Below are 114,425 nucleotides of genomic sequence, written 5' to 3' on the forward strand. Positions count from 1 at the left end.
GAGGCGGTGCGTTGGCACACGCAGGCTTACGGGCGCGAGCAGATCTACCGCAAACACCTCGACGTCGGCGGGGACTACGCCTATCGTCTGCGCGGCGAAGATCATGTGTGGACCCCCGAGACCATTTCGAAACTGCAGCACGCGACCCGTGCCAAGAGCTTCGAAACCTTCGGCGAATATTCCCGATTGATCAACGACCAGTCCGAGCGACTCCTGACCCTGCGCGGACTCATGGAGCTGAAGTTCATATCCGAGCCGATCCCGATCCAGGAGGTCGAGCCGGCCAGCGCCATCGTGAAGCGCTTCGCGACCGGCGCCATGTCCTTCGGGTCCATCTCGCCCGAGGCGCATTCCACACTCGCCAAGGCGATGAATGCCATCGGCGGAAAGTCCAACACGGGTGAAGGCGGCGAAGAGCCCGAGCGCTTCCAGCCGTTGCCCGACGGATCGCCGAATCCGGAACGCTCGGCCATCAAGCAGGTCGCTTCGGGCCGTTTCGGCGTCACGACCGAGTACTTGGTGAGCGCGGACGACATCCAGATCAAGATCGCACAGGGTGCCAAGCCGGGCGAGGGCGGTCAGCTGCCGGGTCATAAGGTGAGCCCGCAGATCGCCAGGGTGCGTCATTCCACGCCCGGGGTCGGACTCATCTCCCCGCCGCCGCATCACGACATCTACTCGATCGAGGATTTGGCACAGCTCATCCACGATCTGAAGAACGTCAACCCGAAGGCGCGCATCTCGGTCAAGCTGGTCTCCGAGGTCGGCGTAGGAACGGTCGCCGCGGGAGTGTCCAAGGCCCACGCCGACCACGTCACCATTGCCGGTTACGACGGAGGCACGGGCGCGAGTCCGCTGACATCCATCAAGCACGCCGGGTCACCTTGGGAGATCGGCCTGGCCGAGACCCATCAGACCCTCGTCCTCAATCGTCTACGCGGGCGCATCGCTGTTCAGGTCGACGGCGGTATGCGTACCGGACGGGACGTGGTGATCGGGGCATTGCTGGGGGCCGACGAGTTCGGTTTCGCGACCGCACCCTTGATCGTCGAGGGCTGCATCATGATGCGCAAGTGCCACCTCAACACCTGTCCGGTCGGTGTGGCGACCCAGGACCCCGAGCTGCGCAGGCGTTTCACCGGCCAACCCGAGCACGTGATCAACTTCTTCTTCTTCGTGGCCGAAGAGGTCCGTCAGTTGATGGCCAAGCTCGGATTCCGCACGATGAACGAGATGATCGGCCATTCCGAGCGTCTGGAGATGCGCCGCGCGATCTCGCATTGGAAGGCTCGAGGACTCGATTTCTCGCGGTTGCTCGCGCGCCCGGATGTCGGTGCTGACGTGGCGATCTACAACAGCGAGCGCCAGGATCACGGCATCGACAAGGCGCTCGATCACGAGCTGATCCGTCAGGCCGAGCCGGCGCTCGCGCGCCGCGAGCCAGTCCGGATCGAGACCGAGATCAGGAATTACAACCGCTGTTTCGGCGCCATGTTGTCGGGTCGGGTTGCGGAGCGTTTCGGTCATGCCGGCTTACCCGATGACACCATCCATATCAAGGCGAAGGGCACGGGTGGGCAATCCTTCGGCGCCTGGGTGGCCGCGGGCGTCACGATCGAGCTCGAGGGCGAGGCCAACGACTATGTCGGGAAGGGACTTTCGGGCGGACGCCTGATCATCTATCCCCCGGCCGAATCCGCGATCGAGCGTGCCGAGGACAACATCATCGTCGGCAACACTGTGCTTTACGGTGCGATCAGCGGCGAGTGCTTCTTCCGGGGGGTAGCAGGCGAGCGTTTCTGCGTCCGCAACTCCGGGGCCATCGCCGTGGTCGAGGGCGTCGGAGACCATGGCTGCGAGTACATGACGGGCGGTATCGCCGTGGTGCTCGGTCCGACGGGGAGAAATTTCGCGGCCGGGATGTCCGGCGGCGTTGCCTATGTCCTGGACGAAGACGGCACCTTTGCCGACCACTGCAATCTGGCGATGGTCGAGCTCGAGCCGATCGCACGTGAAGACGACATCCTCGAGGCGCTCGAACACCAGGGCGGCGATCTCGAAACGCACGGTCTCGTGGATCTCAGCCAGGATATGAGCCGTTACGATGCCGCCCGACTCAAGCAGCTCGTGGTGAACCATCTGCATTACACCAACTCCGCCGTGGCGCGGCGGATCCTGGATGATTGGGAACGCTATCGAGATCGTTTCGTGAAGGTCATGCCGGTCGATTATCGCTTGGCCCTCGAGACGATGCAGACCCGTCAAAGCCGACCGCCACAGACGATCAAGCAGTCGAAGGGGATTGTGGATCATGGGTAAGCCGACCGGATTCCTTGAGTTCGAGCGACGCGACCGGCGCTATCAACCGGCGGCCGATCGCGTCGTGCATTACAACGAATTCGTGATCCCCTTGGCGGATCGCGAGGTCAGCGAGCAAGGTGCTCGCTGCATGGACTGCGGAATCCCTTACTGTCACCAAGGGTGCCCGGTCAACAACATCATTCCGGACTGGAACGACCTGGTCTATCGAGACGACTGGCAAGCCGCGATCGATGTCCTACACTCGACCAATAATTTTCCGGAATTTACGGGACGCATCTGTCCGGCGCCCTGCGAGGCCGCCTGCACGCTGAATCTGGACGACAACCCGGTGGCCATCAAGACCATCGAGTGCGCGATCGTCGACAAGGCCTGGAAGGAAGGCTGGATCAAGCCGCTGGTTCCGGAGCGGCGCACCGGAAAGCGTGTTGCCGTGGTCGGTTCCGGCCCCGCCGGGCTGGCAACCGCCCAGCAGCTGGCGCGCGCGGGTCACCAGGTTCACCTGTTCGAGAAGGCCGATCGGATCGGCGGGTTGCTGCGCTACGGCATCCCCGATTTCAAGCTGAGCAAATCGCTGATCGACCGACGGATGGCGCAGATGCGCACCGAAGGCGTCGAGTTTCACACCAACGCCCACATCGGAGTGGACATCCCGGTCGCCCGGCTGCGCGAGGAATACGACGCGGTGGTCCTCGCCGGCGGCTCGGAGAAGCCCCGCGACCTGGAGGTTCCGGGACGGGAGTTGTCCGGGATCCATTTCGCGATGGACTTCCTCACGCGCAACAGCAAGCGTGTTCAGGGTTCCTACGTTCCCGAGGACGACTTCATCAGTGCTCACGGCAAGCATGTCGTCGTGATCGGGGGTGGGGATACCGGCTCGGACTGTATCGGAACCTCCAATCGACACGGGGCCAAGTCCGTCACCCAGATCGAGATCCTGGACAAGCCGCCGGAGAAGGAAGACAAGGGATTGACCTGGCCGGAATGGCCCAACCGACTTCGCACATCCAGCTCTCAGGAAGAGGGTTGCGAGCGACTTTGGAACGTCGCATCCAAGGCGTTCGTCGGCGACGAGAACGGCCGGGTCAAGGCGCTGCGTTTCGAGCTGGTGCGCTGGGAGCGCACCGACGGCGGTCGTTGGCAGATGCAGACGGTCCCGGACAGTGTCGGCGAGCTCAAGGCCGATCTGGTCTTGCTGGCCATGGGCTTTGTGCATCCCGTGCATGAAGGCATGATCGCCGAGCTGCGCGAGAGCGCGGGCCTCGAGCTGGACCCGCGCGGCAACATCAAAGGCGCCACGGACGGTCCCGCCGCCTATCACACCACGGTTGACGGCGTCTTCTGCGCCGGCGACATGCGGCGCGGTCAGTCGCTCGTGGTATGGGCCATCCGCGAAGGGCGTGAATGCGCAAGGGCGGTGGACGAGTGGTTGATGGGGCGCTCGGATTTGGCACGTTGACCGGGTCGGGCCGCGTCGAGCGGTGCGTCGGATGTTTCGGCGTGGTCCCTCGGTGTCGAGTCCCGCACGCTGCGTCGCTGACGCGGCAGCGCGGTCTGAAGTAGGATGTAGGGCGACGCTCGCCGGCGTCGCCGGAGTGGCGTTCGAGCCGCTCCGTATCGCGTCACGCAGGTCTCATCGAGTCGAGAGGTCGGGATTAAGAGATGGATCGTCAGCAAGCCGCCCATTTCATGCTCGATTGCCTGCGCAAGATGATGGCCAAAAAGGGCTCGGACCTCTTCATCTCGGCGGGTTTTCCGCCGGCGTGTAAGATCGACGGGCGCATGACGCCCATCAGCGAACAAGCCCTGACCTCCGCCCAGACCAGTGTACTGGTGCGCTCCATCATGAACGACCGCCAGATTCGCGACTTCGACGCGGCGAAGGAGTGCAATTTCGCGATCAATCCGCAGTCCATCGGTCGTTTTCGCGTCAACGCCTTTATCCAGCAAGGTCATTGCGGCGCGGTCCTGCGAACCATCAATGCGACCATCCCGGAGCTCGACGGACTCGCGCTTCCCCCGGTGTTGAAGGACATCGTAATGGGCGAGCGCGGCCTCGTGTTGGTCGTCGGCGGCACGGGGTCCGGGAAGTCGACGTCCCTAGCCGCCATGCTGGGGCATCGCAACGAACACAGCTACGGCCACATCATCACGATCGAGGACCCGGTCGAATACGTTCATCCGCACCGTCACTGTCTCATCACCCAGCGCGAAGTCGGCGTCGATACCGAGAGTTGGGAGATCGCGCTGATGAATACGCTGCGCCAGGCACCCGATGTCATCCTCATCGGCGAGATCCGCAGCCGCGAGACCATGGAGCATGCCATCAACTTCTCCGAGACCGGCCATCTCTGCCTGTCGACGCTCCATGCCAACAACGCCAACCAAGCGCTCGACCGCATCATCAATCTGTTTCCCGAGGAGCGGCGGGCCCAGTTGTTGATGGATCTGTCCCTGAATCTCAAGGCGATCGTGTCGCAGCGTCTATTGCCCTGCACGGACGGCGGACGCATCGCCGCGGTCGAGGTCTTGATCAATTCGCCGTTGATCCAGGATCTGATCTTCAAGGGCGACGTCGGGTCCATCAAGGCGATCATGAAACGCTCACGCGAGCAAGGCATGCAGACCTTCGACATGTCGCTCTTCGATCTCTACGAAGCAGGTAAGATCAGTTACGAGGATGCGCTTCGCAGCGCCGATTCCATGAATGAGCTTCGCTTGGCAATCAAGCTGGAGGGCCATGAAGCCCAAGGCAGGGATCCTTTTGCGGAGACCGACGGCCTGAGCATTCTCGGCGACGGTGACAGCGATTCGTTCGACTCGACCCTATTCAGCGAAACCCTGACGAATTCCACCATGATCGATGGATTGCCTGATCCGGACGGCAGGCGAAAATCGTAGAGACGAATCGCGCTCTGCTCCGGACGGGGCCCTGGTCAAGCACCGCGGTACAGCCCAAGATCGCACCGACGCGACGCGCGACGCGGGCGGGCCTGTTCGAGGGATTGCCGGAACAACGCCGACGGATGGACGGGTAAACCGATGGACATCAACCCTTACCTCGAGATGATGATTCGACACAAGGCGTCGGATCTCTTCTTCGTGCCCGGAGCACCGGCCAAGATCAAGATCGAAGGGGTGATTCGCTCGATCGGCGAGACCCCTTTGACGCCGACCTTCTGTCGGGAGGCGATCGCGTCCCTGATCGACGCCGATCAGGAACGCGAGCTGGCGGAATCGCTCGAGCTCGACTTCGCCGTCGCCTTGGAGGATCGAGGGCGCTTTCGAGTCAATGCCTATCATCAACGCGGACACCGCGCGATGGTCTTGCGCTACATTCGCAGCAGCATCCCGACCCTCGAGGAGTTGGATCTACCCGCCGTTCTCAGTCGCTTGGTCATGCACAAGCGAGGGATCATCCTGATGGTCGGCGCAACGGGCTCCGGCAAATCGACGACTCTCGCCGCGATGATCGACCATCGCAATCGAACGGCGCCGGGCCACATCATCACCATCGAAGACCCGATCGAGTTCGTGCATCCTCACCAGCAATGCATCGTGAGCCAACGCGAGCTCGGTCTGGATACCAAAGACTACTCCCGTGCGCTGAAGAGCGCTCTGCGCGAGGCGCCGGATGTCATCTTGATCGGCGAGATCCGGACCCGCGAAACCATGGAGGCGGCGATCGAGCTGGCCGGGACAGGTCATTTGGCCATCTCCACACTGCATGCCAACAATGCTTATCAGGCGATGGAGCGCATCGTCAACATGTTCCCGCAGGAGATGCACAAGACACTCTTCACCGATCTCTCCTCCTACATGCGCGCCATCGTCTCCCAACGCTTAGTGCGCAACACGACCGGCGCGCGCTGTGCGGCCATCGAGATCCTGGTCAACACGCCGCATATCGCCGATCTCATTCGCGACGGGCACATCGAAGCGATCGAAGAGGCCATGCAGGGGCATGGCGAGGAAGGGACGGTCACCTTCGACGAGGCGCTCTTGAAGCTTTACCACAAGGGAGCGATTTCATTGGACGAGGCGCTCGCCAACGCGGACTCGGCCCCGAACCTCGAGGCCAAGATCAACTTCGGGTGATACCGGCGCTGCGGACCGCGATCGGTACCGATCAGAATTTCATCTGAAGGCCGCGGACCTTGTTGCGGAAATCGCGGGTGACCGTCTCGGCGTCTTGGTCGCTCGCGACGACCTTCGGGGTCAACACCACGACCAGCTCGGTTCTTCTCGAGACCTTGGAGCGCTGCCCGAAGAGCGGTCCGGCGAACGGGAGGTTGTAGAGTCCCGGAACGCCTTGATTGCCGTCGCTTCGCTCGTTTTGGATCAGACCGCCGAGCACGACGGCTTGGTTCGAGCGCACCGCAACCGAGCTGGTGATGTTGCGCGTTGAGAACGTCGGCGAGTCGAGCGCCGAGCCACCGCTTCCGACCTCGTCGACCGTGCTCACCTCTTGCTCGATCTCCATCTGCACCAGGCCGCCCGGGGTGACCCGTGGTTTCACCGAGAGCATAACGCCCGTGGGCCGATACTCGATGGTGTTGACGACCCGATCAGTGTCCGAGAGGCCCTGCTGCTGGCTGGTCGCGATCGGAACCTCTTTGCCGACCTGAATCTTCGCCGTCTGATTGTCCAGGACCATCACGGACGGGGAGGACAGGACATTGACGAGGTTGTCCTGTGCCAAGGCGCTCAAGGTCGCACGAATGGTGTCGGGCCGACTGATGACGGCCCAGTTGAAGCCCGGGAATGTCAAACCGACGCTGTTTGCAAGCGAGTCGCCCGAGCCCAAGGTGAACTGGCTACGCTGATCCTTGGTGGCGAGTCCGAAGAGATTCCATTGGACCCCGTACCTGAGATTGCCCTCCAGGGTGATCTCCACGATCGTGGCCTCGACGAGGACCTGCAGCGGAAGGATATCCAACTGTTTGAGCGCGTCGAGGATCTTCTTGTAGTCCCTCGGGCTGGACCGGACCATCAGCGAGTTATTGGTCGCGTCGGCAACGATACTGACGGACGAGGAGAGCTCGATCTCGCGGGAGGAGCTGCGCCGCGGTGCCGCCTGTCCGCCGACACCTCCGCCGTCCGCATCCCCGTCACCCGTCGAGCCGATGGACGAGCCGCTCAATCCCGGTGCGACGCCGCCCACGGACGACGAACGCTGCGATGCCTCCCCGCCGAAGAGTTGGGAGAGGGTATCGGCGAGGTTCTCGGCGTCGCCGTGGCGCACCCGATAGACGAATAGACGCTCGGCGGCATCGCCGGTCGCCTCGGCCATGTCGAGGCGTTCGATCCAGTTACTGGCTTGTTGGAGATAACTGGCTTGGGGAGACACCACGAGCACCGCGTTGGCGCTCTCCACCGGAACGAATCTGAAGACACCCTTGAGCGGATTGCTGCCTTCGTCGCCCAACAGCGTCTGAAGCTGGGTGACCACCTCGTTGGCCTTGGCGTACTCGAGTGAGAAGAAACCGACCGAGAGTCCGGCCATCCAATCGACGTCGAAGACGCGAATGGTGTCGAGTAGATTGCCCATGTCTGGACTGGTGCCGGCGATGACCACCAGATTACGGAGGTTGTCGACACGAATCACGCTCCCCTCGGGCGCCAAAGGCTGGAGGATGTTGCTCATCTCCTCCGCACCGATGTACTGCAGGGGTACGACTTGGACGCTGTAGCCTTCCGGGAGGGCGCGGCCCGACTCGCCGAGCTGGGGTACGACGCGACCCTGAACGGCATTCGCCAACGGGACCACCTCGTAGGTACCGCCCGAGTAGACGATGGCCGCATTGTTCATGCGCAGGAGGGTTTCGAGGGTCGGTATCAAGTGGTCGCGCCGCAGCGGGCGCCCGGTCTGCAGCGAGGTGACACCCTGCACCGCGGGATGCAGGACATAGTTCACCTGCAGCAGGTCGCCGAGGATGACCTTGACGACCTCGCGGATGTCCGTCCCGTCGAAGTTCAGCGTGACGTCGCCGGGGGTGGTGTCGACGCTGGGCGGCGAAATCTCGCGAACGAAGGTCCCGGTCCCGCGCTGGAGTGACTCGACGGCCGGACCGGGCGCGTCATCTCCGGCCAGGGCGATGGAGGTTGCGTCGGAGCCGCGCGCCGGTGTGGAGCCGCGCGCTCCGCCCTGCAGCGCGCGGGTTCCGTCCTCGCCCATGTCGTCGACCCGTACGGTCGGATCCCAGTAGGCGCGCTCGCAGGCCGACGAGACGACGGCAAGCATCAGAACGATCGCGAGTCGCTGCACGTTGCGCACGGATGGACGGGCGCCGCGACGGCACTTTGGATCCAAAATGGCCTCGTTCGAGTCAGCTCGGCTCGGCAGGCCGACGAAATCAGAAATCCTGGGGATCATTGTTGAGCGGGATCCGCGGGTTGAAGCACCCGGGGCGGGCGCCGCGGGACCGGCATCGGGGCAGCCGGGCTTGGTGTTTTTCCATAGTCCCGCAATATTAGCGCATCCTGCTCGCCTTGTCGCTCGAGCAAGACGCGATCCGGGAGGATCGTCTGAACCGACCAGCCCTCGAGATCATCGCCGATGCGCAGACGCCTGAGCTTCGGCTCGTTCGGATCCTGTATCCAGGCCGAGACCAGAGTCGGGGTGATGATGACGGCACTCAGGTTCATACCGTCGAGCGATGTTGCGACATCCGGTTCGGGGCTCGTCTGCGCCTCCGGATCCACGTCCTCTTCCGGTCGACGCTCGGGACGAAACAGCGGTCGGTCGGTCACGCTCGCGTAGGCGTCTTTCGGATCCTGAGGCGGCAATTGCGCTGCCGCGTCCAGCTCGCTCCCGACGGGTGTATTCGGGCCCGCCGAAGAACCCGCATCGAGGCCGACGCTCGACGGACCGGGCGGCCAATCCTTCCACTGCAAGACGAGCATCGACACCAAGGCGAGCAGCACGAATCCCGGGAGCCATTTCATCGTGCGTCACCTCCGAGCGTGAATCCGAAGATGTCGAGCCTCACCGTCAATTCGCCGGCCGGGTTGGCCGGCGGTCGGCGGATCATGCGGCCTCGCGGGGCCGACGCGGGCTGTTGCGGACGCGCGGAGGAGCGTACCGAGACCTGATCGACGAACAGGAAAGGCCGCGCTTGCTCGATGTCGTAGAGGACATCGAGGAGGGTCTCGGTCGATCCTTGGATCTGCGTACGCACACGGACCCGCGGCGGGCTCTCATCGGGAGGCCCGGGCAAGATTTGAGTACTGATCAGGCGACCGCTCGCCGCAGTGACGATGTCCTGAACCTGCCGCTGAAGCTCGGCACCCGCCAAGGCCGCTGTCGGTGCATCGAAATAAAACGCCTTGAAGCTCTCGTTGGCACGGACCCTCTCGAGCTCGGCTCTTAGCTCGGGCAGGGTCCGAATGAGCCTCCGATAACGCACGAGTTGATCCTCGCTGTCGGCAATCCGGGCTGAAAGCGCGCCCATCTCGCTGGACCAGGCGATCGCCAGTCCGCCGATCACGAAAAGGGGCAGCGACAAGAGCAGGGTCCAAGCCAGTAGGCAGACGATCTTAGGGCTCGATGGGGCCTTCATTCTTCCCCCGCGAGCGTGAACCGCAGCGAGATATTGAAACGCTCCTTGCCGGTTTGAGGGACCTGGGTCACGGGCGAGCGAAACGAGACCTCGTCGATACCGGGTGCTTGCTCGAGCAGGGCGATCAAGGCGGTGGCTTGTCCGGATTCGCCCCGCAGCTCGACCTGCCCGCTGTTGTAGTCGAGGGTCTGAATCCAAGTGTCGTCGGGGATGCGGTCACTCAGCTCGCGCAGCAAGACGAGGATGTTGGGCTCATCGAGTTTCTGTCGAAGAACGGCCGTGCTTCCCAAGCGTGCCCGCTCGAGCTCCTGGCGCAGATCGTCGACCGCGACCGCTTCGACTCGCGACCGCCGCACCTCTGCGTCGAGGGCGTCGGCAATCCGTTTCTGTTGCCACAGGGGTCCGATCAGAACAACGGCGATCAGTACCGCCATCGCGGCCCAGAGTAGTTTGTCGACACTGAAGAGGTCGAGACGGCGCTTGGGACGCTCCGCGGGCGGCAAGAGGTTCGCGGAGGACCAGGCCCCTTCCCAGGCAATCCGATCGATCGGCGCCCCCGCATCGCGCATGCGCTTGACCCAGGCATCTGCAAGGTCGCGGCGGCACAAGGCGAGGTCGACCTTCAGACGCGGGGCACCTTTCGGGCCCGGCTTGGCGAGGAAATCGTAAAGGACGTCACCGGCTTGGAACGGCGAGAGGCGATCAAGCTCGAAGCGAATCACCTGAGGAAGATTGGCTCGCACCTGGGACGGCAGGGAGACGCTGCGAGTCAGGATATCCTCGCGCGGCATCATCAAGACGCGGGTCGGGGAGCGCTCCTTTCCGGATCGTGCGACCTCGGGTAGCGGAATCGCCGCATCGAGCCCGAGCTCCCCGACCGGCTCGCGCTCCTCGCCGGCCAGCAGGAACAGGCGCGCGGTCGATTCCTCGGGCTCGATGACCAAACGACGGTTGCGGTGCGCAAGAAAACGACGAACCGAGATAGGCAGACAGACCAGGAGGGAGCGCCTGACGAGACGGTCGATGTCGTCGAGGCCTGCAGCCGGGCCGTTCGGGAGCTGCGCGAGGAATTTGAGTCGATCGCTGAGGGACATGAGTGCCAGTCGGAATGGGGTTTTCGATCCGTGTCGGATGCCGCATGCCTAGGCTCGCGATCAGCCGACCCCTTGAGTGTACGTCCAGCCGTCGCCGCGGCGCCAGTCAACCGGCGTCGTCTTCGCCGTCGATCGGCGCCGCCGGTGCACCGGGTAGCCCGAAACGGCGCCAACGCACCTGATAGGGAGGTTGTTGCCCGGGGGTTGACTCGATCAACGCCTCCATGCGGCGTCCACCGCCGCCCGGGCCGGTTTCAGCCACCTCGATCCGGTAGAGGGGTCCTGCTCGATCCACGACCCTCGGCCCGCTGCTGTCGTCGAACAGAGGGGAGTCGCGCTCGACGACCCGAAGCTGCGCATCTTCAAACGGGATCCCCTGGGTCGCGGCGATGGCGGCCGCGGAGGCGAACCGTTCGTCGAATCCAGCCCCATCGAGATCGACGCTGACCTCCGGGGCCAAGCGTGTGTAGATCTCGGGCGTCATCCCCAGGACCTGCATCAGCTCCTCGACGGCCACGAAGGGCGCATCCTTCGCCCCGAAGGTCAGGCCGACATCGCGATAGTCGCCGTCCTCCGCACCGTTCAGCAGCGACAGATCGTCCTCGTCGCGCCAATCGACGATCGCTGCGGCGAGCGACGTCGCCGGATCCTCCTCCATACCGAGCGTCACGAGGAGCGCCGAGAGCAGCTCCGGCGTGGCCTGATTCAGATCGATGCGCGATCCCTCGTTAAAGACCCGGATCGCAAGATCCACCCCGCCGAACCGCCAAGGCACGGCGACACCGTTGGGCAACCAGACGGGCACGTCGGGATCGGCCGCATCGGGCGGCGGCATGGCGAAGACCAGGACCGTAAAGGCGATGGCGGCATCCGCGGCGGTCCGAAAGCGAGCGCCCGAGACGTGATTGTCGCTCAAGGCCGTCTCGGTGCGCTGCGCGGCGGTCAGGCCGACCGCCATGACGGTGAGGAGGGTGAGCACCCAGAGCACCAGGACCAAGGCGATGCCCCGTTGATGTCGAGCGCTCCGGCGCGACCCGCTCAAAAGAGGCGCACCGGTAGGCTGACCAGCAGGTCCGGCCAGGACTGCGCGGGCGTTGCAAGACGGATTTGCAGGAGACTCGGCATGGTCGATTGGCCGATCCACTCCTCATGCCAATCAGGCTCGATCTCCCCGTCCGCGGTACCGAAATAGGCGATCTGAAACTCTTCGACCCGGTCCAGGAGCAGGGTCCGGCCGAAGGCTCCGGCGGCGGCATCCATGTCCAGCGGGGTCGCGTCCAGCCCGAAACCCGAGTCGGTCTCCAACGGTTCCCACGTCGGGATCTCGTCGGTGCCCTCGAGCACCTCCGGATGGACCAACCAGCGCGTCAGGACCAGACTCACGTCTTGGTCGATGGGTACCAGGCCGAGACGCAGGATGTAGAGTCCGGGAACACCGACCTGAGTGGAAAGCGGTGCGACAAACTCCAGGCGCTCGCTGTCGCCGGCGAAGACGCTGATCATCTCGGCGTCGAGCGTCAAGGTCGTCGCCCGTGCCTGACTCAGGGTGGACATCAGAAAATCGCGCGCGACCCGAACCTCCGAGACCCGCTCGGAGGTCGCATCCACCCCTTCCCAAGCGCGCGAGCCGAGGCTCAATCCGGAAAAGAGCATGAGCGTGATGAGACTGACGAGCGCCAAAGCGATAAGCAGCTCGATCAGTGTAAAGCCCATGGCGTCACGCAACCCTCGCGGGGCCGGCCTTGCACGCGCCCTGGACCAAGACGCGGCCAAGACGGCGATTCGACGGGGCTCCGTCCTGCCCGGAAAACCAGGAGAACGCGTGCCGACACATCCAAAATCAGGACGCTGCACACTCCCGAACCGCGTCTGATGCGACGATCGTTGACTCATTCGAGGCCGATCCCGGTTGAAAAGGCTCCACGCCATGACGGACGCGGCTCAGAACCGTTCGCCCAGGCGTAGGGTCGAAAGCGTCAGGCTGCGGACCTGGCTCCCGTCCTGCCAAAGCGAGGTCGCGTTCACACGGTAGGGCGTGGCCGGCGGCTCTGCACCGAACTCCTCGCCGAGCGTGACCGGTAGGATGGTCACCTCCCAGGCAATGCCACCCTCTGGGTCGCCCGAAACGGAGCCTTCCTCCAAGGGGATCGCGGTGCCCACGGCATTGAGCTTGGATTCGGCCAACGACGCGGCACGGCTGTATTGGGAGGACACCAGGGTGGTCCGCGACGCTTGGGAAAAGATCTGCATCAGGACGCCGAGCGACACGGAGAGGATGGCGAAGGCAACCAAGACCTCAAGAAGCGAAAAGCCGGTCTGAGGTCGTCTTCGGTGTCGCAAGATCTTCAACGCGCGCTCCATGGCGCCATGCGGATGCGCCCCGTCAACCAGACGACGCCGACCTGGTAGCCGGATTCCTCGCTCGCCAGGATGATGCGGCCCCCGGTCGAGCTCCCGTCGGGAAAGAACCGGATCGCCCCGCGTTGCTCGTCGAGCATCTCGCGATCGGCGGCCTCGAGCGTGACATCCAGACGCTTCGGGAGCGTCAGGCTGCGGTGCCCTTGGAGTTCGAGACGGTGTTGCTCGACGTCGACGATCAAGGCGACCTCCGACCCCTGACGAATGGCAAGCTCGCGCGCAAGACGAAGGCTGCTGACGGTTCTGCGCGCCGCGGCCTTCATCTCCACGCCCGGCATCGCCGCCGAGAAGAGCGGCGGCACGGCCGACATGGCCAATGCGGCGATCGCCAAGACCACAAGCAGCTCCACGAGTGTGAAGCCGCGGCGGCTTCGGCGCCTTGCAATCGGATTCATGGCTGCGTCTGCGCGAGACGCCGATGAGGGGCCGAGCTCAATCCCAACTGCGGATGTCCGCGTTCTCGCCGTCGCCGCCCTCGCGGTTGTCCGCCCCGAGCGACCAGATATCGAAGGCCCCGTTCTCGCCCGGGAAACGGTACTGATAGTCGAAGCCCCAAGGGTCCTTCGGAACGTCGCCCTTTCTCAGGTAGGGACCGTTCCAGCTTTGGATGTTGGCCGGACGCTCCACGAGCGCCTGCAGACCCTCCGATTGAGTCGGATAGCGGCCGACCTCCAATCGGTACATATCCAGGGTCGCGGCAAGGTTCTCGACCTGGAGCTTGGCCGTTTTGGTCTTCGAGGTGCCGAGGAAGCTCATGACCTGGGGACCGACGAGTCCCGCCAGAAGGCCGAGGATCGCGAGGACGACGAGCAGCTCGACGAGCGTGAAACCGCGAAGGCGTCTTGATTGATTCAGGGATCGATTCAGGGATTGATTCGTGTACATAGGTAGGCTCGGATGACTTTGAATATGTGCGGTCATTGTATGGGGCCCTCGGCGCAGGGCCAAGGCGATCGGCACCCGCACGGGCGATGGGCGAGCGCGTCAGAACACCAGCTCGTTGGCCCCGAGAATGGCCATCAGGATCGAGATGATGATGCCCGCAACGACGACGCCGAGCCCGATGATGAGAATCGGCTCGAGCAGCGTCAGCATACTCTGGACACTGTTGCGGGTCTCGCGATCGTAGATGCTCGCCACCTTGGCAAGCATGGCGTCGAGACTGCCGGACTCTTCGCCGACGCGGATCATTTGCAGCGCGAGATCCGGCAACACCTCGAGACGTGCCAAGGGTCCGGCGAGACCGCGGCCGTGCTTGAGGTCGTCGCCGGCCTCGTTGAGCAGCCCCGCGAGCTTGCGATTGGAGACCACCTCTTTGGCAAGCGTCAGGGCGCTGAGCAGGGGCAGACCGTTTTTCAGGAGCGTCGCCAGCGTGTGGCAGAGTCGGGCCGTCTCCATCTTCCAGATCAGATCGCCGAACAGCGGCACGCCAAGCACCTTATTGTCGAATCGATCGCGGACGATAGGATCCTGAAACCAGCGTTCCAACACCACCGCGATCAAGGCGATGACGACCAACATGGCCCACCAATAGTTGCGGAAGAGATCGCCGGTCGCGACCACGATCCGGGTCGGCAACGGCAGGGCCTCGCCCATGTCATCGAAGAGCACCGTAAACTGGGGCACCACGAAGACCAACAACATGATCACCGACAAGCCCGCGACCACCAAGAGGATGGAGGGATAGACCAGCGCGGAGGTGATCGTCTGGCGCAACTCCGCCACGCGCTCGAGATAATCGGCGAGTCGATTCAGGACCTGGTCCAGCGCGCCGCTGGCCTCGCCCGCGCGCACCATATTGACGTAGAGCCGGGGGAATTGCCCGTCCTGTAGGTCAAGCGCGCTGGAAAAGGTCGCGCCGCCGCGCACGCGATCCTGCAGATCCGACAAGACCTGGATCAGGTGGTCCTCCTCGGTGAGCTCCACCAGGATCTGCAGCGATCGATCCAGGGTCATTCCGGCCTCGAGGAGCGTCGCCAGCTCGCGGGTCAGGATGCCGATCTCCTTTTGGTTGATGCGCCGACGTCGTGTCCGCACGAAGCGAGCGCGCAGCCCTGCCGAGGAGCGGGTCTCGATCGGGATCAATCCCTCCGACTGGAGCTGGCGAACCAGCGCGGCCTCGTCGACCGCCTCCTGCTCGCCCTCGACCGACTCTCCGTCGAGCTTGACCGCTTTGTAGAAATATTTCGGCACTTCAGTCCTCTGTTGAACCGCGTCCGGCGCAATGGGCACCGGGTGCGTACTGTATCGAGGTCGAAACACTCATTCGACCTAGTCGGGGACGCGGTTCAAGTGTTTGAAGATCGACTCGTGTTTTTCCTGAGCCGCGTCCAGCTCGGAGCCTTCGGGTGCAACCGAGCGTTGCTTCGAGACACGACATAAGGAGTCGCTCGGGACGCGGCTCAGTCGACGCTCGCCTCTTCGCCTGACTCGGCGACACGCAGCACCTCCTCGATCGTCGTGCGGCCGTCGAGCGCCTTTCGCAGGCCGTCCAGGTACATGGTTTCCATACCCTCGGCGACGGCGATGCGACGGATCTCGGTCGCGGTCGCATGATTCAAAACGGCCTTGCGGACCTGATCCGTCATCAGCAGAACCTCGGTAATGACCAGACGGCCGCGATAGCCGGTTCCGTTGCACGCATCGCAGCCGACGGCTCGATGCAGCTCGACATCCTCCGGCGCCGCTCCGAGGGCGGCAAAACGCGCCGCCAGCTCCGGGATCGCCGGGTAGGACTCCCGACAATGCGGGCAGAGCTTGCGCACCAGGCGCTGGGCGAGGATCCCGTTGATCGTGGAGGTCAGCAGATAGTCCTCCACACCCATCTCGAGCAGGCGTGTCACGCCGCTGGCGGCGTCGTTGGTATGGAGGGTCGAGAGCACGACATGCCCGGTGAGAGCCGACTGGACGGCGATTCGGGCGGTCTCGAGGTCGCGCATCTCGCCGACCATGATGACGTCTGGATCTTGCCGCACGATGGCGCGCAGGGCGCTGGCGAAGGTCATGCCGATCGCGCTCTTGACCTGGATCTGGTTGATCCCGGCCAACTGGTACTCCACGGGATCCTCGACCGTGATGATCTTACGCTCCTCGGTGTTCATCCGGCTGAGCGCAGTGTATAGGGTTGTGCTCTTACCTGAGCCGGTCGGTCCGGTCACCAGCAGGATGCCGTAAGGTTTCTCGAGGATCAGCCTGAGGCGCTCGCGCGGCGAGCCGTCGAACCCGAGTGCGTCCAGGTCGAAGCGCACGCTCTCCTTGTCGAGCAGACGCATGACGACGCTCTCGCCGAACATGGTCGGAACGGTGGAGACACGCAGGTCCAGCTCCCGTCCCTGGATTCGGATCGGGATACGCCCGTCTTGAGGCAGGCGCCGCTCGGCGATATTGAGCTTGGCCATGATCTTGACGCGCGAGATCACCGCCGCAGTTGACCGCACCGGCGGGGCATCGACCTCTTTGAGGATCCCGTCGACGCGGTAACGCACCTTGAGCTCGTCGGAGAAGGGCTCGATGTGGATGTCCGATGCACGCGACTCGAGGGCCTTTTGAATGAGCTGGTTGACCATCCGGATGACCGGCGCCTCGCTGGCGAGGTCCTTGAGGTGCTCGATATCCTCCTCGTCGAAATCGCCGAGCGCCCCCTCGACGCTCTCCGGCGCCTCTTCGACCTTCTCGTAGAGGCGCTCGAGGGCCAGCTCGATCTCGCTCGGCAACCCCACAAGCGCCTTCACGGGTTTGCCCGCCGCCATCTGCATGGCCTCGACCGCGAACCGATCGATCGGATGGGCGAACGCGACTTGGATGCTGTCCCCATCCTCGGACAAGGGGAGCACCTTCGCGTCCTTGAGAAACCGCAGACTGAAGAGATCCTCGCGCAACGGCTCGGACGGGAAGGTGCTCGCGTCGGTCAGGGGAAGCTCGAGTACGTCGGACATCGCCTGTGCCATGTCGCGCTCGGAGATGAGTCCCAAGCGGACAAGCATCGGCAGGAGCGGATCGCCCGCCTCGTCGGCGAGACGCCGCGCCCGCGCGAGATCGCCCGGCGAGAGTTTCCCCGACGCGTGCAGGTGGGCGACGACCCGCCCCTCCGGCGGGGGTTCCGGTTGCAGGTTCGACGGGGCCTCCGAGGCGCCGGCCGTGTCGGACTCCGCGGAAGCGGTGGCCGAGGCAAGAGGGGAGCCGGGGCGGGCAGCGAGCATGTGCAACCCGGAAGACAGCTCGTCGAGGTCGTCGCGCCTCGCGCTGATGCTCGGTGCCTCGTCGAGGACGGCGTCGTCATGCATCGGCATTTCTCCGGTCTTGGACGGCCTCGGTCGACAGGGTTTCGACGCGCGGCTCAGGGTGCCATTCCGGCAGCATCGCCCGCAAGATGCTTACCATCGCGGCGTGTTCATCCGCGGCCGCAGCCTGCTCGAGTGCCGCAACGCCTTGCTCGGGCGCGGCTGCGATGAGTCCGCCGTTCCCCTTGGCCACGCGAATCTTTGGATGACGCGTCGCGACAAGATCCTCGGAGTCATAGAAGAGCTCTTCGTAGAGTTTCTCCCCGGGACGCAAGCCAATGTAGTGAATGGAAATCTCCTCGCCCGGCTCGCGCCCGGAGAGTCGGATCATCTGCTCGGCAAGATACCTGATCTTCACCGGCTCGCCCATGTCCAACACGAAGATCTCCCCTCCGTCTCCGATCACCGCGGCCTGCATGATCAGCTGGCACGCCTCGGGGATGGTCATGAAGAACCGCTCGATGTCCGGGTGGGTCACCGTGACTGGTCCGCCGTGCTCGATTTGGCGACTGAACAGAGGCACCACGCTGCCCGCGGATCCGAGAACATTGCCGAATCGCACGGTGATGTAGCGACACGCGGATTCCTGATCCAAGGCCTGACAGATCGCCTCCGCCACGCGCTTGGTGGCACCCATGACATTGGCGGGGTGCACGGCCTTGTCGGTCGAGATCAAGACGAAGCGCTCGCATGCCCAGCGTGAGGCGGCCTCCGCGACAACACGGGTCCCGACCACGTTGTTGCGCACCGCCGCACGGATCTGATCCTCGAGCATCGGGACGTGTTTGTAGGCTGCGGCATGGAAGATGATCTGCGGACGTTCGGCCGCAAAGACCGCATCCAGACCGGCGGCATCGGCCACGTCCAAGAGGTAGCGCGTGAAGCACAGGCTCGGATAGCGCTCGACCAGCTCCATCTCGATGCGGTAGAGGTTGTACTCGCCGTTGTCGACCAGGATCAAGCGAGACGGAAGGGCCGCGGCGATCTGTCGTACCAGCTCCGAGCCGATGGAACCGCCGGCACCCGTGACCAGAACAGCGCGTGCGGAGAGTCCCGCGCGGATCCCCTCCCAGTCCAGACTGACGGGATCGCGCCCCAGCAGATCCTCGATCGAGACAGGCCGCAGCTGACTGATGCTGACCTGCCCGGTCATGAGATTACGCAGCTCCGGGACGGTACGGAACGGCCGACCGGTGCCTTCGCACAACTCGACCAGGCGGCGCATTTCCTTGGCCGTCGCGCTTGGAACGGCCAACATCAGGAGATCGATGTCCTCGCGTGCGACGAGCTCCGGAATCGCCGCGGTCCGCCCGATTACGGGGACACCGTGAACCTCGCCGCCCTGTCGACGCGGCTTGTCGTCGACGAAGCCCACCGGGAAATAGGATCGGCTCGCATCGCGAAGCATGTCGCGCACCAACATCTCGCCTGCACGCCCGGCCCCCACGATCAGGACACGCTGCCCGGAGCTCAAGTTGAGTCGGTGGTCCTTCATCCAGCGATACAGCAGGCGTGGACCGGCCAACAGGATCACCTGAAGCCCCAGAAAGAGCACGGGCACGGATCGCGGGATCAGCTCGGTGCGGTTCAGAATGAAGAGCGTGACCACCACCAGCACCGTCCCGGCGACCGCGGCCTTCACGATGCGCACCAGATCGGGGAGCGACGCGAACCGCCACACCCCCCGATAGAGCCCGAACATCCAGAAGACGGTGCCTTGAATCACCAGGACCCAAGGCAAGGAGTTGAACGCACTGTCGACGAATTCCGGCGGGATTCGACCGAGATTGAACCGCAGCCAATAGGCGGCGAGCCAGGCCACCGGGATCATGAGGAGATCGTGCGAGAAGGCGGCGGTACGCGAGCGCAGGCGGTCGAGCAGCGGATTCATGTCGGCTCCGTCGAGGCGGTGCGCTCGACCAGTCGTACCTTAAAATGGATCAAAGCATAGATCATCGTCCAAGCCCCGATCACCAGCCACTGCTCATGCGGCGGGAGGCCCGGGGAGGCCACCGCGCAGGCGGCTGCGGCGGCCATGATCGGATAGGCGTGCAGGAGAGTGCGACGGTGCGTCCATCCGGCCAGAACCAAGCGCTGGTAGTGATGTTGGCGATGCGGCTCCCAGATGCGCTCGCGCCGCGCCAGACGGGCCAGCAGGGTCCAGGTGGCATCAAGGATGAATGGCGAGAAGGCGAGCCAGGCGCTCCACAGCGGAAAGAGTCCGAGATGGGTACCCCATAGCGAGAAGGCGGCCACGAACAACCCCAGGCTCGACGAGCCCGCGTCGCCCAGGAAGATGCGTGCCGGCGGAAAATTACCGGTCAGAAACCCGGCGCTCGCAACGGCGACACAGGCCGACGCCAGCGCGAAGAGCGCTTCACCGCCGGACCAGCCCAGGATTGCGAACGCGGAGAATCCGAACAGCGCCATCCCTGCGGCGAAGCCGTCCATCCCGTCCATGAAGTTGTAGAGATTGATAAGCCAGACGACATAGACCAGCGTGAGCACCGCAGCAACCCAGCCCGGAAAGACCAGGACCCAGCCCGGCAGATCCAGCACGTCCCAGTGCAGCCCGCCGCCGATCAATAGGACGGCTGCGCCGACCTGGGCAAGGAGTCTCAGACGACGCGAGACCTCGCCCAGGTCGTCGAGGAAGGCGATCGCCGCGACCGGGAACGCGGCTGCGGCGATCCAGCCCAGCTCGGGGGCGGAGATCCCCAAGATGGCCAAGACCGCGAGCGGCGCGCCCACGCCGAGCAGAACGGCCAGACCGCCGCTGCGAGGCACCGGGGAGCTGTGCAGCGAGCGCGCATTGGGGTAATCGAGCGGCCCGCGTCCGGCTGCCCCGTGCGAGGCCAACCAGCGCGTTGCCGACATGCTCAGCAACAACGAGGCGAGTGCTGCGGCAGCCGAGATCGGCGTATCGAGGGGCATGATCCTTGTTGTCCTGGGCTCACCGTGATCCGGGCCGGCGGCTTCGGTCTCCGGTCAGAGTGTTCGAACCAATCCGCGCTCGACCTGGTCGCGCGATTCGCGCCCGAGCAAGAGCTCGATGAGTTGCAGAGCGAAGTCCATTGCCGTACCGGGGCCGCGCGAGGTCACGATGAGTGAGTCGACAACCACCGGCGCATCGCTCAGCCTGACCTTCGGAAAGGCTTCGGGATCGACTGCACCGGGGTAGGCGGTCGCCGATCGCCCGTCGAGCAAACCTGCGCCCGCGAGGACCTTGGGGGCGGCACAGATCGCCGCGATGTAGCGTTGCGCCGCATGTTGACTGCGAAGCAACGCGATGATTCGCGGATCCGCGGCAAGATGGTCGGCCCCGGGGAGGCCGCCCGGCAGGACGACCATATCGAAGGTTCGCCCGAGGACATCGTCGAGCCGGGTGTCGGCGATCAAGAGGGTGCCCCGGCTTGCGGTCACCGGACGATTGTCGAGCCCGGCCGTGACGACATCGATTCCGGCGCGGCGCAGCAGGTCGATGATCGTGACGGCCTCGAGCTCTTCGCATCCCTGAGCTAGGGGGACGAGTACGCTTGGCATGATCGACTCCGATGTTGACAGAAAACGCCTCGGGGGACCTCACTCGAACGAACGGCTCAAGGAGTGCCCAGCCGTCCGAAAATATTCAATGCCTTTAAAACGTTGAGTGCTTCCGCCAGTTGAAAGTCCTCCGCGACGAGCGACGCCTTTTCGGCATCGTCCTCGGATGCGGACTCCTCGGCCTCGTCCTCGAGGTGACGAATGAGATCGGACTCCTTTAGATCCTCCACGCCGTTCCCCGCTAACGGTTTGAACTCCCCGCGCTCGAGCTCGATGTCCGGGGTGATGCCTTGGGCTTGAATCGACCGCCCGGAGGGCGTGAAGTAGCGAGCGGTCGTGAGCTTGAGGGCGGTTGTGTCGTCGATCGGCACGATGGTCTGGACGGAGCCCTTACCGAAGGTTTGATTGCCCATGACGATGGCGCGTTTGTGGTCCTGCAGGGCACCGGCGACGATCTCGGATGCCGAGGCGCTGCCGCCGTTGACCAGAACGACGATCGGAGCACCGGACAGGACGTCATCCGGTCCGGCCTGAAATTGGAGCTTGCTGTCGTCCTGCCGACCCTTGGTATAGACGATCAGTCCACCGGTGAGGAAGGCGTCGCTCACCCCGACCGCGCTGTTGAGCACCCCGCCGGGGTTGTTGCGCAGGTCGAGCACAAGACCTTGCAGCGTGCCGTCGTTGGCCGCCTTGAGCGTTTCGACCGCGGCCAAGACATCCTCGGTCGTGCGCGATTGGAAGTGCGAGACGCGGATGTACCCGAAGCCGGGCTCCAAGGTGCGGCTGCGCACGCTCGCGACCTGAATGATCGCCCGCTCGAGCGTGACGTCGAACGGGCGCTCGTCGCCGGAACGCACGATCGTGAGCTCGATGCTCGTGCCGGGCTCGCCCCGCATCAAGGTCACGGCATCGTTCAGGCTCATCCCCTTGACCGGCTTTTGGTCGATGCGCACGATGGTATCGCCGGACTGTAGTCCGGCACGTTGAGCCGGGGTGTCGTCGATCGGTGCGATCACCTTGACGAAGCCGTCTTCCATTCCGACCTCGATCCCCAGACCCCCGAACTCTCCGCGGGTGCCGACCTGCAGCTCCTGGAACTCATCGTTGTCCAGATAAGCCGAGTGGGGGTCGAGACCTGCGAGCATGCCGCGGATCGCGCCTTCCAGAAGGGACTTGTCCTCGACCCCCTCGACGTATTCCTCCTTGATGCGTCCGAAGACCTCCGCAAAGGTTCGCAGGTCGCGCAGCGGGAGTGCATTCTCGGCCGCGGCCGGCGTCGGCTCGGCTTCTGGAATATCCGGGTTCTCGACCGTCTCGGCGAACGCTCGATCGCCACCCGCGCCCGGCCAGACGAGACAAATTCCGAGAATCAGGGTCGAGGCAAAGGATAGGGGTCGGGTCATGGCATGCATCATGGAATCACGTCGGTTGGGGCCGGCCCGCAGCTAGGAGGGCCGTGCGGAGCGAGGCCGTGCACATCCGACCCGCGATTGCGGGACGATAGGCTAGCATCGCATGTTTTCGCTGTTTTCGTCAGGCGGATCCGAGGTCGATTCGGACACCGGGGCGCAGGCGACGGCGGCGAAAGGCGGTCTTCGTTGCGGTTTGATCGGTTCGGTGCCGTCGCGTTCCCGCAGCCGGTAAAGATCGCTTTGAACCTCGTCCGTGCCCTCATCCGAGAGGGATCCTTGCCGTTGTGCGCCGCCGCACCAGTCGGACGGGTTCTGCGGCTTGCCGTTGTGGCGAATGGCAAAATAGAGCACGGGCTCGGCACGACCTCCGCTGTCGCCGCTCAGCGCGATCACTTCGCCTGTCGCCACCCACTCGCCGGTCTCCTTCAGAAGCGCCTCGTTGTGTCCGTAGATCGACATATAGCCTTCGCCGTGGTCGATCACCATGAGCAATCCGAATCCGCGCATCCAGTCGGCGTGAATCACCCGTCCGTCATGCACCGCGCGCACCTCCTCGCCTTGTCGGGCCGCCAAGAGCACGCCGTCCCAGCGCAGCTCGGAGTCGGGCTTAGGCGTTCCGAACTCGGCAAGGACCTCGCCGTGCAGCAGCGGCCATGTCAAGCGTCCTCGACGTTCGGGAAAGGGATCCCGCCGAATGTCGAGCTCGGCTCGGATCTGAGCCCGCTGTCGCAGATGCTCCACCAAGAGGCGCAGCGCCTCGGCATCCCGCTCCAGAACCTCGAGATTTTCCGTGCGACCGGCAATGCTCGCTTCCAATCGGGCCAGGACTGCGGCACGTTCCTCTCGCGCGGCCTCCAAGCGAACCCGCGCCGCCTCTTGGCGTCGTGCCAGCTCGATGAGGTGTTCCGCCTCGCGCTCGGCGTCGTGGGCCAAGCGGGTGAGGCGTTCGACACGCGTCTGGATGGCGATGATTCGACGCAGTTGTTCTCGGTTCAGGTACGCGAAATAGGAAAGAATGCGACTCGCCTGCGCGGTATCTTCCTGATTCAGGAGAAGGCGTAAGCGGTCGGCCCGACCCATGACGTAAGCGGTACGAACCAAGTCCGCCCAAAGCGCGAGCTCCTTCTCGAGCGCGGCGTGCTCCTCGAGATGACGCACCCGCAATGCCTCCGCGACACGGGTTTGCTCGGCAACGGCACGCGCCAACTCTCTGCCGCCGACGGCCGCCTCGGCGACCTCACGTTCCCGCACCTCGAGCTCCGCGATCAAGGCTCGCCGGTCCGCGTGCTGCTCGGTGAGCTCCCGACCGACCGAATCGACCTGTCGCTCGATCTCCTGAAGGTCCTTCGCGCGCGTCTCCAAGGTCTCGTCGGACGCGGTCTCCACCGCAGCCGCCGGCGTCGTCACCAAGGCGCACGCCGTCAACAGCCAAGCCAAGCGACGCCCGATCCCATCGAGCGCTCGGTCAAGCCTGTCATCCTGCATACGGCGGCGAAGCCACTCGGGATGTCCTGTCGCAACGGTCCTGGGCACGGCTGTGGGGGGATCCTCGTTCGAATCGGTCGCTGGATTATACCCGTCGTCCGAGACCCGATCCGAAGGCGAGGAGACAACCGGTGAACGAAGGTTCGAGATTGACCGCAAGCTCGAGCATAACCGGCATCTTGGGTCGGAGACAGGCGGCGACGGCGACGCACATCCGCTTCGCACTCCGCCGGAAAGGGTTTATTATTGTATTGTTAATAATTGATGAGACAGGATCCGATGGTGAGCAATCTGAGCCAGTCTTCCCGCCCGGTCCTGAACGACCCGGTCGACGACCGCGACGAGATCAACCTGTTCGCGGACGATGCCGACATCGAGCGCGCATCCCGGTCGCTGAAAGCCATGTCGCACCCCTTGCGCCTGAAAATTCTCTGCACCCTTGGCGATCAGGAGGTGAGCGTCCAGGAGATCGTGGATCATGTCGGGACGTCCCAGAGCAACATCTCTCAGCACTTGGCAATTCTGCGCGACAAGGGGATCCTTGCGTCGCGTAAGGATGCAAATCGCGTGTACTACCGGGTCAGCGACGGACGAACACTCCAACTGATCGGGATGATGCGCGAGGTCTTCTGCCAACACGCGCACTGAAGCGACACACTGCGGGATGACGCCCGCGCCCCTCCTCCTTATACTTCGCCACCTTAAATCATCCAGGGGCAATTTCGGGCAACTGCTTTCCCGATGCGCTCGGCTCATGGTCGAGGCGTCGGTCGCGGCGTCCGTGAAACCGCGCCCAATCAACGAGATCGCAGAGCGATGCTGTTAGACCAAATCATGGAATTCGTGGGAAACCACTGGTACCTCTTCGTGGCGTTGATCGTCATCTCGGGGTTGCTCGCCTACAACATCATCGTGGGCAGTAAAGGCAACGTCGAGCCCTTGGCCGCGACCGAGATGATCAACCATCAGGATGCGGTCGTGATCGATGTTCGCCCGGCAGCTGATTTTGCAAAGGGCCATATCATCAACGCAATCAACGTTCCGATGAACGGATTCAAGAACCAGATCGCGACACTGAAGAAGCACAAGACCAAACCCATCATCATCAGCTGCCGGTCCGGCGCGCAGTCGGCGATGGCCTGCAGCCAGCTGCGAAAGGAAGGATTCGAGCAGGTTTTCAACCTGCACGGCGGGATCATGGCTTGGGAAGCCGCGAGCCTCCCGCTCACGCGCAAAAAACGCTGAATCGCACGTCAATCCCGGTGCCGGGTTGGGGTGCGCCGCGACTCATCCTTTTTCCCCATCGTCGATCCAGTCATCGATAAGGAACCACATCATGGCCGAGAATGCCCAAAGCAACGACCCCCGAACCCAAGCGGAGCGACAGTTCTCCGTCCAGCGGGTCTATGTCAAAGACGCTTCGTTTGAATCTCCCAACGCGCCGGACATCTTCCGCGGCGAATGGAAGCCCAAGCACGAGCTCAACGTCAGCACGAAGGTCAATCGCATCCAAGAGGACCTTTACGAGGTCGTGCTCTCGGTCACCGTGTCGGCGCAACTCGGCGAAAAAACGGCTTTTATCGTCGAGGTGCAGCAAGCGGGAATCTTCGGCATCAGCGGCTTCGCCGAGCAGGAGATGGGCGCGATGGTCGGCGCCTACTGCCCCAACCTGCTCTTTCCCTATGCCCGGGAGGTCGTCTCCGATCTGGTCTCCAAGGGAAGCTTTCCGCAGCTCGTGCTGCAGCATGTCAATTTCGATGCCCTCTTTGCGCAGCATCAGCAGGAAGCGATGCAGCGTGCCGCGGGCGACGCGGCAGAGCCGCCGAGCCAGCATTGAGCGGAACCATGCCGGGCGATTCTGCGCGGACCGCGCCTGCCCAGCCTGATTCCCGGCCGGCAGCAATCGCGGTCCTCGGTGCCGGATCCTGGGGAACGGCTCTTGCCGTGCTGTTGTGCCGGAATGGGCACCGCGTGCGGCTGTGGGGTCATGAGGTCGAGCAGATCGAGGCCTTGCGTCGGGACGGCGAGAATCGCCTTTTTCTGCCTGGAGTGCCCCTCCCTGAGGGATTGGCCGCGACAGCCTCGCTGGACGAGGCACTTGCCGGGGCGAGCGACTGCCTGATCGTCGTACCGAGTCACGCGTTCCGGCGGGTGGTGGAGCAGACCGCACGACGATTGCCCGAGACCATGGGCGTGGCTTGGGCGACCAAGGGCTTGGATCCCGCGAGCGGGGAGTTGCTGCATGCAGTCGCCCAAGAGAGTCTCGGCGCCCGCGCCCTCGCGGTCGTCTCCGGCCCCAGCTTTGCCCAGGAGGTCGCGCACGGCCTGCCGACCGCGGTCACGGTCGCCTCGGACGACGGGGCATACGCCGAGCGGGTTGCGCTGCGGCTTCACGGGGATCGGTTTCGGGCCTATACCAGCTCGGATATGGTCGGCGTCGAGGTGTGTGGAGCCGCCAAGAATGTACTCGCAATCGCCACCGGAATCGCCGACGGTCTCGGCTTCGGCGCCAATACCCGTGCTGCGCTGATTACGCGAGGTCTTGCGGAGTTGATTCGCATCGGTACGGCCTTGGGCGGACGCAAGGAGACCTTCATGGGTCTTGCGGGCATCGGGGATCTGGTCTTGACCTGCACGGACAACCAGTCGCGGAACCGGCGGATGGGCCTTGCGCTCGCTGCCGGGGCGAGCTTGGCAGATGCACAGGCCAAGATCGGCCAAGAGGTCGAAGGGGTCGTGACCGCGCTCGCCATGCATCGACTCGCATTGCGTTTGGGCATCGAGATGCCGATCAGCGAGCAGGTTTTCCGGGTGCTTTACGAAGGGGTCTCCCCCGAGCGCGCAACCCGGGCCTTGCTCGAACGCGAGCCGAAGGCGGAGTTCGGCTAGAGCACCTCCGGCATGACCTGTGTCCTCTCCAGCCTTGGTCCCGTCATGACAGGGCTAGCCCGGGCTAAGGACGCTGTTCGCACCGGAAAGCCGATCGCTTGACCGTTGACCTTGAAGGCATCTGCCTTGGATCGGGGAACAAACCTATCGCTGAACAGCTCCCTCGAAACCTGTTTGACGCCATGCCTCGAACGCGACAATGGCCACGGCATTCGAGAGGTTGAGGCTTCGATTCCCGGGTCGCATCGGGATATAGAGGCGTCGCTCGGGCGGAAGGGTATCGAGCAAGGTCTTCGGCAGACCTCGGGTCTCCGGGCCGAACACAAATGCGTCGCCGGCTTCGTAGTGCGGGGTCGTGTAGAGGGTCGAGCCCCGGGTGGTAAACGCAAAGAGCCGCGTCGGACGAAGCACCCGGAGACAGGCCTCCATGTTTGGATAGACCGCGACCTCGGCCCATTCCCGGTAGTCGAGCCCGGCGCGCCGAAGGAGACGATCTTCGAGCGCGAACCCCAGCGGCTCGACGAGGTTGAGCCGCAAACCGCTGTTGGCGCAAAGGCGCATGACGTTACCGGTATTGGGCGGGATCTCGGGCTCGTAGAGGATGACATCAAACATCACGGATCCAGATCAGCAGGCATTTGCGGGCACGTCGATCTCGGTGGGAAACAACCGAGCGAAAAGCAGGGTCGCCTGTTGACCGAGACGTCTTGCTGCATGCTATATTAAGGTTTAGGAAAGTTCTAACATCGCCGCCCCGAGGCGGCCAAAAACCCTATGGGGACACCGACATGAGCGATATCGCCACGCTGAAGAAGGAAAAGCAGGAGCTGATCGAGAAGATGCTCGGGATGCAAAAGCAATTCATCGACCACGAGCATGAGCACGGGGTGTCGGGCAAGGATTACTGGGCGGCGACAGACGGGCTGCTGGTCAACTATCGGCAGGAATACCAGGACATGGCCAACCGAGTCGTAGACATCGCACACGAGATCGTCGGCTCGGCACGCAACTAAGCGGTAACGTTCGAGATCGAGCACGCGTCCGATATTTTGGGCGCGGCTCGAAGCACCGAGCTTCTTCCTCAATACGCCGATCAGCGCAAGTGCTCGATATATTTAGGTGTATCGAGCATCGTTAGCCGTATCTCCTTTCCCTGCGCAACGAGCGGATCCGCAACGCCCTCGAACGTCAGCGCGCAACGCACGTGTCCGCGACTCTCGAGCGGAACCGGGATCATGTCCCGATAGGTGAAGATATTCTCGTCGATGTCGCCTCCCCGACAGACAAGGGGACCGGACGGAATCGTCGAAGCCTCCTCGACCCCGTCGATCACTAAATCCCCGGCCTGGTGCCAGCGTGTGCGCTCGTTCGAGCCCGTCATCGTCTTCACGAGATAGGCGCGCGAAAAATGCAAGCTCAGGCGTTCACCCTCGAGGTCGATCGAGGAGATCTCCGAGCCGTTCAGATCGATACTCATACTGTCCAAATCACTCTCCGGATCCGTTGTTGGATATCCAATGGTGTGCTCCGCGGATCGCCGAGCGTCGGGCACGTCCTCGATCCGCCTAGCCGATTTGGGGGCTCCGTGCCGAATCCTCATCCGACGAGGGCTCTTCCGGGTCGATCTCGATATCGAGCTGCAGTTCCTTGATCTTCCGAGTCAAGGTGTTGCGTCCCCATCCGAGGAGTCGTGCGGCCTCCTGCCGACGCCCGCCCGTATGCTCCAAGGCGGTTTGGATGAGGATCTGCTCGAATATCGGCATGGCCGTGTCGAGCAAGGCACCCTGCCCCTGTTTGAGGCTTTGACGAACCCAACGGCGAAATACCGTTTCCCACGGCTCGTCGCGAGCCGGCTCGGAAAACGAGGCATTGAGCTCGGGCGGCAGATCCTCGGCGTGAATCTCTTTGCCCGAGGCCATGACGGTCACCCAGCGGGCGGTGTTCTCCAGCTGGCGGACATTGCCGGGCCAGTCGAGCCGTTTAAGATGAGCGATCGCGCTCGGCGCGAGAACCTTCGGCTCGCAGGTCAGCTCCAAGGCCGCTTGGGCGAGAAAATGCCGCATCAATACAGGGACGTCTTCACGCCGATCGCGTAGCGCCGGCAGGTGAATCCGGATGACGTTGAGGCGATGAAACAAGTCTTCGCGAAAGCGGCCTTGTCGGACCAAGTCTTCAAGGTTCTGATGCGTTGCCGCGATGATCCGCACGTCCACTCGCGTCGGGGCAACACCGCCGACACGGTAAAACTCGCCGTCCGCGAGTACCCGCAGAAGTCGCGTTTGAAGCTCGGCGGGCATATCGCCGATCTCGTCGAGAAACAAGGTTCCTCCGTCGGCTTGCTCGAATCGCCCTTCGCGGCGACTTTGAGCCCCTGTAAAGGACCCGCGCTCATGGCCGAACAGCTCCGACTCCAGAAGATCCCGAGGAATCGCGGCCATGTTCAGAGCGATGAAGGGCCGATCGCTGCGCGGGCTGTGGCGGTGCAACGCGCGCGCGACCAATTCTTTCCCGGTTCCGGACTCGCCGTTGATCAGGACCGTGATATTGGAACGTGCGAGTCTACCGATCGCCCGAAAGACCTCCTGCATCGCTGGAGCCTCGCCGATGATATCCGGCGCCTTGCTCATCACGACCTCTTCCGGACGCTCCTCGCGACCGCGTCGACAGGCCCGATTGACCTGGCTTACCGCCTCGTCGAGATCGAAAGGCTTGGGTAGATACTCGAACGCTCCTCCATGAAAAGCCGACACCGCGCTGTCGAGGTCGGAGTGCGCGGTCATGATGATCACGGGCAGGCCGGGGTAGCGGGCCGAGACTTGTCGCAGGAGGTCCAATCCATCGATCCCCGGCATGCGGATGTCGGTCAGGATGACGTCAGGCTGCTCGCGCTGGAGCGCTTCCATGACACCGACGCCGTTGGAGAAGCAGGTCACATGCATTTCCGCCTTGCGCAGTGCACGTTCGAGCACCCACCGAATGGATCTGTCGTCGTCGATGACCCAGACCTTCGGCTCCCGATTATTCATAGGCCGTCTCCAACGGCAGATAGACGTAAAACGTGGTCTCGCCTGGCCGACTCTCGCACTCGATGAGGCCTCCGTGTTGGTTGATGAGCTCTTGGGCGATGGGTAAGCCCAACCCCGTACCACCTTGGTGGCCGGAGACCATCGGAAAAAAGATTCGATCCTCGATCTCCTGCGGAATTCCAGGTCCGTTATCACGGATTTGCGCCTGCAGGACAAGGCGATGACGGCGATTTCCGATCGTGAATTGGCGCAGCACTCGCGTGCGCAGCTCGATGTGTCCCGCTATTCCAGCCGCAGCGGCGGCGTTGCGCGCCAGGTTCAGAAAGGCTTGGATCAAGCGGTCTTGGTCGGCCATGAAATCCGGAATACTCGGGTCATAATCGCGTTGCACGCGCGGACCGGCCGGCGACTCCGCAAGGATGAGTCCACGGACGTGCTCGAGGACGTTGTGGATGTTGACCAAAGCTCGGCGCGGCAAGCGACTTGGACCGACCATCCGGTTGACCAAGTCTTGGAGCCGATCGGCCTCGTCGATGATGATTCGCGTGTACTCGCGTAATCCGGGATCCGGAAGCTCCTGCTCGAGCAACTGCGCGGCGCCGCGCAGTCCGCCGAGCGGGTTCTTGATTTCGTGTGCCAAGCCGCGGATCAGTGCCTGGGTCGCCTGGTGTTGAGAGAGCAGATGTTCCTCGCGGGTAATCCGAAGTTGACGGTCGACCTGCGCGAGCTCAACGAGCACTTGATCTTGTGCATCGAAATGGTGCAACGGCAAGACGGTGCAGTTCACCGTCTTGGTGCGACCGTCGCCCGCGACGACATTGATCTCTCGCTCGGTAAAGGGATGGCGCGACTCCAGGGCGGCTTTCAGACGCTCTTCAACCTGGTGGTCGGGGCAGGGAAGGAGATTCAGAGCATGGTGTCCGATGATGTGTCGAGCACTGATCTCGAAGAGCACCTCGGCGGCGGGATTGAGATACAAGAGACGTAAGTCCTTGTCGAATAGTAGGACAGCCGTGTTCAGGTGATCGAGAATCGTCCGCTCTAGGGCCGGCTTCGGGGCTGGCTGAATACTCATGATTTCTCATCCGAACGGCTGGCAAGCTCGCGCGTGACCGAGATCGCACGCGGAGACGAAGGCTTTGAGGTCGACGATCGGGCTGCGGGAGGCTTACGCAGGCGAACGGCGCGACAGGCGGAGTCGCGCCTGCGTGTCGACACCGGAGATATGCGAAACTCGTACCATCGCAGATCGGCTTAGGCCGATCGCAAAAGCCCTTACTCCTGCTGGAGGCTTAGGGCAAAACCCCCGGGGGAGCGGATTGGCGCAGCTCGAGCTCGAGCGATGGTGTCGCCGCGACGACTGTTCCGAGCGCATCCTGAACGCGCGCTTGGATACGGTGCGCCTCGAAGCCGACACCCTGGATTTGAAATCGTGTCGCTGCCGATTCGACCGGCACCGGACGATCGTCGAGCAGAATCTCTAGCTGGTGCCCTTCGAACAAGTCCGGCTCCAGCCGGAGGTCGATCTCGAGTGAATCGGTCGACTGAATCAGGACGTCCCCGGACGTCGGCGCGAGGATCTCGAAGGCCGTGTAGGGTCCTGGAAAGGGTGTGTCGCCTGCCGATACAGCACCCGGCTCAGGGGGGGCGGCTTGACCCGTATCGGGTAGAACGCGTTGCACCGCCGCATCCGGAGGTCGCCGGTCGGAGAAGTGAGTGCGACCGTCCGCGTCGACCCAGCGAAATATCTCGGCGCTCGCGGCTTGGGACCCGATTAAAACGGCGGCGACGAACAGTTGCTTGGTCATGGTCGAAGAATAGTCGACCCGGATTAGCGGCTCAACCGTAAACGAAAAAGGCCCCTCGCGGGGCCTCTGCAACGCGCTCGAGAAGGTCCCGAGTCCTAGAGACTGTAATACATGTCGAACTCGACCGGATGCGTGGTCATGCGGATGCGGGTGACCTCTCCCATCTTCAGGGCGATGTAGGCATCGATCAGATCGTCAGTAAAGACACCGCCGGCGGTGAGGTATTCTCTGTCTTTGTCGAGATAGTCCAATGCCATATCCAGCGAGTGACAAACCGTCGGGATGGCCTTGGCCTCTTCGTGCGGCAGATCATAGAGATCCTTGTCCATGGCATCGCCGGGATGGATCTTGTTCTGGATGCCGTCCAGGCCGGCCATCATCATGGCGGCAAAAGCCAGGTAGGGGTTGCAGGTGGAATCCGGGAAGCGAACCTCGATACGACGGCCCTTCGGGCTCGCGACGTAGGGGATGCGCACCGAGGCGGAGCGGTTGCGCGCCGAATAGGCGAGCATCACAGGCGCTTCGAAACCAGGCACCAAGCGTTTGTAGGAGTTGGTGGACGGGTTGGTCAAGGCGTTGAGAGAGCGCGCGTGCTTGATGACTCCGCCGATGTAGTAGAGCGCGGTGTCGGACAAGCCCGCGTACTTGTCGCCCGCAAAGATGTTCTGGCCGTCCTTGCTCAGCGACTGGTGCACGTGCATGCCGCTGCCGTTGTCGCCGACCAATGGCTTGGGCATAAAGGTTGCGGTCTTGCCGTACGCATGGGCGACATTTTGAACGACGTACTTGGTGATCTGATTCTTGTCGGCACGCGACACGAGAGTATCGAACTGGGTGCCGATCTCGCACTGTCCCGCGGTGGCGACTTCGTGGTGATGAACCTCGACCGGCACGCCCATTTCTTCGAGCGTCAGACACATCGCTGCGCGTATATCGTTGAGCGAATCGACAGGGGGAACCGGAAAGTAGCCGCCTTTCGTGCTTGGGCGGTGCCCCATGTTGCCGTCGGCGAAGACGCGCTCGGAGTTCCAGCCTGCCTCTTCGGAATCAATCTTGTAGAAGGCGCCGCTCATGTCCGCGCCCCAGCGCACATCGTCCAGGATGAAGAACTCGGGCTCCGGACCGAAGTAGGCCGTGTCGGCGATGCCCGTCGACTTCAGGTAGGCTTCCGCGCGCTTGGCCAGGGAACGCGGATCGCGCTCGTAACCGGTCATGGTGTCGGGCTCGAGGATATCGCAGCGGATGATCAGGGTGTTCTCGTCCGTGAAAGGATCCATGACGGCGGTGGAGGGCTCCGGCATCAAGACCATGTCCGACGCCTCGATGCCCTTCCAGCCCGCGATCGACGAGCCGTCGAACATCTTGCCGTCCTTGAACAGGTCCTCGTCGACCACCCGGGAGGGCATGGAGACGTGCTGCTCTTTGCCGCGCGTGTCTGTGAAGCGAAGGTCGACGAACTTCACGTCGTTGTCCTTGATCATTTTGATCACGTCTGTCATTTGGGATTTCTCCGCTGCTGTAGGTTCGGGGGAAAGATCGCCGGATGGCCCTATGGTTGGCCTTTTGCCCTCGGATGCGGCGAGGCGGCATGGAGCCTAGCAGGTCACCAGTCCGGCTGCACGACTCGCCGTGCGTCGGCGGGTCGCGGTGATTCGGTTTGTAGGGAGTCCTCGGCGTGGGGTGCGACCCAGGACGGCCGGTGCTGTCGATCACCTCCAGGTTGTAAAGCATCTACCGAGCCAAGACGAAGCTCAAGGGGCTCACTCAGCGTGCCCTATCCGTGGCCGCTTCGCGCAAAAGCCCCCAATAGATTGTTTTTCATACCGGATTTCTCGGTATAGCGTCTCGGCTATCCGGTTGGGACAACGCCGTATCGTCGGCGGAAACGTTTGGGATGTGCGCATCCGCGGAGGCTCTTTCCATCAGTGCACCCGAATAGGGCTCTTCGGCAAAAAAGCGCACTGATGTGGTGCGATCATCCGAAAAAGATTCGGACATCTCGAAATGCCGGCTCGTCCTTGATTGCTGCCGCGAGGCGTGCCTGTAGATCGCCCGTGTCCGCACCCTGTCGGCGACACGCGGCCAACGGGAAATGGACCTCGATGTCGATTCCGCCCCGCAGATAGTGGAAGACCATCCGTTGACGCTCGTTCGCCTCGGGAATCGCCGACCAGAGCGAGGCGAGGCGGGCCATCGCCTCTGCCCTTAAGGGAAGCCCGACCGGAGGAGGAAAACGATCGTCGTCCTCCGGATCGATGTGAACGGTCACATCGGTGATCTCGTCGATCTCCCGCTTGAGTCGATGCTCCACCAAGAGACTGATCATGTGACCTTCGGACACGCTGACGAAGGGATCGACCAAGACATGGACATCGGCCGAGACCTGTCCCGCATAGCGGCGCGTGCGCAGCATATGGATGTCACGTACGCCGCCGACCGACCGAATCGTCTCCTTCACCGTGCTCAGCCGCTCGGATTCAAGCCCGGTATCGACCAACTCGTTGATCGCCTCCCAGCCCAGCTCCCAGCCGATCTTCGCGATCATCAGCGCGACCGCAACGGCCGCGATCGCGTCCAGATAGGCGAGGCCTGCCATTGTCCCGGCAATTCCTACCAGGACGACCACTGAAGAGACCGCATCGGTACGATGATGCCAAGCGTTGGCGCGGAGCAGATCGGACTTGACGCGCTTGGCATAGCCGAGCGTCCACCAGTAGAGCCATTCCTTGACGAGGATCGATCCCAGGGCCGCAAGCAGGGTCAGAGGCTCGGGTTTGAGTAAAGCGGCCGGCTGGAACAGCCGCTCGATGGAATCCCAAGCAATGCCGACGGCCACGGCGATCAGCAGTAATCCCAGGACAAGCGTAGCGACCGTTTCATATCGAGCGTGCCCGTAGGGGTGATCGTGATCCGGACCTTGGCTGGCCCGTCGGCCGGCCAATAGGACCAGGAGGTCAGACAAGAGATCCGAGAGCGAATGAATCCCGTCGGCCACGAGCGCTTGAGAGTGTCCGTAAACGCCTGCGATGATCTTCACCACCGAGAGCACGAGATTGATCGCCGCCCCGACGATTGCCGTGTGGGTGACGGCATGGCGACGTTCGGCTGCCGGGTCGTTGAAGGTGCGCATGGGGGTCGGTATCGAGGTTGTGATGGAGGGCCGGTTCCGCGCCGTGGGCGGTCGCACGACCGCGATAGGTTAACAGGCGAGGCCCTGTTTTGCGCGAACGCGTCGTCTCCGGGCTGGGTATCGATTTGGCGCGGCTTCGCCGATCGGCGCTATACTGTGCGATTTTCATCAACCCTGGGCTGAAGGAGTACCATCTTGAACCTCGATCGAGAGGATGTCTCGACCTTTCAGGGACTCGTTTTTGCCCTTGAGCGTTACTGGGCCGAGCAGGGATGCGTCATCCTTCAGCCGCTCGACATGGAGGTCGGCGCAGGAACCTTTCATCCGGCGACTTTCCTGCGCTCGATTGGGCCGGAGCCGTGGCGCAGTGCCTACGTTCAGCCCTCGCGCCGCCCGACCGACGGACGTTACGGGGAGAATCCGAACCGCCTCCAGCACTACTACCAATATCAGGTCGTGCTGAAACCCTCGCCGCTCGAGATCCAGGATCTCTACCTCGATTCGCTGCGGCGCCTCGGGATCGATCCTCTGGTGCACGACATCCGGTTCGTCGAAGACAACTGGGAGTCACCGACGTTGGGTGCATGGGGGCTCGGCTGGGAGGTCTGGCTCAACGGGATGGAGGTGACACAGTTCACCTATTTCCAACAGGTCGGAGGGCTCGATTGCCGACCGGTGACCGGAGAGATCACCTATGGCCTCGAGCGCATCGCCATGTACCTGCAAGGTGTGGAGAGCGTCTACGATCTGATCTGGAGCCGGACCCCGGCGGGCGTCGTCACCTACGGTGATGTCTATCATCAGAACGAGGTCGAGCAGTCGGCCTACAACTTCGAGCATGCCGACGTCGATGCCTTGTTCAAACAGTTCGATACCTGCGAAGCGGCCAGCGCAGCCATGGTCGAGAAGGGACTCCCGCTGCCGGCCTACGAGCAAGTTTTGAAGGCTTCTCACACCTTCAACCTCCTCGATGCGCGAGGCGCGATCTCGGTCACCGAGCGGCAGCGTTTCATCCTGCGGGTACGCACCCTGTCGCGATCCGTCGCCCAGGCTTACTTCGACCGCCGGGAGGCCCTCGGCTTCCCGATGCTGACCCGTTGACGGGAGACGACCGTGGATGCAACCAGTAACCTTCTGGTCGAGATCGGAACCGAAGAGCTTCCTCCGACCGCTTTGCTTACGCTATTGAATGCCTTTATCGGATGCTTTCGAGATCAACTCGAGGGTGCCGGCATCGGCTTTGAAAAGATTGATGCCTTTGCCTCTCCGCGTCGACTCGCCCTGTTGGTACGCGGCATCCTGACCCGGCAGCCGGACCGCGAGATTCTGCGGCGTGGGCCTGCCGTGCAGGCCGCATTCGGCGCCGACGGCCTGCCGACAAAAGCCGCATTGGGTTTCGCCGGGTCCTGCGGCGTGCCGGTCGCAATGCTCGCCCGCGAGGTCACTGACAAAGGCGAGTGGCTGGCATTTCGAAGTAAGGTATCCGGAGAGCTGACGAGCTCTCTCGTCCCCGGCTTGACAGACGCTGCGCTGGCCCGGCTTCCCATCCCCAAGCGGATGCGCTGGGGGGAGGGTTCGGAAGAGTTCGTCCGTCCGGTCCACTGGGTTTGTCTCCTTTTGGGGACGGAAGCGATTCCGGGCCGCATCCTTGGCACAGAGGCCGGGCGGGAGACTTACGGACATCGCTTCCATCATCCCGAAGCGCTCAACGTTCCGGAAGCGACGGCATACGCCGAGTTACTGCGCTCGTCCGGGTCGGTCGAGCCGGATTTCAATCGGCGACGCGATTTGATTCGCAGCCAGGTCGAGCAACTGGCTTCGGCGAATGGGCTGCGTGCTCGGGTCGATGACGCGCTCCTCGAGGAGGTCACGGCCTTGGTCGAATGGCCGAATGCGATACTCGGCCACTTCGACGACGCGTATCTCGCGATTCCGCCGGAGGTTCTGATCGAGACGATGCGCTCGAATCAGAAATATTTTCCCGTCGAGGACTCGTGCGGTGCCTTACAGGCATCCTTCATCACGGTGGCCAACATCGAGAGCCGTGATCCGGATCAGGTCCGCGCGGGCAACGAGCGGGTGATCAGGCCTCGTTTTGCGGATGCAGCGTTTTTTTGGGCCCAAGACCTGAAGCTGCCTTTGGAAGGGTACGCTGAACGACTCGAAACCGTCGTCTTTCAGGATCGCCTCGGAACGCTTGCGGAGAAGAGCAAAAGAGTTGCAAAGCTTGCACGTGATCTTGCGCACGCGATCGGTGTCGATCCGGATCTCGCTGCGCGCGCGGCTCATCTCGCGCGATGCGATCTCGTGACGTCGATGGTCTACGAGTTCCCTGGACTTCAGGGGACGATGGGGCGCTATTACGCAGTGCATGCCAACGAGCATCCATGTGTTTGTGCGGCAATGGAGGAGCAGTATCTGCCGCGATTCGCAGGCGATGTCCTACCGGAAAGCCCGTGTGGAAGGGTCTTGGCGATCGCCGATCGGATGGATACGCTGGTCGGGATATTCGGTATCGGGTTACGTCCCACCGGGGCCAAGGATCCGTACGGTCTAAGGCGCGCGTCGATCGGCGTGCTGCGTATCCTGATCGAGACCCCCTTGGATCTCGACTTGCGCGATTTGATTGCCTCCGCGGCCTCCGCCTATTCGGAGGGACTCCTGAGCAACGATGTGGAGACGGCTGCCCTTGGGTATGTGATCGATCGGCTGCGAGGTTACTACCATGAACGTGGCCTTACCGCGGATACAGTCGATGCGGTTCTCCAGACAGGCGTCACCGTACCGGCCGATCTGGATGCCCGGCTGGCCGCCGTAACGGCATTCCGATCGCTCAGCGCCTCCGCATCTCTCGCAGCGGCAAACAAGCGAATCCGCAATATCTTGAGCAAGGCGGGAATTGAGGTCGAGGTTGGTTCCGCGGGTCTCGAAGTAAACGGCACGCTGCTCAAAGAGCCGGCCGAAATTCGCCTTGCGGCGCGGGTCGAGGAGCTATCCTCACGGGTGTTACCCCTCGCGCACACCCGCGACTACATCGGGGTTTTGCGTCTCTTGTCCGACCTGGAAAGCGATCTCGAAGCATTTTTCGATCAGGTGATGGTCATGGTCGAGGATTCGGAGATCCGCGAGAACCGCATCCGACTGCTCCGTTCCCTGGCTGAACTGTTCCTGCTGGTGGCGGACATTTCCCGTCTCCAAGAGTGAGCTCCTGGTCAGCTGAGCTGGCGGATGTTTCCTGGTATTCAAAGGCAAAGCTATGGGTGAGCGGGTCGTAATTCTGGATCGAGACGGCGTGATAAACGAAGACTCCGCGTCATTCGTCAAATCCATCGACGAATGGATCCCGTTGCCGGGGAGCATCGAGGCTATCGCGCGGCTCTCGCACGCGGGCTATCGCATTGCAGTGGCGACGAATCAGTCGGGGTTGGCGCGGGGCCTGCTGACACCGACGGACCTCGATACCATGCACCGCAAACTTCGGGATCTGTTGGCCGAGCAGGGAGGGCGCATCGAGATGATCGTCTATTGCCCGCATGGACCCGACGAGAATTGCGCATGCCGCAAACCCAAAGCGGGAATGCTCATGGAGATCGCGCGGCGGCTTTCGGTGAGTCTCGCTGGCATACCCTTTCTCGGCGATTCGCTCAGCGATATCCTGGCGGCGAAGGCCGCGGGAGCTGACCCTTGGATGGTCCGTACGGGGAAGGGAGAGGCCACCATCGCCGCTGGATCCCCTCATCTTATCGACGTTCCGATCCATGCCGATCTGGCCTGCGCCGTCGATGCCCTGCTCCATGGATAGTCCGACATTCGCGCAGAGACTGATCTCCTGGCTGCGCTCGGGGATGATCCTCCTACGCTCCGTCCTGTACGAGGTCGTTTTGGTCGGGTCGGTCATCGTCTACTCCACCCTTCTACTTCTCATTGGTCCGGTCGCATCGGAAACTGCTATCGATCGTCTTGCGCAGCGTTGGGCGAAGCTCAATCTAGCGGCGTTGAGATGGATCTGCGGTCTGCGCTACCAGGTCAGCGGACTGGAGAGGTTGCCGGCGGAGAACGCGGTTGTTTTGAGCAAGCATCAATCGGCATGGGATATCATCGCCTTGAGGGCATTGCTGCCGATTCGCCAGAGCTGGGTCTTAAAGCAGGAGTTGATGCGCGTCCCGATCTTCGGGGCCGGTTTGAAACGCCTTCGCTGCATTCCGATCGATCGTGGCGCAGGCCGCCGTGCGATCGTCGAGCTCGTCCGCGAAGGATTGCGACTGTTGCAGAGCGGGCGGTGGGTCATCGTCTTCCCGGAAGGGACTCGGGTGGCGCCGGGTTACCGCCATCCCTACGCAATCGGCGGGGCCGTCCTCGCCGAGCGCAGCGGACGACCTGTCGTCCCGATCGCACACAACGCGGGCTACTTCTGGGGACGACGCAGCATACGCAAGGCGCCCGGAACCATAGAGGTGGTCATCGGCCCGACCATTCCGACCGCAGGGCGGACTGCGGCCGAAATCAACGCCGCGGTGGAAGAGTGGATCGAGTCCACCGTCGCTGCATTGCCTGGATCCAAGAGGCCCTAGATATCGAGATTCTCGACATTGAGGGCGTTGCGCTCGATGAATTCCCGTCTCGGCTCGACATGATCACCCATGAGTGTGGTGAAGATCTGGTCGGCACCCACTGCATCCTCGATGGTCACCCGCAACAAGCGCCGAGTCTCGGGGTTCATGGTGGTATCCCATAGCTGGTCGGGGTTCATCTCGCCGAGCCCCTTGTAGCGCTGGATACTGTGCCCGCGTTGTGCCTCGGCGAGCAGCCAGCGGACCCCTTCTCCCAGTTCCGTGATCTCTTTGCGGCGATCCCCGCGAGCGACAAAGGCCCCCGGCTCGATCAATCCAGCGACCTTTCGACCGTAATCCAAGATCTTTGCGTAGTCCGCCGTATGAAAGAAGTCCAATGGAATGATGCGGATCTCGGGGATCCCATGGATCAGGCGAACCAGCTCCAAAGATTCCGGGCGAGGTGATGTCGGATCGCTCAAGCGCAGCTGGTAGTGCAAGGATATGGAGTCGAGCTGGTTGAGGCGTCGCTCCATATCCTTGCGCCAGTCTTCAAAGGCTTGCTTATCGGACAGGAGCGTGTCGTCAAGCGGCGGCGCTTTGGCCAACTCATCGAGAAATACCGCGTCGTAGCGCGTTGAGAGACGCTTGATGATTCCGACGAATACCTGATAGTCGCGAGCGAGTGTTTCGAGCGCGGTACGCGCCAAAGGGACGGTCTCCGCATTGACATGCAGGTCAGCCCCGTCGAGTGCGGCTTGGAGCATTGCGCGATTCAGTGCGGCGTCGTCGAGCAGGTACTCCTCCTGCTTTCCCTTTTTGATTTTGTAGAGCGGCGGCTGCGCGATGAAGATGTGGCCGCGCTCCACGAGCTCGGGCATCTGACGGTAAAAAAAGGTTAAGAGGAGCGTTCGAATATGGGCGCCGTCAACATCGGCATCCGTCATGATAATGATTCGGTGATAGCGGAGATTGTCCGGGTTGTATTCTTCACGTCCGATCCCGCATCCCAGGGCGGTGATCAACGTGCCGACCTCCGCAGAAGACAACATCTTGTCGAATCGGGCCTTCTCGACATTCAGGATCTTCCCCTTGAGCGGAAGAATGGCTTGAAAGGCCCGGTCACGTCCTTGTTTGGCCGAACCGCCCGCGGAATCACCCTCGACCAGATACAGTTCTGAATTGGCGGGATCCTTTTCTTGGCAGTCGGCGAGCTTGCCCGGCAGCCCTGCGACATCGAGCACTCCCTTTCGGCGCGTCATCTCGCGCGCTTTGCGGGCAGCCTCGCGAGCTCGCGCGGCCTCGAGCATCTTGTTGGCGACCGCTTTCGCTTCCGCAGGCTGCTCCTCGAGGAAGATATTCAGCTGCTCGACCACGAGGGATTCGACGATAGCCTTGACCTCGGAAGAGACCAGCTTGTCTTTGGTTTGCGACGAAAATTTCGGATCCGGCACCTTAACGGACAAGACTGCGGTGAGGCCTTCACGTGCGTCGTCACCGACCGGGCGAATTTTCTGACTTCGGTCGAGGCCTTCGCGCTCGATATAGCCATTCAATGTCCGGGTCAGGCCAGCGCGAAGGCCGGCTAGATGGGTACCGCCGTCCTTTTGGGGGATCGTGTTGGTATAGCAGAAAATCGTTTCCTGGTAGCCGTTGTTCCACTGGATTGCCAACTCGACCGTGACGCCTTGCCGCTCGGCAGTGAAATGGATCACGCTTGGGTGAATCGGCTCCTTATTCTGATTTAGATGCTCGACGAACGCCCGGATGCCGCCCTGATACTCGAAGGTGTCCTCGCGACCGGTCGCCTCCTCGAACAGTTCGATACGCACACCGGAGTTAAGGAAGGAAAGCTCGCGCAGACGCTTGGCCAGGATATCGTAGTGAAATGCGATATGCGTGAAGGTCTGCTCCGATGGATAGAAGCGAATTTCCGTGCCCGTAGCATCGGTGTTGCCGACATGTTTAAGCGGATACAGAGGCTCCCCGAGGTGGTACTCCTGGTGATACAGACAGCCACCCCGTGAGATCTTTAAAAAAAGCCGATCGGAGAGAGCGTTGACCACCGAGACCCCGACCCCGTGTAACCCCCCCGAAACCTTGTAAGAATTGTCGTCGAATTTCCCGCCGGCATGGAGAACAGTGAGAATCACCTCGGCGGCCGACCGTTGCTCTTCGGAGTGAATGTCGACCGGAATTCCGCGCCCGTTGTCGCTCACGGAGACAGAGCCGTCCTCGTGAAGGATGACGCGGATATTGTCGCAATGGCCGGCAAGCGCTTCGTCGATTGAGTTGTCGACGACTTCGAAGACCATGTGGTGGAGACCGGTACCGTCGTCCGTATCGCCGATGTACATGCCCGGCCGTTTACGGACGGCGTCTAGTCCGCGAAGGACCTTGATGCTTGTTGAGTCGTAGGTCATGTGGCCTGATCGAGATGATGGATCGGTGAGAGGGCGCGCAGGCGCTGGCGGCGGGGCCGCTGGCCAATGGATGCATCGCGGTTTGATGGAGGCATGCTGCGCGTTGCGGTCCGGTAGGTCGGCGCCGGGACAAGGCTGCCCTCGAAGCATGATCCATTATACGGGAAGCGGAGCCGGAGCGCTGTAGGAGCCGGCGGGAGCGAGACATTCCGCGTGCCGGAGGTTGACCCGGCTAAAGCGAGCTCGTCGTGGGCGAAGGAACACCGGCGGGCTCAGAAGGTGCAAGAGTACCCTGTTCCACGTGGAACAATGCGTCCGGATTGTCGGCTTCGTCGCGGACGGAACCAAGCTCGTGGCTTAACCGGGCCACAAACTGCTGACCGTCCGAATCTCCGAATAGGCGCCAAAGTTTGCCGGCTGTGGTCGAATCGAGCTCGGCATCGATGTCGTCGAGCAGCCAAAGTGAAGGTGCGAGGCCCTTCCTACGATGGACCCGTTCCGCGGCGAGTTGAAGGAGGCAGACAGCCACCTTTGCCTGGCCGCGGGAAAATCTTGACGACACGCCGTCACGACTAATTCTGATGTCCGCCCGGTGTGCACCCGCAAGCGTTTGCCCGCGATGAATCTCGGCACTCCGTCCGCGCTTGAGAAGGTCGCTCAAATCACGGTCCGCAGCCCAGCCGCGGTCGAAGGCAAGATCGCACCCTTCGAGGAACGGAAACTCGTCCGCCAGAGGTCTCAACTGAGTTCGCCACTCTTCTACGAAGACCGCGCGTCGCGCGTTAATGCGGTCGGATAGTTCCACGAAGGCCGGATCCCAAAACGAAGCGGCGTCGCCCGCTTGTCGCAGGGCTGCATTTCGCTGAGCAAGGACCCGCTTGAGGTCGGCACGCAGCAGCCCAAGCGAATGTTCCACGTGGAACACGTTCCAGTCGAGAAGCCCGCGCCTGAGCATCGGCTCCCCTTCCAAAAGAATCTGCGGGTTTTCCCCGATCAGTTTCACACGCAGCGGGCTGTCACTTGGCGGGATCGAGCCCACGGCAATACTGTTGTATCGCCTCCGACTCCCGCGACTGCTCCGCTCGAAGACCATTGTAGACTCACTCGATGAATCCACTTCCCGAAAACGTCCTTCAATCAGCGTTCGGCTCTCACCATCGGTCGTCAAGGACCCCGCCTTGCGGCCCCGAAAGCTGCGGCCTCTGGCTAGGAGATAAACGGCTTCGAGAAGCGTCGTCTTGCCTGCCCCGTTGGCGCCGGTCAACAGGATACGGGTCGATCTCTCACGAAGGTCCACATCCACGCTGCGGAGGTTCCTTAGGTTCCTGACTCGCAGCGTCAACAGCCGCGGAGCCCTCAAACCTTCCATCGGCCCTGACGATCACAACCGCATCGGCATGACGACATAGGTTTCATCCTCTGCCCCGACACCGCGCCACACCGAGCTGCTTCCTGCGTCGCTGAATCGCACTTCGACCTCGCTACCCTCCACTGCCCCCAAAACATCCGACAGGTAGGCGACGTTGAAACCGATCGCGACGGACTCCCCTCCGTAGTCGAGCTCGATCTCCTCCTCCGCCTCCTCCTGTTCCGGATTGTGCGCCTGCAGCCTCAAAACCCCCTCCTCGAATGCCAACCGAACACCGCGATACTTCTCGTTCGACAGAATCGACGTACGCGCCAAGGCGCGTTTCAGCGCCTCGTTGCCGACCCGCGCAACCTTCCCGAGCTCGCGCGGAATGACACGCCCGTATTCCGGATAACGGCCGTCGACCAATTTCGAGGTCATCACCATTCCACCGACTGCTACACGAATACTCTTCGAGCCGACCGCCACCGAGACCGCTTCGTCGGTGGGCGCGAGTTGGCGACGCAGCTCAAGGACCGTCTTGCTCGGCACGATGACCTGCACCGGCTCCGGAATCTCCAGGTCAAGGGCCCGATGAAACTTCGCGAGCCGATGCCCGTCCGTCCCCACCGCAGTGATTCCCGAGTGCTCCCACTCGACAAGCAGGCCATTCAGATAGTAGCGGACATCCTGTTGCGCCATCGCAAAAGACGTCTTCTCTAGAATCTCGCGAAGGATCCGCTCCGGTACCTTGACCTCCACCCCGTCGATCTCGGCATCCATCAGCGGGAAGTCGGGCGCCGGGAGCGCCCCCAGCGTAAACCGGCCGCGTCCCGCGGTGACAAGGCACCGCTCGTTAGTCTGTCGAAACCGGATCTCCGTGCCTTCGCTGAGATTTCGACAAATATCCATCAATTTCCTGGCCGGCAGTGTCGTCTCGCCCTCGCGAAGGACCGATGCGTTGCAGCTCGTTTTGACCTCGACCTCCAGATCCGTTCCGCAGATATCCAGTCGGTCATCGCTGGCGGACAACAACAAATTTCCGAGGATCGGAAGTGTCTGTCGGCGTTCGACAACACCGACCACCTTACTGAGCACAGGCAACAAATTTTCTCGGTTGACGACAAGCTCCATCGTGATCTCCTAATACTTAAGAAATTTAAAAAACCTGTAGTAATAAGGGCTGTGCATGAGTGCGCGACAATCCATAATCCTTTATGGATCAGTAGGGTCTACTGAGATCGCCGGCAGCAACAACCTCTGGGCAGTCTGTGTATAACTCTCGCCGTCAACCGCCTTCGATTTCCGTCAACACGCTATCCACAGCTATGAAGTCAGAGTTCTCAACAGGTTCTTGTAGTCCTCTTCGATCGATGCGTCGCTGTCGCGAAGATTCTTGATGGTCCGAGTGGCATGCAGAACGGTCGTGTGATCGCGGCCCCCGAACGCCCGCCCGATTTCGGGAAGACTGTGTTTTGTCAGCTCCTTCGCGAGCGCCATTGCGATCTGTCGCGGGCGCGCGATCGAGCGGCTGCGTTTTGCCGAGATCATGTCCGAGGTTCGGAGCTTGAAATACTCGGCCACCGTCTTTTGGATATTCTCGATGCTGACCTGTTTGTCCTGCGCAGCCAGCATGTCCCGAAGTGCATGTTTTGCCAGCTCCATGCTGATGGGTTTGCCGGTGAACTGTGCGTTTGCAACGAGTCGACGGAGTGCCCCTTCGAGCTCTCTGATGTTCGATCGAATCCGTCGACCCACGAAAAACGCAACGTCTTCGGGGAGGTCGACTCCCCAGAGGCTGGCCTTGCTGTGTAGGATCGCGACACTTGTTTCGAGGTCGGGCGGCTCGATTGAAACCGTTAATCCCCAACCGAATCGGGACTTGAGGCGCTCTTCGAGGCCAACGACCTCCTTCGGAAAACGGTCGCTGGAGAGGACGATCTGCTGGCGCGACTCGAAAAGTGCGTTGAAGGTGTGGAAAAACTCTTCCTGCGAACGCTCTTTCCCGGCAAAAAACTGCACATCGTCGATCAGTAGGGCGTTTACCGAGCGGTACGTCTTCTTGAACTCGTCGATCCGGTTGTGCTGGAGTGCCTTGATCATCTCGGCTACGAACCGTTCCGAGTGCAGATAAACGACCCGAGCGTTCGGGTTGGTCGTGAGAATGATGTTGCCCACGGCATGCATCAAATGTGTCTTCCCGAGGCCTACGCCACCGTAGACAAAAAGCGGGTTGTAGGCGGTACCGGGGTTTTGTCCGATCTGCATCGACGCCGCGCGCGCAAGTTGGTTCGATTTGCCCTCGACGAAGCTGTCGAAGGTGAAATCCGCGTTCAGGTTGGCACTCGCCCTTCGGGCGGCAAGCTCGCTGTCGGCATCGACAGGCGCTGCGGCGGTGCTCGGCACGGCCGTGCCGCTCGACTTGGACTCCACCCCGCCGACTTCGAAGCTCAACCTCCCGACGGCGCCTTCACTGTAAGCCCGACAGAGGTCAAGCAGCCGTTCCTCGTAGTGCTGGCGTGTCCAATCCAGCACGAAACGGTTCGGTGCGAACAGCCGCAGCCGGCCCTCGTCCACTTGCGCCTGCAACGGCAGGATCCAAGTGTTGAACTCAGCCGAGGTCAACTCTCCTTTCAGTTGTTTGACACACTGTTCCCATACTCCCACGGTGGACTCCCAAAAACTGCTTGTTGTTGTCGAGCAAGACCGCCGATCGCTCCGGCCGTGCCGATGGCTGCGACCCTCGGGCGGGGCATTTTTTCCCCGCGGGGCTCTCGCCGGTCATGTGTGGCCGCAGTCTAGCCTCCCGGACGAGACTTATCCACAACCGCCGACTCCGAGGCTCGAACCCTAACGGCATTGACTTTCAGGCCGAAATTGCTTATGTTTCCGCGCCTTTTAAGGCGGGGCTCAGTCGAGTCCCGGACGACAAGACTTCCGGAGCACCGAGCATGAAACGCACCTTCCAACCCAGCCGCCTCAAGCGCGCGCGCACCCATGGTTTCCGCGCTCGCAGTGCGACCAAGAACGGCCGAAAGGTCCTGAATGCACGCCGCGCCAAGGGTCGCGTGCGCCTGGCGACCTGAACCTCTCAGAGGATCGCACCGAGACGCCCGCGGAGTCCGAGCAAACCTTTCCGCGGATCTGTCGACTTACCCTTTCCCGACAGTTTCGTGACGTCTTTGCCGAACCACGGCGCTGCAGAGGCGCCGGTTTTCTCGTGCTGTATCGCGAGAACCGCTTGGGGCATCCTCGACTCGGACTCGCGATCGCTAAGAAATGCGCACGCCGCGCGGTTGACCGAGCCCGGTTGAAACGGATCGTCCGCGAAAGCTTCAGGCTCAACCGTTCGCGCCTCAAAGGGTGGGATATCGTCGTGTTGTGCGTGTCGGGCGCACCGACCATGTCCAGCCCGCGCTTGTCCGCTACCCTCGCCCGCGCCTGGGATACCATCGAGAAACAACCATGCGTCGAATCTTGATCGCCCTGATCCGCGCTTATCAGTACGGCATCAGTCCGCTCCTCGGGCCGCATTGCCGGTTCCATCCCTCCTGCTCTCATTACGCCGTCGAGGCAATCGAGCGCCACGGACTCCTTCGCGGCGGGTATCTGGCGATGCGCCGGGTATCGCGCTGTCACCCGTGGCACGAAGGCGGCTTCGATCCAGTCCCAACCGAAAGGCAGACCTGCTCTCATGGATAACCAGCGTTTAATCCTGTTTTTCGCCCTGGCCGCCGTGGTGTTTCTCATCTACTCGGCCTGGATGGAAGACTACGGGCGTCCGGTTCAGCCGCAGGTTGCGCAGGAGCGCGGCCTGACGGTCGATGCGCCATCCTCCTCCGCTGCGGATGTCCCGCAGGTCGCGACAACTCCCGATGCACTCACCCCGGCCATGTCTTCGGCCGATATGCAGGCAGTGCCGGCCGAGGCTCCGATCCGGATCGAAACGGATGTGTTTCACATCGAGATCTCTCCGCGCGGAGGGACTATTTCCTCGGCCTGGCTGCTGGATTACGCGACTGTTGCCGAGCGCCCGGACGACCCATTCCAGCTGCTCAAGCCGGTCCCGCCGAACATGTTCATCGCTCAGTCCGGCTTGTTGGGCGAAGATCCCTCCTTGCTGCCGACGCATGAGGCGATCTTCCAAGGCTCTCAGACCCTCTACAAGCTCGGTGCGGACGACAATACGCTTGATGTCGACTTGGTTTGGGCCAACGCGTCCGGCATCGAGGTCCGCAAGCGCTACAGCTTCGAGCGCGGCAGCTACGTCATCCGTGCAAGTCAGTCGATCACCAACGCCACGGACGCCCCCCTCGTTGCTCGTCAGTACAACCAGCTTCAGCGCACCGATCTGATCGATCCGAACGAATCCCGCTTCGTTCACACCTACACGGGTGCCGTGTATTACAGCCCCGAGGACAAGTACAAGAAGGTGTCGTTCGACGACATGCTCAAAGGCAAGCTCGACCGCAGCGTTGCCGATGGCTGGATCGCGATGATGCAGCACTACTTCCTGGCGGCTTGGATCCCGCCGGCGGGCGTACTCGAAACCTTCTACACGAACGTCCTCGCCGACTCGCGCTACATCATCGGCAAGTACTCGCCCGCGGTCAGCATTGCGCCAGGCGCAACCCACGTCTTCGAGAACGAGCTTTTCGTCGGTCCGAAGCTCCAAGATCAGTTGGCAAGCGTAGCTCCCGGGCTGGATCTCGCGGTCGACTACGGCTGGCTGACCGTGATTGCACAACCCATCTTCTGGGTGCTCAGCAAGATCTACTGGGTGGTCGGAAACTGGGGTTGGTCGATCATCTTCCTGACCATCCTGATCAAGCTGGCCTTCTACAAGCTCTCCGAGACCAGCTACAAGTCGATGGCCAACATGCGTCAGCTTGCGCCGAGACTGCAGGCATTGAAGGATCGTTACGGCGACGACAAGCAGCGCTTGAATCAAGCCATGATGGAGATGTACAAGACCGAGAAGATCAACCCGCTCGGCGGCTGTTTGCCGATCTTGATTCAGATCCCGGTCTTCATCTCGCTCTACTGGGTGTTGCTCGAGAGTGTCGAGCTGCGCAATGCGCCCTTCATGCTGTGGCTCGACAACCTCTCGGCGCCGGATCCCTACTTCATCCTGCCGCTGATCATGGGTGTTTCCATGTTCGTGCAGATGAAGTTGAATCCGCCGCCGCCGGATCCGATGCAGGCGAAGATCATGATGGCCTTGCCGTTCGTGTTCACGGTCTTCTTCGCCTTCTTCCCGTCGGGACTCGTCCTCTACTGGACGGTCAACAATCTGCTGTCCATCGCACAGCAATGGCACATTACGCGGACGATCGAGAAACAGGCGGCCTCGGTCAAACACAAGCGCTAGGCCGAGTAGCCGAGGTCGTCATGGCCACGGAGACCATCGCCGCCCTGGCGACCCCGCCCGGAGTCGGCGGGGTCGGGATCGTGCGGATCAGCGGTGCACGCGTTTCCTCCATCGCGGAGGCCGTGCTCGGGAAGGTGCCCTGCCCCAGGCAGGCCACCTTTGCGACCTTTCGCGATTCCCATGGACACTTCATCGACCAGGGCATCGCCCTTTTTTTCCCGGCGCCGGCCTCCTTTACGGGAGAGGATGTCCTCGAGCTTCAGGGACATGGTGGTCCCGTGGTCATGGACCTGCTCCTTCAAGGCTGTCTAGACCTCGGGGCACGGGTCGCTCGCCCCGGCGAGTTCTCGGAGCGCGCCTTCCTGAACGGCAAGCTCGACCTTGCCCAAGCGGAGGCCGTCGCCGACTTGATCGAGAGCTCCACCGCACTCGCGGTTCGCCTCGCCGGTCGCAGCCTTCAAGGTGTCTTCTCGCGACGCGTCGATGACCTCATCGAGCGCCTCGTCCGGATGCGGACCTATATCGAAGCGACCCTTGATTTTCCCGACGATGAGCTGGATCTTGCGGCCGATCTCGGGATTTCCGAGGATCTTCGGGCGATGATCGACGAGACCCGCGAGGTCATGGGTTTCGCGCGTCAAGGTCAGGTCATTCGGGAGGGTCTCGCGGTCGTGATCGCGGGTCCGCCGAATGCAGGTAAATCGAGTTTACTCAATGCGCTGTCCGGTCAGGACGCGGCGATTGTTACGCCGATCCCGGGCACCACGCGCGATCTCTTGAGGCTCGATATCCAGGTCGACGGGCTCCCGATCCGTATCGTGGATACGGCTGGTCTGCGCCACAGCGAGGATCCGATCGAGCGCGAAGGCGTAAGACGTGCGCGCGGCGAGATCGACCGGGCTGATCTCGTGCTCTGGGTTTTCGACGCCACGCAAAGTGCGGATCAGCCGGCGCGCGAGAGTCTACCGGAACAGATTCCGGTCACCCGAGTGCGTAACAAGATCGACCTTCAGGGCCTCTTGCCCGGCATCGCTGCGCTGGAGGCCGGCCCGCAGATCAGCCTTTCAGCGAAAACCGGTGCCGGCCTGGATCTACTGCGAGTGCATCTGAGGGATCGCGCGGGCCTCGGCGGCTCCACCGAAGGTGCCTTCGTTGCGCGCCGTCGTCACCTCGATGCCTTGCGACTCGGACTCGACCATCTGGAATCCGCGCAGCGAGCACTCTCACAAGGAGCCGGCGTCGAGCTCGTGGCAGATGATCTCCTGCAGGCCCAGCAGACATTCGGTGAGATCACCGGTCGCTTCACCTCCGAGGATCTACTGGGACGAATCTTTTCCACCTTTTGCATCGGAAAGTAGTGACGCTGGACATCCAACCCCTGCCCTTACCCCGGATGCAGCAGGGCCCTAACGGGATCTCCGGAGCAAATCGCGCATGCGGCTCGCGGAGCGAGGCCGAAAATCGCGCAACAGATCGGAGAGCGCCATGAGCACGTCGCGCGGATCGTCGGGTCCGTATCGCGCCGGGATATAAAGATCCATGAATCGCTCGATTGTCGGCGCGAGATCCGGACGTTGCGCGACAACCCGTCGGGCATAGCTCATCGGTCCTTCGTTCGGCACACGAGCGAGTCCGATCTTTGCGAGATGTCCGCAGAAGCGGGCGTATTCAGCTTGAAGGGGATCAAACGGTTTGCGCTCGCGGATCGAGGCAAGCACCAGGACTCCGAGGGTCAGGCCGAGTGCGGCGAGCATCAGTGCGACCAGCCCGTACTCGCGCAGCTCGCCCAGCCGCAGCCGCTCCAGCAAGGCCAGTTGGTTCTCGACCGAGAAACCCAGGATCCAATCCTGCCAGGCGGCGTCCAGGCTGTCGGCGAAGAGACGCAGGTTGCGCACGAAACGGGCGATTGCATCGGCTTGCTCCAGGGTGAAGCGCACCGACGGGCCGGCGCCCAGCATGCGCGAAGCCCCGCTGTTGTCGACCCGCGACGGATCGACAGCGGCGGTTGGATCCACCCGTACCCAACCCCGTCCGTCGATCAGCACCTCCACCCAGGCATGCGCGTCGGACTGCCAGACCATGTGATAGCCGCCGACGCGGTTGAGCTCGCCCCCGAGATAGCCGAGCACGATTCGCGAGGGGATTTCGGCCATGCGCATCAAGACCGCAAAGCTACTGGCGTAGTGCTCGCAGAATCCGCGCCGGGTCTCGAAGAGGAACTCGTCCGTCGGGTTTGCACCGAGGCTGGGCGGCATCAGGGTGTAGTGGAAGGACTCGCGGTTGAAGAACTGGAGCCCGGACTGCACCAGCGCCCAGTCGGTCTCGGATCGATTCCGCCACTCATCGACCAACCGGCGCATCCGGGGCGTCACGTCTTCTGGGACCTGCAGTCCGGCAGCAAGGCGCGCCGGGTCCGGGGCAGCGGTGCGATAGTCGAGCGCGGAGGTCACGCGGTAGCGCTTGACCGCGCTCACGGCCTGGCGTGCGATCAGCTGATGATCCGAGCTGATAAATGCCCCGTCCGGTACGCTGTTCGGCATGTCCAGCGCGAAGAGCCAGCGTTGATCGGTTGGCTCCAGGGTCACCTCGTAATCGATCGAGCGTCCCGCCTCCAACAGAGTACCGGCTGTTCCGCTGTTGGCGATGCCCTCCCCTCTCGACCAGCGGCGCCCGTCGGTTTCCCAGAGAACCGGACCGCGCCAATAGAGCTGATCCGCAGCGGGTGGCGCGCCCTCGAAGCGGGCGCGAAACGCCAACTCGCCGTCGAGCACCAGCTCGCTGATCGCGCCTGGCTCGAGGCTGTCCGAGATCCCGGTGGTCGCTTTGCTCGGATCCACGCCCAGATTCCACAGCGGGGCACTGAGGCGCGGAAACAGCAGAAAAAGGATGAGTGTCAGCGGAAGTGCTTGGAGCGCGAGCGTCACGGCGACCTTGACGGCCCCGCGTCGGCGCGGCTCCTCGAGCCCGCCGTTCAGATCCACCAACAGGGCGATGCCCCACACGACGACGGCACCCAGATACAGCACCAACCAGGGCGATTGGTCGAACAGGAATTCAACCACGACGAGAAACCCGATCAGGGTCGCGACCAGACGGATGTCCGATTTGCGCCGCAGCTCCATGAGCTTGAGCACCAACATGGAGACGAAGAGCGCGGTTCCTGCGTTCTGCCCCGACCAGCCCTGGTAGGTCACCGCTGCGTTGGCGACGCCGATCAGGGTCAAGGCCGCCAACGGCAAAGTGCCCGGCAGGACCGCGGGCCAACGCAGCGACGCAAGACGGATCGCGAAGAGCAGCCCCACGAACGCGCTGATCTGAACCGCGAGATAGCCCCCGAGCGGGAGATACGCCGCGATCAGGATCAACGTGATCCGTAGGATCTGGGCCCGCTCAGGCCGTTCGTTGGAGGGGATCGTTCGCTTGGGCATGATCGTAGAGTGCGAGGTGCGTCAGGCAGCGTTGGAGATGGCCGTCGCCTCGCCCGGGCGCCTCCTCGAGCCCCGGCAGCCGCAAGCCGAATCGGATTTGGGCCTCGGCTGCGTCGAGGACCTGGCGCGTCAGCAGACTGATCCTGGTTTCCGGATCCGTCGCGGTCAGTTCGGTCCAATCGATCCAGACCTCCTGTCCTTGATCGCCTCCGAATTGCTTCACGACGAGCCCGCGCTCCCGCGCGTGCGCCTTCCAGTCGATCTGCCGGGGTGAATCCCCTTCGCGATAGGGCCGCGGACCCAGATAATCCTCCATCCCCTCGGGACCTTGCCGACGACGTGGCTCGGTGTCGCCCGCAGCGGATCCGGGCTCCGGCGCGGCCTGCGTCGGCTTTGGATAGACCAAGGTCGTCGCATCGGTCTGCACATAACACCAGGCGCGAAAGAGGTGCAGCGGGTAGCGCGTCTCGACCGTCACCTCCTCGAGCGTCGACAGACCGCGTCGCAGTGTCGGTCGAGCGATGCGGATCGTCCCGCAGTCCCCGCCAGGGATCGCGATCGCCTGATGTGGCGTCTCGTGCGCCGGAATCCCGACGTCGTAGCGCGCCCGCTTCCCCTCGGTGCCGACAACAACCTCGAAGCTCGCATCGTCCCCGGCGAAGACCGGTGGCCCTCCGCGGGCCTGAACCGAAAGCCCGAGCAAGTTGAACCAGGTGTGGTGCATGGCCACGAGCGCTACGGAGGCAAGAAAAAAGGTGAAGAGCAGCCCCAGGTTGTTCTGATAATTGAGCGAACCGAGCAGCATGACGAAGAGCACCGCCCCGAAACGCAGCCCGTTCCCCGTCGGCAGGATGTAGATTTGACGACGCCCGACCCGCGCAACCCCGTCACCTCCACGCGCAACCCGACGAAACAAACCGCTGAGCCGTCTGCCCCTAAAGCGCGTCCAGTCGACCATGTCTTCCATTCACCCCGAAAATCCTCGCTTAAGCGAGCGCGACACGGTCCAGGATCTCACTCATCACCGCATCCTCGTCGAGCCGTCCCCCGTACTCCGACGCAGCCAATCGATGCACGACGCAGGAGGGCAGAATCGCCTGGATATCCTCCGGAATCACATAGTCACGTTCCTCGAGCAGGGCCCATGCCTTCGCCGCACGCAAAATCCCGAGTCCCGCACGCGGCGAGAGTCCGTGAAGAAACCGCTCGCTGCTGCGCGTGAGCGCAAGGATCGCATGGACGTACTCGATGATGGCGGGCGCCGCATGGACCGCGACGACCTGCTGCTGCAACGCCGTCAACTGCTCGCCGGTGAGGGCCGGCTGCTGGCGTGCGATCATGCTGCGCCGATCCTCGCCGGCCAGCAGGGCCTTCTCCTGCTCGGCCGCCGGATAGCCGAGCCGGATCCGCATCAGGAACCGATCCAACTGGGACTCGGGCAACGGAAAGGTGCCGACCTGAAAAAGCGGGTTTTGGGTCGCGATCACGAAGAAGGGCTCGGGCAAGGGTCTGGTCTCACCCTCTACTGTCACCTGGCGTTCCTCCATCGCTTCCAGGAGCGCGCTTTGGGCCTTGGGTGTGGCGCGGTTGATCTCGTCCGCGAGCACCACCTGCGAGAAAACGGGACCGGGATGGAAGCGAAACGACTCGGCGGCCCGGTCGTAGACCGACACCCCGATCACGTCCGCGGGCAGAAGATCGCTGGTGAACTGGATTCGGGCGTACTCGAGGCCGAGCAGACGTGCGAGCAGGTGCGCCAGGGTAGTCTTGCCCACACCGGGCACATCCTCGATCAGGAGATGGCCGCGTGCCATCAGACAGGCCAAGGCGAGCCGAAGCTCGCGGTCCTTGCCGAGGATCACGGCCCGTGCGGCCACGAGCACGCGCTCGGCGAGACTGGCCGAGCTGTTCATCCCATGCCGGCTCAGAAAATTTGTCATAGAGGTGTCCGTGCGGGCATCTGGGTTAAACTGACTGGTCTCATAGACTTGGATTTCCCTTCATGATGGTTGGCGATCCTTACGACGTTGTGGTGGTCGGCGGTGGTCACGCCGGCACCGAGGCGGCCCTGGCGGCAGCCCGCTGCGGCCGGCGTACTCTCCTCTTGACACAGAATATCGAAACGCTCGGCCAGATGAGCTGCAATCCGGCTATCGGGGGTATCGGCAAGGGCCACCTGGTGAGGGAGATCGATGCGCTCGGCGGTCTCATGGCAAGAGCGGCGGATCGCGGCGGAATCCAGTTTCGCATCCTCAACGCAAGCAAGGGTCCGGCGGTGCGGGCGACACGTGCACAAGCCGACCGCATCCTGTACAAGGCTGCGGTACGCTCGGCGGTCGAGAACCAGCCCGGCCTCAGCCTCTTCCAACAGTCGGTCGAAGACCTCTTGATCGAGCAGGATCGGGTGGTCGGCGTCGAGACTCAGATGGGGTTGCGCTTTCGGGCGCATGCGGTCGTGCTCACGGTCGGGACCTTCCTGGGCGGTCGCATCCATATCGGACTCTCCAACTATGAGGGCGGACGGGCCGGCGATCCACCGTCGAATGCCCTGTCGCGGCGCCTGCGCGAGCTGCCGTTTCGCGTCGAGCGGCTCAAGACGGGGACGCCGCCGCGCATCGACGGCCGGAGCATCGATTTCGCACACCTGGCCGAGCAACCCGGCGACGAGCCCGTGCCGGTTTTTTCCTACATGGGGAGCGCAAGCGACCATCCGCGCCAAGTGAGCTGCTACATCACACATACCAACGCGCGCACCCACGACATCATCCATTCGGGCCTCTCGCGCTCGCCGCTCTACACGGGTGTCATCGCCGGCGTCGGTCCGCGCTATTGTCCCTCGATCGAGGATAAGGTGGTGCGTTTCGCGGAGAAGACGTCGCATCAGATCTTCGTCGAACCCGAGGGGCTCGAGACCCATGAGGTCTACCCCAACGGCATCTCCACCAGCCTGCCTTTCGATATCCAACAGGCCCTGGTGCGCTCGATCGGCGGCTTCGAGCAGGCCCATATCACCCGCCCGGGCTATGCGATCGAGTACGACTTCTTCGATCCGCGCGATCTGAAGCCCTCCTTGGAGACCCGACATCTCCAGGGGCTCTACTTCGCCGGACAGATCAACGGGACGACCGGCTACGAGGAGGCCGCGGCCCAGGGCCTGCTGGCCGGGGTCAACGCGGCACTCCAGGTGCAGGGCCGCGACCCTTGGCTGCCGCGGCGCGACGAGGCCTATCTCGGCGTCATGGTCGACGATCTCATCACGCGCGGGACGGCCGAGCCCTACCGGATGTTCACCAGTCGCGCCGAGTATCGGCTGATGCTTCGCGAAGACAATGCCGACCTGCGCCTGACCGAGTCGGGCCGACGGCTCGGCCTGGTCGGCGACGCGCAGTGGCGTCGTTTCGAGGACAAGCGCGAGGCGATCGAGCGCGAGCGCCAGCGGTTGCGCGAGACCTTCGTGCGTCCCGAGCGGGTCGATCAGGCGCTCACCGAGCGCATCCTCGGCGAGCCGCTGCGGCGCGAGGTGCGTGCCTCCGAGCTGCTTGCCCGCCCGAACGTCGGTTATGCCGGGGTCGCTGCACTTGCCGGGGAGCCCCCCGAGCCTCTGGCCGCCGAGGTCACCGAGCAGCTGGAGATCCAGGCACGCTATCAGGGTTACATCGAACGCCAACGCGACGAGATCGAGCGTCATCGTGATCAAGACGCCCGAGCGCTGCCGGAGGATTTCGACTTCGATCAGGTACGAGGCCTTTCGACCGAGGTGCGCGAGAAGCTCAACCGTGTCCGGCCCGTCAGCGTGGGGCAGGCGGCGCGCATCCCCGGCGTGACCCCGGCGGCGGTGTCGCTGTTGCTGATCCATCTGAAGCGGCGTTGCGCCTGATGACGGCCACACCGCTCGCCGCCATCGACGGCGCATCGGCCTCGGACCTGTCCGACCGGCTGTCCCGAGGTGCAACCCAGTTGGGTCTCGCACTGGACAACACGGCGCACGACCGCTTGCTGCATCTGATTGCGCTCTTGGCGCGCTGGAACCGGGCATACAACCTGACCGCGGTGCGCGATCCGCTGGAGATGGTCTCCAGGCATCTGCTCGACAGCCTCGCGGTTGCGCCGTTTCTGCTCGGCGAGAGCGTCCTGGACCTCGGCACGGGCGCCGGTCTGCCCGGCTTGCCGCTGGCGATCGTCGAGCCGCAACGGCGCTTTTGGCTGCTCGACAGCAACCAGAAGAAGCTGCGATTTGTCCGTCAGGCGGCCCTGGAGCTGCGGCTCGACAACGTCGAGGCGGTCCATGCTCGGATCGAGACATACCGGCCGGGGCGAAATTTCAGTACCATAGTGAGTCGTGCCGTCGCGGCAGCCGATGTTCTCGGTGCCGCTCACCGGGATCTGCTGGCGCGTCCGGGCCGATTGCTTCTCATGAAGGGGCGCGACCTCGACGACGTCGCGCGCATGCAAGACCTGTCGGACGGGTGCTTATTCGTCCACCCGCTGCGTATCCCCTTCCTCGACGTCGAGCGCCACCTCATCGAGCTCCGGAGTGACTGAGTCGCCTATGGCCAACATCATCGCCATTGCCAACCAGAAGGGCGGCGTCGGCAAGACCACGACCGCGGTGAATCTGGCCGCCTCGTTGGCCTCGCTCAAACGGCGCGTGCTGCTGGTCGACCTTGACCCGCAGGGCAATGCGACCATGGGCTGCGGCGTCGACAAACACAACCTCGCCAACTCGACCTGCGATCTGTTGCTCGGCGACATCGCCCTGAGCGACTGTCTATGCCGTGTCGAGAACCCCTCTCCGGGCTTTGATCTGCTGCCGGCCAACGGTGATCTGACCGCGGCCGAGGTCGGGCTGATCGACTCGCCGGACCGCGAGCGGCGCGTTGCGCGGGTGCTGGCCGATGCGCTCCAGGACTACGAGCTGGTCATCGTCGATTGTCCGCCGTCGCTCAACATGCTCACGGTGAACGCGTTGGTCGCGGCCGGGGGCGTCCTGATTCCGATCCAGTGCGAGTATTACGCGCTGGAGGGCCTGTCCGCGCTGATGGACACCATCGAGCAGATACGCGCCAACCGTAACCCGGAGCTGCGCGTGGAGGGGATCCTGCGCACCATGCACGACCCGCGCAACAACCTCGCCAACCAGGTCTCGACCCAGCTGGTCACCCATTTTAAGGATCAGGTCTATCGCACCATCATCCCGCGCAACGTGCGCTTGGCCGAGGCACCCAGTCACGGTCTGCCCGCCCTGCTCTACGATCCCGCGTCCAAGGGTGCGGTCGCCTATCTCGCGCTCGCCAGCGAGCTGCTGCGTCGTCGCGAGACGCGCAAGTCCGCGGCCTGAGGCAGGTGAACATGGATAGCGAGCAGAAAACACCGCCGAAGAAGAAGGGGCTGGGACGAGGTCTCGATGCCTTGCTCGGTGCCGCCCGCGTGCCTGCGGTCGCGGTATCGAGTCCGCAGGACGAATCGTCTGTCCCCATGGTCAGCGACAAGACCGACGAGAAGATCACGCGCCTTCCCGTGGAGTGCATCCGGCCCGGACGCTATCAGCCCCGTCACGACTTCGACCCGGATGCCTTGCGCGAGCTCTCCGATTCGATCCTCGCCCAAGGTGTCATCCAGCCCATTGTGGTCCGTCCGCTTGCCGGCGAGACCTACGAGATCATCGCCGGGGAGCGGCGCTGGCGGGCCTGCCAGCAGGCCGGCCTCGCCGAGATCCCGGTTGTGGTTCGGGAGGTCGACGAGCAGGCCGCGCTCGCGATCGGACTCATCGAGAACATCCAGCGCGCCGATCTCAATCCTCTTGAAGAGGCCGGAGCGCTCGAGCGTCTCCTCAAGGAGTTCAATCTGACCCACCAGCAGATCGCCGATGCGCTGGGCAAGTCGCGCTCGATGGTCACCAACCTGCTGCGTCTGCTGGATCTCAACCCCGATGTCCGCGACTTTCTTGAGAAGGGGCTGCTGGAGATGGGCCATGCACGGGCCTTGCTTGGCCTGCGGGGTCACGATCAGAGCACGACAGCCGCTGCCGTCGTGCGCGGCGGCCTCTCGGTGCGCGAGACCGAACGCCTGGTGCGCCGGATCCAGCAATCCGGCGAAACGCTCGGGGGCTCTGAGCACAAGCCCGATCTAGACCCCAACATCCGACGGCTGCAGACCGACCTGACCGACAAGCTCGGCGCACGGGTCCGGATCCAGCAAGGCAATCGCGGTGCCGGGAAACTGGTGATCGCCTACAACAGCCTCGACGAGCTCGACGGCATCCTGGCCCACATCAAGTGACCTGTTCCACGCGATTGCGGCAAAGTGGAAGCAGCCGCCGTGCAGAGCGATTGCGTTTTTCAATCGTGAGGATCGACTCTATCCGCGGCCGGAAAGACCGACATCGCGTTGACCCTATATGCGCGACCCCTTATACTGCGCGCCGGTGAGCGATGTGCTCAACCAAACCATGACGATCTGATGCATCAGCCGGACACGCTCCAGGCCAAAAGGGTCCTGAAACTCCAGAGTCTCCTTGGCTTGGCCTCGGTGGTATTCGCCCTCCCGTTCGGCGTCTCGGTGGCTGTCTCGGTCCTTATCGGGGCCGGCTCTTGCCTGCTGGCCAATGCCTTGTTCGCGGCCCTGGTCTTTCGCGGTTATCACGCCCGGGAGCCCGCGCGCTTGGTCATGCGTATTTACGGTGCCGAGATCCTGAAGATCGCATTGATTCTAGGCTTGTTCACGATCGCCTTCGTGACCCTGGACGACCTTAACCTCCCGGTGTTGCTTGGCGCATATCTCGCGGTCCAGGTCATCCCGACCCTGATTGCGGCTCAAACGCCCGAACGAACCACGAAGTGAGAGACGATCGATGGCTGCTTCCGAAACGCTCACCTCCCAGGCTTATATCCAGCACCATCTCACCAACCTGACGCTCGGCGTTCATCCCGAGCATGGTTTCGGCTTCGCGCACTCGAGTGCCGAGGCTGCCGAGATGGGATTCTGGGCGATCAACGTCGACACCATGTTCTTCTCCATCCTGCTCGGATACCTCTTTATCTGGTTCTTCCGGCGCGTGGCCGATCAGATGACAGCCGGCGTGCCGAGCGGGGCACAGAATTTCGTCGAGTGGATCGTCGACTTCGTCGAAGAGAACGTCCGAGGCTCCTTCACCGCGAAGAACCCGCTGGTCGGGCCCCTGGCCTTGACGATTTTCGCGTGGGTCTTCCTGATGAATCTCATGGATCTCATTCCGGTCGACTTGATTCCGCATCTCTTCGGACAGCTCATGTCGCTGTTCGGTGCAGATCCGCATCATGTCTTCCTGCGAGTGGTGCCGACGACCGATCCCAATGCGACCTTCGGAATGGCGCTCGTGGTCTTCGGTCTCGTCCTTTACTACAGCGTCAAGATGAAGGGCATCGGCGGATTCGCCAGCGAGCTGACGATGCAGCCGTTCGGCAAGTGGGGCTTGCCCGCCAACCTGCTGCTCGAAGGCATCAGTCTCCTCTCGAAGCCGCTCTCGCTGGCACTGCGACTGTTCGGCAACATGTATGCGGGCGAGATGATCTTCATCCTGATCGCGCTCCTGTACGGCAGCAGCATGGTGTTGAACATCACCGGCGGCATGCTGCAGTTCGTCTGGGCCGTGTTCCACATCCTTATCATCACGCTGCAGGCATTCATCTTCATGGTGTTGACCATCGTCTATCTCGACATGGCCCACCAGGAGCATCACTAACCCGTTTTTTCTGCTCTAACACCGTCACTTACTGGAGAGAATCATGGAACTCGAAGTCGCTAACCTGTTCGCCGACGTCATCAAGTTCATCGGTGCTGGCTTGATGCTGGGTCTCGGCGCGGTCGGCGCCGGCGTCGGTATCGGTATCCTGGGTGGCCGCTTTCTCGAAGGCGCAGCCCGTCAGCCCGAGCTGATCCCGATGCTCCGCACTCAGTTCTTCATCGTCATGGGTCTGGTCGACGCGCTGCCCGTCATCGCGATCGCCATGGGTCTGTTCGTGATGTTCGCTGCCTGACACCCATCCCACTTCCGCCGGGGTCGAGGCTGCTGGCCCTGTTCCCGGATGCGGTATGAGGCATAGGCACGAGGCAACGCTATGAATATCAATCTGACCCTGTTCGCCCAGATGATCGCCTTTGCGGTGTTCGTCGGGTTTTGTATGAAGTTTATCTGGCCGCCGATCGTCACGGCCTTGGCCGAGCGCAAGGCGAAGATCGCCGAAGGTCTCGCCGCGGCCGAGCGCGGTCATCAAGAGAAGGCGCTCGGCGAGCAGCGCGCCCTCGTCCTCATCAAGGACGCCAAGGCCGCCGCCGCCGATATCGTCGCGCAGGCTCAGAAGCGGGCAACCGAAATCGTCGAGGAGGCCAAGGCGGACGCGCGCAGCGAAAGCGGCCGTGTGGTCGCTGCCGCCCAAGCCGAGATCGACCGGGAAACCAATCGGGCCCGCGAAGAGCTTCGCGAGCGGGTCGCGACACTTGCCGTCGCCGCCGCCGAGAAGATCCTCCACAAGGAGATCGACATCAAGGCGCACAAGGGCCTCGTCGAATCGTTCGCCAAGCAGCTTTAGGGACCACCCATGGCCGGAGACATCACCACCATCGCGCGGCCTTACGCAGAGGCCGTGTTCGAGCGCGCGAAAGAGGTCGGTCAGTTGGACGCCTGGTCGCAAGCTCTCGAGATGCTCTCGGCCGTCGTGGGCGATCCCCAGATGGCCGAGCAGATCGCCAACCCGAACGTGCCCCGCGAGCGCATCCGCGACATCATCCTCGAGGTTTGCGGTGATGATCTCCCGCCCGAGGCATCCAATCTCCTGGGGTTGCTGACCGAGAACGCCAGGCTTGCGGCGTTACCCGAGATCGCACGCCTGTTCGAGGCGAGCCGGACCGCCGACCAGGGCGTACGCCACGTGCTGATTCGCAGCGCATTCGACGTCAGCGAGTCCGAGCAGGCGGCGGTCTCCGCAGCACTTGCGAAACGCTTCGGCGGGCAGGTCGAGGTCACCGTCGAGACCGACAGCGCCCTGATCGGCGGGATCGAGATTCGCGCCGGGGACCTCGTCATCGACGACTCGGTCCGCGGCAAGCTCAAGCAACTGGCTCACGCATTGCAATTCTGAACGGGACACCGCCATGCAACTGAATCCTTCCGAGATCAGCGATCTCATCAAACAAAAGATCGAGAAGCTCGATCTCAAGACCGAGGCGCGGACCGAAGGCACCATCGTCAGCTTGACCGACGGTATCGTGCGTGTGCACGGTCTCTCGGACGCCAAGTACTACGAGATGCTGGAGTTCCCCGGCGACGCCTTCGGGCTTGCCTTGAACCTCGAGCGCGACTCGGTCGGCGCGGTGGTCCTGGGCGAGTACACCCATCTGTCCGAAGGTGACTGGGTCCGCTGCACCGGACGCGTTCTCGAGGTTCCGGTCGGCGAGGGACTGCTCGGGCGCGTCGTCGATGCACTGGGTAACCCGATCGACGGGAAGGGCCCGATTCAGGCATCCGGCACCTCCCCCATCGAGAAGGTTGCCCCCGGCGTCATCGCGCGTCAGTCGGTCGACGAGCCGGTTCAAACCGGTCTGAAGGCCATCGACGCCATGGTTCCGGTCGGTCGAGGCCAACGCGAGCTGATCATCGGCGACCGCCAGACCGGCAAGACCGCTGTCGCCATCGATGCCATCATCAACCAGAAAGGCACCGGCGTTAAGTGTATCTATGTGGCCGTCGGGCAGAAGAATTCCTCGATTGCCTCGCTGGTGCGCAAGCTCGAAGAGCACGGCGCGATGGAGCACACCATCATTGTCGCCGCCGCCGCCGCTGAATCGGCCGCGATGCAGTTCATTGCGCCCTATGCCGGCTGCACCATGGGCGAGTATTTCCGCGACAAGGGCGAAGACGCCCTGATCGTCTACGATGATTTGACGAAGCAGGCGTGGGCCTATCGCCAAGTCTCGCTGCTGTTGCGTCGTCCTCCGGGCCGCGAAGCGTATCCCGGCGACGTCTTCTATCTCCACTCCCGTTTGCTCGAGCGCGCTGCGCGCGTCAACGCACACTACGTGGAGCAGGCCACCGGCGGGGCCGTAAAAGGCAAGACCGGGTCGCTGACGGCACTGCCGATCATCGAGACGCAGGCCGGCGACGTCTCGGCATTCGTTCCGACCAACGTGATCTCGATCACGGACGGTCAGATCTTCCTCGAGACCGACCTCTTCAACGCCGGTATTCGCCCCGCCATCAACGCCGGTCTGTCGGTATCGCGTGTCGGCGGTGCGGCCCAGACGAAGATCATCAAGAAGCTCGGCGGCGGTATCCGTCTCGCGCTCGCTCAGTATCGCGAGCTCGCGGCCTTCTCGCAGTTCGCGTCTGACCTCGACGAGGCCACCCGCAAGCAATTGCAGCGTGGCGAGCGCGTCACCGAGCTGATGAAGCAGTTCCAGTACTCGCCCATGAGTGTCGGTCAAATGGCGGTCTCGCTGTTCGCGGCCAACGAGGGCTATCTCGACGACGTCGACGTCAAGAAGGTCGTCGATTTCGAGCAGGCGATGCAGAGCTACATGAAGTCCGCTCAGGCGGCCTTGATCGAGCAGATCGATACCACCGGCGATTACACCGCGGAGATTCAGACCGCGATGCACGAGGCCATCAAGGCCTTCAAAGCCAACAACACCTGGTAGGGCAGCCGCCGGCCATCAGCGGCCGGCCTCCCGTCGGGGGCCGGCTCAGTTGGCGTTGTGTGTTTTGACAAGTATCGAACCTTCACCACCCCGGCGCTCGCGCCGGAGGCTGGCCGCTGAAGGCCGGGAGCGAACATATGGCAGGCGCCAAAGAAATTCGTACCAAGATTGCGAGCATCAAAAGCACGCAAAAGATCACCGGCGCCATGCAGATGGTGGCGGCGTCCAAGATGCGCAAGGCACAAGACCGGATGGCGGCGTCCAAGCCCTATTCCGAGAAGATGCTGCAAGTCATCAGCCACTTGGCGCGGGCAACGCCGGAGTATCGCCATTCGTTCATGGCGGTGGAGCGCCCGCACAAGCGCGTTGGCTATATCGTGGTGTCCTCCGACCGAGGACTCTGCGGCGGCCTCAACAGCAACCTCTTCCGGCGTCTCGTGGCCGACATCAAAGAGAAGCGCGCGGCCGGAACCGAACCTGCGTTCTGTACGATCGGATCCAAGGCGCTGGGCTTCTTCAAGCGCTTCGGCGGGGACGTCAAGGCACAGGTCACGAATCTCGGCGACAAGCCCCACATCGAGGACCTCATCGGACCGGTGAAGGTCATGCTGGATGCCTTCGAGGCCAAGGAGCTCGACGCCATCTATGTCGCGAGCAACGAATTCGTCAATACCATGACCCAGCGTCCCATGATCAGGCAGCTGGTGCCGATCATCGGTGAAGAGCAGGCCGCGATGCCTTACCACTGGGATTATATCTACGAGCCCGACGCGCGCACGGTTCTCGATGCCCTGTTGACCCGTTATATCGAGTCGCTCGTCTACCAGGCGGTCGTCGAGAACGGCGCCTGCGAGCAAGCCTCGCGAATGGTCGCGATGAAGTCCGCGTCGGACAATGCCGGCGACCTGATCGGCGAGCTGCAACTCGTCTACAACAAGGCCCGACAGGCTGCGATCACGCAAGAGATCTCCGAGATCGTGAGCGGCGCCGCCGCCGTGTGATCGCCCGGTACGTCGCAGTCGCTCGCGCCCAACGCTCGGACATCGAGCGCTCGGACATAAACAGAATCGCTATTGGCCGGAAGGCATAAGAGGAAAAGACTATGAGCTCTGGTAACGTGGTGGAGATCATCGGAGCCGTCGTGGACGTTCAGTTCCCGCGCGGCGAGATACCCAAGGTCTATGAGGCGCTCAAGATCGAGTCGACGGGCCTGACCCTCGAGGTCCAGCAACAGCTCGGCGACGGGGTCGTGCGTGCCATCGCGATGGGATCCACCGACGGTCTGCAACGCGGCATCCCGGCGATCGCCACCGGTGCACCGATCCAGGTGCCGGTCGGACAGAAGACCCTTGGCCGCATCATGGACGTCCTGGGCAACCCCATCGACGAGCTCGGCGATGTCGGCTCCGAGGAGCGCTGGTCGATCCATCGTTCCGCGCCGCCGTTCGAAGACCAGGCGACCTCCACCGAGATCCTGGAGACCGGCATCAAGGTCATCGACCTCATCATGCCCATCCCGAAAGGCGGCAAGGTCGGCCTCTTCGGCGGCGCCGGTGTGGGCAAGACCGTGACCCTGATGGAGCTCATCCGCAACATCGCCGCAGAGCATTCCGGCTTCTCGGTATTCGCCGGCGTCGGCGAGCGTACCCGCGAGGGCAACGACTTCTATCATGAGATGAAGGAGTCGAACGTTCTCGACAAGGTCGCTCTGGTCTACGGCCAGATGAACGAGCCGCCCGGCAACCGTCTTCGCGTCGCGCTGACCGGCCTGACGATGGCCGAGTTCTTCCGCGAAGAAGGCCGCGACGTGCTGCTCTTCGTCGACAACATCTACCGCTACACCTTGGCCGGAACCGAGGTCTCGGCGCTCTTGGGCCGTATGCCCTCCGCCGTAGGGTACCAGCCGACTCTGGCCTCCGAGATGGGCGCGCTACAGGAACGTATCACCTCTACACGGACGGGTTCCATCACCTCCTTCCAGGCGGTGTACGTCCCCGCGGACGACTTGACCGACCCGTCGCCGGCGACCACCTTCGCGCATCTGGACGCGACCCTCGTGCTGTCGCGTCAGATCGCCGAGCTGGGTATCTACCCGGCCGTGGATCCGCTGGACTCCACCAGCCGAATCCTCGACCCGAACGTCGTCGGTCAGGAGCACTACCAGACCGCGCGCGCTGTTCAGGGTACCTTGCAGCGCTACAAGGAGCTCAAGGACATCATCGCCATCCTCGGTATGGACGAGCTCTCCGACGAGGACAAGCTCGCCGTGTCGCGCGCACGCAAGATCCAGCGTTTCCTCTCGCAGCCCTTCTTCGTGGCCGAGGTCTTCACCGGATCTCCGGGTAAGTTCGTGACCGTCAAGGACACCATCAAGGACTTCAAGGCGATCGTCAACGGCGACTACGATCATCTGCCCGAGCAGGCCTTCTACATGGTCGGCGGAATCGAAGAAGCGGTGGCTAAGGCCGAGAAGATGGGTAGCTAAAACGCGGCCTTTGTGACGTGCGCAGTACGTGACTTTGGTCGGCCGGCGCACGTCTACGCAGATGCCGGAGCTGCCGCGTTTTAGGATTTTATTTTTTGTTCTTGAACCGCGTCGGCACAACGCGATTGAAGTCCGCCTCGGGCGGATTCCGCGACAACGTCCTGTGTGACAACAGGGCGCGGTTCAACAGGGGTGCACTATGGCGATGACAATTCACGTCGATATCGTAAGCGCCGAAGGCGCGATTCATTCGGGTCAGGCGGCCATGGTGTATGCGACCGCCGAGTTGGGCGAGGTCGGTATCGCACCCCGGCATACCGCCTTTATCAGCCGGCTGAAGCCCGGTGACGTGCGGGTCGAGAACGAGCACGGAGAGCAGGAGCACTTCTATGTGTCCGGCGGAATGCTCGAGGTTCAGCCGCATGTCGTGACCGTGCTGGCCGACACGGCTATCCGCGCGCGTGATCTCGATGAGGCCGCGGCGCTCGACGCCAAACGCCGTGCCGAGGAGGCGTTGGCCGGTCACACCGCTCAGTTCGAATACGCCAAGGCGCAGGCCGAGCTGGCCGAGGCGATCGCACAGCTGCGGGCGATCGAGAAGCTTCGCAAGATGAAGGGCTGATCCCTTCGGATTGCTCCTTGAACGGTGAAATCAAGAGGCCCGCCCCGTCTTGGGCGGGCTGTTCGTTTATCGAGGCCGCGCCTCGATCCTTCTCCCACGCCTTTGTTCTGCGGGGCCCTATGGCGCCCTGCAATGCCGCCCCGCCGCGCCGTTCCGACTCGGGCGAACCCGTGCAGGCCAGAGCAGCTCATCGGTCTCGGCACGCTCGCCGTCGACGGCGACCATCCACTCCCCGGAACATCCATACGCGCGGATGTCGGAATCGCGGCGAGGCCCGAACCGGCACATGCAGAGTTGACGGCGGACCTTGGCGGCGGTGGAATGCGGACCTGAGGCGGTGTCGACTGAGCCGGTGTTCGAAGAGGGCGATACAATGAGGCTTGGAGTCGTGATCTTGGCGGCGGGGCTCGGCAAGCGGATGCGTTCCGCCCTTCCGAAGGTGCTTCATCCCGTGGCCGGGAAGCCGTTGCTCGCCCATGTGTTGAGCGCTGCCGAGATGATCGGTGCCGAACGCGTTGTCACCGTGTACGGTCACGGCGGAGATCAGGTCCGCACCGTGCTGGCCGACGCCGGTTGCCTCTGGGTCGAGCAGGCCGAGCAGCTGGGTACCGGACACGCCGTGCTTCAGGCCATGCCGCAGGTCGCGGACATGGATCGGGTCTTGATCCTTTACGGCGACGTCCCGCTCATCTCTGCCGAGACCTTGAATCGTCTGCTCGGGGTTGCTGCAGATACGGGGCTCGGGATCCTGACCGCAGATGTCCCGGAGCCCTCCGGCTACGGCCGAATCCAGCGCGACAGCTGCGGCCGGGTCGTCGGCATCGTCGAGGAAAAGGATGCAACGCCCGATCAGCGTGCCATCACCGAGATCAACACCGGGATCTTGGTGGCGGACCGAGCGCGTCTCGATGGCTGGCTCGCCCGCATCGACAACAACAATGTTCAGGGCGAATACTACCTCACCGACGTGATCGCGCTCGCCGCGGCCCAGGGCGTGCCGGTTGCATCCACTCGGCCCGGCCGACTCGCGGAGGTCGCCGGCGTGAATGATCGCGTTCAGCTTGCGGCCCTCGAGCGCGATTATCAGCGTCGCGCCGCGGAAGATCTCATGCGCTCCGGCGTGACCTTGGCGGATCCGTCGCGGTTCGATCTGCGAGGAGTCCTCCATGCCGATCCGGATGTGGTCATCGATATCAATTGCGTCTTCGAGGGGGCCGTTCGGCTCTCGACCGGTGCGCGCATCGGACCCAACTGTTTCCTGAAGGATTGCAGCATCGGCCGGGACACCCAGGTTTTGGCCAACTCGGTGATCGAGGGTGCCAGTGTCGGCGCCGATGCGCGAATCGGTCCGTTCGCGCGACTGCGGCCCGATAGCCGCTTGGCCGACCATACCCATGTCGGCAACTTCGTGGAGATCAAGAAGACGAGTCTCGGCACCGGGAGCAAGGCCAACCATCTGGCCTATCTCGGCGACGCCGAGATCGGGGCCGGCGTGAATGTCGGCGCGGGAACCATCACCTGCAACTACGATGGCGCGAACAAGTCGATTACCCGGATCGAGGACGGGGCCTTCATCGGCTCCAATACGGCGCTGGTCGCACCCGTCCGTATCGGCACGGGCGCAACCATCGGCGCCGGCTCGGTGATTGCGCGCGATACGCCGGCGGATCAACTCACCCTGACCCGCGCCCCGCAACGGACGATTCCGGGATGGACGCGGCCGCGCAAGCGGCCGGCCTCCTAAGCGGATCAGGCTGAGATCTTGGCGTCTTGGCGTTCGATCGATACCGAGCTCGCTTGCGTTTTTCGGGAGGCAGGTGACGCCCCGTCCGCGTCGGGACAAGGTGCGCCGACGAGGCGTCACGGGCCCGACGGCGAGGAGGCGCAACGCCGGCCCGGCGTGCAGTGCGGCGGGAAACCGACGCGCGCTCGGTAGAAGACATACGAGGGACAAATCATGTGCGGTATCGTCGGTGCGATTGCCCAACGTCCGGTTTCAGCGATTCTGCTGGAAGGCCTGCGGCGGCTCGAGTATCGGGGCTATGATTCCGCGGGCATTGCGGTGCTCGAGGCACCATGTCGGCTCAATCGTGCCCGCACCCTCGGCAAAGTCGCGCGCCTGGCCGAGGCAGTCGCGGAGCGTCCCTTGCCCGGCACACTGGGCATCGCGCACACCCGCTGGGCGACCCACGGCGAGCCTGCGACCCGCAACGCCCATCCCCACGTTTGTCGCGATCGCTGTTTGGTCGTGCACAACGGCATTATCGAGAATCACGAGGATCTGCGTCGCGAACAAACAGCCGCGGGCCACCGCTTCACGTCCGAAACCGACACCGAGGTCGTCGTCCACGCCGTTTTCGACCAGCTCGAGGCCGGCCACCCCCTGCTCGACGCCGTACGGCTGGCGACCAGACGCCTGCGCGGTGCTTACGCGCTCGGCGTAATCGATACGCAGGACCCCGACCATCTGGTCGCAGCTCGCCAAGGCAGCCCGCTGGTCATCGGGGTCGGTTTCGGCGAGCATTTCATCGCCTCAGACGTCTTTGCCCTGCTGCCGGTCACCCATCGCTTCATCTTCCTCGAAGAGGGCGATATCGCCGAACTGACCCGGGAATCCGTGCGCATTTGGGACCGCGACGGCAACCTCGTTACACGTCCGGCGAAGACCTCCGCGGTCTCGGTCGATGCCGCCGAGCGCGGCGAGTACCGCCATTTCATGCTCAAGGAGATCTTCGAGCAGCCGCGTGCGATCGCCGACACGCTCGAAGGCCGCCTGGTCGGCACGCGCGTCCTCCCCGAGAGTTTCGGCAACCTGGCCCCCGAGATCTTTTCCCGCGTCAAGGCGGTTACCCTGGTCGCCTGCGGCACCAGCTATCATGCCGCCTTGGTGGCCCGCTATTGGATCGAGGCCCTCGCCGGCCTGCCCTGTACCGTCGAGGTCGCGAGCGAGTACCGCTATCGCAAACAGGTGGTGCCGGCCGAAGCCCTCTTCGTGACCCTGTCGCAATCGGGCGAGACGGCCGACACGCTCGCGGCGTTGCGATTGGCCAAAGCCTCCGGCTTTGCGGCGACGCTGGCCATCTGCAACGTCCCCGAGAGCTCGCTGGTGCGCGAGTCGGACCTGGTGCTTTTGACCCACGCCGGGCCCGAGATCGGCGTCGCATCCACCAAGGCCTTCACCACCCAGCTGGTCGCCCTCTTGCTGATGACCGTGGCGCTCGGCCACGAAAACGCACTCAGCGATACCGCCGAGGCTCACGTGGTCGCGCTCCTCCGAGCGCTTCCCGCCAAGGTCGAGGCCGTGCTGGATCTCGATGACCGGATCGCCGCTCTTGCGGAGGTCTTCGTCGATAAGCAGCACACGCTCTTCCTCGGGCGAGGCGAGCAATATCCGATTGCGATGGAAGGCGCGCTCAAGCTCAAGGAGATCTCATACATTCACGCCGAGGCGTACCCGGCCGGCGAGCTCAAGCACGGCCCCCTTGCCTTGATCGACGAGCAGATGCCCGTTGTCGCCGTCGCGCCCAACAACGCACTGCTGGAAAAGCTCAAATCCAATCTCGAAGAGGTCCGCGCACGCGGCGGTCAGCTCTATGTCTTCGCCGATCTCCACGTCCCCATGGTCGAAGACGAGGGCGTTACCGTCATCCGTCTACCCGAGACCGACGATCTCATTGACCCCATCATCTTCACCATTCCCCTGCAACTGCTCGCATATCACGTCGCCGTTCTCAAGGGCACGGATGTCGATCAGCCGCGCAACCTCGCGAAATCCGTCACCGTGGAGTGATCGGCAGTCGCCGTCGCCGGTGTTCTCGGAAGAGTAAATCCGTACCTTCGCCATAGGGCTCGGCAGCGACCGCTTGACGCGCTTATGGAAAGCTTTCCATAAGCGCCTGTAGGCGAATCGCGAGCGTTGCGTAAACGCGCGTTGCGGTCACCCGGGATCCTGAGGCCGGGCGCATGCCGACGACCCTTCGCGGATCAATCAAGCCTTCGCGCTTCGCTGTTTGCTTCCGGCAACGACCGACTGCCGCGACGCGACTTCGTGGGCCGGCTCCTCGGGTCCCGGGGTGAAGCCCCGGTTCTCGGAGTCTGCGGCAGAAGTGTCCCTCCACGCGGATCGCGAGATGCCTGTTCTCTTCGCGAACATGGGCGCGCAGCGAAAAAGACGATCAATCAAACCGGAAAACCGATTCAAGGGCGTGAACCCATGGTCGCGCTTCAATGTCCCTATTCTTAGCGCGGCAAATGATCTCTTTTTCGTCTTGCCGAGCGACTCCGGAGCGCGGGAGTGGGCGCGCATCCTCCAAAGCGGACTTTGATGATGAAAAACTGGCATGAAGAGAGCGTAGAGGACGTTCTTTCCTCGCTCCATAGCCACATGAGTGGCCTCCAGGCCGACGAGGCTGACCGCCGGCTTGCCGAATACGGGTCAAACAAGCTCCCGGAGCCGTGCCGACCGAGCCCGTTGAGACGGTTCCTGGCCCAGTTCCACAATATCCTGATCTACGTGCTGCTGGGCGCCGCTGCGATCACCACCCTATTGGCACATTGGGTGGATACGGGGGTGATTTTGGCCGTGGTGCTGATCAACGCCCTGATCGGCTACGTGCAGGAAGGCAAGGCGGAAAAGGCCATGGACGCCATCCGCAGGATGCTGGCCCCGCGCGCCTCGGTACTCCGCGAGGGTGTGCGCCGGGTGGTTGACGGCGAGGCCGTCGTTCCCGGGGACCTGGTGCTGATGGAAGCCGGCGACAAAGTGCCCGCAGACCTGCGTCTGGTCAAGGTGCACGGTCTGACGATCCAGGAGGCGATTCTCACTGGCGAGTCCATCGCCGTGGACAAGCACACCGATCCGGTGGCGGCCGATTCGGCCCTCGGCGACCGCAAGTGCATGGCCTTCAGCGGCACTACCGTGACCAGCGGCCAGGGAATGGGTGTGGTGGTGGCGACAGGCGCGCACACCGAGATCGGGCGCATCAGCGATCTTCTGGCCGGGGTGGAGGCCCTGACCACCCCCCTGGTGCAGCAGATGGCGGTGTTCGCCAAATGGCTAACCGCCTTCATCCTCGCGGTGGCGGGGCTGCTCCTCGGCTTTGGTTACCTGGTACTGGAGCTTCCCTTCGCCGAACTGTTCATGGCCGTGGTCGGTCTCTCGGTCGCGGCAATCCCCGAGGGGCTGCCGGCGGTTCTAACCATCACCCTGGCGGTTGGTGTACAGGCGATGGCCCGGCGCAACGCCATCGTGCGCCGCCTGCCGGCCATCGAGACCCTCGGATCTGTGTCGGTCATCTGCTCGGATAAGACCGGCACCCTCACCCGCAACGAGATGAGCGTGGCCAGCGTGCTCGGCCCGCGCCACCTGTACCGGGTGGATGGCACCGGCTACGAGCCCGCCGGCCGCTTCACCTCGGGCGGCGGGGCCGTGACGCCCCCGGAGCATTCGCCCCTCGAAGATCTGGCGCTGGCGGCCGTCTTGTGCAACGACGCCGAGCTGCAAAATCGGGAAGGCCGATGGCTCGTCGAGGGAGACCCCATGGAAGGTGCCCTGCTGGCATTCGCCGCCAGGGCCGGGCTTGACCGAGGCGAGATCCGTGGCCGGTGGGCGCGCACGGACGTCATCCCGTTCGATTCCAGCCACCGCTTCATGGCCACCCTGAACCACGACCATGAGGGCAGCGGGCGCGTGTTCGTCAAGGGCGCCCCGGAGACGATCCTGGCCATGTGCCGCGAGCAGAGGGGAGAGGCCGGCGCTGCGGCGTCCCTGGACCGCGAAGACTGGCTGGCGCGCGCGGAGGCGATCGCCGCCGAGGGCCAGCGCGTGTTGGCCCTGGCGGCGAGACCCATGCCTGCCGGGCACACGGTGCTGGAGCATGAGGACATCGACGGTTTCCTGACCTTGCTCGGCATGGTCGGTCTCATCGATCCACCGCGGGACGAGGCCGTGGCAGCCGTCTCCGAGTGCCGTTCCGCCGGGATCCGGGTCAAGATGATCACCGGCGACCACGCCACCACTGCGGCGGCCATCGGCCGCCAGCTCGGTCTGGACAACCCGGACAAGGTGCTGACCGGCATCGACCTGGACCGGCTCGATGACGTCCAATTGGCCGAGCGGGTGCTGGACACCGACGTGTTCGCACGCACCAGTCCGGAACACAAGCTGCGGCTGGTGATGGCGCTGCAGGCCCACGGACTGACCGTGGCCATGACCGGCGACGGGGTCAACGACGCCCCGGCGCTGAAACGCGCGGACGCGGGTATCGCCATGGGCCGAAAGGGCAGCGAGGCGGCCAAGGAGGCCTCCGAGCTGGTGCTGGCGGACGACAACTTCGCCTCCATCACAGCCGCCGTGCGCGAGGGGCGCACGGTGTACGCGAACATCAAGAAGGTCATCAGCTGGACCCTGCCCACCAATGCCGGCGAGGCATCCACCATCATCCTCGCCCTGCTGTTGGGGTTGACCCTGCCCATCACCCCGGTGCAGATCCTGTGGGTGAATATGATCACGGCCGTGACCCTGGGCATCGCTCTGGCCTTCGAGCCCAGCGAGAACGACATCATGGACCGCCCGCCACGCCCCCGCGGCGAGCCGCTGCTGTCCGGCGATCTGATCTGGCATATCGTGCTGGTGGCCGCGCTGTTCTTGGGCGGCGTGTTCGGCATCTACCTTTACGCGGTGGAGCAGGGCTATTCCATCGATCTGGCCCGCACCATCGCCATGAATACCCTGGTGACGATGGAGATCTTCCATCTCCTGTTCATCCGCAACATGCACAGCCCGAAGCTCGGCTGGAGGCGATTGCGCGGCACCCGGGTGCTTTGGTTTGCCATCGCTCTGGTCGTCGTCGGGCAGATCGCCATCACCTACCTGCCGCCGATGCAGGGGGTTTTCGAGACCGAGGCGATTCCGTCGAGGGACGCCCTGCTCATCCTGGCGGTGGGGGTCGTCCTGTTCGTGATCATCGAGCTGGAGAAGCGTCTGCGCCTGCGTCTGAGCAAGGATGTCCGCGCGTCGGCAGATGTTGCGGGGGACGATACGACACCGATACGCGACTGACCGGATGCCCGGGCACCGACATCCTATCCCGGACGAGAACCGATCATGCAGGAACATTTCAGTGAGCTCGCCCTGCTGCTCATCATTGCCACCGCCGCAGGGGCGGTGGCGCTGCGGCTGCGCCAGCCGGTGCTCATCGCCTACATCGTGGTGGGCATAGTCGTCGGACCGGCGGTGTTCGGCTTCGTCTCCGCTCATGACCAGATCGATCTGCTCGCGCAGATGGGCATTGCTGTGTTGTTGTTTCTGGTCGGCCTGAAACTGGATCTCGCCCATGTTCGCCACATCGGCCCGGTGGCCCTGGCCACCGGTCTCGGTCAATTAGGCTTCACCATCGTCGTCGGCTTCGGTCTGGTCCTGCTCCTGGGCCGGACCCCGCTTGAGGCCCTGTACGTGTCGGTGGCGCTGACCTTCTCCAGCACCATCATCATCGTCAAGCTGCTGTCGGACAAGCGCGAGATCGACGCCCTGCACGGCCGCATCGCGGTCGGTTTCCTGATCGTGCAGGACCTGGCCGTGGTGCTGGCCATGATGGTCGTGAGCGCCCTGGGCGGCGGTGGCGACTCCCCGACGGAGGTGATGGTCTCTCTGCTCTGGCGGGTGGTGTTGGCGGCCGCTGCCCTGTATCTGCTGATGCGCCATGTGCTGCCGCGGGCGGTCGCCCTGATGGCGCGCTCCCAAGAACTGCTCATGATATTCGCCATCGCCTGGGGCGTCGGCTTGGCGGCCCTCGGTGAGTGGGCCGGCTTCTCGAAGGAGGCCGGGGCTTTCCTGGCAGGCTTTTCCCTGGCGTCCACAAGCTACAGGGACGCCATTAGCGCCCGGCTCACCGGCATCCGCGATTTCCTGCTTCTGTTCTTCTTCATCGACTTGGGCGCCAAGTTGGATTTCTCCGTCCTCGGCGGCGAGCTCTGGCCGGCCGTGGTGCTGTCCCTGTTCGTTCTGATCGGCAATCCACTCATCGTCATGTCGATCATGGGCTACATGGGCTACCGCAAGCGCACCGGCTTCCTGGCCGGACTCACGGTGGCCCAGATCAGCGAGTTCTCCATCATCTTCATCGCCATGGGCATCAGCCTCGGCCATGTCGGCACGCAGGCCCTGGGCCTGGTCACCCTGGTGGGCGTGACCACCATTGCCGTTTCCACCTACATGATCATCTATTCCCATCCCCTCTACGAGCGCCTAGCTCCGTGGCTGGGGCTGTTCGAGCGACGCAATCCCCAGCGGGAGCTGGCTGCCGAGCAAGAGGTCGGATCGACCCGGCCCGCGGACGTGATCGTGTTCGGGCTCGGCCGCTACGGCGGTCGCTTGGCCCAAGGGCTGGAGGCGGCCGGACTGGCGGTGGTCGGGGTGGACTTTGACCCCGAGTCGGCCCGAGCCTGGCGCGGCAAGGGTCTCGCGGTGCGCTACGGCGATGCCACCGAGGCCGAATTACTGGAATCCCTGCCGCTGGCCTCGTGCGCCTGGGTTGTCAGTACCCTGCCGGACATCGCCTCCAATCGTGGCCTGTTGCAGGCGCTGCGCAGCCATCACTACTCCCGGGAGCTCGCCATCGTCGCCCGCGCCGACGAGGACGGCCTGACACTCAAGCGGCTCGGGGTCCCGATGGTCATTTACCCGATGCACAACGCAGTGGACTTCGCCGTAGAGACCTTGGCAGGCATGATCCGGCGCAGCCGGGAGGGGTCGTGGTCCGATGATGCCGTAGACCGAAAAGACTGATCATTTCCAACCGGAGGATGCGCAGCGGATGTCCGAGCACGGACGAGGAAAGAATCAATGCCTGTGTAGAGGCGGCCGAACGGCATCGGGGAGACGGCTGAAACCGGCGAAGAGGACGCCGATGGTTTGTACGGAGTTTCTCGATCAATGAAATCAGTAGGTTCGTTGCGGAAGAGTTAAAGGCTTCATCGGGCGAGAACAGGACGGCGTCCGCTCCACCCCTAGCCTATACTTGAAGCCGGGCCGGGTCCGTGCAACGCTTGGGATTCGTCCTCGCACGTGGGGCCCGCCCCCCCCCTTGCCGGCCGCCGGCCGACGCGGCGCAGGGCCACTCGGACGTCGAGACGTCGGCGCCGAATACGCGAGACCTGCATCCATGGCCGATACCATTGCCTCCTCCCCTCCCCCGCCCGAGATGCCGGACGTCGTCGCCGGTCTGACACCGACGGATGCGGCCGCACTGCTGACCGGCTGCCGCGACCGCCTTGCGCACGGTCTGGCGACCGTGTTCGCACAGCATCTCGGCGGCGCGAGCGAGGATTTTCTCGGCATGGCCGACCGTGCGACCAGCCTCGAGCAACAGCAGCTCTATTTCTCGGCGATGGATTTCCTCGACAACCGCGGGCAACAGCTCTTGCAGCAGTTCCGCAGTGCCTATGTCGCCTGCTTCGATGCGAGCGTAGCGGCCTTGCAGTCGAAAGAGTCCGCGACCGTGATGCACGAGACCGACGAGCTGCGGCTCGTGGATACCGACGATTTCGAGCGCGATCTGGCTATCGGCAAACTCTCGGCCCGCGCGGCATGCAATTGCTCGCAGCAGCTCACGGGGCTGGACCGCAGACTTGCCGCGCTGCTGCACGTGCCGCGGATCAGCCAGGACGACAATCCGCTGTATCCGCGCACCGTCTTCAGTGCCATGCTTCAGGCCCTAAACGACTTGGATGTGCGCGAGCAGCTTGCGCTGATCCTTCTGCACGAGTTCGAGCGTCAGACCTCCGTCGAGCTTCCCGGCGTCTATGCGGACCTGAATCGTTTTCTCGTGCAGTCCGGCGTGCTCCCGACCATCCCGTTGGCTGGGCCCCTGTCGGCTCCGCGCAGCGAGCCCCCCGACCAGCCCGGAGGCGGTGTCGGCGGGATGTCGGGATGGGCGGGTTTCGAGCCGTCCGAGGATTCGGGATTGCTCGCGCAGGAAGAACAGGGGGTTGCCGACCAGGGCGGCCGCAACGAAACACGGATGGATTCGGAGCGTCTTCCACGCCTTGCGAACGACGACGTCTTCGGCCAGCTGGCCCGAGCGATCCAGACCGCCAGCCGCGGACGTATCGCCCGGACGCAGCCTGCGCCGGGTGCGGCCAAGGGTGGCCCCAAACCCGGCGGTCAGGAAACACCGGCGTTCGGCCTCACCCAGCTGATCGATGCGTTGAACGCGCTCCAGCGAGGCTTCACGGATTTTCGGCAGATTCCCGGCCTGAAATCCGCGAACATCGATCCGAGGCGCGGCGATGTCCTGCAGCAGATTCGCGCCGCACCCATGATGATGTGGTCGCGACCGCTCGATGCCATGACCATCGACATCGTCGCGCGGCTGTTCGATGCCATCTTCAACGACCCCGAGCTCTCGGCGACCGTGCGCGCGGAGTTGGCGAAGCTGCAGATCCCGGTGCTCAAGGTTGCGTTGGTCGACAAGTCCTTCTTCTCCGATCGCAGGCACCCCGCTCGTCGGTTGCTCGACGTGGTGGCGAGCTCCGGAATCGGGCGCAACGAGAAGGACGAGCCCCGTCTCGTCGACAAGGTCCGTGAAATCGTCGATGCGGTCGTCGATGGGTTCGACGCGGACCTGAACGTCTTCGCGGTTCAAACCTACAAGCTCGAAGAGTTCCTGCGCGAGGAAGAGGAGCACGCGCAAAGCAAGTCGCAGCGTGTCTTCGATCAGCTCGAGCAACGCGATCGCCAGGAGATTGCGGCCTCGCGAGTCGGCGAGGAGTTGGCGACCCGGACCACCGACTCCGTGCTCCCCGTCCTGGTTGCGTCGTTTTTCGATCGGTTTTGGCGTCGGGTGCTGGTGGACGTCTTTGTCCGCTTCGGTGATTCCGGCGAGCCGTGGCGCGAAGCGCTGGCGACCATGGACGACCTGATCTGGAGCGTCAAGCCCAAAGATACGGCGCAAGAGCGCAGCCGCCTCCTCACGGCACTCCCGGATCTCCTCAAGCGGCTGCGCCGGGGACTGGAAACCGTCCATCTCGAGGAGGCGTGGGATCCCTTCTTCGACCGCTTGATCCGGCTCCACATGGGCGCCCTGCACAAGGAACCGCCACCCGAGCAAACCTCCGACCCGATGTTCAATCAAGACGCCTTCGCCACCTCCGCGCCTGAGTTGTTGCAGACGGCGGGCGCTGCGAGTGCGCCCGAATTCGCCGAGGACATGGCGCAGGGCGAGGATTCGACACCGACGTCCGACGAGACGGGGCCGCCGGACCAATACCTGCTGCTTGCTCGTTCGCTCGAAGTCGGCGATTGGGTGGAGTTTCAGAGTTTTCGGGGAACGCGAAAGACCTTGCGGCTCGGCTGGGTCAGCAAATATCGGGGGGTCTATCTCTTTACCAATCGCCAGGGCGACAACGCCTTGACCCTGGCCACGACCAGTCTTGCCGGTCATCTGCGCAAGGGTACGGCCCGGGTCTTGAGTCAGGATCCCTTGACGGATCGTGCGGTGGCCCAAGTGCTTGAGCAGGTCATGCCCGAGACGAGCGATCCCGCCTGACGGCCTCTCAAGCTGCCTGTCTCGCGGGGCCCGGCCGCGCGTGCCTCTGCGTTCGCAACGGGTCTATCAGGTCCCGGCGTCCGACACTTGGGCCAGTGCTCTCGCCAGACGCGGGATCTCGGTCTCCAGTGTCCGGCGCGCGCGAAATCGCAGATCGCGCTCCAGCTTCGCCGACGAGAACCAGGCGTCACCGGTGAGCTTGCCGAGCCCGTCCAGGGTCAGCGGCATACGCCGTCGGGTCAGACGCTCGCCCAACGTACCGATGCCGGCCGCGAGGCGCAGGACCGGAAGCGGGATGCTCCAGCGCGGCACGGGCCGACCGAGTGCGATCAGGCTTTGCTCGTAGAGCCAACGGGTGGAATAGTCTCGGCCGTCGGTGACCAGGTAGACCTCGCCGGCCGTCTCCGGATGCCGGGCCACCAGGATCGCGGCCGCGACGGCGTCCTCGACATGGATCGCGGCGCGGTGATTCTCGATCCGAGGCCAAGGCGGGAAGCGCCCCGCGGCGACCGCCTTGACCATGCGGGCGATGTTGCCGCTGTCCCCGAGTCCATAGACCATGGGCGGCCGCAGAACCGTGGCGTGTCGTCCGGTCGTCTTTCCGAGCTCGAGAACGCTGCGCTCGGCGGCCAGCTTGGCGCGACCGTAAAGGCTGTCGGGCGCCGGGATGCTCGACTCGTCGGCAGGTCGACCGAGTGCGCCGGCTCGATCGCCCATCGCCTTGATGCTGCTGAGATAAATGACACGTCGAATTGCGGAATGCTCAACCCGGGCCATCAGGTTGGCTGTGCCTTCGGCAGTGACAGGCCAGTGCGACGCTGCCTCGTAGATGTCCGGCTCGTCGGGACGCGGCGAATAGCTCGCGAGATGGAACAGGGTGTCGATGCCGTCGCAGACCGATCCGAGGCTCGACGAATCGGTCAGGTCGGCGGCACGGATTTCGGGACCTGGCCCCGGTCCTTGGGCTTGCCAGAGTGTCCGCGCCGCATCCGAGGATCGCGTCACGATCGCCACCCGGTGACCGGTTCCGAGCAGCTCCGCGACTAGCCGTCGGCCCACCTTGCCGGTTGCCCCGGTGACCAGGATCGAGCCGAGCGGCGCGTTGACGTCTTGGTCCATCGTCAGTCCGCCTTCCCCGGTCCGGCGCGAGTGCACATCCGGCCCAGGGAGTCGATCAGGACCCGGCCCCAAAGATGGGCCCGAATGCCGAAGATGACCAACCCATTGAAGAGCATCGGATACTCTCGTGCCTGGAATTTGCGATAAAAGCGCTCCATCCCGCGATGCTTGTGGCGCTCGACCAGCAGAGGGTTGCGTCGGCTGCATGCCCCCTTGTGATGGATCACGTCGACATCCGGGACGAGGGCGATCGTCCAACCGGCCTGTCGAAACCGCACGAACCAGTCGAGATCCTCGCAGTGCAGGAAATAGCCCTCGTCGAGCGGTCCGACCGCGTCGAGCGCACGCCGGCTGACCAGCATGAAGGAGCCGGAGATTGCCTCGACATCGACCGGCTCGGTCGGCAACGGCTCCTGATGCAGGTTTAGGCGGCGTCCGCCCCGATGGGGCAGGAGTCGATCGAGCCGCAGGATGCGCTTGAGCGCGATCCAGGGATCCGGGATCGCCCGGCGGCTGGCGACCTGCTCGCTCCCGTCCGGGTTGCGCACGATGCAGCCGGCCATCCCGACATCCGGGCGGCTGTCCATGAAGGCGAGCATCCGCGGCAGGGTGTCGCGGCCGACCAGACAGTCCGGGTTCAGGAACAGCAGGCGATCGGCCCGGACCAGCGGCAAGGCACGATTGTTCGCTGCGGCGAAGCCCAGATTGGCCCGGTTCTCGAGGATGCGCAGTCGCGGAGCTGCCCCAAACGCCCCGCGGAGACGTTCGAGGCTCCGGTCGTCCGAACCGTTGTCGCTCACGACGACCTCGACCGCCACATCCGATCCGAGCACTGCACCGACGCATTCGCTCAGCAGCTCGCCGGCGTTGTAGTTGACGACGATCACGCTGACGGCGGGGACTGATGCGTCCGTGCTCACGTGCCGGCCTCCGGTTCGAGCGCCTCGCGCAGCGCCTGCTCTGCGGCGGCGAAGCCGAAATGGGTCTCCATCACCCGGATACCTCCGTCGGACAGCCGTTGCCAGAGCAGTGGATCCCGATCGAGCCGTGCAATCGCCTCCGCGAAGGCGGGCGCATCGTCCGCGATCAAGACAGATTCGCCGTCGACCAGGTGCATGCCCTCCCCGGCGACGCGGGTCGCAACGACGGGAACCCCGTGGGCGAGGCTCTGATTGATCTTGCCCTTCACGCCGGCGCCGTAACGCAGAGGCGCGACCGAGACACGGCACGCGGCGAAGAAGGGTTCGACATCCGGGACATGCCCCGCGATCTCGATGTTCGAACCGGCACAGGCGAGAACCTCGCGCGGCGGATCCGCGCCGATGACGGTGAGCCGGATGTCCGGCACCCGCTCGCGCAGCAAGGGCATGATCTCGCGACAGAGAAAGAGGACGGCGTCCGTATTCGGAGGGTGTGCGAATGCGCCGATGAAGAGGATGCCTCCGCGCGCCTCGAAGGGCTTGGCCGAGCCGAAGACCCGGTAGATGTTGGAAACGACATGGACCCTGACATCCGGCGCCTCGACGGCCAGGATGTCGCGCTCGGCCTCGCTCACCACGAAGGTCATATCGGCGCGGCGCATGAGGTCGAGCTCCTGCGCCTTGCGCCGCTCGGCGACACGCAGGGTTGCGCGATTGTGTTGCAGCTGTGCGAGTCGGCGCTCCCGCAGGAAGTGTAGATCGACCGTATCGAAGACGATACGCGCCTTGGTGCAATGGGTCCGGGCGGCGTCGAGTGTGGCCGCTGCCGCATCGGCACGGCTCAGGATCACCAGGTCGTAGTCGCTGCCGTGGCTCGCCAGGTGGTCGCGGATCCGGCGCACGTAGGGGCGGTAGAGCACCTCCACGCCGATGCGCTGCAGGTCGGCGACATAGGGCTCGGGTGCCTCCAGATTGGCGGCCGCAAAGGTGACCTTGAAGCCGAGCCCTTGCAGGATGCGGAATAGATTCAGCATCCGCACCGAGCCGGACTCGCGATCCGGGGTGACCATGTAGTTGTCGATCACCAGGGCCCGGCGTCGCACGCCGCGCTCCTTCGCCCGCTCCAGATCCTCGCCGCGTTCGCCGAAGCCGGCCAAGACCTCGGCCCAACGTGTTCTGAAGGTCTCGGCATTGATTCGTTGATAGCGCTTCAACCCCGTCTGGGTCTGCTCGTCGCGCCCGGCACTGATCCCCTCGAAGTGCACGACGCGGGACAGCGGCTGGTAGTAGACCGTGCGTCCGGCCGCGCGCACGCGGAAGGCCAGATCGGCATCCTCGTAATAGGCGGGTGCGAATGCGCTGTCGAATCCGCCGAGACGCCTGAAGAGCGAGGTCTCGATCGCGAGTGCGGCGCCCGAGCAATAGTCGACGGCGCGTCGATAGCTGTATCGGGGTTTGTCCGGGGCGTCCAGATGCCCGTAGTTCCAGGCCGTGCCGTCGGAAAAGAGGAGAGCCCCGGCCTCCTGCTGCCGGCCGTCCGGATAGAGCAGGCGGCTGCCGACGATGCCGGCGTCCGGCGCATCCTCGAAGGTGTCGATCAACGCATCCAGCCAGTCGGGTTGGACCTGGGTGTCGTTGTTGAGAAAGACCAGATAGGCACCCTGCCCTGCCTCGGCCCCGCGATTGCAGGATCCGACGAACCCCAGATTCTCGAGGTTTCGGATCAGGCGCAGACCGGGGTAGCGTGCGAGTCGCTCGGCGGTCCCGTCGTTCGAGCAATCGTCGACCACGATCACCTCGAAGGCCCGCCGGGCGCCGACGCGGGCCAGCGCGGCGAGACAGTGGTGTGTATAGCCGAACTGGTTGTGGACCGGGATCACCACCGAGACCAGGGGCGCACCGCTCGGCGTCAGGTCGACCGGGTCGAAGGGCTCTGCGAGTTTCAGCAGACGCGGCGGATCGGCCACACGCAGCGGCGTGGTGCCGAGGCGGCGCTTGAGCTTGCGCAGCAGAACGGAGACGCCCTCCGTGCGCAGGACATGGAGGGCGCGGGGGAAATAGCGGAGGATGATGTCCAGGGCGTGCGTTCCGGCAGTCGATCCGACGGCCGTCATCCTACCATCTACCAGGAGACGGCGGCCTCGGAGATCCCTTCGAGCATGTCCGCGACCTTGGCCATCGCCGGGCTGGATTCAACCTGATCGGCCGGGATCTCGCGGTGGGCGACATAGGTCGTCCCGGTCTCCTCGGGCAGTGTATAGACCGCGATGATGAAGGGGCAATTCACCACATGGGCCGGGTTCTCGGTGATCATCTCGCGAGACAGCACGGCGCTGCAGAACTCGATGGACTCGGCCTCGTCGTAGAGCGCGGTATCCATGCCGAGATCCTTGCCGGTACGTTCGAGCATCTCACCCATGTTCATCACGTTGTTGATGTACATGCCGCGCTCTTGGATCGCCATCTTGAGCCCTTCGAGCACGTCTGCGAACGCCGAGTCACTGGTGTAGACGGCGTAGCCGCCGCCGAGGGCGGCTTGGGACAGCAGCCCGCCGGCCAGCAGCACTCCGGCGAGGCTGTGCTTGAGTTTGAACATGCGTCTGAATCCTCTCTTGATGGGCCGTCTCGCAACGCCGATCACGGACCGAAACCGCGTCCCGCGCGAGACGTAAAACCCCGCCGAGCGGCGGGGTGATGACCGACAAGGCGTCGGATCGACGATGCGTCAGTATTGGTTCATCGGGCGGAAGGCCGGTGCGGACGGCCAATCACCTGCAGGCGGTGCTGCCGGCGGAGCGGGACGCTGCTGCTGTTGCGCCGCCTCGAGCTCCTCGACACGTCGCTTGAGCGCCTGGACCTCGGCGCTGTCGACGGGTGCTGCGCTCGCGGAAGGTGCCTGGGCCGGAGCAGGCGCAACCCCCGGGACAGCGGCTGGTGCGACCGGGTAGCCGGGTGCGGCATAGCCGGGGACAGGTGCACCGTAGCCGGGTGCCGGATATCCGGGGGCTCCGTAGCCGGGTGCATAACCACCGCCATAGGGATAGCCAAAACCCGGTCCGCCGTAAGGGCCGTCGTAATAGCCCTCGTCGTAGTCGTCGTAACGGTCGCCGCCCATCCAGCGGCTCGGGTTCATCATGTTGCCGAAGTTGAAGGCTTGGCTGACCGGGGCATAGACGGTCAGCGCAGCCAGCGTGGCGAGTGAAACGACGGACAGGGTCCTGATCGGTTTGATCGGCATCGGGGTTCCTCCGGGGTTGGTGTGATTTCTCTCGTGTCGCGCATTCGGAAATCTTCGCGGGTCGCGGTCAGTCGACGGCGACCCGGCCACTAATTACACCCAACGGCAAGGCGTCGCAATAGGCTCAGTCCCGCTCATTGGCGTGGGTGTGATGGTGCGCATGGGCGTGCTCATGGTCGTGATGATGGGTGTGGTCATGTCCATGATGGTCGTGGATATGCCCGTCGGCCGCATGACCATGCAGCCGAGCCCCGTCCGGTTGAACCGAGGGGCGAATGGTCCGCCCGAGCTCGAGGCGCGAGCGCTGGGCCGCGAGCTCGTCGCTCAACCAATTCAGCCATGGCTCGATGTCGCCCTCGCCGCGTGTGGAGACCGACTCGAACGGCACCACGCTCGCCAGCTGACGCAGATGGTGCTCCGCGCGCTCGACCGAGAACTCGGGTAGGACGTTCAGCAGATCCGACTTGGTGCAGAGCACCAGGTCCGCCGCGCGGAACATGACCGGATATTTTGCCGGCTTGTCGTCGCCCTCCGGTACCGACAGGAGCGTGACATTGCGGTGCTGCCCGAGATCGAAGCTGGCCGGGCAGACCAGATTGCCGACGTTCTCGATGAAGAGGATGTCGACCTCGTTGAGATCCAGCCGATGCAGGGCATCATGCACCATGTGGGCATCCAGATGGCAGGCGCTTCCGGTTGCGATCTGCACCGCCGGGACACCCTTGGCGCGGATACGCTCGGCATCGTTCTCGGTCTCGAGATCGCCCTCGATCACGGCGATACGGATCTGACCGGCAAGGGCGTCGATGGTGCGCTCGAGCAGGCTCGTTTTGCCGGCCCCGGGCGAGGACATGAGATTCAACGCCAGCACCTGATGACGATCGAAATGCTCCCGATTGTGGGCCGCCTCGTGATCGTTCTCCGAGAGCAGCGCTTGGAGCACGGTCACCGCCGCACGGCCGTCGGCGGTCTTGGCGTGCTTGCCGTCTGCCCGGACCAGGTGCTCGTTGCCGGGGGTGATATTGCATCCGCAGGTATCGCACATGAGTGATGGCTCCATAGACACCGCCCCGCCTCGCTGTCCGGGTGGGGCCGGGGCATTCGGATCTCGACATCAAGCGAGGCCGACTCCGGATTCGTCGCGCATCGCCGTTCCGGGCGAGCGCAGAAACCCGAGTGTACGCCTCTAAAACGCGTCAAGCATGTTATGCGCGCTGATCGGTCTGGGCTTGCCTCGAAACCAGTCTAAGACCTTAGTGGGTGGCGCGTTTTAGAAAGATTTTTTTATCCTAAACCGCGCAGCGTCGACGCCTTGGGTTCATGCGAGGCCAAGATTCAGGTCAAACGATCCGGATAACCGCAAACACGCGGTTTAGGTTTAGTCCGGGATGGTCAGCTCTAGATTCGCCAACAACAGCTCGTCCCCGCTCACCAGCCGTGTCTTGTAGCTCCCGCAGGCCCCGCACAGCAGCCGGTTCGGTGTGGCGTGCGACTCCGCCCCGCAGTCGCCGCAGGCGACGCGCACCGGGGCGGCCTCGATGACGAGCTCGGCGGTCTCCGCAATGGTTCCAGCCGCGGCCAGCGGATAGGCATGCCGGAGCAAGGATCCCTCGACACCCGAGAGCGGGCCGACCCGCAGCAGGATGCGCTCGACCCCGCTCGCTCCGTGCTCGGTGGCGATCCGCTCGACCTGGTCGAGCAGGGCCTGACAGATGGAAAGCTCATGCATGGCTCAGCTGCCCAGATAGGTGTAGCCGTAGAGCCCGGCCTTGAGCTCGACGAAGAATTGCTCGCGCGTCGCCCGGTCCAGACCGGCGGCGTCCAGCTTGCGGCGATAGTGCGCGAGCAGGGTGCGCGGCTCGAAGTGCACGTAGCTCAGCAACTCGTCGGTGGAGTCGCCACGTTCGGCATCGAGCAAACGGTAGCCGTTCGCCGCGCTCGCATCCAGCTCGACATTCACGGCATCCGTGTCGCCGAAGAGGTTGTGGATGTCGCCGAGGATCTCCTGATAGGCGCCGACCATGAAAAAGCCGATGAGATAGGGCGCCTCCGACCCGGCGCCGGCATGCACCGGGAGACTCGCCTCCACTCCGCCCTCGTCGACATAGTGGTCGATGCAGCCGTCGGAGTCGCAGGTCAGATCATGCACCATCGCCCGGGCGTCCGGCAGCTCGTCGAGACGCTGGATGGGCACGATCGGGAAGATCTGATCGAGCGCCCAGACGTCCGGCATCGATTGGAACAAGGAGAAGTTGCAGAAGAGCTTGTCGGCCAGCAATGCGTTGACCTCGTCCGCCAGCTCACGGTGGCGTCGGATCGCCGGATCCAGCCGTCCGGCCAGGCGCCGACAGATGGCGAAGAAGAGCTCCTCCGCGCGCGCCCGCCCGGTCAGGTCGAGTCGATCGGCCGCAAACCGCTCGCGTGCGGCCGCCATCAGCTCGCGCGCCTCCGAATAGACCTCCTGCGGCGGCGCCTGGTCCGCGGCGCGGAGCTGTCCGGCCAGCGCATCGAGAAGCGGATCCCCCTCGTCGGACTTGGGCAGGACGTCTTGGCCGCCGGCCTCCTCGCGATCGATCACGTTGGTGATCAGGACGGCATGATGGGCGGTGAGCGCACGGCCGGATTCGCTCAACAGATCCGGCTCGGGCAGGCCCCGTTGCCGACACTCGGCGGCGACGCTCTCGACGATCGCGCTCGCGTAACCCGCAAAGCTGTAATTGACCGAGCAGTAGTTACGCGTGCGGGTCCCCTCGTAGTCGACACCCAGCCCGCCGCCGACATCCAGGATGGCGATCGGCGCACCCAGGCGGCGCAGCTCGGCATAGAAGCGCACCAGCTCGGCGACACCGGAGCGGATGTCCTGAAGATTCGGGATCTGAGAGCCCAGGTGCGCATGCAGTAGATTGAGCCAATTCAACCGCCCGGCGGACTCCAAGGTGCGGACCAGGTCCAGGACCTGATTGGCCGAGAGTCCGAACTTCGCCTTCTCCCCGCCGCTGCTCTGCCAGTTCCCCGCTGCCGCCGCGGCAAGCCGCGCGCGCACGCCGAGCAGGGGCTCCACACCGAGCCGCTCGGCCTCCTCCAGAATCAGCCCTACCTCGGACGGCTTCTCGATGACGATCTGCACCCGCAGGCCGAGCCGTCTCCCGATCAGGGCGAGCCGGATATACTCACGGTCCTTGTAACCGTTGCAGACCACCAAACCGTCCGGCGGCGAGAGTGCCAGAACGGCCATCAGCTCGGGCTTGCTGCCGGCCTCCAGGCCCGCATGACCGGAGCGCAAGATCTCGCGTACCACACCGGCCTGCTGGTTGACCTTGATCGGATAGACCGGCTGGTAGCGACCGCTGTAGCCGCTCGCCGCGCTCGCATCCGCGAAGGCTTGGTGAAGCGACTCGACGCGATGGCGCAGGATATCGTTGAAGCGCACCAGCACCGGCAGCGACAGGCCCTCCGCGTCGAGCTGCTCGGCCAAAAGGGCTAGATCTACCTCGGTCGCGCCGTTCGGATCCGGTCTCGCATAGAGATGACCCGCGGGGTTGATCCCGAAATAGCCCTCGCCCCAACGGTCGATGGCATAGATCTGGTTACAGCGCTTCACACCTTGGTCCATTGCGACGGGTCTCTTGCAGTGATGTCGATGGGAGGATGGTAAGGCATGAACGTGAAATCCGTGCGGTTCCGCCCTCGTTCGGCCCTGCTTCTGATCCCGATTGCTCTCCTGTTTGCGGTCGCGGTTTGGACCTGGTGGGCCGAGGGGCATCCGCGCGAGGAACGGCGCCTGCGGGTGCTTGTCCACGACCGGCTCGATGCCTGGTTTCCGCAGGCGATGGCGCCGGTGGACGGCTGGCATGGTCTCATCCCGCGCATCCAGGTCGTCCCGGACGGGTCGGAGCCCGTCTTGCCCAGGATCTTGCTCGTCCACGGTCTCGACGAGCCCGGCGACATCTGGGACGACCTCATCCCCGTGCTCGGCTCGGCCGGGTTCGAGGTCTGGGAGTTCCGCTATCCCAACGACCAAGGGGTGGACCGCAGCACCGATCTCCTCGCCGCGCATTGGCCCGAGCTTCCCTCCGACCGTCCGGTCGTCTTGATCGGGCACAGTATGGGCGGGCTGATCATTCGCGACTTCGTCACCCGTTGGCGGAATCCGGCGGGCATCTCCGCACGGGTCGAGGGCGCCGCCGTGCACGGCGTCATCCTGGTCGGCACACCCAACCAGGGCTCGGAGTGGGCGCGTCTGCGGATCTGGCTGGAGCTGCGCGACCATCTGGCCGCCGGTCCGGAGCGGCGCTTTTCGCTCTTCGCCGGGCTGCGCGACGGCACCGGCGAGGCCAAGATCGACCTGCGACCCGGCAGCGCCTTTTTGGAGGATCTGAACGCGCGGCCTTGGCCTGAGTCCGTTCCTATCCGGCTGATCGGCGGTCTGCTGACCGAGCCACCCGAGTCGATGGTCGCCAGTCTCGAAGCCATCCCCGCCGAGTTGGGATCGAGCGATTTCGGCCCCGATGTCGCAGCGACGCTCGAAGGCTGGTGGTCAAGCCTCGGCGAGGGCCTGGGTGACGGTGTCGTCCCCCTCGCCTCTCTGCGGTTCCCGGGCGCACCCCCGCCGATCCTCGTGCACGCCTCGCATCGCGGGATGATCGCACGCCTCTTCCCGAGCGACCCGGAGCCGGAGGCCATCCCGCACATCGTCGCCATCCTCGAGGAGTGGTCCGGGCGATGAGTAGCCTGGAGGATGAGCTCCGGGCACGCCGATTTCAGTCGACTCTTCGCTCGACCGATCATCGGTGCGAGAAACACGACCTGGCGAGAAGGTGGCGGAACGTGATTCGATCGGCCTTCTATACCTTACCTTCGAGGACTCGTGACACCCGCTCCGCGGTGTCACGCACCTTGCCTGGCGCTCCGCGCCAAGTGCCGGCTCGGCCCGAGCAGGGATGTCGGATTGCGCTGCGCTGCGCTCAACCGACCTACCCGGGCCGCTCCCGCTGCAACGCCGTTCCTGATCAGAAAGAATCGTCCGCCAAGCTCACGGAATAAGCCACCGATCGGCGCAGACTGCTCCCTGATCCACCACCGGACGGAGCCTGCCGTGGCCATGAATCGAACCCACTGGTCTCCGGCTGCCCCAACGGGGCTCACCACGCGAGCCCGGGGCAACGCCCCGGGACCACGACCCCCATCCTAAGCCCTGAAGGGGCGGCCCAACGCTTTGACGTGTCGATCTTAGGCGCGCGTTTCGGGAAAGGGCCGAACGGTGCAAAACGCTCAGCAAAATGCTCAGCCCCGGCAGCATCTTTAAACCGCCCTTTCAGGGCTGACGGGTCTTGGTTGATTGAAACCCGGGGCACTGCCCCGGGCTCACATCGGTCGCGCCGTTGGCGCTCGACACGAACTGCCGCAACGAGGCTCGCCAGGCTCGTCCTCGAGGGCTTTGATTGCTTGATACTTGAGGCCCTCTGCTCAATCGTGGATTCGGCGCTGAGCTGAATCTCCTCACCAATCAGGACGCCGTTTGTCCTCCACGATGCGGACGCTAAAACGGACACCTCCGACCTCCAGCCGCCGGTATGAGCTGCCTCAACCCAATGATACGATGCGGAATTGACAGTCGAGCCACCGGAACAGAAAGCGGACATCTTCAGAGGACATCGGGGCTGACATGGAGCCGGCCTCAGACCGCGGGGAATCCGTTGCGCTGATGGAGCCCCTTCTCATCGGCGAAGGTGCGAGGCAACGCGCCGCTTTGACCGACCTGGCGATCGAGCTGGCAGCGAAGTCGGCCGGCCTGCGACGGAGCCTACCGTCCGGCATCGCCAGCGCCTTGGCCGATCTGGTGCGGTCGATGAACGGCTACTACAGCAACCTGATCGAGGGGCACGACACCCATCCGGTCGACATCGAGCGCGCGCTCGAGGGTGACTACAGCGGCGATCCGGAGAAACGCCTCCTTCAGCTCGAAGCGCAGGTCCATATCGCCGTGCAGGGATGGATCGACGCGGGCGAGCTCGATGATCGTGCCTTCACGGTCGCCGGGTTATGCGAGCCGCGGCTCTGCTCGACCTCGGGGTCCTCGCTTCCGAAAGCACCCGCGCGCCCCTGAAACTGGCATTCCCCGCCGCCCTCGCACCCCGCTGGATGCCCGGACTCTTCCCCGACCGATATTGAGGGCGATCCGATTCCGACTCAGGGCGTCCGCATACCCTGTTGGCGATGCTGCGCCTGACCGGCCGAGAACTCATCGGGTGTGATTTGCCCGTCGCCGTTCAGATCGATCACCTCGAACGACGGCGCGTTCGCGAGGTTTCGCATCGGATAGCCCTGCTGAGAGCGCTCCACGATGCGAGTGGCCCGCGCCTCGTAAAACTCCTGCTCCGTCAACGCGCCGTCGCCGTTCAAGTCGAATTCGGCGAAGGCGGGCATGTTTCGCCCCATCCCTGCGCCGGGTCCCATACCGCCGCCCGGTCCCATACCCCGACCGGGTCGCCCCTGCATGCGGGATTGCTGAACCGTTGCGAACTCCTCCGTTGTCATCCGTCCGTCCCCGTTCATGTCAAAGTCCGAGAACGCCGGCGCGTTGGCCGCCCCACGTATCGGCGCGCCCTGCGCCGCACGCTCGGCCATGCGTTGAGACTGCGCCGTGTCGAACTCCTGCTCGGTCACGATCCCGTCTCCGTCGAGATCGAACGCCGAGAAGGTCATCGGGCCGCGCGGCGGCGGGGGTTGCTGGGCGAGGGCCAAGGGTGCGGCGAAGGCCGCTGCGACCGTCACTGCCAGGATGGATCTACGCATCGTCGTTTTCATGGATACCTCCGTGGTGCGATCGGGTGAAGGTCCACGCCGATCTCGGCGTGATCCGCTCACCTCTATCCTTTATTGAAGCATCTGAAGTTGCAGAGAGTGTGAAATCGGACAGGTGACGGCCATCAGGCGTCAACCTTTCGAAAACGCACGAAATAGTTCTCGCGCAGCCTGATCGGCTCGTCGATCAGCTTGAAACCGGCCTGCTCGACCTCCCGAATAACCTCCTCCCGCCCTGCCCTCACGTGCCCGAGGATCCAGCGATTGCTGACCCCCGGCTCGCGTCTGAAATCGATGATCGCCAGGATTCCGCCGGGCACCAGTGCCGCACCGATCGAGTCGAGCATGGCCCGCGGGTACTCGAAGTGGTGATAGGTGTCGGCCATGAACACCAAATCCACGCTCCCAGGCGGCAGATCCGTGCTCGTCTGCTCGTTCAGCACCGTGACGACGTTGCCGAGCCCTGCCTCCCGCGCGCGGATCCCGATCGCCTCCAGGAAGCTCTCCGAGATGTCCACCGCATAGACCTTCCCGCTCGGTCCGACGCCCTCGGCAAAGAGCATCGTAAACATCCCCGTCCCGGCCCCGACATCGGCGATCCGCATGCCCGGTCGAATCTCGAGCGCACCGAGGATCTCGATACGCCGATCGTAGACCTCCCGACCGGGGCTCTCGAAGATGCTCTGCCAGCGGGCGTAGTCGGCGTCTTCATAGTAGGCGTTGATCCTGGGATCGACCGCCGGGGACTCGGCGAAGGACCAAGAGGAGCCTGTGAGGAGCAGCAGAACGATGAGGTATGGCATGGCGGGAGCACCTGATGGATTCACAGGGGTTCGAGGGGCCGGGAGTGCAGGGGTTCCCGCGGCGCTCCGAAGCTCTCGGGGCATGGCTAGCTCGAACCTCTGGGACAGTCGCTACCGAACCTCGTTGGTCCAAGAGGACTCTGCCTAACCCTCAACTACAACTAACCGATCGTGAACGTACGCTTCTACGCCGAGATCGAAGCAATCAACAGGCAACCTCAAGAGCTTCGGCAGCGCGGACGCGCACGCAAAGCGGAAGCGTCGGAGGCCGTGTGAGAGGCCGCGCAAAGGGAGCTTTCGCCATAAAGCAACCTGGACTCTTCTTTCTCGAGATTCCCGGCAGGATTATGCGAGGGACCACTCAGGCCTCTCGCCGAATGCTCGTGAAGACAAGGATGCTTGCCAAAAGCAACCCGCAAAGCATGACTAGCCAATCTCCGTAGTGATGGTAGAACGAGCGCGTTCGCGCTGGCTCGACATCGGCGACGATAAAGCCCTGCGTGAATAGATCCGGCAGTTCCGCGATAATCTCGCCCTTCGCGTCGATGATTCGAGACGGCCCGGTATTTGTTGCAACGATAAATGGAATGCGGTTCTCTACGGCCCGCACCGCGGAAGCTGCGATATGTTGGAAGGCGGCTTGGGTTTTTCCGGACCAATTGTCGTTTACGAGCTGTAGCACAATGCCGGTGTCGGGGTTTATTGCCCATCGAACATAATCGCCGAAGAGATTCTCCCAGCAAATAATCGGTGTCGCGGTGCTCGTGGTGGAGATGGCGAACCGTGCGCTTTCTTTGCCGGCGAGCATTGCTTGGGTAGGCGGAGGTATCCACGCCGGCCAGTCAAAAAGACCATCGAACGGAATGAATTCAGCGAACGGGACTAGGCGGTTCTTACTGTAAAAACCGGAAACTCGACCGTTCTTGTCGAAAAAAATCGCACTGTTCCGAGAGGGTGAAGAAACTTCGCCGGTGTCTCTGTCTTGAAAGGACTTGCCGCTCTCCGACATGCCCAGCACGATGGCTGCGCCGGCCTCTTCGGCAATCGCGCCGATGCGGAGTAAGAGTCCGGGATCTCTTCGCCAATCATGGACAACCGCCTCGGGCCAGACGATGAGATCGGGATTCTCCTCGGCCGCTTTCAGAGTCAAGCGTTTCAAGGTGTCCAGCTTTTCGGAACCCCGCAAGGACTGCATTTCTGCAACGGAGAACGCTGGTTGAATTACCGCGATTCGGATCGATTCGCCTGGCGGCGGCACCTTGTTCAAGCTCAGAGTCCCGAGAAAAAACGTGGTACCCAATGACACGAGTGCAACGATGAGAAACCGAAATCGGCGCTCCATCAAGGCTACTGCAATCGCCGTATTTACGAACAGCACCAAGAACGTGATACCGTATTCGCCGGTGTAAGACGCGACTTGGAGGGTGGCGGGATTGGCGTGCTGCCAATACGCGGGCGTCGCCCAAGAGAGGGCTAAAGGACCCGCGTGGGCCCTTAGAAAATCCAAGATGACCCAAGCCGACGGCGCGACCAGAAGTAAGGCGAGTCGCCGAGTCCGCACAAGGGCGATAACGGCGCACCATAACGCGAAAAAAATGCCCACGTAGCTGCCTAACAAAAACCCATGGGAGATCTTGAAGCCGGGTACTGAAAACAACCAGCCTGCAATTCCGAAGTTCAAGATCAAACTGCTCAGCCATCCATAAAGGAAAGCGATGATCGGCGTATAATTGGAAGCAGCTAGAATAAGCGGGACAAACGCGATCCAGAGAAGGGCGTCGAGCTCAAAGGCGTAGCGGAATAAGAGTGTTGTTGCGAGCACAGCAGCCACGGGAGCCGCAAGGCGAATCGCGCGGACGTTTTTGCGGTGAACAGGGCGCTCTACCACTTAGCGGGTCCGAAGGAGTCGAGGAGAGGTCCCGCACGTCGATGGATACGCAAGGAGGGCTTGAGCAATCTGGCGATGCTGTGCTTATAAGCTGTCGAGATAGGCCCGCATTTCCGGAATCGACATAGAAGCCATGGGGTTCGGCGCGCTAGGCGGAGTGTATCCGTCTCGGTGCACGTAAATCCGGTAGGTGTACCCGCCTGAGCCGTCCGGTTCGCGACGCATCGAACCCGCAGGCATGTCCTTAGACAGTGCGGCCAGGATTTCCAGCTCGACGTCGATCCGAGCCGCGCTCGAGCCGATTTGCACATCATCCGCAGAGCCGCCGGCGGTCGACGGGACGGCCAAATCGACGCGGCACATCGTTGTGCGGCACTCTAGATTCAACAGCCGAGCGGAATAAAAGGTGTCGCCCGTCGCGAGGTTTCCTTCGATACGCTTCGCTGCTTGAGGTGCCCAACTGGAATCAACCTCTTCGATCCCGAACGCGTCCTGGACAGCGTTCGACTGGCGCTCCTTTTGCAATTGGATGGCCTTGGCGAATTGTTGCCGGATGTAGGGATCGTTTGCCGCGTCCTGAAGCTCGGCGAGATGTGCACGGGCCGCCGCCCGCTCCGCATCTGCACGGGCGGATTTGTCCATCAACTCGGCGATTTGGCCTTCCAGAATTTCAAGTCTTTCGATGGCTTCCGGGGTGTCTTTCGATGATGGGGAGGGCTGCTCAGGCTGATGGGTCATCGCGTTCGGGCGGTGCTCCGGCGAATGTAATTGTGCACCGCTCGCTTGTTCGTTTACGCCGGAACCGGTGTCAACCGAATCGGTGATGCCTGCATCCGAGGCCGAATGAGCTCGGAAATAATCCGTCGCGACGAAAATGACTGCGACGAGGGAAAGTCCCACTGCTGAAAAGGCGATGATAAGGCGCCCGAATCTTGAACGATCGCTAACGAGCTTCATGATATTCCGTTGGAACGTTGCTCGAGCGACCCCCCTCTCGGCTCCCCGTGCCCGCCGTCGGGGGGCGAGAGGGCAATCGCATCGACAAACGCGCGTCAATCTCGCGCAGAACTCAGAGAAGCGGCTTCTGGTAGAAGACGCGATACGTATTCAATCCGGTCGAAGGATCGAGTCTGCACGTGATCGTGCTGGCATCGAAGCCGTTGAAAAGACTGAGGTCAAAACTCTGCTGGGTTACTCCGGGCAGGGTTCCTGGAGCCGAGATCGTGTGGGTCACGAAATTGGTCACGGATGTATCTACGATGTCGGGCTCGATATCTAAGTAGGTGCACAGCACGCTCGCGGTCGGCGCGGCCGTGGAATCGAACCATACACTCAGGGAGGCGCTTCCCGGACCGTACCAGTTGAGCGTGTCGTCGGCGCTCGAGTACCACAATTCGGTATTGTTGGTGACGGGACAGACAACCCATACCGGGAAGGTAGCTTGGTTCCACACGCGGACGTGGTCCCAGCGGAGATTTTGCGCGAGCTGGAGGCTCGCAGCCCGGCAGGCCACCGCCGGTGTTTCGCCGACCGGTGCGGCTTGCACGTCGCGAGAGAGCGGCGAGAACGCGGTGAATCCAGCAGCCAATGCAAGCCACGATACTGCAAAGACAATCGGATAAGTCTTCATTTCAGCCTCCGTTGAAGTACGATGCCGTTTGCTCTTCCGCTGTTTCCTCGTAATTTGAATCTAGTCGATAGTCCGGGCCTGTCAACACCAAGGGACGCAAAACAACGGATCTTTCGGGGCAAGATCGAGGGGAATCTGGCTCCTGAAGCGTCCGCGCAGAGTCGCGACGCGTCATCGAGGTGTCGACGAGGAGGAGCGCAGAGTGCTGTCGGACGCGTTTCCGAGATGCATCGGAAAAGCTTACGGAGACGGGGGCATGCGGCCCGTCGAACCGGCTGGGGTCGTCAACTCGATTCGCGGCGCCAACCATCGCGCTGAAGGCTGATTCTCTCGTCCATGAATCGAGGATTCTCGATCAGCTCCCGAGCGCGATCGCGAGACGAGCCGCGGCGGGAAATATACGTGAAGCAGTCGATCATGTCCCTGCAACCCCAATTTACGAGCTCCTGCCGGTAGCAGGACAGACCGTTGTCCGCACAAAGGTCATCGACGATGTCTGCAGAGACCGTACTTCCTCGCCAATGTTTGTTCTCGATCGAGAAGCCTTGGCCATCCGATCGTTTAAATGCGGCCATGTTCGAATGGTGAAGAAAGGCAACGCCTTCGGATCGGAGTACTCGTGACAGCTCTTTAACATAAGACGCCATCACGTCAAGCTCAACGTGAACCAGAGAGTCGAAGGAGAAAACGAAATCGACGGAATCTGACGGAACTCCGGTTAGTAATCGGCCATCATTGACGACGTAGCTAATGTGCTGCTCTGCAGAGAAGCGTCGTTGGCAAGCTTCGATGCAGCGCTCGGTCAAGTCGACCAGCGTCATCGCTCTGCATTGATCCTTCAAGTACTGAGTCATACGCCCGTAGCCGGGGGCGATCTCGATCAGATTGCCGACGGGCAATAAGGTTTGAATGCGTGGAAGAACGGCGCCGAACCATAGATTGTCGCTGCCTCCCCAGAGCTCTGACCACTCATCCCCCCCCTTGTCCCAATCGTAGTGGGACCAGTGCTTGAGGTTTTCTTCAGTTGTTGGCATAAGTACTCCGGTTCGGTAGCAGTCCGTGAAGGGAATCGGTGAACCCTAAATAAAACGCCTCATCGAGCTCTTGGTTCGGCGTCAATGGCATCCGGTATCGCGCAAAATGACCATTTGCACAGCGGCGTTATTCGTGCACCGACAAAACGTCGCCCTCGGACAATAGTCTTTGGTGCCTTGTGTTTCAACGTGACTGATTCGCCGCGGCGAGCCGGTCGAGGCGCAGGCGCTGGCGCTCGTCAAACAAACGGCGCGAACCGATCCAGACGGCGGCCATCGAGCCGAGCCCGGTACCGGCGGCGATGAGGAACATGATGAGAAGCTGGTACTTGGCGGCTTCCATCGGCGGACTGCCGGCGAGGATCTGGCCGGTCATCATGCCGGGGAGGCTGACCAGGCCGGCGGTGGCCATGGCGTTGATGATGGGGATGAGGCCGGAGCGCAGGGCGTCGCGACGCACCTCTTCGATCGCGTCGTCCCAAGTGCCGCCGGCGAGCAGGCGTGCCTCGATGCGTCCGCGTGCATCCCAGGCCTGGCGGGTCAGGCTGTCGAGCGCGATGGCGATCCCGCTCATGGTGTTGCCGAGCATCATGCCGAGCAGCGGGATCAGATACTGCGGCTGATACCAGGGCTCGACCCCGATGATGACCGTCAGGGCGAGTAGGGTGACGGTGAAGGCGGACAGGAACATCGAGAGCGCGCCGATCCCGTAACCCCAGACGCCCCGGTACCGTCGCTTCTGTCGCTGCATCACTTCGTATCCGGCGACCGAGAGCATCACCAGGGCCATCAGTCCGATCAACGGCAGACTGGTCTGGGCGAAGAGCACCTTCAGCACCAGCCCGACAAGCATGAGCTGGACCGTGCTGCGTGCGGCGGAGACCAGGACGCGCCGCTCGATCCCGAGGCGCAGTCGCCAAGACATGCCGGCGAGCAAAAGGACCAGGATGGAGGCCAGTCCCAGATCGAAAGGGCTGAGATGGATGAGGGTCACGCTTCGGGCTCCAAACGCTCGTTGCGGATGATCAGCGAGCGCCCGCCGATCCGGCGGCGTTGCTCCGGATCGTGGCTGACCCAGAGAACGGCTGCGCCCTGCGCCTTGCGATAGGTCTCGACGACGGACTCAACGCGTGCGCTGTTGCTCGGATCCAGGTTCGCGGTGGCCTCGTCGAGCAGCAGCGCTTCGGGTGTCTGTGCGAGCAGGCGCACCAGGGCCAACCGCTGACGCTCGCCGGTCGAGAGGCGCGTGACCGACCAGCCGAGAACATCGGGTGCGAAGCCGAGACGATCGAGCCAGTCGGTCATGGTCGACGGATCCGGCAGGGCGGGGTGGTTCGAGACGCGGCCGGGCGGGCGGCGCAAGGGTTTCGGCAGACGCGGTAAAGCCGGACGAAGCAGTGAGGAGGGCCGGGACACCGGCTCCGGCGCGGCGCGGTCCGCGTGCGTGCTTAAGATGCTCGGCAGATGCTCGCCGACGCTTTCCGCCCACCAGAAGGCTTCCGCAGGCAGAAGACCGACCCGCCGACGCCAAGTCGCAGGGGCGATGCGCGAGCGTGGTTCTTCGCCGAGCCAGACCTCGCCCTCGTGCGGATCCAGGTCGGCGACGGCGCGCAGCAGGAGACTCTTGCCCGAGCCGGACGGGCCCGACACGAAGACCAGCTCACCCGCAGCGAGCGTGAGGTCGAGCGGTCCGAGCGCCCGCGACCGGATCCCCTCGAGTCTGAGTCCGGACATCGGCGCTCCCGCCATCAACGCCGACGAAACATCAGGTCGCGGACCCGATGGCCGAGGCGTTCGCCGCGTTGCTCGAAGCGGGTTAGGGGACGTGACGCCGGGCGGGGCGAAAAACTCCCGGGTCCGGCGAGATTCTCGAAGGTCGTGGAAGACGCCTCAAGGATCTCGAGCATCTGCTCGGCGTAGGGTTCCCAATCGGTTGCTGCGTGAAAGACGCCGCCCGAGCGGAGCGCGCGCGCGAGCAGCCCGATCAGCTCCGGTGTCAGGATCCGACGCTTGTGATGGCGGCGTTTCGGCCAGGGGTCGGGAAAGAAGAGCTGAACACGGTCCAAACTGCCGGGGGCGATGCCGCGGGTGAGCACCTCGACCGCGTCGTGCCGAATCAGCCTTAGATTGGTCAACCCGCGTCGCTCGATCTCGAGCAGCAAATGCCCCACGCCGGGACGATGGACCTCGATCCCCAGCCAATTGCTCTGCGGATCCTGCTCGGCCATCTCGGCAAGTGAATCGCCGTTGCCGAACCCGATCTCGAGGACGACGGGGTGTGCGTCGCCGAAGAGTCCCGCGAGGTCGATCGCCGTGTCCGGCGTCCACTCCACCCCGTAGAGCGGCCAGAGGTCTTGAAAGGCGCGCTCCTGCGCCGAGGTCAAACGACCTTCGCGCAGGACGAAGCTACGAATGGGACGCAGGAATTTGGGCGTTGTCTCGGCCGTCATGAGGTCCTTACAACTGGCCTCTCGGCCGTCCACGCGACGACCGCTTTCGCAGTCGAAGCGCTCTAATCATTGGATTCAATCATTCTGAACCGCGTCCGGCACGAACCTCGCTCGCAGCCTTCGACGCTCGCCCCGCAACGACCATCCCGTTCCGCTCGAGACGCGGTTCAGGGCTGGAAGAACAGGCCTTCCATGGGCGAAGACGCCGAGGCGAACCGCTTCGGTGCCATGCGACCGGCAAGGTACGCTTCGCGCCCTGCCTCGATCCCCTTGCGCATGGCGCTGGCCATCAGGATCGGGTCGCGCGCCGCGGCGATCGCCGTATTCATCAGCACGCCGTCGCAGCCGAGCTCCATCGCTACGGCGGCATCGGACGCGGTGCCGACGCCCGCGTCGACCAGGATCGGGACGTGCGCGTTCTCGACGATGGTGCGGATATTGAGGGGGTTGCGGATACCGAGCCCGGAGCCGATCGGCGCCGCGAGAGGCATCACGGCGATGCACCCGATCTCTTCGAGCTGTCGGGCGACGATCGGGTCGTCGTTGGTGTAGACCATGACCTGGAAGCCGTCCTTGACCAGCTCCTCGGCCGCCTTGAGCGTGGCGATCACGTCCGGGAAGAGCGTCTTCTCGTCGCCGAGGACCTCGAGCTTGACCAAGTTGTGCCCGTCCAACAGCTCGCGCGCCAGTCGGCAAGTCCGCACGGCGGTCTCGACATCGTAGCAGCCTGCCGTATTGGGCAGGATGGTGTAGCGCTCGGGCGGCAGGATATCGAGGATGTTCGGTTCGCCGGGGGTCTGGCCGAGGTTGGTACGCCGCACCGCGACCGTGACGATCTCGGCGCCGCTCGCCTCGATGGCCCGAGCGGTCTCGGCCATGTCTTTGTATTTTCCGGTGCCGACGAGGAGGCGGGAGCTGTACTCACGTCCGGCGAGGGTCAAGCGATCGGGTGCGGTGGTCTCTGTGGGCATGGATGTCTTGGCCAAGAAAGATTCAGGATAAGGGTTGCGGAGCGATGATCCTAAGGCGAATCATCCGCCGCCGACGGCGTGGATGATCTCGACCTGATCGTGCGGTGCGAGTCTGCGCTCCGGAAAACGGCTTCGTGGAACCAGCTCGGCGTTGACCTCGACGGCCAAGCGGCGGTTGCCGAGCTGAAGCTGCTCGATCAGCTCGGCCATGGTGATTGCGTCGTCCACCTCGGTGGCCGCGCCGTTTACGATGATCTGCATTCGGACCCGCCCCTCAACGAACGTGATTGGCGTCTTGGCCGAGCATCTCGGGCGTGACGAGGGTGACGCCGCCCTCGCTGACGTAGAACCCGGCCTTACGGTCCGCTTCCTGATCGAGCCCGATCACGGTTCCCTCGTCGATCTGGCAGTAGCGATCGATTACCGCATTGCGGATCGTGCAGTTTCGGCCGATCACGACATCCGGCAGGATGACCGAATCCTTCACGTACGCATAGGAGTTCACGCGCACGTTCGAGAACAACAACGAATGACGCACCGTGGAGCCGGAGATGATGCAGCCGCCGGAAACCATCGAGTCGACTGCCATACCGCGTCGATCCTCGTCGTCGAACACGAACTTCGCCGGCGGCAATTGCTCTTGATACGTCCAGATCGGCCAGCTCTTGTCGTAGAGGCTCAGCGGGGGCGTGACGCCGATCAGCTCGAGATTTGCCTCCCAGAAGGCGTCGAGCGTTCCGACGTCCCGCCAGTAGGCCTGCTCGCCGCTGCGCGGATCGCGAAAGGTATGTGCCATGACGCGGTAGTGTTTGATGACCGCGGGGATGATGTCCTTGCCGAAGTCATGCGAAGAGCGCGGGGTGTCGGCGTCCTTGATCAGCTGCTCGAAGAGAAAACCGCGGTTGAACACATAGATGCCCATCGAGACGAGGCTCTTACCCGGCGCTCCGGGGATGGATTCGGGTTCTTTCGGTTTCTCGGCGAACTTCAGCACGCGGCCCTCGCCGTCGACCGACATGACGCCGAACTCGCTGGCGCGCTCGGTGTCCATCTCGAGGCAGCCGACCGTCATATCCGCGCCGGATTCGACGTGGTAGGCGATCATCGCGCCGTAATCCATCTTGTAGATGTGATCGCCGGCAAGCACGAGGATGTAGTCCGGATTGTGATCGCGAATGATATCGAGGTTTTGGAATACAGCGTCGGCTGTCCCCGCGTACCAGGCGGTCTCGGCAACACGCTGCTGAGCCGGCCATAATTCCACGAATTCGCCGAATTCACCGCGCAAGAACCCCCACCCCTTCTGTATATGCAGAATGAGTGAATGCGCCTTGTATTGTGTCAAGACGCCGATGCGTCGAATTCCCGAGTTGATGCAGTTGGAGAGCGGAAAATCCACGATTCGGAACTTTCCTCCGAAAGGAACGGCCGGCTTGGATCTCCACGCTGTCAGGTGCATCAGGCGCGAGCCCCGTCCTCCGGCCAGGATCAGCGCCAGGGTATTGCGGGTCAGGCGGCTGACGAACCGGGGATTCGTTTGGGGCATAAGTCCTCCTGTTGTCGTCTAGACGAGGGCATTAGAGTAGTCCCCCTTATGTTAACATCAAGACGGTCCGAAGCGTCGGCGCACTGCCCTGCGGTCGGGTAATCCCCGCGCCGCGCAGCGGGCCGTTGGTCCCGACGAGACCCCCGAACCTGTCCGCCCGTCTGCTGCCGACCCGCAGATTCTGGGTGTGGCGCCGCGATATCGAACGGTTTCCGTGACAGCGCCGATCAGCGGCGACATCGAGAGCCGACAGCGAAGGAAATACTTCAGAATGGCAACCGCGACACAGCAAGCCCCCAAGGTTCCGGAACCCTTGCAGCGCATTATCGAGGCGCGTCACCACGACCCGTTCGAGGTCCTCGGCCGGCACCTCGAAGGCGACCGGGCCGTTGTCCGCGTGTTCCTGCCGGGCGCCGAGTCGGCCACCCTGGTCGAAGCGTCCGAGCCCTTCGCGCGGATCGAGGGAACGGATTTTTTTGTTTGGGAGGGTCCGGCGTCCAAGGTTCCCGAACGGTATCGCATCGACTGGAGCGATGCCGCCGGTCAGCGCCACGTTCATCACGATCCCTACTGTTTTCCTCCACAGCTCCCGGATTTCGATCTCCACCTTTTCGGGGAGGGCAGACACTGGCACGCCTATCGGTTTCTGGGCTCGCACCTGACCGATGCCGACGGCGTGTCGGGCGTGCAGTTCGCGGTCTGGGCGCCGAGCGCCGAGCGCGTGAGCGTGGTCGGAGACTTCAACCGCTGGGATGGACGCGCGCACCCGATGCGTGTGCGCGGCGGCACAGGTGTTTGGGAGTTGTTCATCCCGGGGATCGGGCAAGGCGGCTTCTATAAGTACGAGATCCGAGATCGCGCGACCAACATCCACGTCAAGATCGATCCTTACGCGCAGGCCTTTCAGGAGCGCCCGCAGACGGCCGGGTTCATCTGTCCGGAAAGTCGTTTCCGCTGGGCCGATCAGGCTTGGCTCGCGGCACGGGCCGACTCGGATTGGCAGCATCGGCCCTTTTCCGTTTACGAGGTCCATCTCGGGTCCTGGCAACGCGGCGAGGACGGCGACTTTCTCAATTATCGGGTTCTTGCAAAGCAGCTCGCGGACTACGTGACCGAGCTCGGCTTTACTCATATCGAGCTTCTGCCCATTACCGAGCATCCCTTGGACGCTTCCTGGGGCTACCAATGCACCGGATATTTTGCGCCGAGCGCCCGCTTCGGCTCGCCGGACGATTTCCGCTTCTTTGTCGATTATCTGCATCGTCGCGGGATCGGCGTTCTGCTGGACTGGGTGCCCGCTCATTTTCCCAAGGACGCCTACGCGCTGGCGCGATTCGACGGCACGGCCCTTTACGAGCATGCCGATCCCCGCATGGGCGAACACAAGGATTGGGGAACCCTGATCTTCAATTTCGGCCGCAACGAGGTGAAGAACTTCCTGTTGTCGAGCGCGCTCTATTGGCTCGACGAATTCCATCTCGACGGGTTGCGCGTGGACGCCGTCGCGTCCATGCTGTATCTGGACTATTCGCGCAATGCCGGTGAATGGATCCCGAACAAATACGGCGGCAACGAGAATCTCGAAGCGGTGGATTTCATCCGCCAACTCAATACCGTGACCCATGAGCAGCACCCCGGCACCTTGATGATCGCCGAGGAGTCGACCGCGTGGCCGGCGGTCTCGCGTCCGACCTATCTCGGCGGTCTCGGTTTCAGCATGAAATGGAACATGGGCTGGATGCACGACACCCTGTCCTATATGCAGAAGGATCCAATCTATCGTCATTATCATCACGATCTACTGACGTTCGGCCTTCTCTACGCCTTCACCGAGAATTTCGTGCTCCCCTTCTCGCACGACGAGGTGGTGCACGGAAAGAAGTCCATGCTGGACAAGATGCCCGGTGATGCCTGGCAAAAATTCGCGAGCCTGCGCCTGCTCTACACCTTTATGTTCAGCTACCCCGGCAAGAAGTTGCTTTTCCAGGGCTGCGAGTTCGCACACGGCGCCGAATGGGACTTCGACGCGGCCATGGACTGGGATCTGCTGGAGCGTCCGCAGCACGAAGGGATCAAGCAGATCGTTTCGGACCTCAACCGCCTCTATCGGGAGCAGCCCGCGCTGCATGAGGTCGACTTCGACAGTGCCGGATTCGAGTGGATCGACTGTCACGACAGCTCCCAATCCGTGCTCAGTTATCTGCGCAAGGACCGCTCCGGCAAGCAAATCGTGGCCGCCGCGTTCAACTTTACCCCCGTACCGCGCACCGACTATCGCATCGGCGTACCCGAGCCCGGCTTCTATCGCGAGGCACTGAATTCGGACGCCGAGCTCTACGGCGGCAGCAATGTCGGCAACCAAGGCGGTGTCGAGGCCGAACCGGTGAGCTGGATGGGACGGCCGTATTCCATCCCGATCGCCCTGCCTCCGCTTGCCGGACTGATTCTGGTGCACGAGCCGGCGTCCGACGACGCGCTCGAAAGCGAGGCCGAGGCTAGGCTTCCCGATGTCGCGCTGACGAGCACCTCGGCCGAGGCGAGCTAGCGGGTCCGAGACGCGTGGAGATCTGGGTCGACGCCGACGCCTGTCCGAATGCCGTGAAGGAGATCCTCTTTCGCGCATCGCAACGGCTCGGAGTTCAGGTGACGCTGGTGGCGAACGGGCCGGTAAGCACGCCGCCCTCGCCCTTGGTGCGCTCGGTGCGGGTCTCCGCGGGTTTCGATGTCGCCGACAACGAGATCCTGAAGCGCCTCGCCGCCGGCGACTTGGTCATCACCGCGGATATTCCGCTCGCGGCCGATGTCATCGAACGCGGCGGCCAGGCCCTGAACCCGCGCGGCGAGCTCTACACCAAGGACACGATTCGCGAGCGCCTGACGATGCGTGACCTCATGGACACTCTACGCGGCAGCGGTATCAATACCGGTGGTCCCCCCGCCTTCGGGCCGCGCGATCGACAGACCTTCGCGAACGCGTTGGACGGTATACTCGCCAAATCCAAACCGCGTTCGGCGTAATCGGCGTGGTTGCCGGTGGGATTGAGCGTGTCGCGATCTACAATGACGGCGAGACGTGATCTGAATGGCTTTTTTCGGATTTCGGGTCGCGTTCTCGAGCGATCGCAGTCGGGAGCGGGCTTAACCCGCGTCGGTCGCGGCGCTCTCGACCCTGCGCGAGGCGGGGTCTCTACTTCACGGCAACGGTGCAGATTACGCTGGGCGCAGCTCGAGGCGTCGGACTTTTCAATGCGTTTGGAGGAATCCTCGGATGGCAGTACTCGTCCTCGGTTTGATCCTGTTTCTCGGAATTCATTCGGTATCCATCATCAACAGCCAATGGCGCACCGATCTGGTCGCGCGATTCGGCGAGATTCCGTGGAAGGCCGTGTATGGGCTCGTCGCCCTGGTCGGGTTTTATTTGGTCGTCTCGGGATACGGGGCCGCCCGTCTCTCCCCGATCGTCATCTACGAGCCGCCGGTCTGGATGCGGCATATCAGCCTCTTGTTGATGTTGCCCGTTTTTCCGCTGCTGCTCGCCGCCTATCTGCCGGGTCGGATCCAGTCCGCGACCAAGCATCCGATGTTGCTCGCGGTGAAGATCTGGGCGACGGCGCACCTGCTCGCGAACGGCACGGCCGCCGATATCCTGCTGTTCGGAGCCTTCCTTGCCTGGGCGGTTGCCGACCGGATCTCGCTCAAGCGGCGCGCGACCCCGACCGTCTACGGGGCACCGCCGAGCCAGGTGAACGACGCCATCGCGATTATCGGCGGCATCGGGCTCTATCTGCTCTTCATGTTCTGGCTGCACAAGCTCCTGATGGGGGTCGCACCGATCGGTTGAGCGGTCTCCAAACGCACGACGGTTTTTTCCACAAGGCCGCTCAAGACCTCTCGTCCAGGAGCGTGAAGCTCACGAATGTGGCGATCAAGACGAAGGTCGCGACACAGCCCGGGCTCGGGCATAGCAGCATCAGGATTGCGGCACCGCTCCAGACGAGCAGGCAGAGCGTGCGCCCTGCTCGGTGTGCGGATGTGGCCTTGCGCCTTTGGAAGGCGGCATAGTCGGCTCGACCGCTACAGAGCCAGTCGATGACGCGTTGGGGCCACCCGGCGATTTGCGAGATGAGCGGAGGCATCGTCGAGTGATCATCGCGAGGCGCCGCGGCGCCTCGTGATGCGGACCGCTCAGAATTTGGTCACGACGACGTTGATACCGTCTTCCTGACCCAAGTCGAAGGTATTGCCGCTCAGCCTGGAGACGGTTCCAATGGTCTCGGCAACATAGGCGGGATCGGCCGCCGCGTTGATGACGAGGCCATTGCCGGAGCCGTCGTCGACCACGAGCGTCGCTGCATCCGGTCTGGTGATCGAGATCCCCTCCGCGGGCGAGAGGACGGTCAGGTCCGCGTTCAGGAAGCGCACCGACAGTGCCGAGGGATCGCGATTGGCCTCGACGAAGGTACCGGCCGCGTCGACCGCCCCGGTCTTGACCTTCTCCACCAAACTCACGGCAGCCGCTCTTGCCTTGCCCGCGATTTCTCGTGCGTTCTCGCTGGTGGCGGCCTCTTTGACCGCCGCAACCGCTTTGTCGAGTTGCTCTTTCCAGTTCATCGTCGTGTCCTCTTGGTGTATGGTCGACCGAAACAGGGATTTGGATGACGACATCGGGCGTGATTCGCCCCGAGCGGCGCTCCCTCGGCGGGCAATTGACGACGAGATCGAAGCGAGAGCCGTCGAGACCCGAGGCCAAGCGCTTGCGTCCAAAAGTATAGGATCCCCTTGACTCCTCTGCCGAGCGGACCGGACAGGCCGAGGCCGAGGCCCGGAGACCCGCGTCGGAGCAACCGAACATGCAGCGCATTCGAGTTCAACACGACCTCTTCGACAGTGCGGAGGAGCAAAAAATTCTCTCCCGCGACAAGCCTCGGGTCGGCGCCGTGGTGACCTTTGTCGGCTTGATGCGCGACTTCAACGAAGGCGCCGAGGTGGTCGCCATGACCCTGGAGCACTATCCGGGGATGACCGAGAAGGCGCTCGGCGCCATTGCCGAGGAGGCCGCGCAACGCTGGGACCTGGAGGACATCAGCATCCTGCATCGTGTCGGCGAGCTGAGACCGCAGGACCCGATCGTGTTCGTGGGTGTCAGCAGTCGGCACCGCGGCGAGGCCTTTCGTGCCTGCGAGTTTCTGATCGACTCCCTCAAGACCCGCGCGCCCTTCTGGAAGAAGGAGCAGACATCGGAGGGCGAGCGTTGGGTCGATGCACGTGTGACGGACGATGCAGCAGCGCGGCGCTGGGCGGAGTGATCGACCGACTGGTTCGAGTGAGCTCGACGTTTGGTGCATCCACGGCCCTAAGCCGGGATGCGGTCTAAAATGATCTATTTTTTATAATCTTAAACCGCGCAGACTCCAGTGGCCGTCAAGGCTGCCGGGGCCGATCCCATCCAAAAACATCGCGTATCGCGCGGGGCGCGGTTTAAGCCCCGAGCATCCCTTGATGCTCGATGAAGTCGAGGATCCTATCGAGTCCCTCGCCGGTGCGCAGATTCGTGAAGACGAACGGCCGCTCCCCGCGCATGCGTTTGGAGTCGCGCTCCATGACCTCCAGCGATGCCCCCACGTAAGGCGCCAGATCGATCTTGTTGATGACCAGGAGATCCGAGCGGGTGATGCCGGGTCCGCCCTTGCGCGGGATCTTCTCGCCCTCGGCCACGTCGATGACATAGAGGGTCAGATCCGCAAGCTCGGGGCTGAAGGTGGCGGCGAGGTTGTCGCCGCCGCTTTCGATGAAGACGAGATCGAGATCCGGGAAGCGGATCTGCAGATCCTCCACCGCGGCCAGGTTCATCGAGGCGTCTTCGCGAATGGCGGTATGCGGGCATCCGCCGGTCTCCACGCCGACGATGCGCTCGGCGTCCAAGGCTTGCGAGCGGATCAGGAACTCCGCGTCTTCGCGGGTGTAGATGTCGTTGGTGACCACCGCCAACTGATAGCGCTCGCGCAGCGCCTTGCAGAGCGCATCCAGCAGCGCCGTCTTCCCGGAGCCGACGGGACCGCCGACCCCGACGCGCAGGGGTGATGAATCGACCATGGTATCTCCTTCAGGAACGAAACAAGCGGGTGTATTGGGTCTCGTGAGCGGAGCTCGCGATCGCCAGGGCCGGGGTCGATGCGCCGATCTCATCATCCGTAACCGCCAGGGCAGCGTCGACCGCACTCGGGATGAGCGTTGCGAGGCGCGCGAGCGTCTGTTGGCCGCGTGTCTGACCCAAGGGTACGAGCTTGATCCCGGCCAGAACGAGATTCTCGAGCCAGCTCCACGTATAGCCCGTCGCTGCATCGCGCGGCTCGATTCGCCATGAAGCCGCGGCGAAGGCGAAGCCGGCGGTCTGACTTCGGGCGAGCTGCGGTTTCCACGCGAGCGCGTCCTCCAGCCCCCACGCGATGATCAGATCGGCGAGCGCGCGTCCGCGGTCCGACTCCTCGCGCCGCAGCTCGGCCGTCTCCCGAGCGGCCAAGAGGCTGTCCACCCAATCGGACATCATCGCTCGATCGCGCTCGAGCGTCGCTGTCTGCATCCGCAGCAACAGCGGGAGGTCCAGGTACGGAAGGCTGCTGCCGACCTGGTCCGCCATCCATGCCTCCAGGTCGTCGGCGTCGCGAATCCAACCGTTCTCGACCGCCCATTCGATGCCTTGCGAATAGGTGAAACCGCCGACCGGCAGCGACGGGCTGACCAAGTGCATCAGGCGCAACAGGCGCAGGGCGTGCTCAGTGCTCGTGTGCATGGCCGGTCTGATCCGCACCCTGACCGCCGTAAGCACCGGACTCCGGCTCGAAGCCTGCGTCCACGAGCCTGACCTCGAGTCCGAGACCGCGCACCATCTCGTCGAGGACCTGATCCTGTCGATAGCTGAGGCGCCCGGGCTCGATCTGCAGAGGCACATGTCGGTTGCCGAGGTGATAACAGGCGCGCGCGAGCAGCAAAGGGTCCGCGCTTTCGACACGCGAAAGATGCTCCGATGCGGCAATGACGCGTGCGACCAGGCCGTCCTCGGCGATCAGTGCGTCCCCGTGATGCAGAAGGGTTCCGCGGGGCAGGAAGAGTCCTGCCTCCCGACCGTCGTCGAGCATGACGCGCAGCCGACAGCGAGTACGCTGCTCCAACGTGAGCGTGAGTGTCACGTCCGCGGGGATGTCCGCGGCGGTCGTGCGGATGAAGCGGATCAAGGGTTCGGATTGCGGCACGGCTTCGCCCCGGTTGTGGTTAAGACTGCGTTCCTCGCAGGTGGCTGTCGATCGGTACGCGGATGTCGTCGATCAGGGGTCGACCCGGATCACGGCGCCGTCGCCGGTCTGCACGTCAAGCTCGGGAAGCGGATCCTGCGATGGATGGACCCGGATGTCGCCAGAGTCGATCCGGACCTCGACCCGATCCCAATCGTTCGCGACGATCCCCATGACGACCTTGGTGTCCTTCTCCGTGAAGATCCCTTGATGGCTGATCCGATAGGTCAGCATCCGACCGTCGTTGGTCAATTCGGACTCGACCTTGCTCCAGGGCAGCCCGAATCCGCGCGCCTCCAAGCGCATCTCGGCCGTGCGGTGTGCACCGCCCGGCCAGAAGAGGATCACGTAAGCCTGATCGGCGACCAGGCGCAAGACCTCGGGCGGCGGATCGAAATCGCCCGGCCGGACCCATTGAATCTGGACGTTCTTCAGCGGTGTCGCCAACAACATGGCCCCGATCATCAGGGTTGCGACGAGCGCATACACCGTCGCCGTGACCTTCGGGCGCCGCAGCTCGGGCATGGGGGAGGGTGGTGACGCGGCCTCCGCGGCCTCTCGTCGCGGGATGCGCAGGACGAAATAATAGAGTCCCCAGGCAATCCCGTAGGCGATGACCCCGGACCAGATCACGTCCGAGACGAAGTGATCGCCCGCCGCCATGCGCCCGATCCCGAGCAGGGTGCCGAAGACGAGCGAGCCGGCCAGCGCCGTCCAGGCGAGCGCCGGCCTGCGTCTGCGCCAGATGATGAAGAAGACGCCGAGCATGTAGCCGATCGAGCTGTGTCCGCAGGGGAATGACTTTCCGTCGCCCTCGCGGGAGACCGCAAGCGGAGGAACGTAGTCGCGGGTCCCGCCGAGCTGCTCGATCTGGTGCGGTCGAGGCCGCCCCCAGTTGTCCTTGAAGACACCGTTGACGATGAGGCCGGGGCCCAGGATGGTCGCGACGATCAATAGGATCGCGTAACAACGCAGCCGCCTGAAGGACTGCCAAACCGCCCCGGCGCCGAGCACGAGCAGCCCGCCGAGCATGACGAAGCCGGTCAGGAGCGGCGAGGCGACATAAAGGAACGACCACAGCGGTGCTTGGGCCTCGTACCAAGGGTCGTCCGCCTCCGGATGATAAAAGAGCGCGGCGGCCTGAATGTCCAGATCGGTCAGCCAAAAGGGGAGGGTGCCGAGCAAGGCGATCAGCAGCAGTGCGATGCCTTGCGGGAGCCAATCCCGGCGCGATGCGGTGGTTTGCGACATGGGCCCTTTCCGATGTCTCAATCGAGGCGCTTCAGCCAGAACACCATCGGCTTGGGTGTCTCCTCGGCCTCGTCGAGATCGCGCCAAGAGAAGGTCGTGCGCAACTGCGGTTGTTTCACGAATCCCTGTTTCGCCCAAAGACCGTCGAGCGGGCGATAATCAGCCGGACGTCGCGGGTGATCCGCGGGTCGCTCCACGGCGCAGAAACAGGCGAAGTCGAATCGGCCGAGCCTGCGGGCGTGGGCCTCGCGCTCGTCGAAAAAGCGCCGGCCGAGCCCTAGCCCTCGGTACTCCGGCAGCAGGACCGATTCACCGTAGTAGAACACCCGCTCGGGCGCATAGCCGTGCGTCGTGAAGGGCTCGATCACGTTCGGCGTCTCGGCTGCAAGCGGCAGCGCGCTCGAGGCACCCACCACCCGAGCGCCGTCGCGCACCAGTACGACGAGTCCGTCCGGTGCCTCGGCATAGGTCCGCAGATAGCACTCTTCGTATTCCGCGTCGCCCGCGTAGAGATAGGGGTACTCACGGAAGACACGGATGCGTAGGCGCGCGAGCGCCGGCAAGTCGGCGATCAGATCCGCTCCGGTGCGGCACTCGACATGCAACTCGGACATCGGGAACCCTCTTTTCGCCTCTCTGGTTCGGACCGCTCCGGCGACGGCAATCGTGCGTGCCGGTCTTGGCGACATCTTCGATGCGGCATCATATACCGAGCACGCGGGGATGTTTGAGCGGCGACCCTGATGAAGGGTTCATGGCACGCCTCCGCAGCCAGCAGAACCGTCATCCCGTTGTCGCGGGACCGTAATACCTCATCCCCATAATCGGGAATTTTAACCCGATCAGGATCTCCGTCTCATGTCGTTTAAGACCGTCTCCCGACTCACCGCCGGCTGCGCCTTGGCGCTCGGTATCGGCGCTCCGGCCCTCGCGGGCACCCACGCATCTCAGCCGACAATCGCCATGACGCCGCTCGGCACCTACGACGCCGGTGTGTCCGGCGAATCGGCGGCGGAGATCGTGGCTCACGACCCCCGGACGCAGCGCCTATTCGTCGTCAACGCGCAGAGCGGCAACGTCGACGTGCTCGACATTCGCACCCCCGCGGCTCCGCAGCTCCTGTTCAGTGTGAGCCTCGGCGGAGTCGTCAACAGCGTCGATGTTCACAAGGGGCTGATCGTCGCCGCTGTCGAAGCGGATCCCAAAACGGATCCGGGCAAGGCGGTCTTCTTCAACGCCGAGGGGAAGATCCTCGCGTCCGTCGAGGTCGGTGCGCTGCCGGACATGGTGACCTTCACGCCGGACGGCAGGCGGGTGCTGGTGGCCAACGAGGGCGAGCCGAACGACGACTACACGGTCGATCCGGAGGGCTCGGTCAGCATCATCGATCTGCCCCGCAACATTCGCAGACTCGCGCAGGATGACGTGCGAACGGCCGATTTCCGCCCATTCAACGACGCGACTCTCGACCCCTCGATACGGGTCTTCGGTCCGAACGCAAGCGTGGCACAGGACTTCGAGCCCGAGTACATCACGGTCGACAAGGGCTCCAAGACCGCTTGGGTGTCGTTGCAGGAGAACAACGCCGTCGCCGTCCTGGACATCAAGGCCGGTGACTTTACCGCGGTGCATGGCCTGGGCTTCAAAGACCACCGCGTGGCGGGGAACGAGCTGGACGCCAGCGACCGCGACGGCGAGATCAACATCCTCGACTGGCCGGTCAAGGGGATGTATCAGCCGGACGCGATCGCGAGGTACGAGCACCGCGGACGGACCTACATCGTGAGCGCCAACGAGGGAGACGCGCGCGACTATGACGGCTTCAGCGAGGACGCACGCGTCAAGAATATCGATCTGAATCCAGAGGTCTTTCTCAATGCGGATGTCCTGCAGGCGGACGAGAATCTCGGCCGATTGACCGTCACGACGGCCCTGGGTGTCGATCCGAAGACGGGGCTGCACGACGAGATCTACGCGTTCGGCGCCCGCTCCTTCTCGATCTGGAGCGCCGATCTGGAGCAGGTCTACGATAGCGGTGCGGATTTCGAGCGCAACACCGCGGACGCCTATCCGGAATTCTTCAACTCGGACCACGAGGAGAACACATTCGACAACCGCAGCGACAACAAGGGTCCGGAGCCCGAGGGCGTGACCCTGGCTAAGCTGTGGGGTCGCACCTATGCCTTCATCGGCCTGGAGCGCATCGGCGGTGTCATGATCTACGACGTCACCAATCCCTTCGCGCCGAGCTTCGTCGAGTACATCAACAACCGCGACTTTAATGCAGAGCCGGGCACGCCGGAGGCGGGCGATCTGGGCGCCGAGGGTTTGACGGTGATCGAGGCGTCGAAAAGCCCGATCCGCGGGGTGCCCCTGTTGGTCGTTGCCAACGAGGTGAGCGGCACGACAACCCTGTTCCGCATCGAGCGGGTCTGGCGGTAGGACGCTGGGTCTTTTGGCCCGGCCTCGAGAGCTACGGTGATCGTCGCAGGCGACGATCACCGCATGTATTCGCGCATCTCGGCAATACACGGGCCGGTAGGTCAAACGAGCGAGAGCGCAGCCCACCGATAAGGGTGCGAAGCTGTGCGAGTGGGGCACATCTGTGCATCCGACAGTTCTCCGACATCCAATTGACCCGCGGGACGAGCGCCGCGCGCCCTCGCATCAGGGCGCCGCGCCGAGCTCGCGACTCCGGTCACTTGGGGTGTGCGGTCTCTCCAACGTCAGAGTGGCCTGGCGGACACCGCGGCCGAAGAGACCGCTGACCTCGAAGTTCAGGCCGTTCCACCGGACCGCATCCCCGAGCACGGGCGGGCGGCCCAACTCGCTCAGGATCAGCCCGGAGACCGTGTCGATCTCTGGGTGCTCGAGCTCGCGCCCGATCAGATCGCCGAGTGTATCCAGGCGCACCGTCCCCTGGACCTGGTAGCCCGTGCCCACCGGCAAGACATCCGGGACGTCCTCGACACCCTCCTCGATATCCCCGACGGCCTCGGCGCAGATGTCTTCCATGGTGAGGATGCCTGCGGTCCCGCCGTGCTCGTCCATCACGACGATCATCTGGTTATGCACCCGGTCCATCGCGGCCAGGACATCGTCCAAGGTTGCCGTTTCGGGCAGGTAGGCGGTCTCTCGGACCACTGCGGGATCCAGTCCCGTGCCGGCGCGCAGCAGAGCCATCAGATCCTTGATGTGGACGGTGCCGATGATCTGGTCGAGGCTGCCCTCGAAGACCGGGTAGCGGGTATGGCGATGCCGATGCAGGATCTCGCGGAGCATAGCGTCGGTTGCGCCGACCGGGATCCCGCTGGCGCGCACCCGCGGCACCATCGCCTGCACGGCCGCGATCTCGCTGAAATCCGCAAGCTCGAGAAAGATCCGACCGCTCTCCTCGCTCAAGAGGCCGCTCTCTTGGCTCTCGCGGGCGAGCGATTCCAGCTCGTCCTGGCCCAGATAATGGGCTGCGCTGCGTCCGCGCTTGAAACCGACCAGGCCAAGCAAGAGGTTGCCGGTCAGATTGAGCAGGCGGACCAAAGGGAAGAGGATCAAGCCGATCACCAACATCGGCGGTGTGACCCACATGGCAATCGTCATGGGCCGGGTCAGCGCAAGTGCCTTAGGGACCATCTCGCCCAAGACGATATGCAGATAGGTGATTGCCGTGATCGCCAGAACCGCAGCGAGCCCGTGCGCCGTCACGAGCGCGCCCGGGTCGGGGAATCCCGCGAGAAGAAGCCATTCTTCGAAGAACCCGGCCAGGGTGTGCTCACCGTACATCCCCAGACCCAGGCTCGCGAAGGTGATGCCGAGCTGGGCGGTGGCGACATAGCGATCGAGTCGCGCCGGGTCGTCGAGGATACCGGCGATACGCCGCGCGAGTGCATCGCCCGCCTCCGCCCGCGCGGCCATCGCGGCGCGCGAGGTGCCGATGATGGCGAACTCCGCGGCGACAAAGAGACCATTGAGGGCCACAAGGGCCATGACGACGATCAGGACGATCCAGAGCTCATGCATGGCCGTCCTCCGATGCGCCGCCGACGACCCGGATCAAGACGGACACGATCGCCGGTCCGTCCATCGCCTCGATCTCGAACGCAAGACCGGACACGTCGAGACGTTCGCCCGTCTCCGGGATGGTCCCGAGCTGTTCCAACAACCAGCCGGCGAGCGTCTCGGCGTGACTCGTGTCCCAGACGGCCGGGTCCGTATAGGGGCGGGCCCAGTCGATCGCTTCGTCGAGGGGGAGGCGTCCGGGCAGGCGCCAACGGTCCTCGTCAAGCTGCTCGGGGGCGAGCTCGCTGTTGGACTTGAACTCGTCGGACAGCTCGCCGATCAGCTCGCGCACGATGTCCTCTAGGCTGATGAGGCCCTCCACGTCGCCGTATTCGCTCACCACCAGTGCGATCCGGGCGCGTCGGTCACGCATCTGGCCCAGCACCCGATCGAGCGTCAATCGGTTCGGCAGCGCCAGAAGCGGGCGGACCAAGGATTGCAAGGCGACGATCTCGCGCCCGCCGGCCGTCGCAATGGCCAGATCTTTCACATGGATGAAGCCGCGCACGTTGTCGAGCCCGCCACGGTGCACCACCAAGCGGGTGTAGGGCGATGCGTCGATCTCGGCCAAAAGCTCGTCGAGCGGTGCGGCCAGATCCAGACTCGCGATCTGTCGCCGCGGGACCATGAACTGGCGCACCGTGTGTCGCCCGAGGCGCAGCACCTCGCGCAGACGTTTGCTCGCCTTGGGCTCCAGCATCCCGCCTTCGCTGCTCTCGCGAATCAGCAGCTCGATCTCGTCCGGAGAATGGACATGCCGATGGCTGACCTCCGGGTCGATGCCGAGCCTCCTGAGAATCAGGTTGCCGCTCCCGTTGAGCAATCCGATGAAGGGGTAGAACACGACCAAGGACCAGCGCATCGGCAGATAGGTGTATATGGCCGTTCCGACCGGATATTGGAGCGCCACCGTCTTGGGGATCAGCTCACCGAGGACGACCTGGGTCGATGTCAACACCACCAGCACGATGGTCGCCGACAAGGCATAGGCGCCCACCGTTTCCATCCCCCAGTCCGAAACCAGAAGCGCACCGAGCGCAAGGGCGATCGTCGCCTGGCCGAAGGCGCCGAGGATCAGGCTGGAGAGTGTGATCCCGATCTGGCAGGTGGCGATGTAGCGATCCAGGCGCGTCGTATCCTTGACGATGGGCAGGAGTGCCGCGGCGAGCCGATGACCCTGGCGGGCAAAGTGCTCGACGCGACTGGCCCGCGCTCCCACGATCGCGAACTCGGCCGCGACATAGAGTGCATTGATCAGGATCAGAAGGCCGACGACGAGAAACATCCAGACGCTCATCGGGCGGCTCCTACAGGGCAGGGATGCCGGTCCGAGCGCATGGATTCAGGATCCGGCGTTCGTCTGTTTCGACAGAGCGCGGCCGTCCAGGAACTGCAATGTCCCCACGCCGAGCAGGCCGCCGATGACCATGACCAAGTAGATGACCGAGACCGGCTCCTCCAAGAGTGCGAAGCCCAAGAGGCCAAGTCCGGCACTCAGCTCCAGGAGGCCGTTCGGCCAGCGCACCATCCGGCTCGGACCCGCCGTAACCGCGCCCTTCGGCGTGCGCACGAAGGGGCTGCGGTAGCCAAGCAGTGCCTCCAGACCGGCGCGGGCGTTGGAGAGAAGCAATCCGGTCGTCAGAAAGAGCGCACCCGCAACCTCGGTCGCCGTGGCGCGCGGACCCGAGCGGATCCCGGCGAGCGTCAGGAAACCGATGGGTGCTGCGAAGCCGAGCATCGAGGTGACGATCGCGACTCGGCTCAGTGCCTCGCCGGGGATCGCCGCGCCCGCGATGAAGGGTAGTCCCAAGACCACGCAGGCAGCGCCGATCAGGAATGCCAGGGGTTGGCCGAGCTGAAAGCTGATCATGAGTTTCTGCCAGCGCGGCAGCGCTGGACTCGCCCAGATCGTCGGCAGCAGCTTGAAGAAGCACTGGGCGAAGCCCTTGGTCCAGCGGAACTGTTGCGTCCGCCAAGCGCGCACGGAGACGGGCAGCACCCCGGGGACAGGAAGAT

The 114,425-nt window shown here is 63.5% G+C and carries 104 protein-coding genes (2 of these 104 running past the window's edge); 44 read left to right on the forward strand and 60 right to left on the reverse strand.

All coding sequences use genetic code 11. The features are described from left to right. The 4 genes from gltB to THIMADRAFT_RS12565 form a co-directional block, all read left to right on the forward strand. A protein-coding gene (gene gltB / locus THIMADRAFT_RS12550; RefSeq protein WP_007193419.1) for a glutamate synthase large subunit crosses the window boundary here: on the forward strand, positions 1-2,319 show its 3' end. The gene continues 2,337 nt to the left of window position 1, outside the view; only the last 2,319 of its 4,656 coding nucleotides appear in the window; its start codon lies beyond the left edge, outside the window; it ends in the stop codon at positions 2,317-2,319. Beyond that, positions 2,312-3,778 (forward strand): glutamate synthase subunit beta, encoded by a 1,467-nt coding sequence (locus THIMADRAFT_RS12555; RefSeq protein WP_007193420.1) that lies wholly within the window; start codon positions 2,312-2,314, stop codon positions 3,776-3,778. The genes gltB and THIMADRAFT_RS12555 overlap by 8 nt, the downstream gene beginning before the upstream one ends. A 203-nt stretch (positions 3,779-3,981) precedes the next feature. Then, positions 3,982-5,220 (forward strand): PilT/PilU family type 4a pilus ATPase, encoded by a 1,239-nt coding sequence (locus tag THIMADRAFT_RS12560; RefSeq protein WP_007193421.1) that lies wholly within the window; start codon positions 3,982-3,984, stop codon positions 5,218-5,220. Between the two features lie 141 nt (positions 5,221-5,361). Then, the gene (locus THIMADRAFT_RS12565) at positions 5,362-6,417 is read left to right on the forward strand and encodes a PilT/PilU family type 4a pilus ATPase (protein ID WP_007193422.1); all 1,056 of its coding nucleotides are present in this window, start codon (positions 5,362-5,364) and stop codon (positions 6,415-6,417) included. 31 nt (positions 6,418-6,448) lie between these two features. Here the strand turns inward: THIMADRAFT_RS12565 and gspD are convergent, their stop codons facing one another. From gspD to THIMADRAFT_RS12645, 16 genes are all read right to left on the reverse strand, one after another. Next, entirely contained in the window at positions 6,449-8,695 is a 2,247-nt protein-coding gene (gspD, locus tag THIMADRAFT_RS12570; protein WP_007193423.1) for a type II secretion system secretin GspD, read from the reverse strand. Then, a complete protein-coding gene (locus THIMADRAFT_RS12575; RefSeq protein ID WP_007193424.1) occupies positions 8,692-9,267 on the reverse strand; it encodes a type II secretion system protein N in 576 nt (191 codons plus the stop codon). The genes gspD and THIMADRAFT_RS12575 overlap by 4 nt, the downstream gene beginning before the upstream one ends. After that, complete coding sequence (gene gspM, locus THIMADRAFT_RS12580; protein WP_007193425.1) at positions 9,264-9,881, reverse strand: type II secretion system protein GspM; 618 nt, start codon at positions 9,879-9,881, stop codon at positions 9,264-9,266. The genes THIMADRAFT_RS12575 and gspM overlap by 4 nt, the downstream gene beginning before the upstream one ends. Continuing rightward, the gene (locus THIMADRAFT_RS12585; RefSeq protein WP_007193426.1) at positions 9,878-10,975 is read right to left on the reverse strand and encodes a PilN domain-containing protein; all 1,098 of its coding nucleotides are present in this window, start codon (positions 10,973-10,975) and stop codon (positions 9,878-9,880) included. Before THIMADRAFT_RS12585 ends, gspM begins: the two co-directional genes overlap by 4 nt. Before the next feature lie 106 nt (positions 10,976-11,081). Continuing rightward, complete coding sequence (locus THIMADRAFT_RS12590) at positions 11,082-12,017, reverse strand: type II secretion system minor pseudopilin (protein WP_007193427.1); 936 nt, start codon at positions 12,015-12,017, stop codon at positions 11,082-11,084. Beyond that, positions 12,014-12,688 carry a prepilin-type N-terminal cleavage/methylation domain-containing protein gene (locus THIMADRAFT_RS12595; RefSeq protein ID WP_007193428.1) on the reverse strand — a complete coding sequence of 225 codons (675 nt, stop codon included), beginning with the start codon at positions 12,686-12,688 and terminating at the stop codon, positions 12,014-12,016. The genes THIMADRAFT_RS12590 and THIMADRAFT_RS12595 overlap by 4 nt, the downstream gene beginning before the upstream one ends. A 228-nt stretch (positions 12,689-12,916) precedes the next feature. Then, entirely contained in the window at positions 12,917-13,324 is a 408-nt protein-coding gene (locus THIMADRAFT_RS12600) for a type IV pilus modification PilV family protein (protein ID WP_233490249.1), read from the reverse strand. Beyond that, positions 13,321-13,788, reverse strand: a complete 468-nt coding sequence (locus tag THIMADRAFT_RS12605) for a GspH/FimT family pseudopilin (protein WP_007193430.1) — start codon at positions 13,786-13,788, stop codon at positions 13,321-13,323. Before THIMADRAFT_RS12605 ends, THIMADRAFT_RS12600 begins: the two co-directional genes overlap by 4 nt. 37 nt (positions 13,789-13,825) lie before the next feature. Then, entirely contained in the window at positions 13,826-14,278 is a 453-nt protein-coding gene (gene gspG, locus THIMADRAFT_RS12610) for a type II secretion system major pseudopilin GspG (RefSeq protein WP_007193431.1), read from the reverse strand. 99 nt (positions 14,279-14,377) lie between these two features. Then, positions 14,378-15,586: a type II secretion system F family protein gene (locus THIMADRAFT_RS12615; RefSeq protein ID WP_007193432.1), complete on the reverse strand. Its 1,209-nt coding sequence runs from the start codon at positions 15,584-15,586 to the stop codon at positions 14,378-14,380. 209 nt (positions 15,587-15,795) lie between these two features. Continuing rightward, on the reverse strand, positions 15,796-17,676 hold the full coding sequence (gene gspE, locus THIMADRAFT_RS12620; RefSeq protein WP_007193433.1) for a type II secretion system ATPase GspE: 1,881 nt from the start codon (positions 17,674-17,676) through the stop codon (positions 15,796-15,798). Continuing rightward, positions 17,669-19,564, reverse strand: coding sequence for a polysaccharide biosynthesis protein (locus tag THIMADRAFT_RS12625; protein WP_007193434.1), 1,896 nt, complete (start codon positions 19,562-19,564; stop codon positions 17,669-17,671). Before THIMADRAFT_RS12625 ends, gspE begins: the two co-directional genes overlap by 8 nt. Then, positions 19,561-20,607 (reverse strand): MraY family glycosyltransferase, encoded by a 1,047-nt coding sequence (locus THIMADRAFT_RS12630; RefSeq protein ID WP_007193435.1) that lies wholly within the window; start codon positions 20,605-20,607, stop codon positions 19,561-19,563. The genes THIMADRAFT_RS12625 and THIMADRAFT_RS12630 overlap by 4 nt, the downstream gene beginning before the upstream one ends. A 54-nt stretch (positions 20,608-20,661) precedes the next feature. Continuing rightward, entirely contained in the window at positions 20,662-21,216 is a 555-nt protein-coding gene (locus THIMADRAFT_RS12635; RefSeq protein WP_007193436.1) for a DJ-1 family glyoxalase III, read from the reverse strand. A 56-nt stretch (positions 21,217-21,272) separates the two neighbouring features. Further along, positions 21,273-22,628 carry a S41 family peptidase gene (locus THIMADRAFT_RS12640; protein ID WP_139052827.1) on the reverse strand — a complete coding sequence of 452 codons (1,356 nt, stop codon included), beginning with the start codon at positions 22,626-22,628 and terminating at the stop codon, positions 21,273-21,275. A 93-nt stretch (positions 22,629-22,721) separates the two neighbouring features. After that, a complete protein-coding gene (locus tag THIMADRAFT_RS12645) occupies positions 22,722-24,161 on the reverse strand; it encodes a murein hydrolase activator EnvC family protein (protein WP_233490250.1) in 1,440 nt (479 codons plus the stop codon). Between the two features lie 231 nt (positions 24,162-24,392). Here THIMADRAFT_RS12645 and THIMADRAFT_RS12650 point away from each other — a divergent pair, with 231 nt between their 5' ends. The 4 genes from THIMADRAFT_RS12650 to THIMADRAFT_RS12665 all read left to right on the forward strand — a co-directional run bounded on the left by THIMADRAFT_RS12650 (position 24,393) and on the right by THIMADRAFT_RS12665 (position 27,002). Further along, complete coding sequence (locus THIMADRAFT_RS12650) at positions 24,393-24,761, forward strand: ArsR/SmtB family transcription factor (protein ID WP_007193440.1); 369 nt, start codon at positions 24,393-24,395, stop codon at positions 24,759-24,761. Positions 24,762-24,929: 168 nt separating this feature from the next. Further along, complete coding sequence (locus tag THIMADRAFT_RS12655; protein ID WP_007193441.1) at positions 24,930-25,358, forward strand: rhodanese-like domain-containing protein; 429 nt, start codon at positions 24,930-24,932, stop codon at positions 25,356-25,358. Positions 25,359-25,449: 91 nt separating this feature from the next. Beyond that, positions 25,450-25,950, forward strand: a complete 501-nt coding sequence (gene secB, locus THIMADRAFT_RS12660; protein ID WP_007193442.1) for a protein-export chaperone SecB — start codon at positions 25,450-25,452, stop codon at positions 25,948-25,950. A gap of 8 nt (positions 25,951-25,958) precedes the next feature. Beyond that, the gene (locus THIMADRAFT_RS12665; RefSeq protein WP_007193443.1) at positions 25,959-27,002 is read left to right on the forward strand and encodes an NAD(P)H-dependent glycerol-3-phosphate dehydrogenase; all 1,044 of its coding nucleotides are present in this window, start codon (positions 25,959-25,961) and stop codon (positions 27,000-27,002) included. Between the two features lie 144 nt (positions 27,003-27,146). Here the strand turns inward: THIMADRAFT_RS12665 and THIMADRAFT_RS12670 are convergent, their stop codons facing one another. After that, on the reverse strand, positions 27,147-27,617 hold the full coding sequence (locus THIMADRAFT_RS12670) for a tRNA (cytidine(34)-2'-O)-methyltransferase (RefSeq protein WP_007193444.1): 471 nt from the start codon (positions 27,615-27,617) through the stop codon (positions 27,147-27,149). Positions 27,618-27,790: 173 nt separating this feature from the next. On the opposite strand from THIMADRAFT_RS12670, the gene THIMADRAFT_RS12675 reads away from it, so the two are divergent. After that, positions 27,791-28,015 carry a hypothetical protein gene (locus tag THIMADRAFT_RS12675; protein ID WP_007193445.1) on the forward strand — a complete coding sequence of 75 codons (225 nt, stop codon included), beginning with the start codon at positions 27,791-27,793 and terminating at the stop codon, positions 28,013-28,015. Positions 28,016-28,095: 80 nt separating this feature from the next. Here the strand turns inward: THIMADRAFT_RS12675 and THIMADRAFT_RS12680 are convergent, their stop codons facing one another. The 6 genes from THIMADRAFT_RS12680 to THIMADRAFT_RS12705 form a co-directional block, all read right to left on the reverse strand. Then, entirely contained in the window at positions 28,096-28,479 is a 384-nt protein-coding gene (locus THIMADRAFT_RS12680) for a hypothetical protein (RefSeq protein ID WP_050799567.1), read from the reverse strand. A gap of 88 nt (positions 28,480-28,567) precedes the next feature. Further along, on the reverse strand, positions 28,568-30,028 hold the full coding sequence (gene ntrC / locus THIMADRAFT_RS12685) for a nitrogen regulation protein NR(I) (RefSeq protein WP_007193447.1): 1,461 nt from the start codon (positions 30,026-30,028) through the stop codon (positions 28,568-28,570). Continuing rightward, positions 30,021-31,103 (reverse strand): nitrogen regulation protein NR(II), encoded by a 1,083-nt coding sequence (glnL, locus tag THIMADRAFT_RS12690; protein ID WP_007193448.1) that lies wholly within the window; start codon positions 31,101-31,103, stop codon positions 30,021-30,023. Before glnL ends, ntrC begins: the two co-directional genes overlap by 8 nt. A gap of 217 nt (positions 31,104-31,320) precedes the next feature. Then, the gene (locus tag THIMADRAFT_RS12695; RefSeq protein ID WP_007193449.1) at positions 31,321-31,836 is read right to left on the reverse strand and encodes a DUF4124 domain-containing protein; all 516 of its coding nucleotides are present in this window, start codon (positions 31,834-31,836) and stop codon (positions 31,321-31,323) included. Between the two features lie 95 nt (positions 31,837-31,931). Continuing rightward, complete coding sequence (gene glnA / locus THIMADRAFT_RS12700) at positions 31,932-33,335, reverse strand: glutamate--ammonia ligase (RefSeq protein WP_007193450.1); 1,404 nt, start codon at positions 33,333-33,335, stop codon at positions 31,932-31,934. Between the two features lie 476 nt (positions 33,336-33,811). Beyond that, entirely contained in the window at positions 33,812-34,966 is a 1,155-nt protein-coding gene (locus THIMADRAFT_RS12705; RefSeq protein ID WP_007193451.1) for a cation diffusion facilitator family transporter, read from the reverse strand. A 195-nt stretch (positions 34,967-35,161) separates the two neighbouring features. Between THIMADRAFT_RS12705 and glyQ the strand changes: the two genes are divergently transcribed. From glyQ to THIMADRAFT_RS12725, 4 genes are read left to right on the forward strand one after another with little or no spacing between them, the layout of a single operon-like run. Further along, entirely contained in the window at positions 35,162-36,067 is a 906-nt protein-coding gene (gene glyQ, locus THIMADRAFT_RS12710; protein ID WP_007193452.1) for a glycine--tRNA ligase subunit alpha, read from the forward strand. A gap of 12 nt (positions 36,068-36,079) precedes the next feature. Beyond that, positions 36,080-38,170: a glycine--tRNA ligase subunit beta gene (glyS, locus tag THIMADRAFT_RS12715; RefSeq protein WP_007193453.1), complete on the forward strand. Its 2,091-nt coding sequence runs from the start codon at positions 36,080-36,082 to the stop codon at positions 38,168-38,170. Positions 38,171-38,222: 52 nt separating this feature from the next. Beyond that, positions 38,223-38,768, forward strand: a complete 546-nt coding sequence (gene gmhB, locus THIMADRAFT_RS12720; RefSeq protein WP_007193454.1) for a D-glycero-beta-D-manno-heptose 1,7-bisphosphate 7-phosphatase — start codon at positions 38,223-38,225, stop codon at positions 38,766-38,768. Next, positions 38,761-39,537, forward strand: a complete 777-nt coding sequence (locus THIMADRAFT_RS12725; RefSeq protein WP_007193455.1) for a lysophospholipid acyltransferase family protein — start codon at positions 38,761-38,763, stop codon at positions 39,535-39,537. Before gmhB ends, THIMADRAFT_RS12725 begins: the two co-directional genes overlap by 8 nt. On the opposite strand, the gene gyrB is transcribed toward THIMADRAFT_RS12725, so the two are convergent. The 4 genes from gyrB to dnaA form a co-directional block, all read right to left on the reverse strand. Next, positions 39,534-41,939, reverse strand: coding sequence for a DNA topoisomerase (ATP-hydrolyzing) subunit B (gene gyrB, locus THIMADRAFT_RS12730; RefSeq protein WP_007193456.1), 2,406 nt, complete (start codon positions 41,937-41,939; stop codon positions 39,534-39,536). The two genes, THIMADRAFT_RS12725 and gyrB, sit on opposite strands and share 4 nt — an antisense overlap. A gap of 232 nt (positions 41,940-42,171) precedes the next feature. Beyond that, entirely contained in the window at positions 42,172-43,308 is a 1,137-nt protein-coding gene (gene recF, locus THIMADRAFT_RS12735; RefSeq protein WP_040731310.1) for a DNA replication/repair protein RecF, read from the reverse strand. A gap of 12 nt (positions 43,309-43,320) precedes the next feature. Next, a complete protein-coding gene (gene dnaN / locus THIMADRAFT_RS12740; RefSeq protein WP_007193458.1) occupies positions 43,321-44,421 on the reverse strand; it encodes a DNA polymerase III subunit beta in 1,101 nt (366 codons plus the stop codon). Between the two features lie 192 nt (positions 44,422-44,613). Then, positions 44,614-45,954 carry a chromosomal replication initiator protein DnaA gene (dnaA, locus tag THIMADRAFT_RS12745; RefSeq protein ID WP_007193459.1) on the reverse strand — a complete coding sequence of 447 codons (1,341 nt, stop codon included), beginning with the start codon at positions 45,952-45,954 and terminating at the stop codon, positions 44,614-44,616. Positions 45,955-46,238: 284 nt separating this feature from the next. On the opposite strand from dnaA, the gene rpmH reads away from it, so the two are divergent. Genes rpmH through mnmE form a run of 5 tightly spaced genes read left to right on the forward strand, consistent with a single transcriptional unit; the run spans position 46,239 to position 50,016 of the window. After that, on the forward strand, positions 46,239-46,373 hold the full coding sequence (rpmH, locus tag THIMADRAFT_RS12750) for a 50S ribosomal protein L34 (RefSeq protein WP_007193460.1): 135 nt from the start codon (positions 46,239-46,241) through the stop codon (positions 46,371-46,373). Positions 46,374-46,429: 56 nt separating this feature from the next. Then, entirely contained in the window at positions 46,430-46,768 is a 339-nt protein-coding gene (gene rnpA, locus THIMADRAFT_RS25705; protein ID WP_086010398.1) for a ribonuclease P protein component, read from the forward strand. Further along, complete coding sequence (gene yidD / locus THIMADRAFT_RS25710; RefSeq protein WP_007193461.1) at positions 46,753-46,989, forward strand: membrane protein insertion efficiency factor YidD; 237 nt, start codon at positions 46,753-46,755, stop codon at positions 46,987-46,989. Before rnpA ends, yidD begins: the two co-directional genes overlap by 16 nt. Then, positions 46,982-48,658 carry a membrane protein insertase YidC gene (yidC, locus tag THIMADRAFT_RS12755; RefSeq protein ID WP_007193462.1) on the forward strand — a complete coding sequence of 559 codons (1,677 nt, stop codon included), beginning with the start codon at positions 46,982-46,984 and terminating at the stop codon, positions 48,656-48,658. Before yidD ends, yidC begins: the two co-directional genes overlap by 8 nt. 20 nt (positions 48,659-48,678) lie before the next feature. Beyond that, positions 48,679-50,016 (forward strand): tRNA uridine-5-carboxymethylaminomethyl(34) synthesis GTPase MnmE, encoded by a 1,338-nt coding sequence (gene mnmE / locus THIMADRAFT_RS12760; RefSeq protein WP_007193463.1) that lies wholly within the window; start codon positions 48,679-48,681, stop codon positions 50,014-50,016. A 48-nt stretch (positions 50,017-50,064) separates the two neighbouring features. Here the strand turns inward: mnmE and THIMADRAFT_RS12765 are convergent, their stop codons facing one another. From THIMADRAFT_RS12765 to THIMADRAFT_RS12775, 3 genes are read right to left on the reverse strand one after another with little or no spacing between them, the layout of a single operon-like run. Beyond that, on the reverse strand, positions 50,065-52,086 hold the full coding sequence (locus THIMADRAFT_RS12765) for a transglutaminase TgpA family protein (protein ID WP_007193464.1): 2,022 nt from the start codon (positions 52,084-52,086) through the stop codon (positions 50,065-50,067). Further along, positions 52,049-53,053 carry a DUF58 domain-containing protein gene (locus tag THIMADRAFT_RS12770; protein WP_007193465.1) on the reverse strand — a complete coding sequence of 335 codons (1,005 nt, stop codon included), beginning with the start codon at positions 53,051-53,053 and terminating at the stop codon, positions 52,049-52,051. The genes THIMADRAFT_RS12765 and THIMADRAFT_RS12770 overlap by 38 nt, the downstream gene beginning before the upstream one ends. Before the next feature lie 19 nt (positions 53,054-53,072). Then, a complete protein-coding gene (locus THIMADRAFT_RS12775) occupies positions 53,073-54,026 on the reverse strand; it encodes an AAA family ATPase (protein WP_007193466.1) in 954 nt (317 codons plus the stop codon). A 62-nt stretch (positions 54,027-54,088) separates the two neighbouring features. Between THIMADRAFT_RS12775 and mnmG the strand changes: the two genes are divergently transcribed. From mnmG to THIMADRAFT_RS12865, 19 genes are all read left to right on the forward strand, one after another. Next, the gene (mnmG, locus tag THIMADRAFT_RS12780; protein WP_007193467.1) at positions 54,089-55,963 is read left to right on the forward strand and encodes a tRNA uridine-5-carboxymethylaminomethyl(34) synthesis enzyme MnmG; all 1,875 of its coding nucleotides are present in this window, start codon (positions 54,089-54,091) and stop codon (positions 55,961-55,963) included. Then, positions 55,963-56,628: a 16S rRNA (guanine(527)-N(7))-methyltransferase RsmG gene (gene rsmG, locus THIMADRAFT_RS12785; protein ID WP_007193468.1), complete on the forward strand. Its 666-nt coding sequence runs from the start codon at positions 55,963-55,965 to the stop codon at positions 56,626-56,628. Before mnmG ends, rsmG begins: the two co-directional genes overlap by 1 nt. 7 nt (positions 56,629-56,635) lie before the next feature. Beyond that, positions 56,636-57,424, forward strand: coding sequence for a ParA family protein (locus THIMADRAFT_RS12790; protein ID WP_007193469.1), 789 nt, complete (start codon positions 56,636-56,638; stop codon positions 57,422-57,424). Between the two features lie 11 nt (positions 57,425-57,435). Beyond that, a complete protein-coding gene (locus THIMADRAFT_RS12795; RefSeq protein ID WP_007193470.1) occupies positions 57,436-58,365 on the forward strand; it encodes a ParB/RepB/Spo0J family partition protein in 930 nt (309 codons plus the stop codon). Between the two features lie 180 nt (positions 58,366-58,545). Then, the gene (locus THIMADRAFT_RS12800; protein ID WP_007193471.1) at positions 58,546-58,926 is read left to right on the forward strand and encodes an ATP synthase subunit I; all 381 of its coding nucleotides are present in this window, start codon (positions 58,546-58,548) and stop codon (positions 58,924-58,926) included. Positions 58,927-58,936: 10 nt separating this feature from the next. Continuing rightward, on the forward strand, positions 58,937-59,806 hold the full coding sequence (gene atpB / locus THIMADRAFT_RS12805) for a F0F1 ATP synthase subunit A (protein WP_007193472.1): 870 nt from the start codon (positions 58,937-58,939) through the stop codon (positions 59,804-59,806). 43 nt (positions 59,807-59,849) lie between these two features. Further along, a complete protein-coding gene (gene atpE / locus THIMADRAFT_RS12810) occupies positions 59,850-60,101 on the forward strand; it encodes a F0F1 ATP synthase subunit C (RefSeq protein WP_007193473.1) in 252 nt (83 codons plus the stop codon). A gap of 81 nt (positions 60,102-60,182) precedes the next feature. Further along, complete coding sequence (locus tag THIMADRAFT_RS12815) at positions 60,183-60,653, forward strand: F0F1 ATP synthase subunit B (RefSeq protein WP_007193474.1); 471 nt, start codon at positions 60,183-60,185, stop codon at positions 60,651-60,653. A 9-nt stretch (positions 60,654-60,662) separates the two neighbouring features. Further along, entirely contained in the window at positions 60,663-61,202 is a 540-nt protein-coding gene (locus tag THIMADRAFT_RS12820; protein ID WP_007193475.1) for a F0F1 ATP synthase subunit delta, read from the forward strand. A gap of 13 nt (positions 61,203-61,215) precedes the next feature. After that, on the forward strand, positions 61,216-62,757 hold the full coding sequence (gene atpA, locus THIMADRAFT_RS12825; protein WP_007193476.1) for a F0F1 ATP synthase subunit alpha: 1,542 nt from the start codon (positions 61,216-61,218) through the stop codon (positions 62,755-62,757). A 137-nt stretch (positions 62,758-62,894) separates the two neighbouring features. Continuing rightward, positions 62,895-63,758, forward strand: coding sequence for a F0F1 ATP synthase subunit gamma (atpG, locus tag THIMADRAFT_RS12830; protein WP_007193477.1), 864 nt, complete (start codon positions 62,895-62,897; stop codon positions 63,756-63,758). 101 nt (positions 63,759-63,859) lie between these two features. Beyond that, a complete protein-coding gene (gene atpD, locus THIMADRAFT_RS12835; RefSeq protein WP_007193478.1) occupies positions 63,860-65,242 on the forward strand; it encodes a F0F1 ATP synthase subunit beta in 1,383 nt (460 codons plus the stop codon). 199 nt (positions 65,243-65,441) lie between these two features. Beyond that, entirely contained in the window at positions 65,442-65,864 is a 423-nt protein-coding gene (locus tag THIMADRAFT_RS12840) for a F0F1 ATP synthase subunit epsilon (protein ID WP_007193479.1), read from the forward strand. A 373-nt stretch (positions 65,865-66,237) separates the two neighbouring features. Then, positions 66,238-67,608, forward strand: a complete 1,371-nt coding sequence (gene glmU / locus THIMADRAFT_RS12845; protein WP_007193480.1) for a bifunctional UDP-N-acetylglucosamine diphosphorylase/glucosamine-1-phosphate N-acetyltransferase GlmU — start codon at positions 66,238-66,240, stop codon at positions 67,606-67,608. A 213-nt stretch (positions 67,609-67,821) separates the two neighbouring features. Beyond that, entirely contained in the window at positions 67,822-69,654 is a 1,833-nt protein-coding gene (gene glmS, locus THIMADRAFT_RS12850; protein ID WP_007193481.1) for a glutamine--fructose-6-phosphate transaminase (isomerizing), read from the forward strand. Positions 69,655-69,994: 340 nt separating this feature from the next. Beyond that, positions 69,995-70,189, forward strand: a complete 195-nt coding sequence (locus THIMADRAFT_RS26665; protein ID WP_139052821.1) for a hypothetical protein — start codon at positions 69,995-69,997, stop codon at positions 70,187-70,189. After that, positions 70,189-72,924: a cation-transporting P-type ATPase gene (locus tag THIMADRAFT_RS12855; protein WP_007193482.1), complete on the forward strand. Its 2,736-nt coding sequence runs from the start codon at positions 70,189-70,191 to the stop codon at positions 72,922-72,924. The genes THIMADRAFT_RS26665 and THIMADRAFT_RS12855 overlap by 1 nt, the downstream gene beginning before the upstream one ends. 45 nt (positions 72,925-72,969) lie before the next feature. Beyond that, on the forward strand, positions 72,970-74,649 hold the full coding sequence (locus THIMADRAFT_RS12860; RefSeq protein ID WP_007193483.1) for a cation:proton antiporter: 1,680 nt from the start codon (positions 72,970-72,972) through the stop codon (positions 74,647-74,649). 376 nt (positions 74,650-75,025) lie between these two features. After that, positions 75,026-77,410 carry a DUF1631 domain-containing protein gene (locus tag THIMADRAFT_RS12865; RefSeq protein ID WP_007193484.1) on the forward strand — a complete coding sequence of 795 codons (2,385 nt, stop codon included), beginning with the start codon at positions 75,026-75,028 and terminating at the stop codon, positions 77,408-77,410. 66 nt (positions 77,411-77,476) lie between these two features. Here the strand turns inward: THIMADRAFT_RS12865 and THIMADRAFT_RS12870 are convergent, their stop codons facing one another. The 8 genes from THIMADRAFT_RS12870 to speA all read right to left on the reverse strand — a co-directional run bounded on the left by THIMADRAFT_RS12870 (position 77,477) and on the right by speA (position 86,300). Further along, the gene (locus tag THIMADRAFT_RS12870; protein ID WP_007193485.1) at positions 77,477-78,529 is read right to left on the reverse strand and encodes an NAD-dependent epimerase/dehydratase family protein; all 1,053 of its coding nucleotides are present in this window, start codon (positions 78,527-78,529) and stop codon (positions 77,477-77,479) included. A 2-nt stretch (positions 78,530-78,531) separates the two neighbouring features. Further along, positions 78,532-79,449: a glycosyltransferase family 2 protein gene (locus THIMADRAFT_RS12875; protein ID WP_007193486.1), complete on the reverse strand. Its 918-nt coding sequence runs from the start codon at positions 79,447-79,449 to the stop codon at positions 78,532-78,534. Continuing rightward, complete coding sequence (locus tag THIMADRAFT_RS12880; RefSeq protein WP_007193487.1) at positions 79,446-81,563, reverse strand: glycosyltransferase; 2,118 nt, start codon at positions 81,561-81,563, stop codon at positions 79,446-79,448. The genes THIMADRAFT_RS12875 and THIMADRAFT_RS12880 overlap by 4 nt, the downstream gene beginning before the upstream one ends. A gap of 8 nt (positions 81,564-81,571) precedes the next feature. After that, complete coding sequence (locus tag THIMADRAFT_RS12885) at positions 81,572-82,045, reverse strand: DUF302 domain-containing protein (protein WP_007193488.1); 474 nt, start codon at positions 82,043-82,045, stop codon at positions 81,572-81,574. A 129-nt stretch (positions 82,046-82,174) separates the two neighbouring features. Next, complete coding sequence (locus THIMADRAFT_RS12890; protein ID WP_007193489.1) at positions 82,175-82,687, reverse strand: hypothetical protein; 513 nt, start codon at positions 82,685-82,687, stop codon at positions 82,175-82,177. A gap of 124 nt (positions 82,688-82,811) precedes the next feature. Further along, complete coding sequence (hypB, locus tag THIMADRAFT_RS12895; RefSeq protein WP_007193490.1) at positions 82,812-83,732, reverse strand: hydrogenase nickel incorporation protein HypB; 921 nt, start codon at positions 83,730-83,732, stop codon at positions 82,812-82,814. A gap of 333 nt (positions 83,733-84,065) precedes the next feature. Further along, a complete protein-coding gene (locus tag THIMADRAFT_RS12900; RefSeq protein ID WP_007193491.1) occupies positions 84,066-84,416 on the reverse strand; it encodes a hydrogenase maturation nickel metallochaperone HypA/HybF in 351 nt (116 codons plus the stop codon). 3 nt (positions 84,417-84,419) lie between these two features. Then, complete coding sequence (gene speA, locus THIMADRAFT_RS12905; RefSeq protein WP_007193492.1) at positions 84,420-86,300, reverse strand: biosynthetic arginine decarboxylase; 1,881 nt, start codon at positions 86,298-86,300, stop codon at positions 84,420-84,422. A 45-nt stretch (positions 86,301-86,345) separates the two neighbouring features. Between speA and THIMADRAFT_RS12910 the strand changes: the two genes are divergently transcribed. Continuing rightward, positions 86,346-87,413 (forward strand): lecithin--cholesterol acyltransferase, encoded by a 1,068-nt coding sequence (locus tag THIMADRAFT_RS12910; RefSeq protein ID WP_007193493.1) that lies wholly within the window; start codon positions 86,346-86,348, stop codon positions 87,411-87,413. A 939-nt stretch (positions 87,414-88,352) separates the two neighbouring features. Further along, positions 88,353-88,793, forward strand: coding sequence for a Fic family protein (locus tag THIMADRAFT_RS12915; protein WP_007193494.1), 441 nt, complete (start codon positions 88,353-88,355; stop codon positions 88,791-88,793). Positions 88,794-88,876: 83 nt separating this feature from the next. On the opposite strand, the gene THIMADRAFT_RS12920 is transcribed toward THIMADRAFT_RS12915, so the two are convergent. The 12 genes from THIMADRAFT_RS12920 to glgC all read right to left on the reverse strand — a co-directional run bounded on the left by THIMADRAFT_RS12920 (position 88,877) and on the right by glgC (position 99,813). Beyond that, the gene (locus THIMADRAFT_RS12920; protein ID WP_007193495.1) at positions 88,877-89,494 is read right to left on the reverse strand and encodes an EF-hand domain-containing protein; all 618 of its coding nucleotides are present in this window, start codon (positions 89,492-89,494) and stop codon (positions 88,877-88,879) included. 122 nt (positions 89,495-89,616) lie between these two features. Continuing rightward, positions 89,617-90,294 (reverse strand): class I SAM-dependent methyltransferase, encoded by a 678-nt coding sequence (locus THIMADRAFT_RS12925; RefSeq protein ID WP_007193496.1) that lies wholly within the window; start codon positions 90,292-90,294, stop codon positions 89,617-89,619. A gap of 361 nt (positions 90,295-90,655) precedes the next feature. Next, positions 90,656-92,182 (reverse strand): apolipoprotein N-acyltransferase, encoded by a 1,527-nt coding sequence (gene lnt / locus THIMADRAFT_RS12930; RefSeq protein ID WP_007193497.1) that lies wholly within the window; start codon positions 92,180-92,182, stop codon positions 90,656-90,658. An 84-nt stretch (positions 92,183-92,266) separates the two neighbouring features. Then, a complete protein-coding gene (locus THIMADRAFT_RS12935; RefSeq protein ID WP_007193498.1) occupies positions 92,267-93,139 on the reverse strand; it encodes a hypothetical protein in 873 nt (290 codons plus the stop codon). Between the two features lie 112 nt (positions 93,140-93,251). Beyond that, entirely contained in the window at positions 93,252-93,812 is a 561-nt protein-coding gene (locus tag THIMADRAFT_RS12940) for a hypothetical protein (protein WP_007193499.1), read from the reverse strand. Between the two features lie 284 nt (positions 93,813-94,096). After that, entirely contained in the window at positions 94,097-94,846 is a 750-nt protein-coding gene (locus THIMADRAFT_RS12945; protein WP_007193500.1) for a class I SAM-dependent methyltransferase, read from the reverse strand. Between the two features lie 184 nt (positions 94,847-95,030). After that, complete coding sequence (locus THIMADRAFT_RS12950) at positions 95,031-95,840, reverse strand: ABC transporter permease (RefSeq protein WP_007193501.1); 810 nt, start codon at positions 95,838-95,840, stop codon at positions 95,031-95,033. Continuing rightward, complete coding sequence (locus THIMADRAFT_RS24790) at positions 95,837-96,580, reverse strand: ABC transporter ATP-binding protein (protein ID WP_007193502.1); 744 nt, start codon at positions 96,578-96,580, stop codon at positions 95,837-95,839. The genes THIMADRAFT_RS12950 and THIMADRAFT_RS24790 overlap by 4 nt, the downstream gene beginning before the upstream one ends. 14 nt (positions 96,581-96,594) lie before the next feature. Continuing rightward, complete coding sequence (trmB, locus tag THIMADRAFT_RS12960; RefSeq protein WP_007193503.1) at positions 96,595-97,296, reverse strand: tRNA (guanosine(46)-N7)-methyltransferase TrmB; 702 nt, start codon at positions 97,294-97,296, stop codon at positions 96,595-96,597. A gap of 167 nt (positions 97,297-97,463) precedes the next feature. Further along, entirely contained in the window at positions 97,464-98,267 is an 804-nt protein-coding gene (locus THIMADRAFT_RS12965; protein ID WP_007193504.1) for a thiazole synthase, read from the reverse strand. A gap of 60 nt (positions 98,268-98,327) precedes the next feature. Next, on the reverse strand, positions 98,328-98,528 hold the full coding sequence (gene thiS / locus THIMADRAFT_RS12970; protein WP_007193505.1) for a sulfur carrier protein ThiS: 201 nt from the start codon (positions 98,526-98,528) through the stop codon (positions 98,328-98,330). Positions 98,529-98,541: 13 nt separating this feature from the next. Further along, a complete protein-coding gene (gene glgC, locus THIMADRAFT_RS12975) occupies positions 98,542-99,813 on the reverse strand; it encodes a glucose-1-phosphate adenylyltransferase (protein ID WP_007193506.1) in 1,272 nt (423 codons plus the stop codon). Between the two features lie 271 nt (positions 99,814-100,084). Between glgC and glgB the strand changes: the two genes are divergently transcribed. The 3 genes from glgB (at position 100,085) to THIMADRAFT_RS12990 (ending at position 103,654) form a co-directional block, all read left to right on the forward strand. Further along, the gene (gene glgB / locus THIMADRAFT_RS12980) at positions 100,085-102,358 is read left to right on the forward strand and encodes a 1,4-alpha-glucan branching protein GlgB (protein ID WP_007193507.1); all 2,274 of its coding nucleotides are present in this window, start codon (positions 100,085-100,087) and stop codon (positions 102,356-102,358) included. Between the two features lie 14 nt (positions 102,359-102,372). Then, a complete protein-coding gene (locus THIMADRAFT_RS12985) occupies positions 102,373-102,831 on the forward strand; it encodes a YaiI/YqxD family protein (protein WP_007193508.1) in 459 nt (152 codons plus the stop codon). Between the two features lie 250 nt (positions 102,832-103,081). After that, on the forward strand, positions 103,082-103,654 hold the full coding sequence (locus tag THIMADRAFT_RS12990; RefSeq protein ID WP_007193509.1) for an NnrU family protein: 573 nt from the start codon (positions 103,082-103,084) through the stop codon (positions 103,652-103,654). A 40-nt stretch (positions 103,655-103,694) separates the two neighbouring features. Here the strand turns inward: THIMADRAFT_RS12990 and THIMADRAFT_RS12995 are convergent, their stop codons facing one another. Further along, a complete protein-coding gene (locus tag THIMADRAFT_RS12995) occupies positions 103,695-103,949 on the reverse strand; it encodes a hypothetical protein (protein ID WP_007193510.1) in 255 nt (84 codons plus the stop codon). Positions 103,950-103,998: 49 nt separating this feature from the next. Continuing rightward, positions 103,999-104,424 (reverse strand): hypothetical protein, encoded by a 426-nt coding sequence (locus THIMADRAFT_RS13000; RefSeq protein ID WP_007193511.1) that lies wholly within the window; start codon positions 104,422-104,424, stop codon positions 103,999-104,001. 239 nt (positions 104,425-104,663) lie between these two features. Here THIMADRAFT_RS13000 and moaE point away from each other — a divergent pair, with 239 nt between their 5' ends. Further along, positions 104,664-105,119 (forward strand): molybdopterin synthase catalytic subunit MoaE, encoded by a 456-nt coding sequence (gene moaE / locus THIMADRAFT_RS13005; RefSeq protein ID WP_007193512.1) that lies wholly within the window; start codon positions 104,664-104,666, stop codon positions 105,117-105,119. 172 nt (positions 105,120-105,291) lie between these two features. On the opposite strand, the gene ureG is transcribed toward moaE, so the two are convergent. The 5 genes from ureG to THIMADRAFT_RS13030 form a co-directional block, all read right to left on the reverse strand. Then, on the reverse strand, positions 105,292-105,906 hold the full coding sequence (gene ureG, locus THIMADRAFT_RS13010) for an urease accessory protein UreG (RefSeq protein WP_007193513.1): 615 nt from the start codon (positions 105,904-105,906) through the stop codon (positions 105,292-105,294). 10 nt (positions 105,907-105,916) lie between these two features. Then, positions 105,917-106,603: an urease accessory protein UreF gene (locus tag THIMADRAFT_RS13015; RefSeq protein ID WP_007193514.1), complete on the reverse strand. Its 687-nt coding sequence runs from the start codon at positions 106,601-106,603 to the stop codon at positions 105,917-105,919. Next, on the reverse strand, positions 106,587-107,045 hold the full coding sequence (gene ureE, locus THIMADRAFT_RS13020) for an urease accessory protein UreE (protein ID WP_040731428.1): 459 nt from the start codon (positions 107,043-107,045) through the stop codon (positions 106,587-106,589). The genes THIMADRAFT_RS13015 and ureE overlap by 17 nt, the downstream gene beginning before the upstream one ends. A gap of 90 nt (positions 107,046-107,135) precedes the next feature. Beyond that, positions 107,136-108,353: a phosphatase PAP2 family protein gene (locus THIMADRAFT_RS13025; RefSeq protein WP_007193516.1), complete on the reverse strand. Its 1,218-nt coding sequence runs from the start codon at positions 108,351-108,353 to the stop codon at positions 107,136-107,138. A 17-nt stretch (positions 108,354-108,370) separates the two neighbouring features. Beyond that, a complete protein-coding gene (locus tag THIMADRAFT_RS13030; RefSeq protein ID WP_007193517.1) occupies positions 108,371-108,967 on the reverse strand; it encodes a GNAT family N-acetyltransferase in 597 nt (198 codons plus the stop codon). A 244-nt stretch (positions 108,968-109,211) separates the two neighbouring features. Here THIMADRAFT_RS13030 and THIMADRAFT_RS13035 point away from each other — a divergent pair, with 244 nt between their 5' ends. Further along, positions 109,212-110,795, forward strand: coding sequence for a choice-of-anchor I family protein (locus THIMADRAFT_RS13035; protein ID WP_007193518.1), 1,584 nt, complete (start codon positions 109,212-109,214; stop codon positions 110,793-110,795). 225 nt (positions 110,796-111,020) lie between these two features. On the opposite strand, the gene THIMADRAFT_RS13040 is transcribed toward THIMADRAFT_RS13035, so the two are convergent. The 3 genes in view from THIMADRAFT_RS13040 to THIMADRAFT_RS13050 are tightly spaced (at most 45 nt apart) and all read right to left on the reverse strand, a layout consistent with a single transcriptional unit that may run on beyond the window. Further along, positions 111,021-112,370 (reverse strand): hemolysin family protein, encoded by a 1,350-nt coding sequence (locus tag THIMADRAFT_RS13040; RefSeq protein ID WP_007193519.1) that lies wholly within the window; start codon positions 112,368-112,370, stop codon positions 111,021-111,023. Beyond that, a complete protein-coding gene (locus THIMADRAFT_RS13045; protein WP_007193520.1) occupies positions 112,363-113,706 on the reverse strand; it encodes a hemolysin family protein in 1,344 nt (447 codons plus the stop codon). The genes THIMADRAFT_RS13040 and THIMADRAFT_RS13045 overlap by 8 nt, the downstream gene beginning before the upstream one ends. A 45-nt stretch (positions 113,707-113,751) precedes the next feature. Next, positions 113,752-114,425, reverse strand: the end of a protein-coding gene (locus THIMADRAFT_RS13050) for a glycosyltransferase family 2 protein (protein ID WP_007193521.1). Its footprint extends 778 nt past the window's final position; the window shows 674 of its 1,452 coding nt (coding positions 779-1,452); its start codon lies beyond the right edge, outside the window; the stop codon is at positions 113,752-113,754.

This window comes from Thiocapsa marina 5811, assembly GCF_000223985.1.
GTDB lineage: Bacteria > Pseudomonadota > Gammaproteobacteria > Chromatiales > Chromatiaceae > Thiocapsa > Thiocapsa marina.

Coding starts and splice junctions, on each gene's coding strand:
- THIMADRAFT_RS12555 (WP_007193420.1), top strand. CDS start 2,312: ATGGGTAAGCCGACCGGATTCCTTGAGTTCGAGCGACGCGACCGGCGC.
- THIMADRAFT_RS12560 (WP_007193421.1), top strand. CDS start 3,982: ATGGATCGTCAGCAAGCCGCCCATTTCATGCTCGATTGCCTGCGCAAG.
- THIMADRAFT_RS12565 (WP_007193422.1), top strand. CDS start 5,362: ATGGACATCAACCCTTACCTCGAGATGATGATTCGACACAAGGCGTCG.
- gspD (WP_007193423.1), bottom strand. CDS start 8,695: ATGATCCCCAGGATTTCTGATTTCGTCGGCCTGCCGAGCCGAGCTGAC.
- THIMADRAFT_RS12575 (WP_007193424.1), bottom strand. CDS start 9,267: ATGAAATGGCTCCCGGGATTCGTGCTGCTCGCCTTGGTGTCGATGCTC.
- gspM (WP_007193425.1), bottom strand. CDS start 9,881: ATGAAGGCCCCATCGAGCCCTAAGATCGTCTGCCTACTGGCTTGGACC.
- THIMADRAFT_RS12585 (WP_007193426.1), bottom strand. CDS start 10,975: ATGTCCCTCAGCGATCGACTCAAATTCCTCGCGCAGCTCCCGAACGGC.
- THIMADRAFT_RS12595 (WP_007193428.1), bottom strand. CDS start 12,688: ATGGGCTTTACACTGATCGAGCTGCTTATCGCTTTGGCGCTCGTCAGT.
- THIMADRAFT_RS12605 (WP_007193430.1), bottom strand. CDS start 13,788: ATGAATCCGATTGCAAGGCGCCGAAGCCGCCGCGGCTTCACACTCGTG.
- gspG (WP_007193431.1), bottom strand. CDS start 14,278: ATGTACACGAATCAATCCCTGAATCGATCCCTGAATCAATCAAGACGC.
- gspE (WP_007193433.1), bottom strand. CDS start 17,676: ATGCATGACGACGCCGTCCTCGACGAGGCACCGAGCATCAGCGCGAGG.
- THIMADRAFT_RS12625 (WP_007193434.1), bottom strand. CDS start 19,564: ATGAATCCGCTGCTCGACCGCCTGCGCTCGCGTACCGCCGCCTTCTCG.
- THIMADRAFT_RS12630 (WP_007193435.1), bottom strand. CDS start 20,607: ATGCCCCTCGATACGCCGATCTCGGCTGCCGCAGCACTCGCCTCGTTG.
- THIMADRAFT_RS12635 (WP_007193436.1), bottom strand. CDS start 21,216: ATGCCAAGCGTACTCGTCCCCCTAGCTCAGGGATGCGAAGAGCTCGAG.
- THIMADRAFT_RS12640 (WP_139052827.1), bottom strand. CDS start 22,628: ATGCATGCCATGACCCGACCCCTATCCTTTGCCTCGACCCTGATTCTC.
- THIMADRAFT_RS12650 (WP_007193440.1), top strand. CDS start 24,393: ATGGTGAGCAATCTGAGCCAGTCTTCCCGCCCGGTCCTGAACGACCCG.
- THIMADRAFT_RS12655 (WP_007193441.1), top strand. CDS start 24,930: ATGCTGTTAGACCAAATCATGGAATTCGTGGGAAACCACTGGTACCTC.
- secB (WP_007193442.1), top strand. CDS start 25,450: ATGGCCGAGAATGCCCAAAGCAACGACCCCCGAACCCAAGCGGAGCGA.
- THIMADRAFT_RS12665 (WP_007193443.1), top strand. CDS start 25,959: ATGCCGGGCGATTCTGCGCGGACCGCGCCTGCCCAGCCTGATTCCCGG.
- THIMADRAFT_RS12670 (WP_007193444.1), bottom strand. CDS start 27,617: ATGTTTGATGTCATCCTCTACGAGCCCGAGATCCCGCCCAATACCGGT.
- THIMADRAFT_RS12675 (WP_007193445.1), top strand. CDS start 27,791: ATGAGCGATATCGCCACGCTGAAGAAGGAAAAGCAGGAGCTGATCGAG.
- THIMADRAFT_RS12680 (WP_050799567.1), bottom strand. CDS start 28,479: ATGAGTATCGATCTGAACGGCTCGGAGATCTCCTCGATCGACCTCGAG.
- ntrC (WP_007193447.1), bottom strand. CDS start 30,028: ATGAATAATCGGGAGCCGAAGGTCTGGGTCATCGACGACGACAGATCC.
- glnL (WP_007193448.1), bottom strand. CDS start 31,103: ATGAGTATTCAGCCAGCCCCGAAGCCGGCCCTAGAGCGGACGATTCTC.
- THIMADRAFT_RS12695 (WP_007193449.1), bottom strand. CDS start 31,836: ATGACCAAGCAACTGTTCGTCGCCGCCGTTTTAATCGGGTCCCAAGCC.
- glnA (WP_007193450.1), bottom strand. CDS start 33,335: ATGACAGACGTGATCAAAATGATCAAGGACAACGACGTGAAGTTCGTC.
- THIMADRAFT_RS12705 (WP_007193451.1), bottom strand. CDS start 34,966: ATGCGCACCTTCAACGACCCGGCAGCCGAACGTCGCCATGCCGTCACC.
- gmhB (WP_007193454.1), top strand. CDS start 38,223: ATGGGTGAGCGGGTCGTAATTCTGGATCGAGACGGCGTGATAAACGAA.
- THIMADRAFT_RS12725 (WP_007193455.1), top strand. CDS start 38,761: ATGGATAGTCCGACATTCGCGCAGAGACTGATCTCCTGGCTGCGCTCG.
- gyrB (WP_007193456.1), bottom strand. CDS start 41,939: ATGACCTACGACTCAACAAGCATCAAGGTCCTTCGCGGACTAGACGCC.
- recF (WP_040731310.1), bottom strand. CDS start 43,308: ATGGAAGGTTTGAGGGCTCCGCGGCTGTTGACGCTGCGAGTCAGGAAC.
- dnaN (WP_007193458.1), bottom strand. CDS start 44,421: ATGGAGCTTGTCGTCAACCGAGAAAATTTGTTGCCTGTGCTCAGTAAG.
- rpmH (WP_007193460.1), top strand. CDS start 46,239: ATGAAACGCACCTTCCAACCCAGCCGCCTCAAGCGCGCGCGCACCCAT.
- yidD (WP_007193461.1), top strand. CDS start 46,753: ATGCGTCGAATCTTGATCGCCCTGATCCGCGCTTATCAGTACGGCATC.
- yidC (WP_007193462.1), top strand. CDS start 46,982: ATGGATAACCAGCGTTTAATCCTGTTTTTCGCCCTGGCCGCCGTGGTG.
- mnmE (WP_007193463.1), top strand. CDS start 48,679: ATGGCCACGGAGACCATCGCCGCCCTGGCGACCCCGCCCGGAGTCGGC.
- THIMADRAFT_RS12765 (WP_007193464.1), bottom strand. CDS start 52,086: ATGCCCAAGCGAACGATCCCCTCCAACGAACGGCCTGAGCGGGCCCAG.
- THIMADRAFT_RS12770 (WP_007193465.1), bottom strand. CDS start 53,053: ATGGAAGACATGGTCGACTGGACGCGCTTTAGGGGCAGACGGCTCAGC.
- THIMADRAFT_RS12775 (WP_007193466.1), bottom strand. CDS start 54,026: ATGACAAATTTTCTGAGCCGGCATGGGATGAACAGCTCGGCCAGTCTC.
- mnmG (WP_007193467.1), top strand. CDS start 54,089: ATGATGGTTGGCGATCCTTACGACGTTGTGGTGGTCGGCGGTGGTCAC.
- rsmG (WP_007193468.1), top strand. CDS start 55,963: ATGACGGCCACACCGCTCGCCGCCATCGACGGCGCATCGGCCTCGGAC.
- THIMADRAFT_RS12790 (WP_007193469.1), top strand. CDS start 56,636: ATGGCCAACATCATCGCCATTGCCAACCAGAAGGGCGGCGTCGGCAAG.
- THIMADRAFT_RS12795 (WP_007193470.1), top strand. CDS start 57,436: ATGGATAGCGAGCAGAAAACACCGCCGAAGAAGAAGGGGCTGGGACGA.
- THIMADRAFT_RS12800 (WP_007193471.1), top strand. CDS start 58,546: ATGCATCAGCCGGACACGCTCCAGGCCAAAAGGGTCCTGAAACTCCAG.
- atpB (WP_007193472.1), top strand. CDS start 58,937: ATGGCTGCTTCCGAAACGCTCACCTCCCAGGCTTATATCCAGCACCAT.
- atpE (WP_007193473.1), top strand. CDS start 59,850: ATGGAACTCGAAGTCGCTAACCTGTTCGCCGACGTCATCAAGTTCATC.
- THIMADRAFT_RS12815 (WP_007193474.1), top strand. CDS start 60,183: ATGAATATCAATCTGACCCTGTTCGCCCAGATGATCGCCTTTGCGGTG.
- THIMADRAFT_RS12820 (WP_007193475.1), top strand. CDS start 60,663: ATGGCCGGAGACATCACCACCATCGCGCGGCCTTACGCAGAGGCCGTG.
- atpA (WP_007193476.1), top strand. CDS start 61,216: ATGCAACTGAATCCTTCCGAGATCAGCGATCTCATCAAACAAAAGATC.
- atpG (WP_007193477.1), top strand. CDS start 62,895: ATGGCAGGCGCCAAAGAAATTCGTACCAAGATTGCGAGCATCAAAAGC.
- atpD (WP_007193478.1), top strand. CDS start 63,860: ATGAGCTCTGGTAACGTGGTGGAGATCATCGGAGCCGTCGTGGACGTT.
- THIMADRAFT_RS12840 (WP_007193479.1), top strand. CDS start 65,442: ATGGCGATGACAATTCACGTCGATATCGTAAGCGCCGAAGGCGCGATT.
- glmU (WP_007193480.1), top strand. CDS start 66,238: ATGAGGCTTGGAGTCGTGATCTTGGCGGCGGGGCTCGGCAAGCGGATG.
- glmS (WP_007193481.1), top strand. CDS start 67,822: ATGTGCGGTATCGTCGGTGCGATTGCCCAACGTCCGGTTTCAGCGATT.
- THIMADRAFT_RS26665 (WP_139052821.1), top strand. CDS start 69,995: ATGCCTGTTCTCTTCGCGAACATGGGCGCGCAGCGAAAAAGACGATCA.
- THIMADRAFT_RS12855 (WP_007193482.1), top strand. CDS start 70,189: ATGATGAAAAACTGGCATGAAGAGAGCGTAGAGGACGTTCTTTCCTCG.
- THIMADRAFT_RS12860 (WP_007193483.1), top strand. CDS start 72,970: ATGCAGGAACATTTCAGTGAGCTCGCCCTGCTGCTCATCATTGCCACC.
- THIMADRAFT_RS12865 (WP_007193484.1), top strand. CDS start 75,026: ATGGCCGATACCATTGCCTCCTCCCCTCCCCCGCCCGAGATGCCGGAC.
- THIMADRAFT_RS12870 (WP_007193485.1), bottom strand. CDS start 78,529: ATGGACCAAGACGTCAACGCGCCGCTCGGCTCGATCCTGGTCACCGGG.
- THIMADRAFT_RS12880 (WP_007193487.1), bottom strand. CDS start 81,563: ATGACGGCCGTCGGATCGACTGCCGGAACGCACGCCCTGGACATCATC.
- THIMADRAFT_RS12885 (WP_007193488.1), bottom strand. CDS start 82,045: ATGTTCAAACTCAAGCACAGCCTCGCCGGAGTGCTGCTGGCCGGCGGG.
- THIMADRAFT_RS12890 (WP_007193489.1), bottom strand. CDS start 82,687: ATGCCGATCAAACCGATCAGGACCCTGTCCGTCGTTTCACTCGCCACG.
- hypB (WP_007193490.1), bottom strand. CDS start 83,732: ATGTGCGATACCTGCGGATGCAATATCACCCCCGGCAACGAGCACCTG.
- THIMADRAFT_RS12900 (WP_007193491.1), bottom strand. CDS start 84,416: ATGCATGAGCTTTCCATCTGTCAGGCCCTGCTCGACCAGGTCGAGCGG.
- speA (WP_007193492.1), bottom strand. CDS start 86,300: ATGGACCAAGGTGTGAAGCGCTGTAACCAGATCTATGCCATCGACCGT.
- THIMADRAFT_RS12910 (WP_007193493.1), top strand. CDS start 86,346: ATGAACGTGAAATCCGTGCGGTTCCGCCCTCGTTCGGCCCTGCTTCTG.
- THIMADRAFT_RS12915 (WP_007193494.1), top strand. CDS start 88,353: ATGGAGCCGGCCTCAGACCGCGGGGAATCCGTTGCGCTGATGGAGCCC.
- THIMADRAFT_RS12920 (WP_007193495.1), bottom strand. CDS start 89,494: ATGAAAACGACGATGCGTAGATCCATCCTGGCAGTGACGGTCGCAGCG.
- THIMADRAFT_RS12925 (WP_007193496.1), bottom strand. CDS start 90,294: ATGCCATACCTCATCGTTCTGCTGCTCCTCACAGGCTCCTCTTGGTCC.
- THIMADRAFT_RS12935 (WP_007193498.1), bottom strand. CDS start 93,139: ATGAAGCTCGTTAGCGATCGTTCAAGATTCGGGCGCCTTATCATCGCC.
- THIMADRAFT_RS12940 (WP_007193499.1), bottom strand. CDS start 93,812: ATGAAGACTTATCCGATTGTCTTTGCAGTATCGTGGCTTGCATTGGCT.
- THIMADRAFT_RS12945 (WP_007193500.1), bottom strand. CDS start 94,846: ATGCCAACAACTGAAGAAAACCTCAAGCACTGGTCCCACTACGATTGG.
- THIMADRAFT_RS24790 (WP_007193502.1), bottom strand. CDS start 96,580: ATGTCCGGACTCAGACTCGAGGGGATCCGGTCGCGGGCGCTCGGACCG.
- trmB (WP_007193503.1), bottom strand. CDS start 97,296: ATGACGGCCGAGACAACGCCCAAATTCCTGCGTCCCATTCGTAGCTTC.
- THIMADRAFT_RS12965 (WP_007193504.1), bottom strand. CDS start 98,267: ATGCCCACAGAGACCACCGCACCCGATCGCTTGACCCTCGCCGGACGT.
- thiS (WP_007193505.1), bottom strand. CDS start 98,528: ATGCAGATCATCGTAAACGGCGCGGCCACCGAGGTGGACGACGCAATC.
- glgC (WP_007193506.1), bottom strand. CDS start 99,813: ATGCCCCAAACGAATCCCCGGTTCGTCAGCCGCCTGACCCGCAATACC.
- glgB (WP_007193507.1), top strand. CDS start 100,085: ATGGCAACCGCGACACAGCAAGCCCCCAAGGTTCCGGAACCCTTGCAG.
- THIMADRAFT_RS12990 (WP_007193509.1), top strand. CDS start 103,082: ATGGCAGTACTCGTCCTCGGTTTGATCCTGTTTCTCGGAATTCATTCG.
- THIMADRAFT_RS12995 (WP_007193510.1), bottom strand. CDS start 103,949: ATGCCTCCGCTCATCTCGCAAATCGCCGGGTGGCCCCAACGCGTCATC.
- THIMADRAFT_RS13000 (WP_007193511.1), bottom strand. CDS start 104,424: ATGAACTGGAAAGAGCAACTCGACAAAGCGGTTGCGGCGGTCAAAGAG.
- moaE (WP_007193512.1), top strand. CDS start 104,664: ATGCAGCGCATTCGAGTTCAACACGACCTCTTCGACAGTGCGGAGGAG.
- ureG (WP_007193513.1), bottom strand. CDS start 105,906: ATGGTCGATTCATCACCCCTGCGCGTCGGGGTCGGCGGTCCCGTCGGC.
- THIMADRAFT_RS13015 (WP_007193514.1), bottom strand. CDS start 106,603: ATGCACACGAGCACTGAGCACGCCCTGCGCCTGTTGCGCCTGATGCAC.
- THIMADRAFT_RS13025 (WP_007193516.1), bottom strand. CDS start 108,353: ATGTCGCAAACCACCGCATCGCGCCGGGATTGGCTCCCGCAAGGCATC.
- THIMADRAFT_RS13030 (WP_007193517.1), bottom strand. CDS start 108,967: ATGTCCGAGTTGCATGTCGAGTGCCGCACCGGAGCGGATCTGATCGCC.
- THIMADRAFT_RS13035 (WP_007193518.1), top strand. CDS start 109,212: ATGTCGTTTAAGACCGTCTCCCGACTCACCGCCGGCTGCGCCTTGGCG.
- THIMADRAFT_RS13040 (WP_007193519.1), bottom strand. CDS start 112,370: ATGCATGAGCTCTGGATCGTCCTGATCGTCGTCATGGCCCTTGTGGCC.
- THIMADRAFT_RS13045 (WP_007193520.1), bottom strand. CDS start 113,706: ATGAGCGTCTGGATGTTTCTCGTCGTCGGCCTTCTGATCCTGATCAAT.